General features: G+C 49.6%; 84 protein-coding genes, 1 tRNA gene and 1 pseudogene (1 of these 86 running past the window's edge). 51 read left to right on the forward strand and 35 right to left on the reverse strand.

Annotation, left to right across the window (positions count from 1 at the left end; genetic code table 11):
- Positions 1 to 183: 183 nt before the first annotated feature.
- Both AC812_RS10035 and AC812_RS10040 read left to right on the forward strand, forming a co-directional pair.
- A tRNA-Leu gene (locus AC812_RS10035) sits at positions 184 to 268 on the forward strand.
- An 83-nt stretch (positions 269 to 351) separates the two neighbouring features.
- Entirely contained in the window at positions 352 to 726 is a 375-nt protein-coding gene (locus tag AC812_RS10040) for an FtsB family cell division protein (protein ID WP_061915663.1), read from the forward strand.
- A 73-nt stretch (positions 727 to 799) separates the two neighbouring features.
- Here the strand turns inward: AC812_RS10040 and AC812_RS10045 are convergent, their stop codons facing one another.
- The 3 genes from AC812_RS10045 to AC812_RS10055 are packed head-to-tail and all read right to left on the reverse strand — an operon-like array spanning position 800 to position 5,431.
- Entirely contained in the window at positions 800 to 4,660 is a 3,861-nt protein-coding gene (locus AC812_RS10045) for a GAF domain-containing protein (protein ID WP_061915666.1), read from the reverse strand.
- The gene (locus AC812_RS10050; protein ID WP_061915669.1) at positions 4,657 to 5,076 is read right to left on the reverse strand and encodes an ATP-binding protein; all 420 of its coding nucleotides are present in this window, start codon (positions 5,074 to 5,076) and stop codon (positions 4,657 to 4,659) included. The genes AC812_RS10045 and AC812_RS10050 overlap by 4 nt, the downstream gene beginning before the upstream one ends.
- A gap of 19 nt (positions 5,077 to 5,095) precedes the next feature.
- A complete protein-coding gene (locus AC812_RS10055) occupies positions 5,096 to 5,431 on the reverse strand; it encodes an STAS domain-containing protein (RefSeq protein ID WP_061915672.1) in 336 nt (111 codons plus the stop codon).
- Positions 5,432 to 5,625: 194 nt separating this feature from the next.
- Here AC812_RS10055 and AC812_RS10060 point away from each other — a divergent pair, with 194 nt between their 5' ends.
- The 4 genes from AC812_RS10060 to AC812_RS10075 all read left to right on the forward strand — a co-directional run bounded on the left by AC812_RS10060 (position 5,626) and on the right by AC812_RS10075 (position 9,662).
- Positions 5,626 to 6,363, forward strand: a complete 738-nt coding sequence (locus tag AC812_RS10060; RefSeq protein WP_061915675.1) for a LysM peptidoglycan-binding domain-containing protein — start codon at positions 5,626 to 5,628, stop codon at positions 6,361 to 6,363.
- A 130-nt stretch (positions 6,364 to 6,493) separates the two neighbouring features.
- Positions 6,494 to 7,567: a permease gene (locus AC812_RS10065; protein WP_061915678.1), complete on the forward strand. Its 1,074-nt coding sequence runs from the start codon at positions 6,494 to 6,496 to the stop codon at positions 7,565 to 7,567.
- A gap of 2 nt (positions 7,568 to 7,569) precedes the next feature.
- A complete protein-coding gene (locus AC812_RS10070) occupies positions 7,570 to 8,298 on the forward strand; it encodes a TIGR03943 family putative permease subunit (protein ID WP_061915681.1) in 729 nt (242 codons plus the stop codon).
- Entirely contained in the window at positions 8,295 to 9,662 is a 1,368-nt protein-coding gene (locus AC812_RS10075; protein ID WP_061915684.1) for a TolB family protein, read from the forward strand. Before AC812_RS10070 ends, AC812_RS10075 begins: the two co-directional genes overlap by 4 nt.
- A 23-nt stretch (positions 9,663 to 9,685) precedes the next feature.
- Here AC812_RS10075 and queG read toward each other — a convergent pair whose 3' ends face one another.
- The 9 genes from queG to AC812_RS10120 form a co-directional block, all read right to left on the reverse strand.
- Positions 9,686 to 10,816, reverse strand: a complete 1,131-nt coding sequence (gene queG, locus AC812_RS10080) for a tRNA epoxyqueuosine(34) reductase QueG (RefSeq protein WP_169787290.1) — start codon at positions 10,814 to 10,816, stop codon at positions 9,686 to 9,688.
- 32 nt (positions 10,817 to 10,848) lie between these two features.
- A complete protein-coding gene (locus AC812_RS10085) occupies positions 10,849 to 11,577 on the reverse strand; it encodes an NBR1-Ig-like domain-containing protein (protein WP_061915690.1) in 729 nt (242 codons plus the stop codon).
- Between the two features lie 96 nt (positions 11,578 to 11,673).
- Positions 11,674 to 12,777 (reverse strand): M23 family metallopeptidase, encoded by a 1,104-nt coding sequence (locus AC812_RS10090; protein ID WP_061915693.1) that lies wholly within the window; start codon positions 12,775 to 12,777, stop codon positions 11,674 to 11,676.
- Positions 12,774 to 14,696, reverse strand: coding sequence for a PD40 domain-containing protein (locus tag AC812_RS10095; RefSeq protein WP_061915697.1), 1,923 nt, complete (start codon positions 14,694 to 14,696; stop codon positions 12,774 to 12,776). Before AC812_RS10095 ends, AC812_RS10090 begins: the two co-directional genes overlap by 4 nt.
- Before the next feature lie 218 nt (positions 14,697 to 14,914).
- Complete coding sequence (locus AC812_RS10100; RefSeq protein WP_061915700.1) at positions 14,915 to 16,702, reverse strand: ABC transporter ATP-binding protein; 1,788 nt, start codon at positions 16,700 to 16,702, stop codon at positions 14,915 to 14,917.
- A gap of 9 nt (positions 16,703 to 16,711) precedes the next feature.
- The gene (locus AC812_RS10105; RefSeq protein WP_082149034.1) at positions 16,712 to 18,520 is read right to left on the reverse strand and encodes an ABC transporter ATP-binding protein; all 1,809 of its coding nucleotides are present in this window, start codon (positions 18,518 to 18,520) and stop codon (positions 16,712 to 16,714) included.
- 59 nt (positions 18,521 to 18,579) lie between these two features.
- Positions 18,580 to 18,924 carry a hypothetical protein gene (locus AC812_RS10110; RefSeq protein WP_061915701.1) on the reverse strand — a complete coding sequence of 115 codons (345 nt, stop codon included), beginning with the start codon at positions 18,922 to 18,924 and terminating at the stop codon, positions 18,580 to 18,582.
- Positions 18,925 to 20,244, reverse strand: a complete 1,320-nt coding sequence (locus tag AC812_RS10115; protein WP_061915704.1) for a DUF1015 domain-containing protein — start codon at positions 20,242 to 20,244, stop codon at positions 18,925 to 18,927.
- A gap of 131 nt (positions 20,245 to 20,375) precedes the next feature.
- Positions 20,376 to 21,233: a DegV family protein gene (locus AC812_RS10120; protein ID WP_061915707.1), complete on the reverse strand. Its 858-nt coding sequence runs from the start codon at positions 21,231 to 21,233 to the stop codon at positions 20,376 to 20,378.
- Positions 21,234 to 21,431: 198 nt separating this feature from the next.
- Here AC812_RS10120 and ffh point away from each other — a divergent pair, with 198 nt between their 5' ends.
- From ffh to AC812_RS10160, 8 genes and pseudogenes are all read left to right on the forward strand, one after another.
- Complete coding sequence (ffh, locus tag AC812_RS10125; RefSeq protein ID WP_061915710.1) at positions 21,432 to 22,754, forward strand: signal recognition particle protein; 1,323 nt, start codon at positions 21,432 to 21,434, stop codon at positions 22,752 to 22,754.
- A 115-nt stretch (positions 22,755 to 22,869) separates the two neighbouring features.
- Positions 22,870 to 23,112, forward strand: a pseudogene (gene rpsP, locus AC812_RS10130) (30S ribosomal protein S16); the annotation flags it as partial.
- Between the two features lie 149 nt (positions 23,113 to 23,261).
- Positions 23,262 to 23,498: a KH domain-containing protein gene (locus AC812_RS10135; protein ID WP_061915716.1), complete on the forward strand. Its 237-nt coding sequence runs from the start codon at positions 23,262 to 23,264 to the stop codon at positions 23,496 to 23,498.
- The gene (gene rimM, locus AC812_RS10140; RefSeq protein ID WP_082149035.1) at positions 23,498 to 24,061 is read left to right on the forward strand and encodes a ribosome maturation factor RimM; all 564 of its coding nucleotides are present in this window, start codon (positions 23,498 to 23,500) and stop codon (positions 24,059 to 24,061) included. Before AC812_RS10135 ends, rimM begins: the two co-directional genes overlap by 1 nt.
- A gap of 15 nt (positions 24,062 to 24,076) precedes the next feature.
- Complete coding sequence (gene dprA, locus AC812_RS10145; protein WP_061915722.1) at positions 24,077 to 25,195, forward strand: DNA-processing protein DprA; 1,119 nt, start codon at positions 24,077 to 24,079, stop codon at positions 25,193 to 25,195.
- Positions 25,188 to 26,273, forward strand: a complete 1,086-nt coding sequence (locus tag AC812_RS10150; protein WP_061915725.1) for a mannose-1-phosphate guanylyltransferase — start codon at positions 25,188 to 25,190, stop codon at positions 26,271 to 26,273. Before dprA ends, AC812_RS10150 begins: the two co-directional genes overlap by 8 nt.
- 16 nt (positions 26,274 to 26,289) lie before the next feature.
- On the forward strand, positions 26,290 to 28,665 hold the full coding sequence (gene topA / locus AC812_RS10155) for a type I DNA topoisomerase (protein WP_236839247.1): 2,376 nt from the start codon (positions 26,290 to 26,292) through the stop codon (positions 28,663 to 28,665).
- Positions 28,666 to 28,806: 141 nt separating this feature from the next.
- Positions 28,807 to 29,805, forward strand: coding sequence for a hypothetical protein (locus tag AC812_RS10160; protein ID WP_061915726.1), 999 nt, complete (start codon positions 28,807 to 28,809; stop codon positions 29,803 to 29,805).
- 68 nt (positions 29,806 to 29,873) lie between these two features.
- Here the strand turns inward: AC812_RS10160 and greA are convergent, their stop codons facing one another.
- From greA to AC812_RS10185, 5 genes are all read right to left on the reverse strand, one after another.
- The gene (greA, locus tag AC812_RS10165) at positions 29,874 to 30,341 is read right to left on the reverse strand and encodes a transcription elongation factor GreA (RefSeq protein WP_061915727.1); all 468 of its coding nucleotides are present in this window, start codon (positions 30,339 to 30,341) and stop codon (positions 29,874 to 29,876) included.
- Between the two features lie 90 nt (positions 30,342 to 30,431).
- Positions 30,432 to 31,580 carry a deoxyguanosinetriphosphate triphosphohydrolase gene (locus AC812_RS10170; protein WP_061915728.1) on the reverse strand — a complete coding sequence of 383 codons (1,149 nt, stop codon included), beginning with the start codon at positions 31,578 to 31,580 and terminating at the stop codon, positions 30,432 to 30,434.
- A gap of 15 nt (positions 31,581 to 31,595) precedes the next feature.
- Positions 31,596 to 32,393 carry an isopentenyl phosphate kinase gene (locus tag AC812_RS10175; RefSeq protein WP_062158894.1) on the reverse strand — a complete coding sequence of 266 codons (798 nt, stop codon included), beginning with the start codon at positions 32,391 to 32,393 and terminating at the stop codon, positions 31,596 to 31,598.
- A gap of 2 nt (positions 32,394 to 32,395) precedes the next feature.
- A complete protein-coding gene (gene mvk, locus AC812_RS10180) occupies positions 32,396 to 33,355 on the reverse strand; it encodes a mevalonate kinase (protein WP_061915730.1) in 960 nt (319 codons plus the stop codon).
- A gap of 4 nt (positions 33,356 to 33,359) precedes the next feature.
- Positions 33,360 to 34,229, reverse strand: a complete 870-nt coding sequence (locus AC812_RS10185) for a decaprenyl-phosphate phosphoribosyltransferase (RefSeq protein WP_061915731.1) — start codon at positions 34,227 to 34,229, stop codon at positions 33,360 to 33,362.
- A gap of 100 nt (positions 34,230 to 34,329) precedes the next feature.
- Between AC812_RS10185 and AC812_RS10190 the strand changes: the two genes are divergently transcribed.
- A complete protein-coding gene (locus tag AC812_RS10190) occupies positions 34,330 to 35,142 on the forward strand; it encodes a TlyA family RNA methyltransferase (RefSeq protein ID WP_061915734.1) in 813 nt (270 codons plus the stop codon).
- On the opposite strand, the gene AC812_RS10195 is transcribed toward AC812_RS10190, so the two are convergent.
- Together AC812_RS10195 and AC812_RS10200 are read right to left on the reverse strand one after the other, a co-directional pair.
- On the reverse strand, positions 35,115 to 36,323 hold the full coding sequence (locus tag AC812_RS10195; RefSeq protein ID WP_061915737.1) for a hypothetical protein: 1,209 nt from the start codon (positions 36,321 to 36,323) through the stop codon (positions 35,115 to 35,117). The two genes, AC812_RS10190 and AC812_RS10195, sit on opposite strands and share 28 nt — an antisense overlap.
- 322 nt (positions 36,324 to 36,645) lie before the next feature.
- Positions 36,646 to 38,409 carry an HD-GYP domain-containing protein gene (locus tag AC812_RS10200; protein ID WP_169787291.1) on the reverse strand — a complete coding sequence of 588 codons (1,764 nt, stop codon included), beginning with the start codon at positions 38,407 to 38,409 and terminating at the stop codon, positions 36,646 to 36,648.
- Positions 38,410 to 38,733: 324 nt separating this feature from the next.
- Between AC812_RS10200 and AC812_RS10205 the strand changes: the two genes are divergently transcribed.
- The 18 genes from AC812_RS10205 (at position 38,734) to AC812_RS10290 (ending at position 73,592) form a co-directional block, all read left to right on the forward strand.
- Positions 38,734 to 39,987: a CpaE/TadZ family protein gene (locus AC812_RS10205; RefSeq protein ID WP_169787292.1), complete on the forward strand. Its 1,254-nt coding sequence runs from the start codon at positions 38,734 to 38,736 to the stop codon at positions 39,985 to 39,987.
- Between the two features lie 89 nt (positions 39,988 to 40,076).
- A complete protein-coding gene (gene lepA / locus AC812_RS10210) occupies positions 40,077 to 41,879 on the forward strand; it encodes a translation elongation factor 4 (RefSeq protein ID WP_172460293.1) in 1,803 nt (600 codons plus the stop codon).
- Positions 41,876 to 42,895: a lysylphosphatidylglycerol synthase transmembrane domain-containing protein gene (locus AC812_RS10215; RefSeq protein ID WP_061915748.1), complete on the forward strand. Its 1,020-nt coding sequence runs from the start codon at positions 41,876 to 41,878 to the stop codon at positions 42,893 to 42,895. Before lepA ends, AC812_RS10215 begins: the two co-directional genes overlap by 4 nt.
- A 20-nt stretch (positions 42,896 to 42,915) precedes the next feature.
- Entirely contained in the window at positions 42,916 to 43,941 is a 1,026-nt protein-coding gene (locus AC812_RS10220) for an SDR family NAD(P)-dependent oxidoreductase (protein WP_061915751.1), read from the forward strand.
- 5 nt (positions 43,942 to 43,946) lie between these two features.
- Positions 43,947 to 45,116 carry a glycosyltransferase family 4 protein gene (locus AC812_RS10225; protein ID WP_061915754.1) on the forward strand — a complete coding sequence of 390 codons (1,170 nt, stop codon included), beginning with the start codon at positions 43,947 to 43,949 and terminating at the stop codon, positions 45,114 to 45,116.
- A gap of 20 nt (positions 45,117 to 45,136) precedes the next feature.
- On the forward strand, positions 45,137 to 45,955 hold the full coding sequence (locus AC812_RS10230) for a class I SAM-dependent methyltransferase (protein ID WP_061915757.1): 819 nt from the start codon (positions 45,137 to 45,139) through the stop codon (positions 45,953 to 45,955).
- Positions 45,956 to 46,034: 79 nt separating this feature from the next.
- Positions 46,035 to 48,254, forward strand: coding sequence for a glycosyltransferase family 39 protein (locus tag AC812_RS10235; RefSeq protein ID WP_061915760.1), 2,220 nt, complete (start codon positions 46,035 to 46,037; stop codon positions 48,252 to 48,254).
- Complete coding sequence (locus AC812_RS10240; RefSeq protein ID WP_061915761.1) at positions 48,251 to 53,551, forward strand: DUF2298 domain-containing protein; 5,301 nt, start codon at positions 48,251 to 48,253, stop codon at positions 53,549 to 53,551. The genes AC812_RS10235 and AC812_RS10240 overlap by 4 nt, the downstream gene beginning before the upstream one ends.
- The gene (locus AC812_RS10245) at positions 53,548 to 53,898 is read left to right on the forward strand and encodes a DUF952 domain-containing protein (protein WP_201797706.1); all 351 of its coding nucleotides are present in this window, start codon (positions 53,548 to 53,550) and stop codon (positions 53,896 to 53,898) included. The genes AC812_RS10240 and AC812_RS10245 overlap by 4 nt, the downstream gene beginning before the upstream one ends.
- 18 nt (positions 53,899 to 53,916) lie before the next feature.
- Positions 53,917 to 56,487: a DUF2298 domain-containing protein gene (locus tag AC812_RS10250; RefSeq protein ID WP_061915767.1), complete on the forward strand. Its 2,571-nt coding sequence runs from the start codon at positions 53,917 to 53,919 to the stop codon at positions 56,485 to 56,487.
- Positions 56,488 to 56,496: 9 nt separating this feature from the next.
- The gene (locus tag AC812_RS10255) at positions 56,497 to 58,218 is read left to right on the forward strand and encodes a hypothetical protein (RefSeq protein WP_061915770.1); all 1,722 of its coding nucleotides are present in this window, start codon (positions 56,497 to 56,499) and stop codon (positions 58,216 to 58,218) included.
- The gene (cmk, locus tag AC812_RS10260) at positions 58,215 to 58,904 is read left to right on the forward strand and encodes a (d)CMP kinase (protein ID WP_061915773.1); all 690 of its coding nucleotides are present in this window, start codon (positions 58,215 to 58,217) and stop codon (positions 58,902 to 58,904) included. The genes AC812_RS10255 and cmk overlap by 4 nt, the downstream gene beginning before the upstream one ends.
- Positions 58,897 to 60,390 (forward strand): sensor histidine kinase, encoded by a 1,494-nt coding sequence (locus tag AC812_RS10265; protein WP_061915776.1) that lies wholly within the window; start codon positions 58,897 to 58,899, stop codon positions 60,388 to 60,390. Before cmk ends, AC812_RS10265 begins: the two co-directional genes overlap by 8 nt.
- 20 nt (positions 60,391 to 60,410) lie before the next feature.
- Positions 60,411 to 61,511 carry a hybrid sensor histidine kinase/response regulator gene (locus tag AC812_RS10270; RefSeq protein ID WP_061915778.1) on the forward strand — a complete coding sequence of 367 codons (1,101 nt, stop codon included), beginning with the start codon at positions 60,411 to 60,413 and terminating at the stop codon, positions 61,509 to 61,511.
- 18 nt (positions 61,512 to 61,529) lie between these two features.
- Positions 61,530 to 62,870: a C69 family dipeptidase gene (locus AC812_RS10275; RefSeq protein WP_061915781.1), complete on the forward strand. Its 1,341-nt coding sequence runs from the start codon at positions 61,530 to 61,532 to the stop codon at positions 62,868 to 62,870.
- A 52-nt stretch (positions 62,871 to 62,922) separates the two neighbouring features.
- Positions 62,923 to 66,264 (forward strand): HAMP domain-containing sensor histidine kinase, encoded by a 3,342-nt coding sequence (locus AC812_RS10280; protein ID WP_061915784.1) that lies wholly within the window; start codon positions 62,923 to 62,925, stop codon positions 66,262 to 66,264.
- Between the two features lie 167 nt (positions 66,265 to 66,431).
- A complete protein-coding gene (gene rpoC / locus AC812_RS10285; RefSeq protein WP_061915787.1) occupies positions 66,432 to 70,679 on the forward strand; it encodes a DNA-directed RNA polymerase subunit beta' in 4,248 nt (1,415 codons plus the stop codon).
- Between the two features lie 132 nt (positions 70,680 to 70,811).
- Positions 70,812 to 73,592, forward strand: a complete 2,781-nt coding sequence (locus tag AC812_RS10290) for a DNA gyrase/topoisomerase IV subunit A (RefSeq protein ID WP_061915791.1) — start codon at positions 70,812 to 70,814, stop codon at positions 73,590 to 73,592.
- On the opposite strand, the gene AC812_RS10295 is transcribed toward AC812_RS10290, so the two are convergent.
- The 4 genes from AC812_RS10295 to AC812_RS10310 all read right to left on the reverse strand — a co-directional run bounded on the left by AC812_RS10295 (position 73,589) and on the right by AC812_RS10310 (position 77,069).
- Positions 73,589 to 74,692, reverse strand: coding sequence for a nuclear transport factor 2 family protein (locus AC812_RS10295; RefSeq protein ID WP_061915794.1), 1,104 nt, complete (start codon positions 74,690 to 74,692; stop codon positions 73,589 to 73,591). The two genes, AC812_RS10290 and AC812_RS10295, sit on opposite strands and share 4 nt — an antisense overlap.
- Before the next feature lie 29 nt (positions 74,693 to 74,721).
- Positions 74,722 to 75,294 (reverse strand): HDIG domain-containing metalloprotein, encoded by a 573-nt coding sequence (locus AC812_RS10300; protein WP_061915798.1) that lies wholly within the window; start codon positions 75,292 to 75,294, stop codon positions 74,722 to 74,724.
- Positions 75,291 to 75,980 (reverse strand): SanA/YdcF family protein, encoded by a 690-nt coding sequence (locus AC812_RS10305; RefSeq protein ID WP_114676096.1) that lies wholly within the window; start codon positions 75,978 to 75,980, stop codon positions 75,291 to 75,293. The genes AC812_RS10300 and AC812_RS10305 overlap by 4 nt, the downstream gene beginning before the upstream one ends.
- A 90-nt stretch (positions 75,981 to 76,070) precedes the next feature.
- Entirely contained in the window at positions 76,071 to 77,069 is a 999-nt protein-coding gene (locus AC812_RS10310) for a phosphate/phosphite/phosphonate ABC transporter substrate-binding protein (protein WP_082149039.1), read from the reverse strand.
- Positions 77,070 to 77,219: 150 nt separating this feature from the next.
- Between AC812_RS10310 and AC812_RS10315 the strand changes: the two genes are divergently transcribed.
- Positions 77,220 to 77,891 carry a DUF4230 domain-containing protein gene (locus AC812_RS10315; protein WP_061915803.1) on the forward strand — a complete coding sequence of 224 codons (672 nt, stop codon included), beginning with the start codon at positions 77,220 to 77,222 and terminating at the stop codon, positions 77,889 to 77,891.
- Positions 77,892 to 77,902: 11 nt separating this feature from the next.
- Here AC812_RS10315 and AC812_RS10320 read toward each other — a convergent pair whose 3' ends face one another.
- On the reverse strand, positions 77,903 to 78,730 hold the full coding sequence (locus tag AC812_RS10320) for a lipoate--protein ligase family protein (RefSeq protein ID WP_062158896.1): 828 nt from the start codon (positions 78,728 to 78,730) through the stop codon (positions 77,903 to 77,905).
- A gap of 146 nt (positions 78,731 to 78,876) precedes the next feature.
- Between AC812_RS10320 and AC812_RS10325 the strand changes: the two genes are divergently transcribed.
- From AC812_RS10325 to AC812_RS10365, 9 genes are all read left to right on the forward strand, one after another.
- Positions 78,877 to 80,100 (forward strand): ROK family transcriptional regulator, encoded by a 1,224-nt coding sequence (locus tag AC812_RS10325; RefSeq protein WP_169787293.1) that lies wholly within the window; start codon positions 78,877 to 78,879, stop codon positions 80,098 to 80,100.
- A 137-nt stretch (positions 80,101 to 80,237) separates the two neighbouring features.
- Complete coding sequence (locus AC812_RS10330; protein ID WP_061915811.1) at positions 80,238 to 81,545, forward strand: extracellular solute-binding protein; 1,308 nt, start codon at positions 80,238 to 80,240, stop codon at positions 81,543 to 81,545.
- An 89-nt stretch (positions 81,546 to 81,634) separates the two neighbouring features.
- A complete protein-coding gene (locus AC812_RS10335; RefSeq protein ID WP_061915814.1) occupies positions 81,635 to 82,855 on the forward strand; it encodes an ABC transporter permease subunit in 1,221 nt (406 codons plus the stop codon).
- Entirely contained in the window at positions 82,852 to 83,697 is an 846-nt protein-coding gene (locus AC812_RS10340) for a sugar ABC transporter permease (RefSeq protein WP_061915817.1), read from the forward strand. The genes AC812_RS10335 and AC812_RS10340 overlap by 4 nt, the downstream gene beginning before the upstream one ends.
- A gap of 24 nt (positions 83,698 to 83,721) precedes the next feature.
- The gene (locus AC812_RS10345; RefSeq protein WP_169787294.1) at positions 83,722 to 85,500 is read left to right on the forward strand and encodes a glycoside hydrolase family 13 protein; all 1,779 of its coding nucleotides are present in this window, start codon (positions 83,722 to 83,724) and stop codon (positions 85,498 to 85,500) included.
- A gap of 11 nt (positions 85,501 to 85,511) precedes the next feature.
- On the forward strand, positions 85,512 to 87,263 hold the full coding sequence (locus AC812_RS10350) for an alpha-amylase family glycosyl hydrolase (RefSeq protein WP_169787295.1): 1,752 nt from the start codon (positions 85,512 to 85,514) through the stop codon (positions 87,261 to 87,263).
- A gap of 30 nt (positions 87,264 to 87,293) precedes the next feature.
- Positions 87,294 to 89,465, forward strand: coding sequence for a two-component regulator propeller domain-containing protein (locus AC812_RS10355; RefSeq protein ID WP_061915826.1), 2,172 nt, complete (start codon positions 87,294 to 87,296; stop codon positions 89,463 to 89,465).
- Positions 89,466 to 89,490: 25 nt separating this feature from the next.
- Positions 89,491 to 92,616, forward strand: a complete 3,126-nt coding sequence (locus tag AC812_RS10360; protein ID WP_061915829.1) for a glucodextranase DOMON-like domain-containing protein — start codon at positions 89,491 to 89,493, stop codon at positions 92,614 to 92,616.
- 171 nt (positions 92,617 to 92,787) lie between these two features.
- Positions 92,788 to 94,512, forward strand: a complete 1,725-nt coding sequence (locus AC812_RS10365; RefSeq protein ID WP_061915832.1) for a nucleoside kinase — start codon at positions 92,788 to 92,790, stop codon at positions 94,510 to 94,512.
- 81 nt (positions 94,513 to 94,593) lie between these two features.
- Here AC812_RS10365 and AC812_RS10370 read toward each other — a convergent pair whose 3' ends face one another.
- From AC812_RS10370 to AC812_RS10380, 4 genes are all read right to left on the reverse strand, one after another.
- Entirely contained in the window at positions 94,594 to 95,838 is a 1,245-nt protein-coding gene (locus AC812_RS10370; RefSeq protein WP_061915835.1) for an aminotransferase-like domain-containing protein, read from the reverse strand.
- Between the two features lie 109 nt (positions 95,839 to 95,947).
- Positions 95,948 to 99,076, reverse strand: coding sequence for a glycine cleavage system aminomethyltransferase GcvT (gene gcvT, locus AC812_RS10375; protein WP_061915838.1), 3,129 nt, complete (start codon positions 99,074 to 99,076; stop codon positions 95,948 to 95,950).
- Positions 99,061 to 99,192 (reverse strand): hypothetical protein, encoded by a 132-nt coding sequence (locus AC812_RS18270; RefSeq protein ID WP_272897781.1) that lies wholly within the window; start codon positions 99,190 to 99,192, stop codon positions 99,061 to 99,063. Before AC812_RS18270 ends, gcvT begins: the two co-directional genes overlap by 16 nt.
- Before the next feature lie 32 nt (positions 99,193 to 99,224).
- Positions 99,225 to 100,067: an alpha/beta hydrolase gene (locus AC812_RS10380; protein WP_061915841.1), complete on the reverse strand. Its 843-nt coding sequence runs from the start codon at positions 100,065 to 100,067 to the stop codon at positions 99,225 to 99,227.
- Positions 100,068 to 100,192: 125 nt separating this feature from the next.
- Between AC812_RS10380 and AC812_RS10385 the strand changes: the two genes are divergently transcribed.
- From AC812_RS10385 to AC812_RS10405, 5 genes are all read left to right on the forward strand, one after another.
- The gene (locus tag AC812_RS10385; RefSeq protein WP_061915844.1) at positions 100,193 to 101,308 is read left to right on the forward strand and encodes an aminopeptidase; all 1,116 of its coding nucleotides are present in this window, start codon (positions 100,193 to 100,195) and stop codon (positions 101,306 to 101,308) included.
- Positions 101,309 to 101,315: 7 nt separating this feature from the next.
- The gene (locus tag AC812_RS10390; protein WP_061915847.1) at positions 101,316 to 103,742 is read left to right on the forward strand and encodes a S8 family serine peptidase; all 2,427 of its coding nucleotides are present in this window, start codon (positions 101,316 to 101,318) and stop codon (positions 103,740 to 103,742) included.
- A 156-nt stretch (positions 103,743 to 103,898) separates the two neighbouring features.
- Entirely contained in the window at positions 103,899 to 104,465 is a 567-nt protein-coding gene (locus AC812_RS10395; protein ID WP_061915849.1) for an RNA polymerase sigma factor, read from the forward strand.
- Positions 104,462 to 105,319: a DegV family protein gene (locus AC812_RS10400; RefSeq protein WP_061915852.1), complete on the forward strand. Its 858-nt coding sequence runs from the start codon at positions 104,462 to 104,464 to the stop codon at positions 105,317 to 105,319. Before AC812_RS10395 ends, AC812_RS10400 begins: the two co-directional genes overlap by 4 nt.
- A complete protein-coding gene (locus AC812_RS10405) occupies positions 105,316 to 105,570 on the forward strand; it encodes a hypothetical protein (protein ID WP_114676097.1) in 255 nt (84 codons plus the stop codon). Before AC812_RS10400 ends, AC812_RS10405 begins: the two co-directional genes overlap by 4 nt.
- Before the next feature lie 4 nt (positions 105,571 to 105,574).
- Here the strand turns inward: AC812_RS10405 and AC812_RS10410 are convergent, their stop codons facing one another.
- From AC812_RS10410 to AC812_RS10420, 3 genes are all read right to left on the reverse strand, one after another.
- Positions 105,575 to 105,829 carry a glutaredoxin domain-containing protein gene (locus tag AC812_RS10410; RefSeq protein ID WP_061915857.1) on the reverse strand — a complete coding sequence of 85 codons (255 nt, stop codon included), beginning with the start codon at positions 105,827 to 105,829 and terminating at the stop codon, positions 105,575 to 105,577.
- Entirely contained in the window at positions 105,822 to 106,175 is a 354-nt protein-coding gene (locus AC812_RS10415; protein WP_061915860.1) for a hypothetical protein, read from the reverse strand. The genes AC812_RS10410 and AC812_RS10415 overlap by 8 nt, the downstream gene beginning before the upstream one ends.
- A gap of 113 nt (positions 106,176 to 106,288) precedes the next feature.
- Positions 106,289 to 106,627, reverse strand: coding sequence for a DUF4870 domain-containing protein (locus tag AC812_RS10420; protein WP_061915863.1), 339 nt, complete (start codon positions 106,625 to 106,627; stop codon positions 106,289 to 106,291).
- 123 nt (positions 106,628 to 106,750) lie between these two features.
- On the opposite strand from AC812_RS10420, the gene fmt reads away from it, so the two are divergent.
- From fmt to AC812_RS10435, 3 genes are read left to right on the forward strand one after another with little or no spacing between them, the layout of a single operon-like run.
- The gene (gene fmt, locus AC812_RS10425; RefSeq protein WP_061915865.1) at positions 106,751 to 107,671 is read left to right on the forward strand and encodes a methionyl-tRNA formyltransferase; all 921 of its coding nucleotides are present in this window, start codon (positions 106,751 to 106,753) and stop codon (positions 107,669 to 107,671) included.
- A 22-nt stretch (positions 107,672 to 107,693) separates the two neighbouring features.
- On the forward strand, positions 107,694 to 108,740 hold the full coding sequence (locus AC812_RS10430; protein WP_061915868.1) for a ketopantoate reductase family protein: 1,047 nt from the start codon (positions 107,694 to 107,696) through the stop codon (positions 108,738 to 108,740).
- Positions 108,737 to 110,146 (forward strand): glycoside hydrolase family 13 protein, encoded by a 1,410-nt coding sequence (locus AC812_RS10435; RefSeq protein ID WP_082149041.1) that lies wholly within the window; start codon positions 108,737 to 108,739, stop codon positions 110,144 to 110,146. Before AC812_RS10430 ends, AC812_RS10435 begins: the two co-directional genes overlap by 4 nt.
- Here the strand turns inward: AC812_RS10435 and AC812_RS10440 are convergent.
- The 4 genes from AC812_RS10440 to AC812_RS10455 form a co-directional block, all read right to left on the reverse strand.
- Complete coding sequence (locus AC812_RS10440) at positions 110,129 to 110,557, reverse strand: CBS domain-containing protein (RefSeq protein ID WP_061915870.1); 429 nt, start codon at positions 110,555 to 110,557, stop codon at positions 110,129 to 110,131. The genes AC812_RS10435 and AC812_RS10440 overlap by 18 nt on opposite strands.
- Positions 110,558 to 110,569: 12 nt before the next feature.
- Positions 110,570 to 110,938: a 4a-hydroxytetrahydrobiopterin dehydratase gene (locus AC812_RS10445; protein WP_061915873.1), complete on the reverse strand. Its 369-nt coding sequence runs from the start codon at positions 110,936 to 110,938 to the stop codon at positions 110,570 to 110,572.
- A gap of 21 nt (positions 110,939 to 110,959) precedes the next feature.
- Positions 110,960 to 114,424, reverse strand: a complete 3,465-nt coding sequence (locus tag AC812_RS10450; protein WP_061915876.1) for an alpha-amylase family protein — start codon at positions 114,422 to 114,424, stop codon at positions 110,960 to 110,962.
- Between the two features lie 148 nt (positions 114,425 to 114,572).
- On the reverse strand, positions 114,573 to 115,343 hold the 3' portion of the coding sequence (locus tag AC812_RS10455; protein WP_061915879.1) for a thiolase domain-containing protein. 390 nt of this gene lie beyond the right edge of the window; only the last 771 of its 1,161 coding nucleotides appear in the window; its start codon lies beyond the right edge, outside the window — the gene reads right to left on this strand; it ends in the stop codon at positions 114,573 to 114,575.

Raw genomic sequence — 115,343 nt, forward strand, 5'->3', positions numbered from 1 at the left:
ATGATCCTTTGCCGGTTTCTTCGAAACGCTGCTTTTCCATCCCGCTGATCTCCAAAGTGGTTTGGTTCGATTGTATTAAGGTTTTCCCCTTTTCGTCAATCCCAGTTGTTTGTTTTTCAACAATCTCAAGGGGTATAAAGGTTGACAAATTGGCAAATCAAGATAAAATACCATACGAACAACGCCGAAGTGGCGGAACTGGCAGACGCGCTACGTTCAGGGCGTAGTGAGCATAGCGCTCGTGAGGGTTCAAATCCCTCCTTCGGCACTAAAACCCCGCGAAAGGCGGGGTTTAATTTTTCAAAGCAAATTGCACTTGTCCGATGGATGAGATTATTGTAAGATAGAGGCATGAGCAGACTTTTCACCCACTGGAAGCAATGGCTTGTTTTACTGGCATTTGTAGTCTTGTTTTTCCTACTGATGGATTTGAATAACCGGTTGGGAGATTTAAGCCGTTTGAATAACCAGCTGGCTAAAATTGAAACCCAGGTAGCTGGTCTCAAAGCAACCGAATCGGCACTCAGCACACAAATCATATACTCCACCTCAGAAGCAGCGGTAAACGAATACGCCCGCAATCACGGGTTAATTCGAGAAGGTGAAAAGTTGATTGTTCCCTTGGGGGAAGGTACTCCTCAAAGTCAGGTGAACATCCAACCCGAAGTAACTCCTTCGCCAGTACGCAATGTAGAGGTGTGGTGGGCGTTGTTTTTTGGTGAGTGAGTAGTCTCTCTGGCTGCATGCGGTCATCATCCTTGATCCTGGATGAGGGGTGCATTTTTGATGCCAGCCAGGGTTATCCGTTTGCGCCTTTTTGATCTTCTTCTGACAAGATGCGATGTAGTACGACTAATGTCAGATCGTCTGATGGCGGGGTTCCTTCCCGAAAATCGCTCAATTGTTGTCGAACAAAATCGAGAAAGTCGGCCGGGCTGGTTTTAGGTGCTTTTTCAATTGTCGTCCGTAAACGCTGCTCTCCAAAAGTTTCCCCGTTAGGCGAAAAACTTTCTGTTACGCCATCGGTATAGAAAATCAGCCAGTCACCCGCGCCAATGGTGAGAGCATGATCGCTTAATTTGTTGGAGGAATAAACTCCCAACGCCATTCCCCCTTTGGGGAAGAGTTCCACTGAACCGTTTTGGTGGCGTAATATGAAAGGTAGGTTATGACCAGCGTTAGCGTAGCGCAGGGTGCCATCCTCAGCATTGAGAATGACATAAACTGCGGTCACGAACATGGTATTTTGGGGTTCAAAAGTTAATGCCCGATTGACTCGTTCCAGCACTCGGGCAGGAGATTCGGCATTTTGTGAAAAAGCGCGGATAAGGGTTTTTGTCACGGTCATGTAAAGGGCGGCTGGCATGCCCTTGTCTGAAACATCTGCGATTACCACGCCAAAACGGTCGCCTTTAATGCGAAACACATCGTAAAAATCTCCCCCCACCTCGCGAGCAGTCTGCCAGTGAATATCCACTTCCCAGCCGGGGATCTTCGGCAGACGATTGGGCAGAAATGTTTTTTGAATTTGGCGGGCAAGTTGAATTTCCCGTTCGAGCCGTTCGCGCTGAATCATCTCGCGGTTCAAGCGGTCGTTTTGGATTGCCAGAGAAACCTGTTGGGCAATCCCTGAGAGAATTTCTAATCGCCGGTCGTGGAAAGAAAGCGGCACATTTGACTCACTGGCAACCAGCACACCGTAAAACTCCCCTTTTACCGAAAGCGGTACCCCGAGGATCCATTGATCCTGCGGATCGTACTGCCGTTCGATTTCTTCCGCTGGCAGCAGGCAATCGAGGGTTTGCCAGTTTTGGATGGAAAAGTCTTTCTTTGTCGTCTTACAGGCAATTAGTTGTTCGCTTTCCAAGACAGCATCCAATAAGGGAAACTCGCCCAGCCGGTAGGTTTCCCCTTCCATCATCATTTCCTCCCGTTGAGAACCGGTAAACACTTTGGCAGTTCGAAACAGTTCCAGGTGCTCTTCCCACAAGTAAATGACACAGGCGTCAATTCCTACCAAAATGGGCATCAAATGAACGATGGTATCCAGAATATCTTCGAGATTGTTCTGGCTGACCACCGCTTGAGCCACCTGCAGCATGACTGCTGTCACGTAGGCTTCTTCCTGTCGGGCTTCGATCAGCATCAGATTTTCCATTGCCAGAGCAGTCTGCCGGGCAATTCCCTGCAGAAGATCCAGGGTCTGTTGATCGAAAATCCGGTTTGAATGTAAATTGTTTTCCGGTGTGTGGGCGACTAAAAAAGCACCCAGCAATCGTCCTCGTGAAATCATCGGTAAAATTACCAGCGTGCCGCTTTCTTCATCCAGACCGGCCTCGGCAAGGTGTAATTCTTCAGAAACATCCTGAATAAATATGGTCTCGCGGGTTTCAACAAGCCGCTGCACCAACGGAATAGATAAGTCAAAAGTTAGCGGCAGGGAGTTATCGGTGAGGTTCAGACCGTGTTCAGATTGCAAGATAAAAATCTGACGATTTTCGTCCCAGACAAAAAAGGCGCATTTTCTGACCCCTACCAGCATCGGTGTCAGCCTGGCCATCGTATCCAGCAGCTCTTCGACGGTCTGAGTTCCCTGAGTGGCCTCGGCAATTTGAAGGAGGATGGTCGAAATCCAGGCCTGTTCTTGAGAAGCCATGAACAGACGATTGTTTTGAATGGCAACGGCAGCGTGGTTTGCAAACGTCATTGTGATCAGACGGGCTTCGCTGCCATACCGCCCGGGCAGGTGGTGGGCGAGGGTTAGCAGTCCGAGTGGTTCATCGCCAGCTCGCAATGGAGCCGCAAGAGAGGAATAATCCGGCGGGAAGCCGAGCGCTTCGCCGAGTGGTCCAATCGGATCGGTTGGCTGGCGGATCAACGGCGAGGTGGCGTTTAATGCTTCCAGCAAATATTGATGGGCATTCGGATTGGTCTGGATCACTTCCCATACTTTTTCTGCCGGAGCGCCATGAACCGCTGCCAGCATCAGGCTGGGAGTTGCGTTCATTTCTGTGCCGGGCTGAACCAACCAGATAGCCGTTGCGTCACAAGGTAAACTTCGGTCAACCTCGTTGAGGATCCTTTCCAACAGGTCTGGTAAGGCAACATTTGCAGAAACCAGTCCGGCAATTTCCCGGAATGAGTCCGCGACCTGACGTCGCCATACTTCTGAGCGGTATAAGCGGGCATTGCGTATGGCAATGGCAATCGTAGATCCGAGTGACTCAAGGAGTGGTATGTCCCGAAAATCGAAACTGTTGACCTGATCGGACTGTAAATCCAAAACACCGAGGATTTCACCGGCATACGCCAGGGGAATAGCCAATTCGGCGCGAGTATCGGCGGGGGGCAGGTCGGAGGGGCGGTAGAGTGGTTCCTGACTTACATCGTTGGCAAGCAAGGTTTTGCCGGTGCGTGCTACCCAAGGGATAATTCCGTGCGGGTCATCCCAGTCATAGGCAACCTGCTTTTCTTCCAGGGCGTGACTGCGGGCACCGCTACCAGCTTCGTAAATTAATTTCCGCCTTCCAGGGTGTAAAATAAAAATGTGAACGTAGGGGTATCCAAAATGCTGTTGTATGGCTTCAACAACTTCTTCCAACAGCTGGTCAAAATCGAGGATCGAGGTAAGTTTATGGGTGATATCCAATAGTGCTGAAATCTGGTGAGTCCGCTTTTCCAAACCGTTGATTAACTGCATACCTTCCAGCGCAAAAGCCAGATAATCTGCCAGGGCGTGCAGCACGACCAGATCTACATCGTGGAAAGCGTCCTTCTGATCGGTTTGTAAATCCAAAACACCCAAAATTCGGCCGCCAAATTGGATTGGAATAGCAACTTCAGCTTGAATTGCTTCCCAACCCGGCAGGGAGCGGTAGTAAGGATCACTTTCAACTCGTTGGGCAATGATTTCTTTGCCGCTTGCGGCAACCTGTCCAATGATGCCTTCACCCAGGCGGATTTGCAAAAGCGGTGGTTGATCAGCTTTTCCTTCGATCTTTGAAGCGCTGGCACGATGAACCAGAGTTTTCGAAAGCGGATCGAAAGTGTAAATCGAAACCAGAAAGTAATCAAACTTTTCCAGGATTGTGCTGGTTAAATGCTGGCAAAATTGATCGAGATCCCGCAGGCGGGTTACTTCGGAGCTGACTTTACGCACCAGGGACAGTTGTTCGAGCCGCCATTTTTTAATGATTGCCTGACGCAATACCTGCATGGCGAGCGCTGCATGAGCAGCAATTCCCTCCAGATACTCGATTTCTGAGCGAGTGAAAGGCTCTCGGTTAACTCTCCGCACATGCAAAATTCCCAAGAGGTTGTCCTGGGTAGTCAGAGGCATGGCAATCTGCGGCGTGGATTGTGAATCCTCGGATGAGGATTGTGATGATCCGTTTTGCAGGACAGGTTTTCGTTTTTGGTAACATTCCTGCAAAAGGGTGGGTGCATCATCCGACGGTAAAATTTTTGAATAATTATCCCCCGGTAGAGGATACAAAGGTTTTGCCAGCCATAATTCGGCGCTGGCTGTCAGTCTGCTCTCAATCCAGTGGCAAATCGCTTCACACTGACTCGCCACATTTGTCTGTGATAGCAGCGCTTCCCCGAAGCGGAGAAATTCCTTCCAATCCGGTTCAATCGTCTGCTTGGGAGCGGGACTCATTTGCTCATCGTGCCTTTGTGCTTAATCAGTGTCAGGATGTTGTACCCTTCACGATGATCATATTGGACTTCATCCATCCACTGGTGAATAAAATACAATCCTAAACCATGATCTGAACGATTTTTCAGGGGAACATTCGTTTTAGGTTTTTCAATCTTTTTGGGTTTGAATTTTTTCCCATGATCACGCAAGGTAATGATGAGCGAATCAGCGGTGATCTCGTAAGAGAACTCGATCTCGCCTCGATCTTCTCCACCATAAGCGTGCTCGATGATGTTTGAGCAGGCTTCGTCAACTGCGGTTTCAACGCCATAGGCAGCACAAGAATCCAGCCCAAATTCTCGGGTAGCAATTTGAACCAGTTCTGCAATTTTAGCCAGGCTTTCGTATTTGCCTGGGAAAATGAAGGTGGGCATTAATCCAGAACCTGTAACCTTAGAAATTTCCCACCGCGGAAACGGTATCGTCAAAAATCTTGAAGAAGGGAGTGAAACCGGCGAGGTCGAGAGCGGAAAGGATATTTGGCTGGACATTTGCCAGTACTACCTCACCGCGGTTATAACGTTTGCAGGTTTTTTGGGCACCAATCAACACCCGTAATCCGGCACTGGAGATGAAATCCAAATCTTGCAGGTCTAATACAATCCGAAAACGACCTGCGTCCATGATTTCGTTGAGTTTCTCGGCGAGACGCGGAGCGGTTGCGCTGTCCACGCGACCGGATACTTTCACCACATCACAGCGTTTAAATTCTGTGTGATTAATTTCCATGGATTTCCTCCAGTTGGTTAAGATGGGCGGTTGTTCAATAAATTATATCATGAGCAATCCTTTATCAGTGCTTGACAAAATCAAGGCTATCCCGATTCTGGTTTTTTAGTGTAGAATACTTCTCGTAAACCTGTAAGTCCCATCCCACTTTCACCGGAGAAAATGATTCACCCCGGAAATGGAGCAGGAAAATCATGAGTGGAAAAAATTCGCCTCAAAGCGTGATCGATTCCTATCGCAAACGCCAGCAGATGATGCCATATATCACATGGGGTCTGGCAGGATTGCTGGTTTTGATGGGAATCATCCTGATCTTTTTATGGGTCAGTGGAGGAAACCGGCCGCAAATTGCCTTGTTTTCTTCTCCTACACCGACTGCCACTTCAACGTTGACCCCAAGCCCGGTGCCACCGACTGCTACTGTGACATTGACCCCCACTGAAACCGAAACTCCGACCCCAACGCTCACCTTCACACCCTCAGGGCCATTTGAATACACCGTTCAAAGCGGGGATACCTGTTTCGATTTAGCAGTCAAATATGAAGTGGATTTGCTGGTGCTGCTGGCGTTGAATAATTTTCCCGCCGGACAATGCCCCATTCGCGAAGGGGATAAAATTCTGATCCCCGCTCCCAATCAACAATTGCCCACTGAAACCCCGCTGCCGACCGGCCTACCGCGTGGTACACGGATCGAGTACGTGGTCAAAACCGGAGATACATTGGATTACATTGCCTCGATCTTCAACTCCACGGTTGATGACATCATGCTGCAAAATAAAATTACCGATAAAAATTTGATCTCTGCCGGACAAGTCTTAATTGTGCGGGTCAATCTGGTTACGCCGACTCCCACCCGTCCACCAACGTTAACCCCAACCACGGGGGATCAACAACCGACCACGACCCCTTCGCCGACCAGCAGTTCCTGACAAATATTTTTGATTTCGAACAAGAAAAAAAGGGGCTTTCACGGTTAGGAAAGCCCCTTGCTTCTTTCCGGATCATAATATGGTATAAATTCTTCGTAATTCAGGTTATTTGGAGTTAGAAATCCTCGAAATGTTCAAACAAACTCCTGCTGTCAGTTCGGGTTGGGGGGAGCGGATTACGGCACATTTACCGGTGGTCATTTTAGCCGGTGTGTTAGCGCTGGCGGGAATTGCCCGGTTACAGCAGATTTTCAACTGGCAAATTGAATGGCTGCTTGTACTAAGCGATGGTATGAGCAATTTCTCCGCAGTATTTCTGGGTATCTTTATTGAGGCGGCTCCATATCTCTTGTTGGGAACACTGGCATCTGGTCTGGTGGAAGTGTTCTTTAGCCCTGAAGAACTGGTTCGTTTGGTGCCGCGCAGCCGCTTCCTTGCAGTTGGGCTGGGTGGATTGCTCGGTTTATTCTTCCCGGTATGTGAATGCGGGAGTATACCGCTGGCACGCCGTTTGATGAGAAAGGGAGTTCCGGTTCCGGTTGGGATTGCCTTTCTACTGGCAGCCCCGGTCATCAACCCGATTGTCATAGCCAGTACTTTTGCGGCGTTTGGGAATACGCCCATTTTTTGGCTTCGATTTGCACTTACTCTGCTGATTGCAGTTGGGGTTGGTCTGTTGTTCCTGTTTGAAACAGATATGAGCCAAATCATCCGGCCGATGAATGCAGACCTTGCTCCATCTTTTCATCTCGATTTTGGTCACGACCATCATCCCAATGAACAATCTCCCTCTTTAAAACAAAAATTCAAAAAGGTATTGTTAATTGCCTCGGATGAGTTTTTTGAAATGGGACGCTTTTTAGTCGTAGGGGCTTTGCTTGCCGCTCTGATGCAGACTTTTGTGCCGCAAACCTGGCTGCTTTCCCTGGGACAAGGCCCAATTCTTTCAGTGATTGTGCTGACTCTGCTGGCGGTACTGCTTTCGGTTTGCTCCACGGTTGACTCCTTTATTGCGTTGGCTTTCAGCAGCACATTTTCTACGGGTGCGGTTCTGGCTTTTCTGGTATACGGCCCCATGGTGGATATCAAAGCAACGCTGATGTACTTGCGGGTGTTTAGAAGGAAAACTGTTGTGATCCTGATCGTCTTACCATGGCTGTTAACCCTGGTTGCCAGCGCAGCGATTAATTTGTGGGTGAGGTGAAGGTGGCACTTCGGGTTGGAAGAAGTTTTCAGGCTTTGTTGATGGCGCTATTGGGATTGTTTTTACTCAGCCGCATCTGGAGCGGGGACATTTTGTTGTATATCAATCAGCGCTTTGTGGTTTTGGTGTTTCTGGCGGGTTTGGCTTTTGTCATCCTTGCCCAGGTTCTTTATGCAGAACGGGTATCCAGCCAGAATGAGGAGGAAAGTACCAAAAGTTTTTCAAAATCGAATCTGTGGTGGTTGTCCATTCCGATTCTGATTGGTTTTCTTGTACCCGCCAGACCCTTAAGTCCCACGGCCGTAGCCAACCGGGGAATCAGCATTGATGCACCACTTTCAGCACGCATCGAAGATACGTCTGATTTACTTTCTCTTAGTCCCACTGAAAGGACGGTGCTGGATTGGATTCGCTTGTTCAGCTTTAGCGAGAACCAGCAGCAATTCGTTGGTCAACCAGTGGATGTTACGGGATTTGTGTTCTCGGATGGCCGCTTGAGTGAAACCCAATTCATGGTGGGGCGTTTCACGATCACTTGCTGTGTTGCGGATGCAACCGCTTTAGGGATGATCGTTGAATACCCACAGGCTGCCGTGTTGAAACAACTCGGTTGGGTGCGGGTGCAAGGAAAATTGGATTTACTGGAGCGGGATGGCCGCATGCTGCCGGTGATACTGGCCGAATCGGTTGAGGCGGTCGCGCCACCGGCACAGCCCTATCTTTTCCCATGAAGCCGCGTCGTTTTGAACGAGTGGTTGTGATCACCATCGTCCTGCTGGTGGCTGTGCTGGCAGGGTTGGCTTTGATCACCTTTCAAATCGGGCTGTCCAATCCGCAGGTTATTTTTGCGGGTGAGGCAGGATGGATTGGCGGGCGCGGTCCGGTTGAATTGCAATTTCAACAAGACATGGAGCGTTCTTCGGTTGAAAGCCGGCTGTCCTTCGAGCCGGGGTGGAAGGGTACATGGCGCTGGGTGGATGATCGCACGATTCGCTTTTTCCCCGACCTTACGCTTGGCGAGGGAACGTCTCTCAAACTGATTCTGGGGCAGGGCGCTCGCAGCCGTGACGGGCGGGTCTTACGCCAGGCTTATATGGTAAACCTGCGCATTCGTCCAGCCTCGCTGGTTTTTCTGAATGATCCGCTTGTTTCGACAGAATTGGTTTGGATGAATCCTCTGACCAATGAACATCAATTACTGACCAACAGTGGAGGGCGGGTTTTCGATTTTGCTGTATCGCCAGATGGAGAAAAAATTATCTATTCCAGGATCAACCTTCGAGATGGTACCGATCTGATCCTGATCAACCGGGATGGTACGGGTGAAAAGGTATTGGTGGAATGCGGCGAATTTGCCTGCATTGAACCGACCTGGACGCCGGACAGCCGATTTGTGGCGTATACCCGTTATGAAAGCGGTTTGACTGCCAGTTTGATGGAAGGAATTGGGAAAATCTACGTTGTAGATGTGGAGACCGGCAGCAGTAATTTACTTTTTAATAATCCCGGTCTCTTTGGATCTTTACCGGTTTTCTCGCCGGATGGTTCTGCGGTTTCGTTTTACGATATTGGCGAACAAGCCATTCGGCTTGTCAATTTACTGGATGGCAGCAGTTCGATCATCCCCAGCCGCGTGGCGGGACGCGGAAGCTGGTCACCGGATGGGCACACTTTGCTGGTGGCAGATTGGGATGGTGAAGCAGCGATCCCGCGCAGCAATCTCTTTCGATTGGACCTGGAAAGCCGTTCGGTCAGCCGTTTTTTTGAAGAAACGTTTGAGGTGCTGGACGTTTCATTACCGGCATGGTCGCCGGATGGGAAACTGGTCGTGTGTGCGGTTCAAACTCAGAGCCGGCAGGAAGGCAAACAATTGTGGCTGTTTGACAATCAGGGTCAACCTTTGGTTCAGATCACCAATGAGCCGCGAATGAATTATTCATCCTACCAATGGTCGCCGGATGGAAAGAGAGTGGTGTTTCAACAGGTTAATCTTGGTCAGCCGGATGACCTGCCTAAAATCTTAATCTGGCAACGGGAAAATCAGCAGATTGAAACCCTTTTTGAAAACGGTGCATTTCCTCAATGGATGCCGTGAAGGAAGCGGGGCAAAACCCGATCTTAAGGGAGGTTTTGAAGGGCAGAGCAGATTTCCTGGACTACTTGGGGGTGGGTTTCGGTCTTCAAAGCCTCTTGCAGGGCAGTGCGGGCTTGCTCCCCGCCGATGCGCCCAATTGCCCAGGCTGAATGGGAGCGAACCAGTGGTTCCTCATCGGATTTCAGAGACGTTATCAGTGCCGACAGATTTTCACTGCGCAGAGAATTTCCGAGGGCGACTGCCACATTTCGCAAGTAGCCGCGCCGTTTGGCGCGCAGAACGGGGCTTTGGCTGAACTTCTGCTTGAATTCAGCCTGTGAAAGCAATATCTCACGGCTCAAGACCGGACGGGCTGTGTCCTCTTTTGGAGAAAATGCAGGATCATGATGGGGTGAGGCAAAGCGGATATTCCACGGGCAGACCTGCTGGCAAATATCACAACCAAAAACCCAATTATCGAGAGCCGGGCGAAGATCCGGTGGAATTTCGGTTTTATTTTCGATGGTGAGGTAAGAAATGCACCGTCTGGCATCCAGAGTGCGGTCAGGCAGAATACAGTGGGTTGGGCAGGCTTGAATACACCGCTGACATGAGCCGCAATGATCGGCAGGAAAGGGCGAGTCTGGTTCGAGATCAAGAGTGAGGAATAATTCACCCAGTAAAAAGTAAGAGCCGATACGTGGATTAATCAGGCAGGTGTTCTTGCCAACCCAGCCGAGGCCGGCACGTTGGGCTAAATCGCGTTCCAGAACGGGGCCGCTATCCGTAAGGATCTTCCATTCAAAAGACCGACCAATTTTTCCTTGTAAGGCTGTGACCAACTCCCTTAATCGGGAGGGAATGATAGTGTGGTAATCTTCTCCCCATGCGTAAGCCGCCACCTTGCCGAATGGTTTTGAAGACGCGGGAGGGGCATCTTCGGGGCGGGGGTAGCGGAGGGCAACCACAAGGATGGTCCGAACACCCGGCAGGATCAAAGATGGGTCAGCTCGTCGGGCAACTGCATCCGGGCGGGAGAGATAGGCCATTTCACCGTGCATCCCTTGATTGAGCCATTTTTGGAAGGATGGAAAGGATGTCGGTGGAGAAGGATCCGTAAAACCAACAAGATCAAAGCCGAGACGAATGGCCTCGGCTTTGATGAATTCCTTCAAGTCTGGTGAATTCCCCACCATTGTGAAGAGAACTACGGTGTTGGGGATGGGGTTTCCGTTTCGGTCGGCGCTGGCGGTGGTGTATTTGTGGCTGGGGCGACTGTTAGCGTTGGCGTGGGAGCGCTGCCGGAAACTTTAATGTCGAGAGTCAGGGTGAAAAAGTTTTGCCCATCGGCGTTGGTCAAAACCCAGATGGTTCGATAATCGCCGGCCTTAGCGGGCGCTTTCATATTCAAAACCAGATCCACATTTTCATTGGGTTTAACTTCTTTGGGAAAGCGAATGTCCGACGCTCCAAATCGCAGTGTTGCATCCCCAAGGAAAAATCTGACCTGATAGGCGGTTGTCCACGTGGTCGTGCCAGTGTTCTTAACTGTCCAGGTCAGGGTGAAGGGTTGCTCCGGGTACATGACCGTACCATCCAGTGGAGATTGGGTCACAAAATCCGCACGATCTGCCACCGACGGACGGGTTGCAGTTGGGGGGATGGTTAAGGTGGGTGTATCGGCGCTGGTAGGTGACACGGCTTGAGTCGGTTCAGGGGTATTAGTCGGTGGTAAAGTCGCCGTCGGTGTGGCGGATGGCAGACTGGCTGCGGTCTGGGTTAAACCGGCAGCGACAGTTTCCGCGGCTTGTGTGAAAATCAAGGCCGGGTCGGTGGTGGGGGTTGCTTCTGAGCGGCTGCATGCCGAAAGCAGTAATAAACCCGTCAGCAGGGTAAACAGAATTACCTGCTTTGTAATTTTCTTGTTTGATATCATTCTTCCTCCAATTTCCAATCCAACCTAATGATACCTGCCATTTGTCTGGCAGACAACCCCCCGATTCTGTACTGACCCGCTCAAATTGTCAAGGTTTTACGGTTCAATGGGCTGCCACAGGGCATTATTGGAGGAGGACGCATCGGGTAAGCGGTCTGAAAATCCGTATCCTTCCCGGAAGGTTATGTAGGTAATTGCTCCTGGTAGAATCTTGAAGCGGGTCTGGTAATCGGTTTCATTGTAGGAAAATTGAAGCGTGTAATCACCGGCCGGCAAGTCGCTCAGCACCAGATTTTCGCGGTAGTAATCATCGCTGTTGACACTTTCGGGAGCATAGGTTCGTACTACCCAGCTGCGTTTGATCTCCGCCGATGAAACTCTTACGTCCAGCAGGCGGATGAGAGATCCATCGGCTTTCATCCACCGACCGACCAACACTCCCCATCCTTGCGGTGGTGCGAGCCATAATTCGGGGTTGCGAGACACATAATAACTATTCCGTTCGAGGCGCACTTCAAAATGGAGATGCGGGCCGGTGGTGAAGCCAGTGTTCCCGACAATACCCAGTTGATCTCCGGCTTTGACCGTTTGGCCGAGTGAAACGTCTACGCGATCCATGTGGGCGTAAATGGTATACAACTGACGGCGGTCAAAACCAAAATTATGGCGGATGGCAACAGCGATGCCGTAGGGATCATCGGGTGAATCCGGCCCTTTGTAGAGACCAATTCCGGCCCAAACAACTGTACCATCGGCAGCTGCTATGACCGGTGTGCCACGCATGGCGTCAATATCAATGCCGGTATGAACGATATTCGTGCCAGTGAAATAATACCCATAACGGTAGTCAGCCAGCGGCCAGTTGACCTCATCGGCGGCAATTGGGCGGATGAAGTAAAAATGATCGTGCGGACTCAACGCCCACGGAACTTCGTAAAGCGGAGGACGCCAAAGAGAAACCGGCGGGTCTGATGGTGTTGGAAAAGTGAATTTCAGCGGTTCTTCAGCTTCCGGATTTTGCAAGCCGGTTAAGTCCTTTGAGATTGTCAGGACAGAATCGGGTGTGGGTGTGGTGATACTATTCAATGACGGTTCAATGAATCCTGGTTCGGATGCATCTGCGGCAGCGCTCCTCTGACAGGCGTTCAGGAAGAAGCCAAAAATCAAAGCCAGAAAGCAAATAAAACCGGATTTGGTCATGGCTGAACGGCTCCGGGCAGTGGTGTCCAGGTTGGACGGCGGGTTGGCTGACTGGTTGGCGTGGAACTCGGCAGAGGAGTTGCAGTCCGGTAAAAACGGATAGTCGGTGAAACGGTCGGTGTGAGTGTCAAAGTTGGGATGGAGGTGGGAGTTTGGAGTGCCTCCGGCGGATAAAATTGCGCCATTGCCGCTGCCCAGTTCAGGCCATCGGTTTTGACCAGCTGGTTAAACCGGGCAGCCGGATAGAAGGTACGCCAGTTTTGCAATGCCGGCACTGGCTGCCAGCCAAAGCGGCTGGCCAGTTCGGTAAAATCAATCCAGTATCCGTCAGGGATAGAAACCAAAGCACCGCCCTGTTCGTATGCGCGCGGGTCGCCGTTATAGCGCGCATCCAGAGACCACGGGTGCTGACGCATCGGCAATCCTTGTGACCCATCCTGATAGCGGGCACGGATAAAGATGCGCCAGAAGGTTTGCCCGTTGCGTTCTTCACGGGTGATCGTCATCCAGCCAGCCTGAACGGGTAGCGAATTGACCGCAAAGGCACGACCGGTCAGCAGCCACTCATCCACACTGCCCGGGTGAGGCGGTTCGGTGATGGGTAAGTAAGCGTTTTCCAGGTTACCCAGCACATCCCAACCGGACTGCCTGGCGACTTCACGGCGAAGGGCGAGAAAGGATTCATCTACGGCATCGTGCAGGAAGGGGTAGGGGACGTTGACATCGGTCAGAGCAACCAGCCCAAAACGATTAGGAGGAGATTGAGGGGCAAGGGTGATTTGAACGGTAAACAACGAAGGCAGCACTGCCGGGCTGTCCACCAGAAATTTTGAAATTAAATCGTTGATTTGCCCGCCTTTCCAATCCATGCCATGAATGGCAGCCGGCATGACCGATAACGGCAAAGCCAGTTTTTGGGATGACACCTCAAAACCAGCCAGGTTATCCTGTAAAAAGTCGGCCTGGCGGGTGAGGAGTACTTTTCCGTCCGGACTCCAGATTGAATTGTGACCTGCCAGCACTGGAAAAGCGGGGGTTTGCGGAGTGCTGCTATCCCAAAGGAAGATGGTGTCTGTGGCGTTATTTTGTCCTCCCCAGGTCAAAAAACGACCATCCGGTGACCAGGCTGGCGAACGAACCGGACTACCGACTCCAAGGCTGATGTTGGTGTACCGTTCGCCAATTTGATCCAAACGAGCCGTCCAGACTTCATCCTGTCCGTTGCGGTCAGAAACAAAGGCGATTTCTTGCCCCAAAGGTGACCAGGCGGGGGAATGGTCGGCACTGGGGGTATTGGTGAGCGGGATTGGTGGCTGGCTCAAATCCGAAAGTGACTGGATAAAGATATCCAGATTGCCGTTTGTGTGGGTTTCATACGCCAGCCACTGCCCATCTGGAGACCAGGTCGGCCAGCCATCGTACTCCGGTGTGTCGGTCACGCGAGTTAAGTTTCCATTGCGCAGGTCAAAGATGTAAATATCCCAATAGCCATTGCGCCGGGATGCGTAAGCAATTCGGCTGCCATCGGGACTGATTGCGGGGTGTAAATCATCCCACGGATGATTGGTCAGGCGGGAAAGTGGTAAGCGGGTGGGATGAAAGGCGAACAGGTGGACAAATGGTCCATCACTCATCGCAAGCACAATCAAGCCGTCCGGATCTGTGTCGTTTTGCGGAGCTATCGATTCTCCAAGAGCCACATTCAAGAGACTGGCTTGTGGAGATGATTCTGTTGGCACGAGTGTATCTAAGGGGGGAATAGTTGGCAGAAGCGCCGGTAAGGTTGGGGTAGGAAGCAGCAGGTATTGATCCCGGATAATCGGGATGCCGATCCAGAGAAGTACCACCAATAGAGCAAAGAAGAAGGTCAACCAGCCTAACGGTTGTCTTTTTTTATTTGCTTTTGGGGAAGCAGCCATCTATCTCCCAATACCGAACGTTTTGGCAATGTTGATATGAAAAGTAGCATTGCGAAAACACGAAATGCAACAGACGGTCGAACCTGCCTGAATGCCGTTTTCTTTGAGTGTCTTCGAGCGATAATTCACTTAAGGTTTATTGTAGCATTCAAAAAAATGTGCGGTCAACCAAAACGCCTTGCAATTGGGTTGGCTTATCAATATTGTTAGTTTCACCATCATTCATCTTCGAAGCGCAACCTGTATAGATGATAGTAAACCCCTCTTTTTTGAATCAATTCGGAGTGAGTTCCATCTTCGATGATCTGTCCATTTTCGATGACGAGGATTCGATCGGCATTGGTGATGGTGGAAAGGCGGTGAGCGATGATCAGAGAAGTGCGTCCGTCCAACAAGCGGCTAAGGCCTGCCTGAATGATTCGTTCGGTCTGAGTATCCACGCTGGAAGTGGCTTCATCCAGAATAAGAATGCGCGGATCGGCCAGCAAGGCACGGGCAAATGAAATCAGCTGGCGTTGACCTACGGACAAGATGGCGCCGCCTTCTTCAACCGGGGTGTCGTAACCCTGCGGTAGCTGGCGGATGAATTCGTCTGCTCCAACGGCTCTGGCAGCGGCTTCAACCTCCTCATCGCTGGCGTTCAATCTCCCAAAGCGGATGTTTTCACGCACCGTTCCGGAAAATAAGAAGGGATCTTGAAGAACGATGCCGCATTGACGGCGTAAACTCTGCTGGGTTACCTCGCGCAGGTCATAGCCGTCAATGCGCACCACCCCTTCGGTGGGGTCATGAAAACGGGCAACAAGTTTAATGAACGTTGATTTTCCGGCACCGGTTTTCCCAACCAGCGCCACTGTTTGACCAGCTGGAATCAACAAATCAATGTGACTCAGAACGGGGGTGGGATCGTCGGAATAATGAAAACTGACATTTTGAAAGCGAATTTCACCCCGAATGGGAGGCATTTTGACGGCATCCGGCGCGTCCTCAACTTCGATGGGCGTGTTTAAAAGGTTGAGGATGCGTTCACCGCTTGCCATGGTGGACTGAAACGAGTCAAAGCGGCGGCTAAGGTCGCGGATCGGGTCAAAAAAACGGTTGATATAGAGAACAAAGGCAACCAGCGTACCGGGTGAAAGCTGCTCGCCCAGCACGGCGCTGCCCCCCAGCCAGACCACCAACGCCATAGCTGTGATGCCCAAAAAATCAACACCTGGAAAAAAGAGCGCAGCGAGACGAGCGGCTTTCAGGTTGATATCCAGATTGTTGCGGTTGACCACATCCCGAAAGTAGGCATAATTTCGATCTTCGCGTGAAAACGCCTGAACAACCCGCAACCCGTTGATATTTTCAGCAAGTACGGAATTTACCCAACTGATGGCCTTACGGGTTTCGCGATAATATTCACGGGCGCGACTGCGAAAGAGACGGGTGATCAGGATGATTAGCGGGATCACACTAAAGGTCAGCAAGGAGAGACGCGGATTCATACTCAACATGGTGAAAATGATGCCGATCAGTACGAACAGGTCGCGCGCGATGGCAAGCATGGCCCAGGTAATGAATTCCCGTAAGACACTGACATCATTGATGATTCGAACGATAATGCGGCCGACCGAGTAATGAGAGAAAAAACTGAGCGAGAGACGCTGGAGGTGGTGGAAAAGTTGAGAGCGGATATCGTAAATGATGGATTGTCCAATTCGGGACATGATGAAAACCCGCCCATAAATTGCCGCCCATTGTACAACAGCAATTGCCAGATAGATCAAAACCAGATTGCGCAGCCTGGGCAGTGACCCGGCGTCTATGCCTTCATCTACCGCCAGTTTGACCAGATAAGGTCCGGCTACTGAAGCGGCAGATGTGATTGCCATAAGGAGCAGAGAGAACAGCAGGGGTTTCCAATACGGTTGGACAAACGCCATCAAACCGCGGATTACCTGCGGGTCATATCCCTTAAACTGGATATCTTCATGAACGGTGGAGGGAGCCGTTACTGCCATGGTTTTCTGTTACTCCAACGAATTCCTCGAACGAAAGTTAACTCTGGAAAGGTCTATTGGCTGGGTGAGGAGATCATCTTCTAATTCCTCCTGATTTTTCAATTGAAGATCATAAATCTGGCGGTAAAGACCGTCCAATGCCAGCAACTGATGATGAGTGCCTTGTTCAACAATGCGCCCCTGATCCATTACCAGGATTAGATCGGCTTTTTTGACGGTAGATAGCCGCTGGGCGATGATCAGGGTTGTTCGTCCCTCCATCAGGGTTGAGAGGGCTTTTTGTATCAAATGCTCCGTGTGGGTGTCCACGCTCGAAGTGGAATCATCCAGGATCAGGATGCGCGGATTCATCAATAAGGCACGGCCAATGGCGATTCGCTGTCGCTGACCACCCGAAAGGGTAACTCCTCTTTCTCCGACCACCGTATCATAACCTTGGGGTAGCTCCAGGATAAATTCATGGGCCTGCGCGGCCTTGGCCGCAGCAATGATTTCTTCTTCGCTGGCATCCGGCCGTCCATAAGCCAGATTTTCTCGAATGGTGGTTGAAAAAAGCAAGGATGTTTGTAGAACGATGCCAATTTGTCGGCGCAATGAAGGTAAATCCATCTGGCGGACGTCCATTCCGTCAATTTTGACAACACCTTCACTTACATCGTAAAAGCGGGGAATCAGGTTGACCAGCGTCGTTTTGCCCGATCCGGTTGCGCCGATGATTGCAACCCGCTGATTCGGTTCGATTTTCAAATTAATATCCCGGAGAATGGGTCTTTCACTTTGTTTGTATCGGAAAGAGACCCGCTCAAATTGAATTTCGCCGCGAAAGACCGGACAAGGGATTGGATTGGGCGGGGATTGAATATCTGGCTCGGTTTCGAGAATTTCAAAGGTACGCTGTAAACCGGCGTAGGCTTCACCGGCAGCGTTGACCAGCCACGCCAGTTGTTGAGCGGGATTGGCAAGCAGGAGCATGTAACTATTGAAGGCAACCAATTCTCCAACTGTAATTTCACCCCGAATTGCCATTTGGCCGCCAAACCACAATATTAAAATTGTGCCGAGAGTAACCAGAAAAATGGTCGAGGGCATCACTTTCGCCCATTCACGGACAACCGTGATCTGGCGATCGAATAATTTGCGGTTGGTCTGGTCGAAGCGGTCGGTCTCGTACTTTTCCTGAGCAAAGGCTCGCACCACCTGAACGCCAACCACATTTTCCTGCAAGATGGAAGAAAGTTCACCGAGGGTGTTGTCCACGGCAAGGAACAATCTTCCTACTCGTTTGCCAAAATCGGTGGTCAACAGCACCATTGGAATCAGGGGCGAGATGGCAATTGCCGCCAGTACAGGATGTCGACTGAATAATAAAATACCAATACCCACCAGCAGAATCACGATCCGAGCCAGTTCTACCAGACCGTGTCCGGCAAAACTTTGCAGGGAACGCACATCTTCAATCACCCGGCTGATGAGCTGACCAGTGGGCATGTGGTCGTGATATTGAAAGGAGAGACGTTGAATGTGGTTGTACAGGCGGTTCCGCAAATCGTAAGCCACATGATGGGCAATCCACTCGGTCAGGTACTGTTCCCGAAAGTTTACCAGCGCCTTGATCAATCCCAAACCCAGAATCAAGCCGGCCGCCACAATCAGGAATCGTTGATCACCCCCTTTCAAGCCGACGTCAATTACTTGCCGAATGATGGCCGGGAAAGCCATTTCGATTACGGTGAGGATGAGTAGGAAAACACTGGCAAGCACGATTTGACGAAAATACGGCTTGACCAGTGTTTTTAAATTACGGAGATGTCTCTTCATTGTCTTTTTCTTCGATCCAAACAGCTCCTTATGCAGGCAATTATTGAAAATTCTATCTTTTATAAAGAAAACAAGATTTGATCCTCGTAAACCAATCCAATTTCATCGTATTGGATATTTGCGTGAAGGGTAAATTGCTGCGGCTGAAGTGAAAGCCGGCGCAGGTGCATGGTGATGACCAGATCAAAGTCAATGTTTTCTACAATATAAGCGCTGGCAAGCATCTCGCCGTTTGCGTCTCGAATTTCGAATTCAAGATTGGGCGGTTTTTGAAATGGGGTAATCCGGGCATGAACCCGCACCCGCTGGCGGTCTTCCCAAGGTTCTACCAGCAAATCTAAAAACCTGACCTGTTCAGGGGGTACGGCATCTGGATGGGGTTGCAAGGGATGAAAACGTTTCATTTAAATGATTTTACGGGCTTCCATGTAAAACCGCTTTTCGATAGCCTCTCCCATGGAAAAGGTTTTTCGAGGGAGAACGCCATCCAGAATCACGGTTCGGAATAATTCGTTTTTGTCCATTGCCGGCAAATAAAAACCGCAATTGCCCTGCTGTTGTGAGAGGTGATAAAGGGCATCTTCGCCGTGAACATAGTCAATTTTTTCCGCTCCACCTTGTTTCAACCAATCGTCCAGAAAGGCCTGCAAACTACCCACTACCAGATTTGAGGCGGGCATATGGATGGTAGCAGTGGCATATCCATCCGGCATAACAATACCGAAGGTCTGGCTTTTGCCGGTTTGCTCTTTGACAGCCCTTTCCATGGCATGAGCGTCGTGGTAATCGGTCAAGGTAACGGCATCTTCGCCAAAAAAGCGCCGGATGGCATTATGGGGTGATTGTTTCACAGCGAAAAGCACACGGTGGATGGGCTCAAAGACCAGACCCGGGTCATGGAGATTCTCAATTTCGACCAGCGCATATCGGGCCGGGTGATACATTCCCACGCAGGGTTTCAACTTTTCCCAGCAAGCTTTGGCGGTAGCCAGTGAGTGATTGCCATCGCCAACCGCAAAAAGAAGCACGCCTTTCTCCGGGCCAACACCGTATTTGGGGTAAAAGACTTCCGGCGATGCCAAATGCTGCAGGGCTTGAATAACTTGCTTTTCGACTTCGAGATCGGCGACAAGAGCACCTTTGAGATGACCGCTGCCCTGCATGAGTTCAAAATCGTACAGGGGGATCAACGCATCGCTGCGTTGAGCGAGCGGTTCAATGACGGTTTGTTGTGGGTCATCAATCAAAACGAGAATGTGAGGCAGTTCGATGGCGGCTCCTTCCCGAATTCGCATGCGGGGAGGAATCCTTTCAACGATGGTGCCTTCGGTGGCGCGGATGAGGGTTTGTGAGCCGGGTGAATAATCATATTTTTCCAGATCAAGTGCCAGAATTAAGCCATGCCGGGTTTTACTGTTAACTGTGCGTTCCACATGAATCAATCCACTGTGTACATCGAAAATCCCGTCATCCAAATACTGACGCATGGTTTTCTGGGCAGTCTGGATGCGCTCCAATTCCTCCGGTTTGCCCAGATAAACCTCAGGCAGAATCAGATTGAGGGTGGACGGAGCATTACCAACTTCTTTGGCTACTTGTTCCCAGTATTCGGGTTGAGAGGTGAACTGATCGCAGGCAATGGTAGCCCATTTGCGTAAATCAATTCCTTTGCGGGGGAGTAATACATCCGCAACTTGCACACCAATATCGGAATATATTCGCATTGTGATAACCTCAAGGTGAGATACAGGGAAAAAGAAAACGGTCTTTTCCATTTTACCAAAGACCGTTTAATAATAAAGAGGTTGGGGAGCGGTAAGGAAATCTGTCAATCAATTTCAGGAAGATTGACCCATCACATTCCAGCCATGTAGGCAATGCCCACGGTACCCGGGCCGGTATGAGTACCAATGACCGGGGATACTGTGGCGGCAAAGGCTTCGGCAATATCAGATGGATCGAAACGCTGGCAGGCTTTTTCAAGCAGGCGTTCTGCTTCGGCAGGGGCATTGGCATGTAAAGCCGCAATCCGAACCGGCCGCTGGCTGCCGACCCGCTCAACAAAAATATCAATCAGACGATCAACGGCTTTATTCATGGTGCGGATTTTTTCAACAGCCACAATCTTACCGTTTTCTAAAGCCAGGATTGGCTTAAGGCCCAAGGCAGTGCCAAGAAAGGCGGCAGCGCCCCCGATGCGCCCGCCGCGGTGTAGAAATTCCAGCGTGCTGACGGCAAATAAAACACCGGTGTGTTGAACAGCCTTTTCGGCGATGGCTTTACATTCTTCAAGGGAGGCGCCTTGTTTAGCTGCGCGGGCAACCTGCAGGGCTTGAAAACCCAAGCCCATCCCGGTTGAATACGAGTCAACGATGATCACCCGGTCGGTTTGAAGGGTTTGTTTGGCTTGAACGGCTGAGTCGATCGTGCCGGAAAGTGCCGCCGAGATGTGAATGGAAAGAATGTCGTAACCCTGTTCCAATAGGGAAGTGTATACTTGCTGAAAAGCGGCCGGTGAAGGCTGCGAAGTTGTGGGCATGACTTTGGCGTGCTGAAGCCGGGTGTAAAATTCCAGCGGGGTGATGTCTACCCCGTCCCGGAATGTTTCTCCTCCCCAAACAACCTGCAGGGGAATGGCATGCAGGGCATAACCATTCGATAAATGTTCTGGAATATAGGCAGTGCTGTCCGTTACGACGGCAACCTTCGACATGGTTTCTCTCCTCAGATGATCTATTTTTATATGATTATATTATTCCTCTTGCATATAACCCCAACTTTTGTAAAAAGTTGCGTATCCCGACCAGAAAAAATCCGCTCCTCCAAACCTTGACCATTGGTGTTTCTCCGACTAGAATTGGGAGGCGTAACGCCCCTTAGGGGTGTTGATTTCTTATGGATTAAGGTCAGCGTGTTCGAATCACTTTCACAACGGCTGGAACAAGTATTTCAACAACTTCGCCGGCGGGGTAAATTATCCGAACAGGATGTGGATGCTGCCATGCGCGAAGTCCGTTTGGCATTGCTGGAGGCAGATGTTCACTTCAGCGTGGTCAAGGACTTCATCAGCCGTGTCCGCGAGCGGGCAGTCGGGGCAGAAGTTTCGAAGGCTTTAAATCCAGCCCAGCAGGTCATTAAAATTGTCCATGAGGAATTGATTAAAACGCTGGGTGAACCAGCCCGCTTGAACCTGAGCGGCCCAAAACCGCGAGTCATCATGATGGTGGGTTTGCAAGGCTCCGGTAAAACCACGGCTGCTGCAAAACTGGCCTCGTTGTTGCGTTCTCAGGGCGAACGGGTTGAGCTGGTTGCCGCTGACCCTTACCGGCCGGCTGCAATCAAGCAATTGCAGACGCTGGGTGAACGAATTGGTGTGCCGGTTTACACAGAAAGCGGCGTTAAACCGCCCGAACTGGTTTCCAGAGCGTTTGAAAAGGCCCAAAAGAGTGGCGTTAGTGTTTTGATTGTGGACACTGCCGGGCGTTCACAGCTGGATAATGCTCTGATGGATGAGTTGAAGGCGATTACGAGGCGGGTGACCCCCAATGAGATCTTACTGGTCGTGGATGCGATGATCGGTCAGGAAGCCCTGCATGTTGCAGAAGGTTTTCGCGATACGGTGACCTTGACCGGCTTGATGCTGACCAAAATGGATGGAGATGCGCGCGGTGGGGCGGCGATTTCCATTCGGGCGGTTACTGGCGTCCCCTTGAAGTTCCTTGGCACTGGTGAGGCAATTGATGCCATTGAAGTCTATGATCCCGGCCGGTTAGCCTCCCGTATTCTGGGTATGGGTGATGTGATCGGCCTGATTGAACGGGCTGAGGCAGCCTTTGATGAAAAGGAAGCTCAGGAACAAGCCGAACGAATGCTTTCCGGTTCCTTTACGTTGGAGGATTTTGCCAAACAATTAAAGCAAATCCGCAAGATGGGACCGCTGGCGCAGATTTTGGAGATGCTGCCCGGCGGACTGGGTCAAATGGCGCGCAATATTTCACCGGAGGAGGCGGAGCGTTCTTTGAAAATTACGGAAGCCATCCTGAACTCGATGACCCGTGAAGAACGCCGCCGACCAGAAATCCTGAATGCCAGCCGGCGGAGGAGAATTGCGCGCGGTTCCGGAACTCAGGTACAGGATGTCAACCGGGTGCTCAAGCAGTTTCGAGATGCACAAAAAATGTTCAAGACGTTACAAAAAACAGGAGGTCGTGGATTACCTCGTCTGTTTGGCTGAAAAGTGACTCTAAAAGAAAGCGCTTCCTTCAGCGCCCCTCGACTTTTGGAGGATAACTTGAATCGCCATCTATATGCTAAAATGATCATGTACAAATGAGGAGAATAAATCAACTATGGTTCGAATACGATTGCGCCGAATTGGCTTAAAAGGACAACCCAGTTACCGAATTGTGGCGGCTGACAAAGAAAGCCCCCGCGATGGTCGTTTCCTTGAAATTCTTGGTTTTTACAACCCCCGTACCGAGCCGTTCACCTTCCAGGTGAATGAGGAACGCATCTATCACTGGTTGAAGAACGGTGCTCAACCAACCGAGTCGGTACAAAAATTGTTTGACAGCGTTGGATTGAGCAAACGCTGGGCACGGGTCAAAGCGGGCGAGCCGGTCGAAGAGGTTTTGAAGGAAGCGGAGGCCTATTACGCTTCCCGTAAGGTGGATGCAAAAACCAACCCGGTATAACCTTTGACTGAATCGTCATCCAAAGCCCTCGTGCGAAAGGATTGATCGTGAAAGAACTGATTGAATATATTGCCGCTTCACTGGTGGATGACCCAACTCAGGTCAGGGTGCGACAGGAATGGGTTGGCGGAAAAGCCCGGCTGGAGTTGTGGGTTGCCAAGGAAGACATGGGCCGAATCATTGGTAAAAGCGGGCGGGTTGCCAATGCCATGCGGGTCTTATTGCGTGTGGCAGCTGCCCGCGAGGGAAAGCAGGCTACACTGGATGTAATGGAGCCGCGTTGATGAAACATCGTCCGTCTCAATCGGACTACAACGGGGAATCGTCAGGCTCGCCTCCCTTGGGCGAGCCTGTCTTTCTGGCTGTTGGCTTTCTGAGGCGGGCACATGGCCTTCAGGGAGAGATGGTCATGGACATTTTGACCGATTTCCCTGAGCGTTTGGTGCGGGGTAAAATCGTCTATGCCGGAGATGAGCATGTCCGCCTGACGATTCGCTCACTGCGCTCCAGAGGTAAACAGGTGCTGATTGCCTTTGAAGAAATTGGCGATCCGGAATCGGCTGCGCCCTACCGCAATCAATACCTGTTTGTCCGTTCGGATGAGATTCCACCCCTGCCAGAGGGTGAGTACTACCATCATGAATTGCTTGGCCTGAATGTTTTTACACCTGGCGGTAAGAGGCTTGGAACACTGGTTGAAATCCTCGAAACCGGCGCAAATGATGTCTATATTATCCGGGATGAAGACTCCGCATCAGAACTACTGGTACCGGCAGTCCAAGAATTTATTCTCGAAATACGATTAGCAGAGCGTATGATTATCATTTCTCCACCAGAGTGGTTGTAATCTGGAGCGAAATGGATGAACCCCAAAGCCTACTGGGTTGGTTTCAATTACGTTAAGGGAATTGGATCAGTCCGTCTTAGCCGTTTATTACAGACTTTTAACGGGGATTTGGAAGCTGCATGGCATGCTCCCTATGAAAAATTGATGGCAGCACGGCTGCATCCCCACCTGGTGGAGAGGGTTTTGAAAATTCGATCCCAGATTGATTTAGAGCGGATTTGGGAAAATATCGAACGAAAAGCCATTCATGTGATTACCTGGGAGGATGAAAACTACCCCCCAATTCTCCGTCAGATCGATCAGCCGCCACCTGTGCTCTATATCAAAGGTGAATACCTGCCGGAAGACGAACTGGCTGTGGCAGTCGTTGGGACGCGCCGGGTCTCTGCCTACGGAAAGCAGGTAGCCGAGGAACTGGCTGCGTTTCTGGCCCGCAACCAGGTAACAGTAGTGAGTGGTTTGGCGCGTGGCACCGATGCAGTGGCTCATCAATCGGCTTTGCGGGCGGGGGGACGCACGCTGGCCGTGCTGGGTTGTGGGGTGGATTTGGTTTACCCGCCGGAACATGGCCGATTAGCCGAAGAAATTATGGCTAATGGTGCACTTATCAGCGATTATCCGCCCGGAACGCCCCCGGAAAGCAGTAATTTTCCGCCGCGCAATCGAATTATTTCTGGTTTAGCGCTGGCAACAGTTGTGATTGAAGCCGGCGATACCAGCGGGGCGTTGATAACGGCTTCTTTTGCTGCGGATCAGGGGAGGGAAGTGTTGGCTGTGCCGGGGAACATCCACTCTCCCAATTCGAAAGGGGTGAACCGGCTGATCCAAAATGGGGCGCGCCCGCTGCTCAATCCCTCGGATGTTCTGGAGGCGCTGAACATCCAACAGGTGAATACCCGTCGGATTGCCAGAAAAGTATTGCCTTCTGATGAAACAGAGGCTAAACTATTGCAAGTTTTGGGTGATGATAACCTGTCAGCCGATGAAATCAGTTTCCTCTCGGGTTTGCCGATTGAAAAAGTGTCGGCATGCCTGATTATGATGGAATTAAAAGGTCTGGTACGAAATAATGGTGGAACGAACTACCGTGCAATTCGCGAGGAAACGGAATACTACGGAAGGAATGATGAATAAATCGTTTTATGCTGTGATCATGGCGGGAGGAGGGGGAACTCGTTTGTGGCCTCTTTCGCGCTCGGTGCGCCCAAAACAAATGCTCAAACTGGGCTCGGAGCGTACCCTCTTTCAACAGGCAGTTGACCGTTTGTATGGACTGGTGCCACCTGAACGAATTCTGGTAGTGACCGGTGCGGAAATGGCCATGGATTTGCAGAAGGATTGCCCCGAAATCCCAGGAGATAATTACCTGATCGAACCGGCACCAAAGGGAACAGCTGCGGTAGTGGGATTAGCAGCTGCTTATTTGTACTCGAAAGACCGACAGGCCGTAATGGCGATCCTGACGGCTGATCACGTTATTCGGGATGTGGCTTATTTTCAAAAGATTTTACGGGTAGCCGATGAAGCCGCCCGTTTAGGATATCTGGTTACCCTGGGGATCCATCCAACCTCCCCTTCAACTGGTTATGGCTATATTCAACGTGGTCAGCCGGTGGCGGAAATCAATCAGCAACGGGTGTATCAAGTGCTCCAGTTCAAGGAAAAACCGGATGCGGATACTGCCCGACGGATGGTAGAAAGTGGTGATCACGACTGGAATTCAGGTATGTTTTTCTGGAAGGTTGAACAAATTCGCCGGGAAATTGCGAATCAATTACCCGAATTGTATCAAGTGATGATCCAAATTGAAAACGCCGGCTTTGAAAGACAGGAAGAGTGGCTGCCACTTTGGATGAAATTGAAACCGGAAACCATTGATTACGGGATTATGGAACGTGCCCGGCAGGTGGTTGTCATCCCGGCGGCCGGCCTGGGTTGGAATGATGTAGGTAGTTGGGATTCGCTGTTTGAGGTGTTGGAAAGCGATGGAAACGGGAATATCCGGTTGAGCGACCAGTGGCTTGCGCTTGATTCCCAAAAGACGCTGGTGCTTTGTGAGGACGATCAGCGCCTGATTGCTACGATTGGGGTTGAGAATTTGATCATCGTGGATAGCGGAAATGTGCTGCTGGTTTGTCACAAAGACAAGGCCCAGTCAGTTCGTGAACTAGTCCAGATATTGAAACAAAGTGGAAAAGATAATTATCTTTAAGGCAGGGAGGTAAACCTTGGAAGCCTATTGTGTAAAGTGCAAAGAAAAGCGAGAGATGGTTTCTCCGCGAGCGGAATTTAACGCTGCAGGCACACCCGTTACGCGGGGAATTTGCCCGGTTTGCGGTACCCAATTGTTCCGCATGGGGAAAACCCCCGAACATGAAAATCTGCCTGCACCGGAAAAGAAAGAAAGACCGGCGGACAAGCTGATTAACGCAGCCCATTCCAAACGCCAACGCAGAACCAAAAAGGATAACGGCCATGATGAACGAAGTGGGAAACTGGTGATTGTCGAATCGCCGGCAAAAGCCCGCACGGTTGGCCGCTTTTTAGGAAAAGGTTATACGGTTAAGGCCTCCGTCGGTCATATTCGCGATTTATTGCGTTCAGAACTTTCGGTAGATGTTGAAAACAATTTTCAACCCAAGTACCGTGTCCCGAATGAAAAGCGGGCGGTTGTGAAGGAAATAAAGGATCTGGTTAAGAAAGCTGAAGAAATTTATCTGGCCACCGACCCGGATCGGGAGGGAGAAGCAATCGCCTGGCACTTAATGGAAGCTGCAGAAATTCCAGAAAATCTCTCTCGGCGGGTAGTTTTTCATGAGATTACCCAACCGGCGATTGAGGAAGCTTTCTCTCATCCGCGCAGTATCAATATGAATCTGGTCAATGCTCAACAAGGACGAAGGATTTTGGACCGCCTGGTGGGCTACAATCTCAGTCCGTTACTATGGGAGAAGGTGCGCAGCCGCCTGTCAGCTGGAAGGGTGCAGTCGGTTGCTCTGCGGTTGATTGTGGAGCGGGAACGTGAGATCGAAGCCTTCGTACCGGTCGAGTACTGGACAATTGCTATCGAATTGAAACCCCACGGCGGCCGGCAATCGTATGTGGCGAAACTCGTAAAAGTCAATGAGCAAGAACCTCAATTACCCGATCAGGCGACCGTCCAAGGTTTGCTTGAGGATATGGAGCCAGCGGTTTACCGGGTTGTACGAATTAAGCGGGGAGAAAGGAAACGCAAGCCAGCTGCTCCCTTCATCACCAGCACCTTACAGCAGGAAGCATCGCGAAAATTGGGGTACACTGCCCGCCGCACGATGATGATTGCTCAACAATTATACGAAGGCTTGGATGTGGGTGAGGGTGGTTCGACCGGCCTGATCACCTATATGCGCACCGATTCGACCAATATCTCTGATCTGGCACAAAAAGAAGCACGGGATTTTATTCTGAACACCTATGGGAAAGAATATCTCCCTCAAACGCCGCCTCAGTACAAGACCCGTGCCGTCGGTGCTCAGGAAGCGCACGAAGCAATCCGGCCAACCTCCGTGCTGCGGATGCCCGAAAAGGTAAAACCATTCCTCAGCCCTGAGCAATACAAATTATACATGCTCATCTGGCAACGTTTTGTCGCTTCTCAAATGGAATCGGCTGTAATGGACACGGTTTCAGTTGAGGTAGAAGGCAAAGGCAAGATCAATGTCTATCTGTTACGGGCTTCGGGTTCGACCTTGAAATTCCCCGGTTTTCTGGCGGTCTATGAGGAATCGCGCGACGAAGACCAGAAGAGTGAAGACGAGGACAACGTACGTATTCCCCCCGGTTTGGAGGAAGGACAGCTGCAGGAATTGCAGCGCTTGCTGCCCGAACAGCACTTTACCCAACCACCACCGCGATATTCCGAAGCCACTCTGGTACAAACCCTTGAGGAAAATGGAATTGGGCGTCCTTCTACTTATGCACCAATCCTTTCCACCATTGTGGAACGCGGTTATGTGGTGCGTGAAAACAAGAAATTGATTCCCACCGAAACGGGTTTACTGGTTAACGATTTACTGGTGCAGCATTTCCCGGATATTGTAGATGTTGGATTTACGGCCAAGATGGAAAGCGACCTCGATCAGGTGGCTTCTGGAAGCCGTGAATGGGTGGATGTGATCCGCTCATTTTACGAGAATTTTGAACCCACCATCAAGAAGGCGCAAGAATCCATACCCGTGACCAAAACTGTGGAGAAGATTGGGCGTGCCTGTCCTCAATGCGGTCACGATTTGATTATCCGCTGGGGAAGATACGGAAAGTTCATTTCTTGCAGCAATTTTCCTGAATGTCGTTATACCGAGCCATGGCTGGAAAAAATTGGGGTTGCCTGCCCCGAATGCGGCGGCGATTTGATTGAACGCAAGACACGCAAGGGGCGGGTGTTTTACGGGTGTTCTAACTACCCGACCTGTCAATTTACCACCTGGAAACGGCCGGTGGCAACTCCCTGTCCGAATTGCGGGGGTTTGCTGGTCATTTCCAATAAACGGGAATTGCAATGTTTGAAATGTGAGGAAAGTTTCTTGCAAGAAGAGATTGGGGTAACCTCGCCGGAATCGGCATGATAATTGCAACTCACCTCCTCAGTCGGAAATTCATGCCGTCATCGCAGTTGCACCAATTTGAACCTTGTTCTACAATAAATTCAAGTGTCTGGTGAAAACTGCACGGCAGAGAAAATCACAGCCAGTGAGGAGCAAAAAATCATGGATAAGATTCGAGAACAATTACGCAATCCGCTCATCTCAGCGATTACGGGCTTCGTGATCGGTCTGATCATCGGTTTGCCTGTATTGGGGTGGGGGCTTTGGCCGGTCAAGTGGGTCAATGCGGATCCCAGCCAGTTGCGGGATGATTTCAAACAGGAGTACCTGTGCCTGGTCATTGATTCGTATGCCAGAAAAGGGGACACCGCTATTGCCATGCAGCGATTTGAAGCATTAGGGGAATCCGGCGGTTCCCTGCTTGATTCCCTGAAACCGGGTACCTGTAATTTATCCGAAGGGGATATCAATTCCTTCCGGGCGCTTGTGATGGGGCCCACCGTGCCTTTGCCGGGTGAAACGGTGGTACCAACCCAACCACCTGCTGCAGGGGGCGGGTCACGATTGGGGCTGGTTATTTTGCTCTGTTTGGTAACGCTGGGGGTTGGGGCAGGTTTGGTTTACCTGTTGGTACTTCGCAAACGGCCAGTCAAAACTGAAAGTCCGGCGGGGGTCGCGCAGGATTTGAATCGTCAGGCTGAGCGCACAGATTATGCGGCTGAAGGACAGGAAGCGCCCATCAATCAATTCATGACGACCTACGTCATGGGGGATGACCTGTATGATGACTCGTTCAGCATTGACTCGCCAACTGGTGAGTTTTTAGGCGAGTGCGGTGTCGGGATTTCCGAAACAATTGGTGTTGGAGATCCCAAAAAGGTTACTGCTTTTGAAGTTTGGTTGTTCGATAAAAATGACATTCAAACGGTAACCAAAGTGCTGATGTCCCCGCATGCCTTTAATGATCCGGCTATCCGCCAACGATTGGAATCCAAAGGCGAACCCGTTGAGGTTGCCAAAGACCGTCGGGTATTGCTGGAAACGGCTACCCTGCAACTGGAAGCAAGGGTGGTGGATGTGAGCCTGGGTGGCGGCGCTTTACCCGAAAACAGTTATTTTGAACGGTTAACGCTTGAACTGGCTGTGTGGCCAAAATCATAAACACAATTGGCCGTAAAAATCATGGGGCTGCTCGCGAGCAGCCCCATTTCTTTTGCATCTAGAATGTGTTATTCAATTTTGAGAATTTTTAAGCGGATTTCTCCGTTGGGCGTATCCACAATAACTACATCGCCGACTTTATGCCCCATCAAAGCTCGGCCAATCGGGGATTCGTGGGAAATTCTTCCGTTACTGGGGTCGGCTTCTTTGGGGCCAACCAGGTGATAGCGTTCGGGTTCGAAGCCATCTTCCTGAATGGTAACGTAATCCCCAATTCCGATTTCATTCAAATTCTTTTCTACGTGGTCAATGATAATGACATTGGAAAGCAGCTGTTCCAATTCGCGAATGCGGCCTTCCAGAAAGCCCTGTTCTTCTTTGGCGGCGGTGTAATCCGCATTTTCGGAAAGATCACCCTGTTCAATCGCTGCGCGCAGGCGCTTGGCAAGTTGCTCACGAGCGGGGCCTTTAAGGTATTCAAGTTCTTGTTTGAGGCGATCTAAACCCTCTTGGGTCAGGTATGAAGCTTCAGCCATTCTAACCTACTCCTAACATTTACATTAACGGCAATAATGATACCATGTTTTTCTTGGAAAAGGGATCGGTCGTGGAAAAATAATTGCCAATTAGGGAAGAGTTTCGGCGTTAAATAATTTTCGATATTCCTCCGTGGCATAACGATCGGTCATACCGGCAATATAATCACAAACCGTTCGATGAATGCCAAATTTTTCTATTCTTTTTTGGACATGGTGCGGCAAAATCGTTGGTTCTGAGCAATAGGCGTTGAAAAGCTCGCTGATCAGGCGTTCTGCTTTGACTGCCATTCGTACCACACGATAATGACGGTAGAGATTCTTGTAAAGAAAATCCTTCAACTGGCGGTTGCGGCGGTGAAAAGTTTCGCTGAAAGTAACCACGTTAAAATCCAATCTTTGGAGATCCTCAACGGATTGAACGCCGCTTTCTTTCAGATTTTGGCTGGTGGTCTCGACAATATCATCCACTTCTTTCCCGATCAGGCGACGGATGATGCGGTGACGGGTCAGATCGTCCAGACCATCACCCTGCCAGCCAATCGAAGATTTCATCACTTGCCAGATTTCGATTTCCTCCAGCATTTCCTGAGTAATCATTCCAGAACGTAAGCCGTCATCCAGATCGTGGGCTGTGTAAGCCAGCTCGTCAGCAACGTTGGCAATTTGAGCCTCAATGTGCCCGCGTAATTCGGGGTTGAAATCGCGCGCATCGGTTTTATCATATTCGGTTTCGTGTTTGACAATACCTTCCAGTACTTCCCAGGAGAGATTGAGACCAGGAAATTCGGGGTAACGTTGTTCCAGTTCGGTGACGATGCGCAGGGACTGTTTATTGTGCTCAAAGCCGCCGTGATCCTTCATTAGTCGTGCCAGAGCAATTTCTCCCGAATGGCCAAAAGGGGGATGACCTAAATCGTGAGCCAGGCAGATACTTTCTGTCAGGTCTTCATTTGCACCCAATGCACGCGCCAGCGTCCTACCAATTTGAGCCACTTCAAGGGTATGGGTCAAGCGGGTGCGGTAGTAATCCCCTTCGTAATTAATGAAAACTTGAGTTTTATATTCTAATCGGCGGAAGGCGGTGGTATGCAAAATGCGGTCGCGGTCGCGTTGAAAAACGGTGCGGTAGGCCGGTTCATCTTCCGGGTAAAACCGGCCACGGGAATATTTGCTGCGACTGGCATATGGCGCCAATATTTTGTCTTCAATTTCTTCCAGCTCTTGGCGGGTGACCATTGATAACCTCCTTTTTTACTCTTTAGTGAGCAGGGTACCGGTCGGAATGCCCGATAAAGCATCTTGTAGATTGCCGGGAGTCAGGCCGGAAAAAATCATCGCGCGTAATTGTGGATCAGTTTGAATCAATTCGAACATCAGGCGGACTTTTTCGACCATTCCACCGGTTACGTCTGGAGCTGCTGAACCCTGCAAGAGCGGCAAGATGCCATCTTTTTCGGCGAGGGTGATTTTGGGAAGAAGATGTGAACAGGTCGGAAAGTCTGCAAATACCCCTTCTTCAATGCCGCAGAGCAAAATCTCGGTAGGGGGTAGCGAACCTGCGAGTGCCATGAACACATCTTCGGTGGAAAAAATCGTTCCCCCAATTCGTGAATCGAATACCACGTCACCGTTGACCAATGGAATAAAACCTGCCTGTATTGCGGAAACCAGTGGCTTTGAATTCCACTCGGCGAGGCGTTTGTTTTCTGCCTGGATAATTGCAGAGGGTGGAAAGGCAATAACCGGTAAACCCTTTTGACTGAAGATTTCGTAGACAATTTGATTCAGCCTACGCGCCTGGCGATATACCTCAAGAAATCCTCGCCACTCCTCAGGAGTTTGAACCCCATCTCGGGTTCGATATCGTTTGGCGGGGATATGGCCAAAAGAACCAGAACCGTGACCGATGATGAGCTGAATATTTTGTTGGTTTCGTATTGCCAAATGAATTTCTTCGGCTAACCTTTCGATAATTTCAGGAATAGCGGTTGCGGCACGATGTTTATCGGTAATCAGAGAACCACCCAGTTTCAGAAATATGCGCCTCATTTTCATCGTTCCTCGTTAATGGGGCGGAGTGTGGTTAACCAGGTGTGTAAAGCACCTTCTTTCAGCAGTTGCTGTGCAATCGAATCGGCTTCTTCTGGATGTACCAATGCAACAATATTGCCGCCTCCGCCTCCGCCGGTTAATTTTGCACCGTATGCCCCGCATTGTAAAGCGGCTTTCACCAGTTTGTCCAATGCCGGGGAAGAAACCCCAATTTCCCGAAGCAATTGATGATTTTTTTCCATTAAGGGCGGAAGTTGTTGCCAGCTACCTTGTTCGAGAATCTGGCGGGCCGATTCAACCAGACAACCGATCTGATGAAACAACCCTTCATACTGCTGAGGATGTTGCTGCCAGCGCTGACGAACACCGGCAACCATTTCTGCTGTGGAGGGGGCCTCACCGGCATTGGCAATCACCAGCGTGAGGGGTTCTTTGACGTGAATCAACTGGGGCTGATGGTTTCGCACATAATAAATAGGCATCTGGTAGGTAATCACCGTATTATCAATTCCACTGGGGGTGCCATGAAAGGCTTTTTCAACCTCGAAAGCAATCCGATTGACTTGTTCGTTATCAAGCGGCAGGCCTAAAAATTGGGTGATAGCCCGAATCATGGCTACGCTGACCGCTGCACTGGATCCCATTCCCGCTCCGGCCGGCAAGGTGGAGTTGATGCGAATTTTCATTGCCGGCAAACGAGAGATTTGGAGTGTTTGTTCAATTTGTTGAAATAAGGTGTTGAGGGGATGCTGTTCGGGCAGTTCAGCACGTGTAGCATGGAAGTTGACTGCCGGGGACTCGATCTCGATGCTGCCAGAAGGTTTAAGCGGGTTTGGCTGCACAATCACTTTGACAAAAACCCCGGTCACCGGCGCAGCGATGGCTGGTTGACCGTAAACGACGGCGTGCTCGCCAAACAAGATCACTTTTCCGGGGGCGGAGGCGGAAACAGCAGGCATGGTTTCAGTTTAAGTAAAACACAAACAAAACCGATAAACCCCACAGAAGAATCGTCGCCTGTAATGGTCTATCGGTGAGGACAATATCCTCAGGAGCCCCACCGGCTTGTTCTACCTGAATCAGATAAAGATAACGAAAGATGCCGTATATGACAAAAGGAATCGTCAACATCATACTGTGGTTATCCGGCAGGTTGGGCGCAGAAAATGTGTACAGACTGTAAGCCACAATGGTTGTACCGGAGACAATGGTAATCAATTGATCCAGTAATGTCAGGTTATAGCCATCTAAAACACGGCGATGATTGTTCGCGTCATTTTGGAGTAACGTCAGTTCGGCGCGGCGTTTACCAAAACCGATGTAAAGCGCCAACAACGTGGTTACCACATATAACCAGGGTGAAAAACGTTCCACTTCGATCAGCGAAACCCCCGCTGCTACCCGGAGGACGAATCCAGCGGCGATGATCAAGACATCAATCAAGGGAATATGTTTTAGACGGGTAGAATACGCCAGATTGACCAGAAAATAAACGAAGGCAATCCAGCCGAATAGAGTTGAAAGCAAAAATGAAAGTGGAATTGTAATGACAATAATGCCAATTGCAGCCGCTGCGGCAACCGGAATCGGCAATTTTCCCGATGCAATCGGGCGGTTGCGTTTTTGAGGATGATTGCGGTCTGCTTCGGCATCGAGAATATCGTTGATGAGATAAACGCTGCTGGATATCAGACAAAATAGAATCATACCCGCCAGCGATTTACTGACCGCTTCGGGATTGAGCAGTTTCTTATCAAAAACAACCGCAGCCAAAACGAAGACATTTTTGCTCCACTGGCGCGGTCGCATGCTCTTAATTAACGCAGAAAGCATACCCCAATCATATCACAATGATCCAAAAGTATCCGCAATTTTTAAGAACTTTGAGTTGGAATTTGGTTCGGATGGGGAAAGAGGGATAGAATATATCCGTATGAAAAAGAGATTGGATGTGTGGCTGGTAGAGCAAGGTTTAGCAGAAAGCCGTAATCAGGCGCAGCGTTTGATTATGGCCGGTCAGGTTCGGGTAGGTGATACGATCGCACAAAAACCCGGACAGATGGTTGATCCCGAATTAGTTGTTGAAATTATCCAGCCTGCCCGTTTTGTTTCCAGAGGGGGAGAAAAGTTAGAAGCAGCTCTGGTGGAATTTGGATTGACCGACCTCAGCGGGAAAGTTTGTGTAGATGTGGGGGCTTCTACCGGTGGTTTTACAGATTGTCTGTTGCAGCACGGTGCAAGGCGAGTTTTTGCAGTGGATGTTGGATACGGGGTACTTCACTGGCGGCTGCGCCGGGATGAGCGGGTGGTTGTCATGGAAAGAACCAACGCGCGGTATTTGAAAGGATTTGAGGAAAAGATTGATCTGGTGACGATAGACGCTTCTTTTATTTCCTTAAAACTCTTATTGCCGGTTGTTCGGCAATGGTTTCGTGACAAAAAAGGTGATGTTGTTACCCTGATCAAGCCCCAATTCGAGGCGGGTCAAAAAGTGGCTGCCCGTGGTGAGGGTGTTATCCGTGATCCACGGGTTCATCGTCAGATATTGGAGGAGATGACCCAGTTCTGTCAGCAGGAGGGATGGGTCATTCGCGGCTTGATGTGTTCTCCCCTGATTGGTCCCAAAGGGAACATCGAGTTCTTAATGTGGTTATCTTTATCTGGAGAGGGATTGGATAATCCCATCTCGGTTATTGAGCAAATTATCAACCAGTCGATTCAGTCCTTGAAAATATCGGATACGTAAAAAGGTGCACTCTGGCACTCTTTAGAGGTGAAGTAACCCGATACAATGTTCCAGGTGAGTTCGCCCTCTTCTTTCCAGGCGCTTTCAATTGCGCGGGCAGTACAACCTGGGCCGGCATTATAATTTGCCATGGTAAATTTCCATAAATCTACGTAATCGGCTACCTGGCCTGCTTTTTTATTGGTGGTATTCTGGACAATTTGATTGATTTGACTGCAATTGGCTTTGACCACTTCGGCGAAAATTGGGATGCTGTTCAAGGCGCGCTGGCGGTTAACTCCTTGCGGACAGTCAGTACAGGTGGCATTGACCTGGCGTACCAACGCCCCGCGCAACAAAGCGCGAGCCGACTCGGGAATTCCGAGGTACCCCTGATCGCAAGTTCTTGGATGGAGGATGAGCGGACAGAATTGGGCATAAAAATAAGGGCTGTATAATAAGAGAGCATCCGCGCCAGTGTCATTCAATTGGCCGAAGCCGCTTTCCAGAATGTCAATATAAATTGCTGGCCAGAACTGGCTTTCGATTGCAAAAATCTTTTTCAGCAAACGAGCCGGCACGCCATGCTTGACGCCAGTTTCAAAAATCTTTGAATCGTATTGATTCTGCCACTCAATGATCACTGGCCGGGCAACTTCAACTCCGCATTGATTTGCGGTGGTTGCGGATTGCAATCCATTGTAAGGACATTGACTGGCATCCACAACCTTGTTCTGGATTAACATGGCTGCCAGATAGTAATAGTTGTACTCGGTGTACAATTCCTCCACGCTGCGTGGATATTCCAATACCAATGGTAAATTGAGGGGGATCTCCGGTACCGACCAGATTTCGGCACAGGTAACAATTTCCGCTGGAGGGCGAGGTTCGAATTCTTCGAACGAGCCAGATGTGGGGGTAGGGGTAAAAGCAATTAGCGTGGCGGTTGGTGTAGCGGTTGGGTTAGTCTGACTCTGCGGTTGTTGTACAGCGAGGTTGGGTTCAGCATTTTGTAACGAAGCTGAATTGTTGGAAAGGGGTTGTTCTGTTTTCCGAAGTACGGGAAGGGGAAGATCGGTCGAAGCGACAACCGGGGTTTGCTGAACCTGATCAAGCTGATTTTTGAGGGGAACGATGTTGAAGACTAATCCGAGAATGACACCAACAAAAATTGCTGCAAAGACCGGTTTGAAGAATCTCATGTTGGTACTTACCCCCGCGAATTAGATTTTTTCCCTTATTCGGTCTCTTCCTCATAAACATAAGCCCAACCAGAACCCTTGCACACGGGACAGCGATCATAAACATAGCCGTCTTTGCATAAACCACCACCGCCGCCGGAGCAAAAAGCGCATTTCTTGGGCTCCTGCGCTACCAAAACGGTGCCAATACCATTGCAAACCGGGCATAATTCATAGATATTTCCATCCCGGCAGCGACCGCTCCCATTGCCACTACAAAATGCACAAGTCTCTGGTGCGTAATGAATGAACGGTTGAATTTTGGTCATGGGGATTTAGAGGCTTATTTTTGAGGGCTGTTTGACTTTTCTTGGGTTGATTCTACCACGCCTTCGACAAAAGCTTCAACAACTTCGGGGGCAAATTGTTTTCCGGCCGATTCTTTTAAGTTTTCAAGGGCTTCTTCAGTGGTTACAGCCGTCCGATAGGGTAATTCAGCGGTCATAACCGTGAAGGCTTCCGCCACTGCAATGATGGAACTGGCGAGAGGAATGTCTTCCTTTTTGAGCTGATCGGGATAGCCTGTGCCGTCCCAATGTTCTTGATGGTGATAGATCCATGGCACAATCCGGTTGAAGACATTCATTTGTTTGACGATTTGTGCCCCATAATAGGGATGCATCTGAATCATCTTCCATTCCTGAGAGGTAAGGGGTTTTACCTTTGTCAAGATGGTTTCGGGAATGGAAATTTTACCAATATCGTGTAGTAAAGCGGCAATTTCAAGAAATTCAAGGTCGCCACTCGACCAGGCCAGTTTCTTGCCAGTATCCACCGCCAGCCGGGCAACTTTCTCCGAATGGCCGATCATGTAACGATCGCGTTGGTCAATGGCGGCAACCAACACGCGCGCCAGCCCAATCAAGGGGGATAAACCGCCAACTCCCGGAATAATCGAAGGTGCCAACCCCTGGGTAAACCCGGAGCGGCGGCGTTCGCCGATTGCAACTTCCAGCTCGACGGTGTTTTCGTAGAAATTCAGGAAGTTTTCCACGCGCTCCAGCATGATCTTCAGGTTGTGATATTGTCCAGTTGACCAGAGCGCAGGGATTTGTTCGTACATTATGGTGGAAGAACGGGAAATTTCGGCTTGTGGAATAATCCTTTTACCGTAGGAAGAGAGCAGGTCGTGCAAAGCAATCAGGCGGGAAAACCGTTCACCGACCCGTTGAATTTGTTTAGAGAGGGTGGGATATTCGCGGATGGTTTCTTCGAGAGAGCGAATTCGGGCAAGCACCGTTTCTACGCTGGCGTTTTTCAAATCCTTCATCGTTAGGATCTCGGTGATGTGCTCGTTCCAAACTTTTTGAGCATCCTCCAGGGTAAGAACTTCGTTGCCATAAACAATGGGTTCGTCGTCCTTGCATTGATGCTCCACATAGCTCAAGGCTTTTTTGAGGGATTCATAAGCGGCTTCGATACGCTCTTGATTTTCTTTTTGACGAAGCTCTTCCTGTCTGCGCTGCTCCCGAATAATTTGCATGCGATTGTAAAAATCCATGCCTTTGGGGGCTTTTTGCAAGAGGGCGATTAAGTGTTCCTGTTGTTCGGATATTTTGACCCATTCTTGATGAAGGTCGCGTAATGTTTGCAAGTTTCGGAAGATAAGCGAACGTTTCTTCGTTCTTTCTTCAAGTTGGGGAATCTGATTAACAATCTGATCGTACACTTCCTGAATTTCTTCTTCAATGCGGGGTGCTTTATAAGTCAGGTTGGCAAAGGTCAACCGATATACCATAAAGTGCTTTTCGATTTCCTTCATCCGTTGCTGTGTTCGAGCAGGAAAAGATCGAATTTCACGGCGAAGCCATTTCCATTCCTCAACCGTATCGGTGACTACCTTTATGCGACGTTGTATCCAGTTCTGCTTTGGTGGGGCAGGCTCTGGGTTCACTTCGGCTACGGGAGTGGTCTTTTCGACGGTAATATTCTGTTCTGAAACCGTGCTTGCCCCTTCTTCAGACTTTTCGGATAGGCTTACCGATGAATCAATGGTATCCGTCTCAAGTTCGGGATGGTCAATTTCTAAAGATGATGAATCGCTCACGGCGTCCCTCTGCAATTGCTCTCTGTCTGACTCTGGATGATCAGATAAATCTTGGTTGTGGAGGGTGTTCATATTGAGTCCCCCTTTTCATTATACACAAATTTCGCCCAATACAATCCCTTGAATTTTGCTTCTTGAAATACATTTATTATTATAATTACTTTAACTCCAAAAATTGTTTATAATTTTCTTAAGTCTCAAATTCTACACATTGTTTTCCGCCCGCTTTGTTTGTATAATGAGAAAAGATTATTACGGGGGTGCACTATGGAGCAATTTCTGGAAGAAAATAAAAATAACGGAACCGGTCGTCGGGAGGTGGGTATGCACAGTGATGTGGGTGCGATATCGGTGATACTGGTTGAAAATATTCCACAAATGATCAAGCATCTGCAAAAAACGATAGGCCTGATTGATGATATTGAGCTGGTCAATTCGTGTATGTCTGCGCAGGAAGCGATCGAGGCGATTCGCGATTTGAAACCGGAAGTGGCTCTGATCGAGTATAACCTGCCGGATATGAACGGTATCAATCTGACGGAGATTATCCGTAAAGAATTCCCGCAAACTCAGGTAGTGCTGATCTCCCAAGATAATTACACAGATATTGTTCTGCAAGCCATACGGACTGGCGCCTGTGACTTTATCACCCATGAGGTTTCCATCAAAGAGTTGTCGGATGTGCTTCACCGGGCAGCAGCACTGGCACACAGCGAACGACAAAAGATCAGTGCGCCAGTGCTTGGGCCGGGAGGAGCTGCCGCCACACCGATGGGTGGGAAGGGTGCCAACGGTCAAGTGATCGCGGTTTACAGTCCAAAGGGAGGGGTCGGAACCACTACGATTGCAGCCAACCTGGCTCTGGCGTTGATGGACATTGATCACGAAGCCAGAGTTGTTCTGGTGGATGGTAGTATGCAGTTTGGCGATGTTCATTTATTTTTCAACGAATTGGGACAATTATCGGTTCTGGACCTGGTGCCGCGGATTTATGATTTGGATTTACAACTCGTTGAAAGTGTCATGCTCTTAAACCGGGCAACAGGATTGTACATTTTGCCGGCACCACCTCGTCCCGAATTTGCCGAAAAAATCAGTGGTGAAAATTTCACCCGTATCCTTGAATTCCTGCGCCGCTACTACGATTACATTGTGGTGAATACCGACTCATTCATATCCGATCCGGTGCTGGCCGCTTTGGATGCGGCAGAAGTGGTGGTGCTGGTCACTTCGCAGCAGATTAATGCCATCCGCAACACCCGTCTGTTCCTGGATTTGTGGGATGCGTTTGGAATGTCGCGTGATCGGGTTGCGATGGTGGTTAATCGCTTCAATCCAGATAATCCGATTAGTGTCGAAAAAATCAGTGAGCGGCTTAAACATGCGGTGACGGTAACCCTGCCGGATGATCCGGAGTTGACCCAAAAATCTGATGCACTGGGACAGCCCGTTTTGAGAGTCAACAAAAGTGCGGAATTATCGCAGGCGATTATGACCCTGGGCGAAAATGTTCGCAAGAGAGGGATTGCCATTGAGCGGTCGGATGAGGTTCGCATGCGCCTGTTTTCAATTGCCTGAGATTCTAATATCGTCTGGTCTGGTACAGAGCGCACCATGGTGGTGCGCTCTGTTACTTTGAGGGTAATTAGGGTATACTAACCTCGATTATGGATAAGGAACACATCCGCAATTTTTGCATCATTGCTCATATTGATCACGGAAAATCCACGCTGGCGGATCGGATGTTGCAATTGACCGGCACCATCTCAGACCGTGAGATGATGGACCAGGTCTTGGATTCGATGGATCTTGAACGAGAGAAGGGGGTAACCATCAAAGCCTCGGCTGTTCGGATGATCTATCAGGCTAAAAATGGTGAGTCATACGAACTTAACCTGATTGATACACCCGGGCATGTGGATTTCAGTTATGAAGTCAGCCGGGCTCTAATGGCTTGTGAGGGGGCCTTGTTGGTGGTGGATGCCACCCAGGGAATTGAAGCTCAAACGCTTGCCAATTTATATCTTGCCCTGGATGCTGATCTGGTGATCGTGCCGGTGATCAACAAGATAGATTTGCCTTCTGCGCGGGTGGATGAAGTAGCCGAAGATATCCACAATTTGCTGGGAATTGAACCGGAGAAAATTTTACGCATTTCAGCCAAAGAGGGGATTAATGTGGATCAAGTCCTTGAAACGGTCGTCAAGGAAATTCCACCACCTAAAGGCGACCTGGACGCCCCTTTGCAGGCGTTAATTTTCGATTCGCATTACGACTCGTATAAGGGGGTGGTGGCTTACGTGCGGGTCATGGATGGGAAAGTCAATCCCACGGATATGCTGCGGATGATGTCCACCAATGTGGACATCCGTCCGGTTGAGATCGGCGTTTTCTCACCGGATATGCGGCCGGTTAAGGAGCTGCAAGCAGGGGATGTGGGGTATATTGCCACCGGTTTGAAAACCGTTTCGGAATGCCGGGTGGGAGATACCATAACCACCATTGTTCGGCCAGCCGAAAAACCATTGCCCGGCTTTCGGCATCCCAAGCCAATGGTCTTTGCCGGTATTTATCCGGTTGAAGGCGAAGATTACGAAGACCTTAAGGAAGCACTGGAAAAACTTCAATTGAATGATGCCTCTCTGGTATTTGAGCCTGAAAAGTCACAAGCCTTGAATTTTGGTTTCCGCTGTGGCTTCCTTGGCCTGTTCCACATGGAGATCATTCAGGAACGATTGGAGCGTGAATACGATCTGGATATTGTCGTCACTGCGCCATCGGTTGAATATGAAGTTGTTTTGAACAGCGGCGAAGTGATACGCATCGATTCGCCGGCCCAATTACCCGATGAATCTCAGATTGCAGAAATCCGTGAGCCATGGATGATTTTACAGATTATCACGCCAGTAGATTATTACGGCACCGTGATGGAATTGGTTAAGAAAAGACGCGGAATTTTTAAAGAACAGGAATACCCGGCTCCAACCCGGGTGCAATTGACATTTGAAATTCCCCTTTCGGAATTGATTGTGGATTTTTTTGACGAACTCAAATCGCGCACACGCGGCTATGCTTCCATGGATTATCACTTTGCCGATTACCGCCCTGGCAATTTGACCAAACTGGAAGTGCTGGTGGGGGGCGAACCGGTTGATGCGCTAGCAACCATTGTCCATCGTGACAATGCTTATCATAAAGGACAGGCGCTGGTCAGCAAATTGAAAGAATTGATTCCCCGTCAATTGTTCGATGTGGCTATCCAGGCGTCTGCAAGCGGGCGGATTATCTCGCGGGCAAATGTCAAAGCCTTACGCAAAGACGTACTGGCAAAATGTTATGGCGGTGATATTACCCGCAAGAAGAAATTGCTTGAGAAACAAAAACGCGGTAAAAGGCGGATGAAAATGGTGGGGAATGTCGAAATTCCTCAGGAAGCCTTCATGGCCATTCTTCGCTTGGAGGAAGATTGAACCGTCAAACTAAAGGGACCATAAAAAACGTCGGACGCTGGTTGCCCGGCGTGCTGATCAGTCTGATTGCCTTGTTTGTGGTTTTTCGGCTGGCTCAATGGGATGAATTGGGGCCGGCGATTGCCAGAATACCCTTGCTTTTTATTCTGGCAGCAGTGCTCCTGACCCTGTTATTTTTGATGACGCGGGCAGTGGCATGGCGCGTCATTCTGGGCAATCATGCCTCAGTCAGCCAGACTTTTTGGGCGATCAATCAGGGTTATCTTTTGAATAACCTGTTCCCTTTCCGGGCGGGTGAATTCGGAAGGGCTTTGCTGTTGGGGCAGGCTGCTCGCCTGCCGCCTGCCCGTGTGCTTTCCAGTATTGTGATTGAAAGGGCTTTCGATTTGGCAATTGCGGCGGGTTTGTTGCTGGCAACTTTACCGCTGGCATTGGGTATGGCGTGGGCGCGTTCGGTTGCCATTTTGACTTTGGGATTGGTGATAGCCGGATTATTGATGTTGTTTCTCATGTCCCGCAATCAGCAATGGGTTATTGGTCTGGTGGAAAAAATTGGGGCAAAATGGGGTTTTGTTCGCAGAGTAGTCGTTCCCCAATTAAATGCACTCATGCAAGGGTTATCCACCTTGTCCGAACCGCGCCAGTTTCTTCTAAGCCTGTTTTGGATTGGGGTCTCGTGGGGAGTTGCCGTTTCCACTTATTACGTTTTCCTGCTGCCCATTGATCCTCAAGCGCCATTCTGGTGGGGCATGTTCACCGATGCGGTTCTGGCAATGGGGATTGCCATCCCCTCGGCACCGGCTGCTTTGGGAACTTTTGAGGCTTCGATTGTTGGGGCATTGACGATTTTGGGGATTGATCAGACGGCTGCATTGGCGTATGCGATTACCCTTCACTTTATTCAATTCGTTGTTACCGGAATTTTGGGTTTGATTGCCCTGGTTCGGCAGGGAAAATCGGTGGGAACATTTCTAAAGGATATTCAAGCCAAAGTCATCAATCCAACTTCATCCTGAAAATTGGAGGGAATGGTTTTATGCCGAGAAATTACTTAATCACCGGTGGTGCAGGTTTTATCGGTTCGAATTATGTTGCCCGGCTGCTGCAAAGAGGCGAGCAGGTGATTGTGTATGATAACCTGTCACGCGCCGGTGCTGTCCGCAACCTGGCCTGGTTGAGAAAGACCTACGGTGAAAGCTCATTTCGGCTTGTTCAGGCAGATGTTCGCGATTCTCAGTCACTTCAGGAAGTGGCCCAAGAGGCAGATGTGATTGTGCATCTAGCCGGTCAGGTCGCGGTCACCACTTCCGTCGTTGATCCACGCACTGACTTTGAAATCAATGCAGCGGGAACTTTCAATATCTTGGAAGCGGCGCGGCTTTCGGGACGTGACCCAATTGTGATTTATGCATCAACCAACAAAGTGTATGGGGGGATGGAAGAGGTAAAAGTCAAGGAATTGGAAAGCCGTTATGCGTATGTGGATTATCCCTTTGGCATTCCAGAAACTTTTGGACTGGATTTTCATTCCCCTTACGGTTGCTCGAAAGGGTGTGGTGACCAATACACTCGTGACTACGCCCGGATTTATGGCTTGCGGACGGTAGTCATGCGCCAATCCTGCATTTATGGCACCCGCCAGTTCGGAATTGAAGATCAGGGATGGGTGGCGTGGTTTGTCATCGCAGCGGTTAAACGGCTGCCCATTACAATCTATGGCGATGGCAAGCAAGTGCGGGATATTCTTTTTGTTGAAGACTTGTGCGATGTCTATGACCTGGCGATTGAACACATTGATCTTGCGGCTGGTCAGGTCTTCAATATCGGCGGCGGAGCCGATTTTACGATTTCCGTTTGGGAAGAATTTGGTCCATTGCTTGAAAAACTGCTCGGTGAAAGTATTCCCGTAAAAAGAGGGGATTGGCGGCCGGGTGATCAGCGGGTTTTTATTTCCGATATACGCAAGGCGCAGGAAGTTCTGGGTTGGAAGCCAAAGGTGGGTGTCAAAGAAGGTATTCAGCGCCTTTTTGAGTGGGTGAAGACCAATCAGGATTTGTTTTAAGTCTTATGCGTATTCTGATTATCCTGACTTATTACCGCCCTCATACCTCAGGGTTGACGATTTACGCAGAAAGGTTGGCACAGGCTTTTGCCCGTCGGGGTCACACGGTAACGGTAATGACCTCACAGTATGATAAGTCGCTGCCGTTGGAAGAAATGGCTGGCGGAGTACGAATTGTGCGTGTGCCGGTTTTCATGCGGGTCAGTAAGGGAGTAATTATGCCTTCCTTTGGAGCAACCGCGAATCGGCTGGTGCGTGAACATGATGTGATTCAACTGCACCTACCGCAGTTTGATGCTGCCGGAGTGGCTCTTCGCGGACGGTTATTAAGAAAACCTACCGTAATCACTTACCATTGTGATTTGAGAATGCCGCCGGGATTACTCAGTTGGGCAGCCAATCAGGCGGTATTGCTGATGAATGAACTGGCAGCCCAATTTACCCATCGAATTGTGACCTACACCCAGGATTATGCAGAAAATTCGCCCTACCTGCGACGTTATTTGCACAAATTGAAGGTCATTCCTCCTCCCGTTGAATTGCCACGGGTGACTTCGGAGGCAGTTCGAGAATTCCGTCAGCGGACAAACCCGCAAGACCGTAAACCTGTGATTGGAATGGCCGCTCGCCTGGCAACCGAGAAAGGCGTGGAAGTGCTGGTTGAGGCACTGCCAAAGGTGCTGGAAGCCTATCCTCAAGCTCAGGTGCAATTTGCCGGCACTTACCAAAACATTGTGGGAGAAGAGGCGTATTATGCCAAAATCATGCCGCGCATTGCTCGTTTTCAGCAAATCGGAGCGTGGCAATTCCTTGGTAATCTCTCTCCTGATCAGATGGCTTGTTTTTACCCCAATTTGGATGTGCTGGTTTTGCCGTCACTGAACTCAACCGAGGCTTTTGGGCTCGTCCAAATCGAAGCGATGATCAGTGGGACTCCCTCGATTGCTTCCAATTTACCGGGGGTTCGGCAGCCGGTCAAGATCCATGAGATGGGTAAAGTCGTTGAAATCGGTGACCCCCACAGTCTGGCAGAGGCATTGTTGGAAGTGCTGAGCAACCGGCAGGCGTTTATACGAGATCCTCAACCGATTCGCCAGCGCTATCTGCCGGATACAATTGCGCAAGAATACGAAAAATTATTCACCGAAATCCAACAAGATCTTCGTAGATCCTGATTTTTGAGGTTGAGAAGGCTTTGGAACAGACTTCATCCTTCGAAAAAGATTTTTTATGGCTCAATATCCGTGAATTGCCCTATTTTCGGGGGGTATTGCGTGCGGTTGAAGCCCGTTTCTACCAATCCATTGAATTGGTCGAACCGGTGCTCGATCTGGGTTGTGGAGACGGTCATTTTGCCTCAATTGCATTTGAAAAACCGCTCACCGTTGGTCTGGATCCGTGGTGGAAACCGGTCAAAGAAGCAGCAGAAAGGGGCACATACCGCCTCACATTAAGGGGCAGCGGTTCGACAATGCCCTTTGAAGATGAATCTTTCGCCAGTGTCGTCAGTAATTCAGTCCTGGAGCACATTCCCAATTTAATGCCCGTTCTGGAGGAAACCGCGCGGGTTCTCAAACCGGGTGGATTGTTTGTGTTCTGTGTTCCCAATCATCGTTTCCTGGGAAGTCTTTCTATTGCCCAATTTTTGGATCGAACAGGCTTGAAAAGCGCAGCAAAGCGCTACCGGGGATTTTTCAACCGGATTTCTCGACATTACCATTGTGACGATTTTTCTACATGGAAGGACCGCCTGACCCGCACCGGCTTTGAAGTGCTTCGCCATTGGGATTACTTTTCGCCGCGTGCTTTAGCCCTTCTGGAATGGGGGCATTATTTTGGTTTGCCTTCTTTGTTCAGCCGCTGGTTGTTCAAACGCTGGATTCTGGTCAGTCAGCCTTGGAATCTGGCAATCACTCGTTCGGTGTGCAAGTCGGTTTATCTGGAAACACCCCAACAAAAGGAGGGGGTTTACTCCTTTTATATTGCCCGAAAAATATCTAAACCAAACACCTGACATTCGAAGCGCTTGTCAGTAATCCGAGGCTGATGTAAGATATACCATCGTAGTGATTAATTGATTCCTTCTCGCGACCATGGACGAATCAAAAGAACCCACTGTATTGGATTATGTCAAAGCGTTATTGATGCCGTGGAAAGGTAAACCACCGGCGCTTTCAGCGAAACAACCGACGGCTGATCAATCCTTGGTTGAACCAAAAGAAGATCTGAGTACCTCTCCTGATATTACAACGCTGGAAATGAAGGTAGAGGAAAAGGGCGAACCGGTGGTATTCCCCTCGTCGGCTGAGGAACGATTAAAACTGCCGATTGGGTGGCGGACCTTGCTGGCATTTGTCCTGGCAGTAATTGGGCAGTCTTTTCTGGAACCTCCCCGTCAGCAGGTCAGTGTTGCACTGATCTTTTATGGTCTGGCGGTTGTCGCTCTGATATTTGCAGTGATTTCTAAAGAGTGGTTATTAGCGGAATACGCGGATCATACGGCTACTCCAATGGCGGTTACCGTAAATCGGAATCCGATTCTGCTTTCACTACCTTTGTTGCTGCTGGCCTTTATCTTTTTTAGTGGTAATCGTTTTACTACGCTTAACCTGACTCTCTGGCTGGCAGGCACAATATCACTTGTGGCCGGGTTTTACCTTCCCTCTCGAACCCGGTTAAGCCTCAAAAGCAAAATCCGCTCATTTTTCCTTGCTCCGCAAGTGATCATCCGAATCACACCCTGGAGTATTCTGGTTCTGCTGGCCATCGGGTTGGTGGTGTTCTTCCGTTTTTATCGGTTGAGTGAAGTGCCGGGCGAGATGTTCAGTGACCATGCCGAAAAATTGATGGATGTAGCGGATGTGCTGCAAGGACAAACATCCATTTTCTTCCCACGAAACACTGGACGTGAAGCAATTCAAATGTATTTGACTGCGCTGATTGCAATTGTTGCAGGAACAAAACTTTCCTTCATGAGTCTGAAAATTGGGACAGCCCTGGCGGGTGTCCTGACTCTCCCTTTTATTTACTTTTCAGGAAGGGAAATTGGCGGAAATCGGGTTGGATTGCTGGCGTTTGTGCTGGCAGGTGTTGCTTATTGGGCAAATGTGATTGCTCGAATTGGGCTGCGATTCCCGCTGTATCCATTATTCGCGGCTCCAACTCTTTACTTTCTGGTCAAGGGATTGAAATACCGCAGCCGAAATGACTTTATCTGGGCAGGAATTTTCCTTGGATTGGGACTGCATGGTTACAGCCCGGCGCGTCTTGTTCCCATGGTGGTTGTTGCGGCCGTCATAATTTATCTGATTCATCGTCAATCTGAGGGTAACCGCCGCGAAGCAGTAATTGCTCTCATTCTTCTGGCGATTACCTCTCTGGCCGTGTTTCTGCCTTTGCTGCGCTATGCGCTCAGCGATCCAGAAATGTTTGCCTATCGGGCGTTGACTCGACTGGGTGAAACCGAAACGGTTTATCCGGCCCCCGTTGGGATTGTTTTCCTGAATAACTTGTGGAAGTCCATGATCATGTTCTTCTACAAAAACGGCAACATCTGGGTTCATTCGATTCCTAATCGGCCGGCGCTGGATGTGATTAGTGCGGCTTTGTTTTTCCTTGGAAGTACATTGGTGGTCATTCGTTACATTCGTCAGCGTCACTGGCTTGATTTGTTCTTACTGGTATCCATTCCATTGCTGATGATGCCCTCAATTCTCTCGCTGGCGTTTCCGGAAGAAAATCCCTCGCTAAACCGCAGCGGTGGGGCGATCATCCCTGTGTTCATTTTAGCGGCAGTGGGATTGGATGCCGTGATTCGGTCTATCGAGCGGCGTTACTCGAACGGTTATCAACGCATCATCCCGCTTGGAGTAACCGCTTTATTGATATTTTTCATCAGTTCGGCGAATTACGATTTGGTGTTTCGGCAGTTTGATCGGCAGTTTATGGCCGGGGCATGGAACACTTCCCAAATTGGGGCGGTGATCCGAGGTTTCAGCGAAGCACAGGGTAACCCAGATACGGCTTATGTGGTACCTTACCCGCACTGGGTAGATACCCGCCTGGTGGGTATCAATGCCGGTTTTCCCCTGAAGGACTATGCGTTGTGGCCGGATCAATTTGAAACGACTTTGAGTGAGACACGGGCTAAATTGTTTGTGATTAATCCGCGTGATGAGGATGCCGTCCATAAGTTGCAGGAGCTGTACCCGACTGGGTGGTTGTATTTTTATGATGTGGAGTTAGAAGGAAAGGATTTTCTGCTTTATTTTGTACCCCCTGCCGGGACGGAAGATGGAACAGTGCAGCCATGAGTGAGGGTGTTTCCACCACGAAAAAAGTGCAAAGCCGGCTTTTTATTGAGCCGATTCGTCTAAGCTGGCTTTTGGACATTTGCCTGCTTGGCGTTTTACTCGTTGGATTAATCCTCCGGTTTAATGGTTTGGAATGGGGGGAAGGACAATATCTTCATCCAGATGAGCGATTTCTGGTGTGGGTTACGGCCGATTTGAAACCCGTTGATCGAGTGGGAGATTATTTTGATACGGCTCAATCCACCCTGAACCCTCACAATGTCGGTCATCGCTTTTTTGTTTACGGCACATTCCCGATTTTTCTAACCCGCTACCTGGCCGAATGGGCTTTTTCCAGTAACGGTTGGGAACAAATAATTGTGGTTGGCAGGAGTTTGAGCGCGCTGTTTGACCTGTTGACGGTGCTGTTGGTTTTTTTGATTGGGGAACGCCTTTGGGGAAAAGTCGCTGGGATTTTAGGGGCAACATTTTCTGCGCTGGCTGTGTTGCAAATTCAGCAGGCTCATTTTTATACGACAGATTCTTTTGCTACTTTTTTCTCAACGCTGGCGATCTATTTTGCCGTCCGCTTGGCGACCCTGACGGAAAAACCGGTAGAAGAGCAATCCTCCCGTAATTTGGTTGAAAAAATTGATGCTCGGGTGGTGTGGAATTGTGCCGTCTTTGGGGCGGCAGCAGGTCTGGCGGCCGCCTGTAAAATCCACGTTGGAGTTGTGGCATTAATCCTGCCGGGTGTTCTGTTGTGGGGGTATTTTAATCCGAGACGCGAAAACAGGTTTTTTACACCGATGGAGGTTTTGGGCGGTTTGCTGATCGGTGGGCTCAGCGCATTTGTGATCTTTCGGCTGTTCCAGCCATATGCTTTTCAGGGGCCGCAGGTTTGGAATGTCCTCCCAAATCCGCTGTGGGTGGAGAATCTGAAAAGTTTACTGGCACAAACCGGCGGTGATGTGGATTTTCCACCGGCATTGCAATGGGCGCGTCGTCCCATTACTTTTTCCTTTCAAAACATGGTGCTCTGGGGAATGGGACTCCCAATGGGCTTGTTGGCCTGGACAGGAATGATCTGGCTGGGTTGGCAGTTGATCAAGAACCGCTTCACCCATCCTTTTACTGCTGTTTGGGGGTGGACGGTCTTGTTCTTTATCTGGCAGTCCTTGCAGGGCAATCCGACGATGCGTTATCAGCTGCCGATTTATCCAATTTTGGCATTGACCGCTGGCTGGACAATATTCGCTTTGTGGGAAAAAGCAAATCACGTTTACCGGAACAACCCGGTGAAAATCCGGCAAAGTCGTTGGGGGATCATTGGGCTAGGTCTGATTGTTATGGGGTTGACAGCCGGATGGGCGGTTGCCTTTGATGGGATTTACACGCGCCCGGTGACGCGGGTTGAGGCATCACGCTGGATTTATCAAAACGTACCGGGAGCGGTGAACCTGACCATTCGTATGGAAAACGAAGAGTATCATCAACCGCTGGCTTTTACTTCGCTGATGGTTCTACAGCGAGGTGAAGCAATCCATACCAGTTTTCGCGCTGCTCAAAGCGGGACGATAAGTGAAATTTACTTTGACAACATCCGCGACTTGACCCTCAATGATAATCCCAAGACATTGCTTGTCACGATTCAGGAAGCCGGAGAGGTCTATGCTGCCAAAGGCTCAGGTATGCTGATGCAAACCTTTGCGGAAAATCAGCCCCGTCCCCACAGGCTTGTTCTGGATTTTCCACTGGCAGTGGAGGCGGGTAAGCTGTACACGATTTCGGTTTGGTTTGAGGGGGCAGAAACAGCCCTCTCTTTGCAGGGTGGGGGTGCGGTACTGATCCGTAATGAGGAGGGTACATTCCGCCAGCTTTTGGTAGATTGGACGGAATCTGTCCGGTCAAACCGCCCTCTGGAAATCACTTTCCAGCCACTTCGATCCGGACTCTTGAACGAGATTGGATTTTACCGAATTGTGGATCGGACTGCATCGCAAGGGATGAAAACCTTTCGGATCGAGGTTTTTGACCGCAGTATTGCTGGGCAACCGCTCAGCAACGCAATTCTGACTGATGATTTTACGGCTGAAGGGCTGGATGCACGAGGAAAAAGCGTGAGTTTAGCACTAAATCCACCTTTGAAAGTGGAGGCGGGAAAAACTTACACCATTCAAATGGATCTGGTGGAGGGGGAAGGAGAGATTGTCTTTTTCCCTGCTGCGGGTGTAAATGAAACGGTTTGGGACGACGGCTTACCTTTACGCCTGGAAGGGTTTGACCCATATGGAGGGATTTATCCGCGTGATTTGACACTTGATTTATATGCCGATGATTCGGTGGAAAAGCGTGAGCAGATGATTGATTTGCTCAACCGGGCGGATTATATCTATATCTCATCCAACCGGCAGTGGGGAACAACTACCCGATTACCTGAACGTTACCCGCTGACCACCGCTTACTATCGCTACTTGCTGGGGTGTCCGGCGGAGAAAGACCTTTTATGGTGCTACCGGGTTGCCCAACCGGGCATGTTCAACGGTCAACTGGGTTTTGAACTGGTAGCCGTTTTTCAGTCCAACCCGAAATTGGGGGGAGTCGAAATCAACACCCAATTTGCAGAAGAGGCTTTCACGGTTTACGACCATCCCAAAGTGCTGATTTTCAAAAAAATTGAGGGATTTGATCCCCTTCAAACAGCGCGTCTTTTGAGAAGTGTGGATTTATCAGCAGTGATCCACGTCCTTCCCGGAAGGGCACCTTCTTACCCGGCCAACCTGATGCTGCCGGATCATCTGCTGGCATTACAGCGCAGCGGCGGGACCTGGGCTGAGTTATTTGACAGCAATGGTCTGCTGAACCGTTTTCCGATGTTGGGCTGGTTGATTTGGTATCTTGTCATCAGTGTAGTGGGGTGGATTGCCTATCCGATTTTGCGCGTAGCCATGAAGGGGTTGCCGGACCATGGTTTTCCCCTTAGCAAGATTGCTGGCTTACTTTTCTTATCCTGGGGGGTATGGCTGATTGCGTCCCTGGGAGGCAGGTTTGAGCGTAGCACAATAACAATCGTATTCTTGATTCTGCTGCTATTCAGTGGGTTGGCAACTTTCTGGCAGCGTAATGATTTAATTGAGGAATTTCGCGAGCGAAAAGCATATTATCTGCGGGTTGAAGGGATTGGGCTGGCATTTTTTATATTCTTCACTTTGATTCGGATTGGTAACCCGGATTTGTGGCATCCCGCCTTTGGCGGCGAGAAGCCGATGGACTTTGCCTACTTTAACGCCATACTGAAAAGCACTGTTTTTCCCCCATACAATCCATGGTACAGTGGTGGATACATCAACTATTATTACTACGGATTTGTGCTGGCAGGGGTACCAACCAAATGGCTGGGAATTATCCCTTCAATAGCCTACAACCTGATCCTGCCGACGATGTTTGCTACCTTTGCCTTGGGCGCATTCAGCGCGGGTTGGAACATTGCTGCTCATTTTCTCAAAGAGAGCAGACAATCCGATGAAGGGGTTGGGGGAAAGCGGTCTGTCTTTGGAAAACCGTTTTGGATGGGGCTTGGGTCCGCCATTGCAGCCTTGATTCTGGGCAATCTGGGCACTGCCAGGATGATCTGGCACGGTTTGATGCGCCTTGCGATGAGTGGTTCATCACTGGAAGAGGCAAACTTTTTCTTGAAACTTTCCTGGACAATTCAGGGACTTTCTCGCTTTTTAGCCGGAGCGCGGCTGCCTTACAGCACAGGTGACTGGTACTGGATTCCCAGCCGGGCATTGCCGGGTGAAGCCATTACGGAATTCCCGTTTTTTACATTCTTATATGCGGATCCCCACGCTCACCTGTTTGCGCTTCCCTTAACGATGTTGGCTCTGGGCTGGTGTCTTTCGGTGGTTTTTGGTCAATGGCGTTGGGGATTCAATCAGGTAAAAACTGTCCCAGCCTTTCTTCTTTCGCTACTGGTGGGCGGACTGGTCATTGGGGTTTTACGACCAACCAACACGTGGGATATGCCCACTTATCTGGGATTGGGGGTTTCTGCTCTGGTCTACTCCGCCATTCGTTATGATAGCAGTTGGGATGCTTACCTGAAAGGTATTCCGGTTTGGTTAAAACGGTTGGCGGTTGGTCTGGGGGCCAGCTTGGTTTTGACCGGGTTATCATTTCTCTTATTCCTGCCGTATTCGCAATGGTACGCGCAGGGTTATGGTAGTGTGCAACTATGGGAAGGAAGCCGCTCCCCGGTTGCTTCCTATCTGACCCATTGGGGTTTGTTTTTCTTTGTGATTGCCTCGTGGTTGGTATATGAAACCATCCACTGGATGGCGAACACTCCGCTCTCGTCGTTGCAAAAATTGCGTCCATGGCGGTTCTGGATTTTCAGTGGGCTGGGGATTTATCTGTTAGCCGTTGTTTTGTTAAATGTTTCTTTGAAAGTCGAAATTGCCTTTTACCCGCTCACTATAGCAGTGTGGTGTTTGATTTTGCTGCTTCGACCTTATCAACCGGATGCCAAACGCGCTGTACTGTTTCTGATTGGTACAGGAGTCACCCTGACGCTGATGGTGGAAGTTATCGTATTGGTGGGTGATATTGGCCGGATGAATACTGTGTTCAAGTTTTACTTGCAGGCCTGGAATTTGCTGGCCATCAGCGCGGCAGCGGCGACCGGCTGGTTGCTGCCAGCCATTGAGTCCCAATGGAAATCCGGCTGGAAGCCCGTCTGGCAGTTTGTACTGAGTGCTTTATTGGTTGCAGCGTTGTTATATCCGCTGATGGCGGGGGCAGCCAAGGTTCGCGATCGAATGAGCAGTATTGCTCCACATGGATTGGATGGGATGGCGTATATGCGTACAGCGGAGTATTCCGATCAGGGGCGCACGATGGATCTCAGTCAGGATTACCGCGCCATACGTTGGATGCAGGAGAATGTGAAAGGTTCGCCGGTGATTGTGGAAGCCAACACACCATTGTATCGGTGGGGATCGCGTTTTTCGATTTACACCGGGCTGCCAACCATCATCGGCTGGGACTGGCATCAACGCCAGCAACGAGCAGCGGTGCAGAATGATTTTACCGTTCAAAACCGCATTCTGGATGTTGCCGAAATTTACAACAGTCTCTCGAAGGAGGTCGTCAGAGAACTTTTAGACCGATACGCTGTACAATATATTATTGTGGGGCAGTTGGAACAGGCTTATTACGAGCCGGCAGGACTATCCAAATTCCCCCAATGGGATGGTGAACTTTGGAAAGAAGTTTACCGCGATATGGACACGGTGATTTATGAGGTAATCCCTTGAACACACAACAAACTTCCGACATGATTTATCACATTGCGGAACAAAAAGAGTGGCTAAAAGGTATCGAGTTGGGCTCATACCGGTCCGATTCTCTGAGGGTTGAAGGTTTCATCCATTGTTCTACGCGTGAACAGGTCATGGAAGTAGCCGAGAGATTATTCTCTGATCGGACGGATGTGGTTGTGTTGGAAATTGACCAGGAGTCCTTACCGGTAGAGGTCAGGTACGAAATCGCTCCAAATGGAAACGCTTATCCTCATGTATATGGAGAAATCCCGCTTGAAGCAATCCGGCGAGTTCTGGTTCTCGATTGGAAAAATCGCAGGTTGGAAGATTTATCTGCCTGAACGGTTGGGGATGAAGCGATGAGCCAAATTCTGATGACATTGATCTGGTATTTGATGGTTACGGCGGCGGGTTACTTAACGCTGCCTCTGGCTTTTCGCTTTCTGAAGTTTTTACCGGATCGCGGCTTTACCTTCAGCCGTTCGCTGGGATTGCTGCTGTGGGGATACATCTTTTGGCTGCTGACTACTTTTGGTCTGTTACAAAACAATGCCGGAGGGGTTCTTTTCGGACTGATTTTGCTGGCGGGTGTGAGCGCCTTTTTCATGCGCGGAGGTTGGTTTGAGTTCAAGGACTGGTTCGGTACGCAGAGGCGGTTAATTTTAACGGCTGAAAGTCTGTTTTTGATTGCTTATCTTTCCTGGACGGTGGTAAGGGCTGCTAATCCCGAAATCATCTATACCGAGAAGCCGATGGAATTGGCCTTTATCAATGCTATCTTGCGCTCACCATCCTTTCCTCCCTTCGATCCATGGCTGGCAGGATATGCAATCTCCTATTATTACTTTGGTTACGTTATTGTCGCGATGTTGATCCACCTGAGCGGGGTGCCCAGTTCGATTGGGTTCAATTTGGGGATTGCCATGTGGTTTGGGTTGACTGCACTGGCTGCGTATGGGGTTTTGTTCAATCTATTGAGCGGTATCCTGTCTACGAATAAACCGGCGGAATCAAACCGAAAAGCGGTTGGCTGGGCGTTGTTGGCACCGCTGTTTATCCTGATTGTCAGCAATCTGTCCGGCCTGCTGGACATCCTGCATGCGCGGGGCATCTTCTGGCAGCGTAATCCACAAGGGGTTCTGGAATCATCCTTTTGGAAATGGCTGGGAATTCAGGAGTTTGACCAACCCCCGCCGGAACCGCTTTCGTGGACGCCCAAGCGTACTTACTGGTTGTGGTGGCGCGGCTCACGCGTATTGCAGGATTTTAACCTGCTCAATCAGCGCGAAGAAGTGATTGATGAATTTCCTTTCTTCTCCTATCTGCTGGCAGATATGCACCCGCATGTCCTGGGAATGCCGTTTGTCCTTTTGGCTGCCGGTTTAGCATTGAATTTTTACTTTTCTTTCAAAAAACAATCGCCCCCGGAACCTTCGGTTTTGAACTGGCTCAAAGATCCACATATCTGGTTAAGCGCCTTGATTTTTGGCGGTCTTTCTTTTTTGAATACATGGGATTTTCCCATCTATCTGGGGTTGTTTGCAGGAGTATATGTCTTCTACCGTTATTTGCACAACGGGTGGGGGTGGCAGCGGGTTGGGGATTTTGTGTTTGTGGCAATAACGGTGGGAATTCTGGGAATTTTGCTGTATTTGCCGTTTTATTTGGGTTTTTCTTCGCAGGCAGGCGGTTTTCTGCCGAGCCTGATTTTTCACACCCGCGGGGTGCATTTCTGGGTCATGTTTGCGCCTTTGCTGTTACCCATTTTGTTCTGGCTGCTTCTTCAGGGTGGAGGTTACCTGCGGCCGGGGTTGCGCTGGGGTGTGCTGCTCGGATCCGCTATTGTAGCGGCGGGTTGGATTTTGATGCTGATCGCCAGTAAGGTGATCGAACTGGCCGGATTAATTGGACAAACGTGGATGACTGCTGCTGACACCAATCTGGCAAGGATGGGGCAAACGCTGACCAGTTTGAGCGGCTTGTTTTTCATCAAACAGGGCGGATCGGGTACGGAATTGTTTCAGGCTGCTTTACTGCGGCGGATTAGCGCCCCGGGTACGTGGCTCACATTGATGATTATTTTGATTTTCGTATTTGCCACGATTGTCACTTTGCGGCGTTTATATGGTTTTTCTCTGGCGTCAGAAAATGATCCTGTTCGGTCATTGCCGGAAGAAGATCAAAACCGGGGTTTTGTATTATTGTTGATTTTGCTGGGTGCGGGTTTGACTCTCGCACCGGAGTTTTTCTATTTACAGGATGATTTTGGCACCCGAATGAACACAATCTTCAAGTTCTATTTTCAGACATGGATTTTGTGGGGAATTGCGGCCGCCTATTCGAGTGCCATTCTTTTGCAGCGATTCCACGACGGACGGGGAGGGGTGGTAAAAATTGTCTGGGTGATCCTGATGGCATGTTCTTTGATTTATCCGGGGGTGATGCTACCGGCCAAAACGGGGCTACTCCGCGGCCAGCCCGTTTCATTGACTCTGGATGGAAAAGCTTACTTACAGCGCGATGAACCGGATGAATGGCAGGCATTCCAGTTTTTATGGGAGATGCCTTTGGGAAATGTAGTTGAAGCGGTCGGTCCACAATACAACCCTCAATTCGCAAGGGTTGCGACCCATGCCGGTCAACCCGGTTTGTTGGGTTGGGAAGGCCACGAAATTCAGTGGCGGGGTACTGCCCGGGAGATGGGCTCACGCCGGGTAGATATTGAGACTCTCTATCAGACCAGCGATTGGTTGAGGGCTAGGGAAATTATCCAGCAATATGGCATCCGTTATATTTATATCGGGCCGGTAGAACGAAGTGCCTATCGTGTTTCCGAAAATAAGTTTTCGGCAAATTTGGGTTTGCTATTTGCTAATTCCAATGTGCGGATATACGAAGTGCCGGATGCACTGGTGGAAAAAACACCCTGAGATGTCAATATGATGAAAAAGAACTCATTTTCTCTAAATGGTGAAAAGGTTTTATATGGATTGATCTTGATCATTGGGCTTGCTTTACGATTAATTCAACTGGGCAAGCTGCCGCTCAGTGATGAAGAGGCCCGGCTGGCTTTGCAGGCGTTTGGGTTAGCCAGCGGTGAAAGTTCGCCATTTTTCAATCCGGACGGCGGTTATTTGATTACGACGACTGGATTATTTTTTATCTTTTCTAAAAGTGAATTTCTGGCTCGCCTGATCCCGGCTTTGGCAGGAACGCTGATTTGCCTGATTCCGTTGGCATTTCAAAGACTTCTGGGAAGAAAAACGGCTTTGATTGCCGCGTTCGGGCTGGCATTGGACGGCGGCTGGCTTGCGGCTTCCCGGCAAGCCGGCAGTCACACCTGGGCAGTCTTGTTCTTATTGGCTGTAATTTGGGCTGTCTCCTCTCGGCGCTGGAAAATGGCAGGTATTTTTAGCGGTTTACTGTTACTGGGAGGGGTTGAGGTTTGGAAAGGTTTAATCCCTTTGGGGGTTGCTATTGGGGTTTATAATCTCTGGTTCAGGTGGGAAAGTTTTGCGTGGAACGACGTATGGCTATCGTTTAGGAATAATTGGAAAGAATTTCTGACTTGGGCGGTCGGGGCTTTGCTGGTTCTTGGGAGCTTGTTCTTAATCCTGCCGACCGGATGGAGCGCAATGGGAGGCGGTCTGATTTCTTATCTGCGTGGTTGGAACAACCCTTCCGGTGTTTCAGTGGGGATGATCTTAACAGCCATGCTGATTTATCAGCCGATCAGCACCCTGTTTGGTTTAATTGCTTCCCTCCGGCAGATCAAAAAATCTGTGAGTCTGGAACTCTTTTTGACGATTTGGAGTTTTTTTGCCCTGATTCATTGCTTCCTCTATCCAGCGCGTGAAGTTCTGGATGTGTTATGGGTATCGCTTCCGCTTCTCGGTTTGGCGGCGCGACTTTTATCATCTCTGTTGCGTTTTAATTTTGATCAACGCATTGCAGCACTGATATACGGGGTGGTGGTTTTGATATTTTTGATGTTTACTTCACAAAATATCATGCGCCTATTCAGCCCGGGGCGGGTGGCAGTCAATACTCAACCTGAAATCATTGCTATTCTGGCTGCTTTGTTGTTTGTGATCATTTCCGTTATTTTGATCGGGTGGGGATGGTCTACCCGTGTGGCTGGTTATGGGGTCACATGGGGACTACTGGTATGGCTGATGCTCTTTTGGCTGTCTGGGAGCTTTCATGCAGCCGGTTTGGGCGAAAATCCGGAAACAAATCCCTTTCGACGGGGCTGGTTCATCAGCGAAGCGGATTTGCTAAAAGATACCATTGGTGATTTATCGGAACTGAATGTGCGCTCACGCACGGGATTGGATGTAATGGCGATTGGATTGGATCAACCGGCAATGCGCTGGTTCGCCAGAGAATTCACCAATTTTAAGTTTGAAAATACTTTTCAACCCCAAATTCAGAGTTCAATTGTTCTAACAGGATCATCGGAGGGGGTCGTTTTTGGGGAAAATTATCGTGGGCAAGATTTCCATTGGCAAGTACAGCCAATTTGGGATCTAATGACAGCCAAGGAATGGATGCAGTGGGCAATTTTCAAAATTGCTCCCCTGGAAAACAAGATGATCTTCTTATGGGCGAGAGAAAGTCTCTTCCCGGGTAGTGAAATTTCAAACGAGGTGCAACCTTGACCATACCCAACAGCATTGCAATAGACGGGCCGGCATCGTCCGGTAAATCAACGATAGGGGTGAGGCTTGCCGAACGACTGGGATATTTGTTTTTTGATACAGGAATAATGTACCGGGCAGTTACGCTGGCGGTTATTCGGGCAGGGATCGGCGTGGATGATGAAGAAGGGGTTACCCAACTGGCTCATCGCGTACACATTGATGTACGTCCCCCGACAGTTGCCGATGGGCGAAAAGAAGATGTGCTTTTGGATGGCGAGGATGTCACCTGGGCGATCCGCGAGCCGGAAGTTGAGAAAAGGGTTTCAAAGATTTCCGCTTATGCAGGGGTTCGGCGGGCAATGACCGAGCTGCAGCGACGGATTGGCAAACGAGGAAGAGTGGTGATGGTTGGCAGAGATATTGGCACAGTGGTCATGCCGGACGCCGATCTTAAGATTTTTCTAGATGCGTCTTTGGAAGAACGAGCAAGACGGCGTTTTCGAGAACTGATTCAACGAGGTGAAGCGGTCAGATTTGAAGATGTGCTTGCCGGTTTGAAACAGCGCGATCAAATTGATTCTTCCCGTGAGATTGCCCCTCTGAAGCCAGCGGACGATGCGGTCATCCTCAACACGGATGGATTGAGCGTTGAAGAGGTTTTGAAAAGGGTTTTTGAATTGTGCAAGGATTGTGGAGATGACTGAAAATCATCAAGTGGAGCAGGAACTACGGGATACCCGTCATATCCTTAATCGCCTTCTGGCGGTTAGTCCCGCGGTGATTTATTCCACAACGCCATTCCCCCCATACCGGGTTCGGTATATCAGCGAAAATGTGACGATTGTTACCGGTTATTCGCCGGAGCAATTCATCGAAGATGCCGGTTTCTGGAAATCGAAGGTTCATCCTGAAGACCGTCCAATGGTTTTGGAGCAGTTGAATAAAATGCAACTGCTTGATTACATAGAAATGGAATACCGTTTTTTAGCAGCTGACGAACAATATCATTATCTTCGCGAGGAAATTAAAATCCTGCGTGACGCCGAAGGACAACCCATTGAAGGAATCGGATATTTTATTGACATTACCCGCCAAAGGAATTACGAGGAAGCCATCCGCCAAAGCGAAAATCTTTACAGAAGCCTGGCAGAAGCATCACGAGATTTGATCATTTTAATTTCCCGTGAAAAAACGATTGAGTACATCAATAGTTACGCGCGGCAGGCACTGGGATGGGGCGAATTCCAAACCCGATTGCCATCTTATAGTCATATTTTGAAATTGATCCCCGAAAGCCCAGTTCAACAAGTTTTTCAGACTCAACAGGCTGTTTACACCGAAAATTCAGCCGTTATTTCGAAGCGAAAAATTTGGCTTGGCACCTGGTTAGTGCCTATTTTCACCTCCCAAGACGAAGTTGAATTTGTGATGGCCGTTGCCAGAGACATAACGCGGCAGAGAGAGACAGAAGAGGAACTTCAGCGGGCATTAAAGGCAGAGCAGGAACTCAATTCATTACGCTACCGTTTTTTAACGATGACCACCCATGAATTTAAAACACCCATCAGTACAATCCTCTCCTCGATTGAGCTTCTGGAAACTTACGGCGAACGTTGGAGTGCGGAAAAGCGGAGTGATCACATCAACCGCATTAAAGCCGCTGCTCAACGGCTCAATCAAATGTTGAGTGATGTGTTGGAGGTCAATCGGGTGGAAAGCAGCGCAGGATTGGAAGCCAGCGAGAAAGTGGATCTTCTTCAATTGTGCCATGATGTTATTAGCGAGATTCAGCAGGCAGACCAGAATCAGCACCCGCTGGTATTCGTCCATACCGGCGAGTTGAGCCTTTTGAGGACCGAACCGCGCTCCTTGCGAAATATCATTTCAAATTTACTTTCCAATGCAGTGAAGTACTCATATCCCGGTAATGAAGTGATGTTAGAACTGACCACCGCTCCAGATCATTTTTGGATCAAAGTACATGACCGAGGGATTGGGGTTCCGGAGAAGGATCGCGAAAATCTTTTTGAGCCGTTTTATCGTGGAGAAAATGTTAATTCTATTCCTGGCACAGGGCTTGGCTTGACCATTGTCAAGCGCTCGGTGGAAGCATTGGGGGGGGAAATTCACTATGAGGAAAAAGCCGAGGGTGGGTCTATATTCATTGTCCGCATTCCGGTAAGAACTTAATCAGTGGAGAATTACACGGGATGAAAAAAATTCTTGTTATCGAAGACGAATCGGATATTCGCGAAAATATCATTGATCTGTTGAGCGAAGAGGGGTATCTGGCGGTTGGCGCCCAAGATGGAGAAGAGGGTATTCACAAAATCTGGCAGGAATTCCCTGATCTGGTTTTGTGCGATATCTTGATGCCGAAGGTGGATGGTTATGGGGTATTGACGGTGGTCAGCAAGAGCCCATTCACATCTACGATACCGTTTATCTTTTTAACCGCAAAAACGCAGCGAGAAGATTTGAGAAAAGGGATGGTCTTAGGGGCAGACGACTACATCACCAAACCTTTTACCCGATTGGAACTGCTTCAAGCGATCGAAACCCGATTGTTGAAGCACGAACAGTTACGTCTGCAAGCTCAACAAAAATTAATCGAATTGCGTACCAATATCAGTCTTTCCCTTCCCCATGAATTGTTGACCCCGCTTAGCGTCATTTTGGGATTTTCGGAATTTTTGATCAATAATTTATCTGCTGAACCAGCCAATTTGCAAACCCTGGAAATTGTCAGTGATATTCATAATGCTGCCAAACGGTTGCTGCATTCCCTCCAAAAGTATTTATTTTATGCAGAATTGGAGGTCATTTTGTCGGATGCAGAGAAAATCACCAGAGCAAGGCACTCCCGCTTTCAGATTAACCGATCAGAGGTTCTGGCAGCCATTGCCGCAATTCCAGAAAGCGAAGAACGTCGTGAGGATTTTCGGATTGAGGTTGGCGAGGCTCTGGTTTGTATTTCTGAAAACTATTTCCATAAGTTAATGGAAGAGCTGCTGGAAAATGCGATCAGATTTTCACCAGTTGGAAGTGTAATCAGTGTGCGTGGGGAAGTGCTTCGTGAGAAAGGCCTTTATAGAATTCAAATCATTGACCACGGGAGAGGGATGACTCCCGAACAAATAGCGGGGTTAGGCGGTTTTGTCCAAAAAGAAAGAAGGCTATATCCCTCTCAGCAAAGCGGTTTGGGACTTGAAGTTGTTAATCGAATATTGGATATTGTTCAAGGCTCCTTGAGCATTCAGAGTCAACCGGGCAGCTGGACGACAGTAGAGATCTTTTTACGCTTGGGTTGAAAAAGGGAGGACATGATCATGTGTGACACCATGGTAGTTTTAGGAAATGCAACGGCGGATGGTTCGGTTTTGTTCGCCAAAAATTCCGACCGTGAGCCGAACGAAGCACATGAGGTCATCCTGATCCCGGCAGCAGAACACCCCGCTGGTTCGAGAGTGAAGTGCACTTACATTGAAATTCCTCAGGTGAGTCACACCTACGCGGTGTTGTTAGCCAGGCCATTTTGGATATGGGGAGCTGAAATGGGGACAAATCAGCATGGAGTGGTTATTGGCAATGAAGCCGTATTTACCCGGGTTCCTCATCCAAAAGAAAATGGATTGATCGGGATGGACTTTATCCGTCTGGCTCTGGAACGCAGCCGCACTGCGGAGGAGGCTTTATACTGTATCATCAGTTTATTAGAGGAATATGGCCAGGGTGGGAATTGTGGCTTTCGCCATCGAATGGTGTACCACAACAGTTTTATCCTGGCGGATGCCAGAGAGGCGTGGGTGTTAGAAACTGCTGGCAAGTTTTGGGCAGCAGAAAAAGTAAAAGACATCCGTTCTATCTCCAATGCTTTGACAATTGGTGAAACGTGGGATTTAGCCTCGTCAGGCCTCGTTGAATATGCAATCAAGCAGGGATGGTGTCAATCGAAATCTGATTTTAACTTTGCCCGCTGCTATTCTGATGTAATCTACACCCGATTTAGTGATGCAAGGCGGCGTCAAAAATGCAGCACTGATCTGCTTTCCATTCATCGTGGGAAGGTCACCGAAAAAACGATGTTCAATGTGCTGCGTTCTCATGCTGGCATTGGGGAGGAGGAACGACGAATTGACCGGGGATTGACCGGTTCTGAGGTATGTATGCACGCCGGATTTGGGCCGATAAGGGGCAGTCAATCGGTTGGATCCATGGTCAGCCGTCTGACACCGAATGGGGCAACCCATTGGATGACAGGCACGTCCGCGCCTTGCCTGAGTGTGTTTAAACCAGTCTGGATAGATAGCGGCCTGCCGGAAGATTTGATTGGACATCCGCGGGGAACATTTGATCCCACTACCTTGTTCTGGAAGCATGAAATTCTTCACCGTACCGTATTGAAAAATTATCCTGAAAGAAGTCGTCTGTTTTTGGTTGAACGGAATCAAATGGAGGATGAATTTCTCCATCAGGAATCAGAAAAACGTTCTCGAAGCGAGATAGAGCGGCGGACGTTTACTCAAGAATGTTTTCGCAGGGCGCAAATAGCCGAGCAAGGCTGGTTGGAGGATGTTATAAAAGTACCAGAAAGAAGGCTGGATTTCTTTTACGATCTGGCATGGAGGCAATTTAACCGTGAAGCGGGGTTAGGCTCACTCGTCCGTTAAATCCGAAACATCATCCTGCGGAGCAATGCTATAATCTTAACCACTGGTTGAGATGAATCTATTCAATATTCAACTATTTCAAAATCCTTTCTTTTACCTGCCATTTCACTCATCGGGTTGGGTGGGATGGCTGGCTATGCTGGCATTGGTGTTATTGGGGGGAGGCAGGATTTGGCGTATATCCGATTTTCGTCGCCCGGTTAAGTGGAATGTTTTCCTTGTTGCGCTGCTGCTTGTACCGCTGGCAATTCTGCTCCTTGAACTTCAGTTGTCTATCTTGCAGAGTGGCGCTGTACCAAACCTCCCGCTAGAAGTGAACCGGACGGGGGTGCTGGTTTTTGTGGCGTTCCCCATTTTTTTTGCGGCGGGTTTGGCTGGTTTGCTTCCCTCGCTGTTGACCGGTCTTTTCACCGGCTTATTCCTTGGGCTGTTTGCAACCCACGATTTGTTCTCCATTGTTGAGTGGGGGTTTTTAGGTTTATTCATCGGCATTGCACTTTCCCAAAGCTACCGCACTGCCTTTTATAAAATGTTACGCCACCCTTTGGGCGGGGCGGTTATTGTTTGGATTGCCTACCTGCCAATATTTCTGTTCGTCTCATTTTTTGCCATTCCCGGTAATCTGGCTGAAAGGCTGGATTTTGCTCTTGCACAGAACTGGCCGCAATACATTGTGCGTGGAATTGAATTGGGATTTGGCGGTTTGTTTTTTGAGCTGATTTATTTATTTCTGCCGGCATTGTGGAAAAAACCGCAGCAATTGCTTCCTTCTCCCAATGAGACCAGCCTGCAAAGCCGATTTTTGTTGTTTACCGTGCCCCTGGCAGTATTGTTGTTCGTTATATTGATTCTGGCAGACTGGTGGGTAGCCGGGCAGGCTGCCCGGCAGATGATGGAATCGCGTTTGCAGGGATTAACCCGGGTTGCTTCTCAATCACTCCCCTATTTTTTAGAAAGTGGACAAAGTTTGATCATTGATTTTGCAAAGCCCGATTTAGTCCAAAAATCAAATTCAGAAGTACAACTGCTTTTGATGGAAGATATTCGGGCTGTGCCCTATTTTCGCCAACTGGTGGTATTCGACAAGGGTGGCCAACCATTGAATGCTTATCCCGCAGAAGGCAGCATGGACTTAAGACTTTCGCCGGATGAGGAAGTGGGGATTGCCCTGGCGTTGAACGGGGTTATTGTTCAGGTTTATCCAATCCCACCCTATCCGGGTGAAAAATCGGCACAGGTCGCATTTATCGCATCGATCAAGGATGAAACGGGAATTATTCAAGGTACAATTCTCGGCAGAACTGATTTTGAGAGTAACCCATTTACCCAGCCCGCCCTCAGTGCTCTGGAAGGGGTGCTGGAAAACGGCGGTGAGGGTTTCATTCTAGATGAACAGGGAAACATTCTTTACCAGACATCGAATGCTACACCCCTTACAGCAGCCGATCAATTTCTCGGGAATCTACAGGTCGGTGCAGGATTGTACGAAGATACCTCTCCAACCGGTACACGCCTGCTGGTGCTGGCCGAGCAAGTCACCGGACGTCCCTGGCAGGTGGTGGCGCGGGTGCCCGCCAGTGTTGCTCAGCAAATTGCTTTGAATATTGCCATCCCGACTCTGGTTATCCTGCTCATCTTGTTTGGGACTGGTTCGGCATTAATGTTCGGGATAGTCCGCGTTGTGACTCGTAATTTGCTCAAACTCACTGATCAGGCAGTTCACATTTCCCTTGGCGAGCTGGATCATGCCATTGAGAGCAAGGGTAACGATGAAATTGGGCGGCTGGCTAAAGCCTTTGAAACTATGCGCATCAGCCTCAAAAAGAGGCTTGAAGAATTAAATCAACTGCTGGTGGTCAGTCAAGGAGTGGCTGCCAATCTGGAAATTTCTGAGGCAATTCAGCCGATTCTCAAAGCGGCGCTGGATGAAGATTGTGTCTCTGCTCGAGTTGTCCTGATTCAAGAAGTGCAACTGGATCTTGAAGGGGATCAACTGGTCAGTTGGGGGGTGGGGAAACAACCGGACTTGTACCACCATCTGGATGGTCAAATTTTCGAACAAATGCGCTCGCATCATCTGCTCTCCATTCCAAACACCAGCCGGGTGCGCCGAATCAGCGCGGTCGGTGGTCAACCGCACCCTGCTGCGTTGATTGCCTTCGGTCTGTTTTTTGAAACGACATATTATGGGGCTTTGTGGCTGGCGTATGATAAACCGAAAAACTTCAGCGAAGATGAAGTACGGTTTCTGAATACCCTGGCCAGTGAAGCAGCCTTAGCGGCGGCAAATTCCCGCTTATACGCATCAGCTGAAATTGGCAGGCGGCGTTTGGAGGCGGTACTGACTTCGGTGCCTGAGCCGGTGTTGGTGTTTGATGAAAAGGATCGGTTATTGCTGCTCAATCCGGCTGCCATCCATGTTCCGGGTCTAATTTCGGCAGCCTTACCGGGTCGGCCGCTTCAGGATGTGGTGAGCTCGGAAAATCTGATCAGGTTGATCAGCGGTTCGTTGGAAGATCGAATCGCCTCCCGAGAAATTCAGTTATCGAATGGAAAAGTATTTTACGCCAGTGTCGCTCCGGTGATGGGTGAGGATTATCAGGTAGGAAAAGTTTGTGTGCTGCGGGACATCACTCATTATAAAGAATTGGATGCTCTTAAGTCGGAAATTGTGGCAACCGTCAGTCACGATTTACGCACACCCCTGACATTGTTGCGTGGTTATAGCACCATGCTGAATATGATCGGTGAGTTGAATGAACAGCAGCAAATTTATGTTAACAAAATTGTATCCACGGTTGAGGACATGACTCATCTGGTGAATAATTTGCTGGATCTGAGTCGGATTGAATCGGGAATACCCCTCAAGTTGGAGGAGGTGGATCCGATGATCGTTGTGGAAAAAATTATCCGTCAATATCAACCACATGCCTCCCAAAAGAACATTCAGTTAACCTTTGAAGGGCCGCAAGACGGAAGACGGTTGATGATCAAAGCTGATCTGGCATTATTGCAACAAGCCTTGATTAATCTGGTAGATAATGCTATAAAATACACACGTAACGACGGTCAGGTCATGGTACGGGTACGCCCGGGCAATGAACGATTAACATTTGAAGTCCATGATAACGGAATCGGGATTGCACCGTTAGATTTACCTCGCTTGTTCGAGAAATTTTATCGAAGCGGGCGACGGGAAGCCTACGAGAAACGAGGTTCTGGGCTGGGATTGGCGATTGTAAAGTCCATTGCCGAGCGGCACCACGGACGGGTGTGGGTAGATAGTCAGCTGGGTAAGGGAAGTATCTTTTATATGGAATTGCCAGTGGATCAACCACTGACGATAACTGAGGAAGCGGTACGAAATGGGGGTGTTGCAAACCTTAAAAAATGAAAATTGATCTGTAAATTACACTTGAAATTTGATAGATTGTGCTATAATTATCATTTGCATGCATGCATTCGATTTGATGATCTCATAAGCTCAACGCAAGGGAAGGACTCTCGTGCGTTTCTATTTGTTTAAATTGTGTGGTTTGAAATAAAAGAGGAGGCACGTTCGTGGAAACGAAAAGCTTAGTTGCACTGCGCATCAGCCTTGCGTCCCCAGATACTATTCGCAGCTGGTCGTACGGGGAAGTACTGAAACCTGAAACCATCAACTACCGCCGGTTGCGGCCCGAAAAAGATGGTCTCTTTTGCGAAGCCATTTTTGGGCCGACCCGGGACTATCAATGTTATTGCGGAAAGTACAAAAATCCACGCTACAAAGGAATTGTCTGTGATAAATGCGGTGTGGAAGTCACGCGTGCCTCGGTTCGGCGTGAGCGGATGGGGCACATTGAGCTGGCTACACCTGTGGCACATATCTGGTATACCCGCCGTGTTCCCTCATACCTGGGTCTGCTGCTGGATATTTCACGCCGTAACCTCGACCGGGTGCTTTATTTTGCTCAGTACATCGTGACCTATGTGGATGAAGACGCCCGTAACAAGGCCCTAAAACGTCTGGAAGATGAAATCAGCGTGTCGGAACGGGAGCAGGCGGCCGAAATTAACGCGCGGATTCTGGAAGTCAAGCAGGCGCGTGACCGTAAAATTGCCGAGCTGAATCAACGCCGGCAGGATATGGAAGCCCGCCGTGACGAACTGATTGCCCAGCGCCTGGAGCCGGTCATTCAAGAAGGTCAGTCACTGGAGCGCCAGTTGCAGGATAAGATTGGAAGCGCTACCCGCACGGCAATTGTATTTTCGGCGACCAATACCGAAATCGTCGGCGCAGGCGAGACAGTTTCGGCTCAACATATCGGCAGGGTTCAGCGAGTAGTTAAGGAACGTCTGGACGAACTGGAAAATGAATTCCGGGATCAGTTTCAGCGCGATCTGGAACAGATCAAAATGCAGATCGAGGAAGTCCGTGCGCAGGCCGAAACAGAAATGGAAGCCTTGCGCAATCAATTGGAAGATCAATCCAACGTTTCTCAAAATGCCAATTCCCGCCTGCGGGATGAACTGCAGGAGCTGCGGCCTTTTACTTTCCTGACCGAAACCCGTTATCGCGAATTGAAATCGCGCTGGGGTCAGGTTTTCCGAGCGGACATGGGAGCCGAGGCCTTCTATGATGTGTTGCGCCGGCTCGATCTGGATAAACTTTCGGAAGAGTTGTGGCATGAAGTACGCACCTCCAAGAGCAAGCAAAAACGTAAAAAAGCAACTACCCGGCTCAAGGTGGTAGAGGCCTTTCGCCGTTCTCAAAATCGTCCCGAATGGATGATTCTCACGGTTTTACCCGTGATTCCGCCGGACTTGCGCCCTATGGTTCAGCTGGATGGTGGGCGTTTTGCGACTTCGGATTTGAACGATCTTTATCGGCGGGTGATCAACCGTAACAACCGTTTGAAACGCCTGCTCGAACTTGGCGCACCGGATGTGATTGTGCGCAATGAGAAGCGCATGCTTCAAGAAGCGGTGGATTCGCTGATTGATAATTCTCAACGCGGCAAGGCTCTTTCGCGCAGAGGCCGGCGAGAATTGAAGTCATTGAGCGATATGCTCAAAGGCAAGAAGGGCCGCTTCCGCCGCAATCTGCTGGGTAAACGGGTGGACTACTCCGGTCGTTCGGTCATTGTAGTCGGCCCGACTCTCAAACTGTACCAGTGCGGCCTGCCCAAGACGATGGCTTTGGAATTGTTCCGGCCTTTTGTGATTGCACGCCTGGTAGCGCATGGGTATGCTGCCAACGTGAAAGGCGCCCGTCGGTTCATCGAACGCAACCGGCCTGAAGTTTGGGAAGTTCTTGAAGAGGTGATTAAAGACCGGCCAGTATTGTTGAATCGTGCGCCAACGCTCCACCGCCTGGGTATTCAAGCCTTTGAGCCAATTCTGATCGAAGGCAGCGCCATTCAATTACATCCGCTGGTGACTACCGCCTTCAATGCTGACTTCGACGGTGATCAAATGGCGGTGCACGTTCCGCTTTCCGAAAAAGCGGTGCGCGAAGCCCGTGAATTGATGCTTTCTTCGCGCAATCTGCTCAAACCAGCGGATGGCGAGCCGATTATCAGTCCGTCTAAAGATATGGTGCTGGGTGTGTACTATCTGACCATGATAGATGATAAAGAACACCCAGGAAATGGACGCTACTTTAGCGATTTGGATGAGGTTGAACTGGCCTACCAGCTCGACCAGGTAGATGTTCACACCCGGATTAAGCTGGTCGTGGATACCTGGTATGATGATCAGAATAATCGTTTGCCGGAACCCCGACGGGCGATGATCGAAACCACGGTGGGACGAGCCTTATTCAACCGCATTTTGCCGGAAAAGGTGCAGTTTGTTAACGAAACGCTGGATAAGGGCGGTGTAAAAGACCTGATTGCCGATGTATATGAATTTTGCGGCGAGGATGTCACAACCGACGTTGCAGATCGGATCAAAGACATCGGGTTTGAGTATGCCATGCGTTCTGGTGCGACCATTTCGGTTGATGACATCACCATGCCGGCGGATAAGAAAGAAATTTTGGAACGCGCCCAACAAAAAATCGAAAATGTTCAGCGGTCTTACCGGCGTGGTTTGTTGACCGAGCAGGAGCGCAACGAACGAGAAATTGAAATCTGGCAGCAAACCACCAAGGAAGTGGCAGATGCTGTGCGGCGTGCCATGAATCCGACCGGTAACCTGGCAACAATGGCGAATTCGGGTGCAACCAAAGGCGGTTTTGGCCCAATTTCTCAGCTGGCGGGAATGCGCGGTTTAATGGCTGACCCGGCCGGCCGTATCATCCGCCTCCCGATTCAGTCCAATTTCCGCGAAGGTCTGACTGCGCTGGAGTACTTCATTTCAACCCATGGTGCGCGAAAAGGTTTGGCAGATACGGCGCTGCGTACAGCCGATGCGGGTTACCTGACCCGCCGCCTGGTTGATGTGGCGCAGGACATGATTGTCAACGAGGTGGATTGCGGTACTCAGGAAGGCATCTGGATCCGCAAGGCGGATGATGTGGCAGGCCAACCCATGAGTGCACGCTTGTACGGCCGCACCGTTGCTCAGCGGGTCATTGATCCGTTGACCGGAGAAGTGTTAGCCGAACGGGATGATTTGCTCGACCATGACCGCATCCGCCGTCTGCTGCAGGCCGGTATTGATGAGGTCAAAGTGCGCTCACCGCTTACCTGTGAATTGATTCACGGGGTATGCGCCAAGTGTTACGGTATGGATCTGGGACGCGGTAAGATGGTTGAACTGGGTGCGGCAGTTGGAATCGTTGCTGCCCAATCCATTGGCGAGCCGGGTACGCAATTGACATTGCGCACCTTCCACACGGGTGGGGTGGCTGCCGGCGGCGATATTACCACCGGTTTACCGCGCGTGGAGGAGTTGTTTGAAGCCAGACGAACTCCTAAAGGCGAGGCCGTGATCACGCGTATTTCCGGTGTGGCAAAGATTATCCAATCTGACCGCTACAGCGATCAGCGTGTGGTGCGAGTCGAACACAGCGAACTGGTCAGTGATGAGTACGAGATCCCCGAAGGCTGGGATATCGTTGTCAAGGACGAGGGAACCGTTTCGTTAAGTGATCCCATCGCGGTACAGGGAGAAGCCTCCATCACAGCCCAACACACCGGGCGGGTTCGCATCGAAGGCCGTAAAGTGATTGTCACCTATGAACAACGCGAATCCGAGGAATATGAAATTCCCTCTACCTCGCGGATACTGATCAAAGACGGTGAACACGTTGAAGCCGGCCAGCCGTTGACCGAAGGTTCGTTGAACCCGCATACCATCTTGAAAATCAAAGGACGCGATGCCTGCCAGTTGTACCTGCTGAGCGAAATTCAGAAAGTCTATCGCGCGCAGGGTCAAAACATCAATGACAAGCACTTTGAGGTGATCATCCGCAAGATGATGGGCCGCGTTCAGGTGATCCGGCCGGGTGATACGCATTACCTGCCGATGGATATCGTTGATCGGCTTGAATTACGCCGGGTGAACGAGCAGATGATCCGCGAGGGCAAACAACCAGCCCGCTTTGCGGAAATTTTGCTGGGTGTAACCAAGGCATCTCTGAGCACCGATTCGTTCCTCTCTGCTTCCTCATTCCAGCATACGATCAAAGTTCTTGCAGGGGCAGCCATTGCCGGTGCCGAGGATCCGCTCTACGGTCTGAAAGAGAATGTGATTATCGGAAAATTGATCCCAGCTGGGACGGGCTTTGAATACGGGCGTTTCAAAGCCCTGCAGGAAAACAAGAACAACGATCAGGAAGTTCACCGCATTTCGGTCGCCAATATCACCAGTTCAGATTAATCAATTGGATCAATTGAACAGCAGCGAGGGCAGGTTAATGCCCTCGCTGTTTTTAAGTTCGTCCAATGGCTTTCCATGATAAACTGAATTGAAAAATAATTTTTAAACTGATCCAGTGAGGAGCGGTTTTTGATGGAGATTGGACTCGTTCGTAAAGTAGATATTGACCTTGAGATGCAGCAATCGTATCTGGATTATGCGATGAGCGTCATTGTTGCTCGAGCCTTACCGGATGCCAGGGATGGCTTAAAACCGGTGCAACGGCGAATCCTTTACGGTATGTACGATATGGGGCTGAGAGCCGATTCGGCATTTAAAAAATCTGCCAGAATCGTTGGTGAAGTTTTGGGTAAATACCATCCACATGGAGATCAAGCGGTTTACGAAGCCATGGCGCGCATGGCGCAGGACTTCACCATGCGCTATCCGCTGATTGATGGACAGGGCAATTTCGGCTCCATTGACGGCGATCCGCCGGCTGCAATGCGGTATACCGAAGCCCGCCTGACACCGATTGCGTTAGATTTACTGCTTCAACTTGACCGCGACACAGTTGATTTTGAGCGGAATTTCGATGACTCCTTGAACGAACCGCTCGTCCTGCCGGCTGCCTTGCCCAATTTGCTGATCAATGGAGCCTCTGGGATAGCGGTGGGTATGGCAACCAGTATTCCACCCCACAACCTCGGGGAGGTGATTGATGCACTCATCTACATGTTGGAACGATGGGAGCGTTTGGAAGATATTGGTGTTGATGATTTGATGAAATTCGTACGCGGGCCTGATTTTCCAACTGGCGGGATTATCCTCCAGGAAAACGGCGGGGAGGATTTACTTTCTGCCTACGCAACCGGCAGGGGCAAGGTCACCCTGCGGGGAAAAGTTCAGCTGGAGGATATGGGCAGGGGCAAGAGCCGGATTATCATCACTGAGCTACCCTACCAGATCAATAAAGCCTCGCTCATCGAACGGATTGCGGAACTTGCCCGCGAAAACGAATTGGAGGGGATTAGCGACCTGCGGGATGAATCCGACCGGCAGGGAATGCGAATTGTCATTGAGTTGAATAAAGTTGCTGAAGAACAGAATGTATTACGCGAACTTTACCGACGCACTCCCTTGCAAAGCACTTTCCGTATTTCACTGCTTGCACTCGTTGATGGCGAGCCGCGTTTACTCTCCCTAAAGCAGGCTTTACGGGTTTATCTGGATCATCGAATTACGGTCGTACGGCGGCGCAGTGAACATGACCTGGAAAAAGCCCGCCAACGGGCGCATATCCTGGAGGGTTTGCGGGTAGCCCTGGCCAATCTGGATGAATTAATCAATTTGATTCGCAAGGCACAGGATGTGGAAGATGCTCGCGCGAAATTGATGAAACGCTATAAGTTGAGTGAAATTCAGGCAAATGCCATTCTGGAAATGCAACTGCGTCGGTTGGCTGCATTGGAGCGGAAGAAAATTGAATTGGAATATCAAGAAACGCTCAAATTGATCAAATCCCTGACAGAATTACTCAGATCGCCGAAAAAATTGAGAGAAGCAGTTGCCGAAGAACTTGTCAGTATCAAGCAGAAGTATGCGGATCGCCGTCGGACACAAATTGTTTCGCTGAAACAAGGTGCGGCAGCCAGAGATATCCTGACCACCAGTGAATTGATGCCGGAGGAAAAGGTCTGGGTTGGGATGACCCAAGAGGGTTTGATCGGGAGAATGACTGCCGAAAAATTGACTCGCTTTAGCGGAAAAGATGCTCCGGCGTTATTGCTCCTTTCCGGCTCAAACCATACCCTTTATCTGGCTGCAAAAGATGGACGGTGTGCCGCGATTGCCGTCCAATCCCTGCCAGATGTGGAAAATTTTGCGGATGGAATCCCTGTTTTCAAAGCCTGTCCATTAGGCAGTGAAACCCTGCCCGTGGTTTTGTTTTCTTCTCCAATGAGGATTCCATCAGATAAAGATTATTTTGTCGTCACAATCAGTCGAAATGGAATGGTCAAAAAAACCGATTTGCGCGAATTACCCGGACCTTCGGCGCAGACCTTTACTCTGGTGAAAATCAACAGCGGTGATGAACTGTTGAATGTTCTCATCACGGCGGGGAACGATGAAATTGTTCTGGTGAGCAAAGGCGGAATGATGATTCGCTTTGCGGAGGGTGAAGTCCGCCCAATGGGATTGGTTGCGGCTGGTGTTAACGGGATCAAATTGAGCAACGGCGATGAAGTGGTTGGCGGGATGATCTTTAACAAGGAAGAAGATATGCTTTTAGTGTCGGAGGATGGAAAGGGTTGGCGCATGCCTGCTACCCAAACTGTTCTCCAGGGCCGTTATGGGCAGGGAATCATCGCGGCACGGCTGGGAAAAGGAACCGGGCTGGTTGGTGGGATTAGCGGGCCGGCGGAATTAAATATCTTGATTTATTTTGAACATCTGGCAGCCAAAAGCATTCGTCTGGATAGTATACCTGCCGGCAAAAGAGCAGCCAGTGGAAAACCTCTCTTTGATTTAAAACCCGGTGAGAGGGTCAGGAATGTACTGCCAATTGTCCAGAAATTGGGCAAATGGGAGGCGGAGGGGCAGGAAAAAACCCCCAAACGACCTCGCCGAGTGACTGAAAAAGGGGCTGGAAGCGTAAAGCCTGGTTCAGAGACACCAAAACAACCCGCAAAAGGCAGCAGAAAGACTGCTCAACCAAAGCAGGGTGAACTCCCTATGGAAACTCCGTCGGTCGGGTCGAAACCGGTCAGGCGCAGTCGCAAGACGACACTCACTTCATCCGAGCCGGATAAGAAAGCATCTTCCCAATCCTCCACAACCAGAGGAAGGTCAAAAAGGCAGTCAACTCAAGCGGAGCAAGTTCAACCTACAGCGAAGAGGCGCGGGCGAAAACCGACGGAGAAATCATCTTAAGCGGATATGGTGAAGTTGGTGTAATGGTAGGCGATTTTTCCATCCATGATACCGAAGGTGTCGGCGCCATTTTTCACGGTTGCATTACCGGATTGGGCTGTCCAGTTGAAGTGGCGGGTGCTGCCGCTTTGGGTTGTGTGGGTCAGGGTAAAACTTGCCTGGGGTAAGAGATCGTTGAATAAAGTGGTGTACCAGGCCCGAATTGCCTGACTGCCCTGGATTACCCGGGCAGGAGTAATGTGGACTGCATCTGGATGGTAAAGATGCAGCATGAGCGATGGATCGTGCAGGTTGAGTGCCTGGAAGTAGAGGTCAACAATATCCGGTGGCGGAGGTTGGGGTGACCAGGAAAATTGGGCGATCACATCCCACAGGGCGGGAGTTTGTTTGCGGCATTCGTCCCAGGAAAAGAAATTTACCCCGCTCAACCCCAAAGCCTGTACTGTGCGCAAGAATTCGAGGATATCCTGTTCGGTTGGAGCCCATCCGCCGGTTTTGTAGGTTGGGCCGGTAGGAATTACCGGCCGGAAAGGCGTCATATTCTGAAATTCTCGAACGCTCCGCCGTAACTGGGCTTCGGGATTATGGGCTTTTTCCCAATAAACCTGAGGCATGTTGTAATCTGCAAATTCCAGAAAGGTTTTCCATGGCAGCTGGGGATGGTAGGAAGGAAAGCGGTATGAGGAGAGGGCAATTGGAATGTTGGGCAATGCTTCCCTGAGTTTACCCATAAATCGCCGGGCGGCCCGATCCCTACCGGCCTGTTTGTACTCGATTTCTGCGTCAACGACGTATCCATCCAGTTGAAATTGTTGAATGCGACGGATAGCCACATTAGCCTCAGCCAGGGGATCATTGCCATAAACGTAATGCCAGCCCCAAACCCGAATATTCTTCTCGCGCAGGGCTTGTACCACCGGGGGGAGGAGGTCGGTGTTGGTCTTGCGATCAATGTTGACCGGCCAGCCGCCATCAGCGATTTTGATCAAAACATGCGTAAATCCGGCCCGTTGTGCGGCTTCAGCAATGGCCTGAGGATTTCCCCCTTCACAATCCTGAATTTTCCAGATAAAAAAGCCTTTCCCCGCTAATCCATTCATACGATCCTCCCTGATGAAGGTGAAACTGATTACTCCGGTTTGAGATTGCCTTCAAGACCTAATTGGGGGGCTATTTTTCGCATAGCCAGAATGACGTTGTCCACATGTTGCCATAATTCCACCCCAAATTCCTCAGCTCCGCGAGCGATTTCTTCGCGGTTTGCACCGGCTGCGAAAGCCCGATCCTTCCATTTCTTTTTTACCGAGGTAGAGGTGAGATCATAGAGTGAACGAGAGGGCCTCACCAGCGCCACGGCGGTGATTAATCCAGTTATTTCGTCACATGCAAAAAGAGCTTTTTCCATCAAAGTTTGACGCGGTACACCGGTATGATCAGCATGACTGAGAATCGCACGAATGATCTCTTCGGAGACGCCATGTTCACGTAGAATGGATACCCCGGCTTGTGGGTGTTCTTCCAGGGTGGGGTGAATTTCCCAGTCAAAATCATGTAAAAGACCCGTTACCCGCCAGAGTTCCACATCTTGATTTAATTTTTCGGCGTAAAACTGCATGGCAGCCTCAACTGCCAGCATGTGATTGATCAGGTTTTGGTTCTTGACGTATTTTGTGACGATAACAAACGCTTCTTCTCGGTTCATGGGTGAGTCTGCTCCTGCATGGAAGTTTCATCCGTCAATCCAAAGATTGGTTCTGGTGTACCCAATACCGGCAAAGGCCGGGTGATAAACACATCCATAAACGCCATGGCCGTAGCGGGTATCTCGCGGATACGCCAAAAACGATAAGCGTAACGACTGTACACCCGCTGGTCGGCAATTGCACCGACTGACTCGATCCCCAGGAAATTGCAGGTAAAAATGGCTCGAGGCAGGTGAAAACGTTGAGTGACCAGGACTGCCTGACGGACACCAAATATGTGACGGGCGCGGTAACAAGTATCATAGGTGCGCCGGCCGGCATAATCCAAAACAATGTCTTCTTCTGGTACTCCTAAAGAAAGGGCAAAGCGCTTCATTGCTCCAGGTTCATTGTACTCAACAAACCGGTTGTCCCCGCTCATTAAGATTTTTTGGACTTTCCCGTCAAAGTACAGCTGAGCAGCAGCAGCCACACGGTCGCGCAATACCGGTGAGGGTTGCCCATCGCGGGTCAATCCTGCACCGAAAACGATGGCTACCGGTGCAAATGGGGTTTGGGTAACCTGAAACTGGCGGGATCGGGCAAACCATTCTGCAATTAAATTGGGAATACCCAAAATCAAAATGATGGCAATGGCGGTAAAAAGGAAAAAGCGAAACAGGAACATCAGAATTTTTTTGACCATGTGGCGATTTTACCATGCTCAGCAGGCACAAATGTTATTCGGATCGTACAAGGTTCGTGCCAGTAACCCGGCGTGTAAGGAAAGGATACTTCAGCGACCAATCCAATCGGCTAAATCTACCCCAGACCAGCGCACCGCCGCGCGCAGCGGGTCATAAACCGAGTCATCCACGACTTGTAAATCTTGAACATCATAATCACTTAAGGCTTGTGTGATACGGCGCTTGCCGTCAGTTGTTTTTACCAGTTCAAGCAATGAAGAATTGATCTGTTTGATAATCGAGTCGCTAACCGAGACGGCGTAGGAGAGGTTCATATTTGGAATATCCGGGTTGGTTTGCCAGATGACGACAATGCGTTGCGGGGCGTCGGTCAGGTCGTTGATCACCTGACTGGAGGTGCGGGGGTCACCAGATATGGAAAATGTCACTCCGAAATCACATATGCCTTTTATATACAACGCGCGAACCACAGCCGGGTGAGTCTGGGCAAACACACCGCTTTGGGTGGGAATGCTCAGTTGTTCTAAAATTCCAAAGGGGAGAATGTAACCCGAAATCGAACCGGGTTCAACCCAACAAGGCCGACCACCACTCAATTGGGAAAGGGCAGTTTGGGCATCGGCTGTGCTGAGGTTGGCGAGCGGGTCAAAATAGGACACGTAACCGCTCTCGACATTAGCGAGGAACTGAGTACCGTAGTAGAAAGTCCCAAAGTGATTGGTGAGGAGACCGAGTTTTACCAATCCTAGATTGTGAGCGTGGAGATAGGTTAATGGCTGCAGCCAGACAAGATGGATTTTCTGCTCTTTAAGGGCTTCAAAAAGATCCGCAGGTTTTTCAAAAACTACGATTTCAAATTCGTAACCGGTGGTTTCTTTAAGATAGTCACGAATTTCTTCGCGGGAGATTTCAATCCGGCGATTACCCTCACCCTCCTGAAGGAAAGCCATCCGCAGTGGATTCTGGCTGCTACCGAGCGGTGCAGGGGTGGGCGTGGAAGTGGTCACCTCGGTTAGAGTTAATGTGAAGGTTGGGGTGGGCGTTTGGGCCGGCTGGACGCTGCATGCAACCAGAATCAGGATCATCATTAATCCGCTTAGGATGGAAAAAATGGAATTGGATGATGGGGAGAAGGCGGGAGGATTAATCACACAGATTTTGCTCCGAAGTGGATGTATGTTGATTATAATCGGATTGGCGGTTCATTTCTGTAGAAGTGATTGGGTATCGGTGGTGAGATGAATTTCAATACTATTCTAAAAACGGTCTTGCTGGTGATTTTGTCGTTTGCTTTAATTTTTGCACTGGCTATTTTTGTGCTGGTATCGGTGGTGCGAAACACAACTCAACAGGCTTTACAACCCGTGGAGCAAGTCCGGGATGCCATTGCAACTCAATCAGCCTTACTATTTAACCCCACCCCTACCATTGTACCGGATCCTGTAACGATTATCTACGAAATTCGCTCGTTAGCCCGTCTGGAAACGGCGCAATACTCTATGGAAAAGATCATTACAGCTGAAACGGGACAAAATGACCTAGGTTTTTTGTTTGGGGATAAATTGCTATTCGTGGCGCATGGTAAAGTGATTGCCGGCGTGGACCTGGAAAAATTAAAACCCGAAGATTTATGGGTTCAAAATGGTATTTTGTACGTTCGTTTGCCAGAAGCTGAAATTTTTTTGACCACTCTCGACAATGACCTTTCGTATGTTTATGATCGGGAAACCGGGATATTACGCCGGGGGGAAATCCAATTAGAAACACTGGCGCGCCAGGCAGCTGTTCGTGAGATTGAAAAAAGCGCGCTGGCAGATGGTATTTTGAATTGGGCTCAATTAAACGCCGAGTCCTATCTCGGCCGGTTGTTCCGCAGTCTGGGTTACGCTGATGTGATCTTTATCAAGTAAGAGAAAGGGCATTAGATGCGCTCTGTCCATGAAGGATGAGCATATTTTTGAATAAATAAATCCTCTGCACATCTCAATTCATCGGGTTCTGGTTCGGTTTCCACAAATTCAATGTTCAGGATTCGCTCAAAGGCGGTTTTGAAAGCCGCTGCAGCCGTTTCCCAATCTAAGACTTTGCCGAGCACCATCTCAACCGTAGTGGCATGATCCAACAATCGCTGAGCAGCCTGTTGACGTTCGGTCTCAGATTCGAAGCGTAGGGCTTGTGTGATGCGGGTCAGGTCACCATATAAGGGCAAAGAGCCGTGCTGGAGGACTCCTTTGTAGCGGCGAGCCTGAGCGCTGCCGATTAATTTTTTACCGTTAACGGTGATTTCGTAATTGGATGGCACTTCAAAACAAACGGCTGCGTTTGGTTGGCTACCTTCGGGAAGCGGGTATTCTTTATCTGCCGTGGCGGGTAGGTCCAATAATCGCAAAGCCTCTACCAATGCCATTGAAAGGCGGCGGTAACTTTCCAGAATTGAGCCGACAACCCGAGGTTCAGTTTGGGGGGCAATGACCGCGTAAGTCAGTTCATCCGTGTGTAAAATTGCTCTACCTCCGGTAGGACGGCGTACCAGTTCCCAGCCGTTCTCGATCAAATTTTGAAAATCTACATCCTTGATGGGTTGTGCATAACCCAATGAAAGGCAGGGAGGCTCCCAGGCGTACAACCGTAAGGTTGGGGGAGATTTACCCTCAGCTGCAAACTGGAGCATGGCCTCATCCAGTGCCATATTCCAGGCGCCAGGGGCGGGTGTGGTTTTGATTAATCGCCAGATGGATGTTTGGAACATGAAGCAAATTATACTCGAAACGATTCCGACGTGATATAATGTTGTATATACATTATATTTCTGTATTCTCCCGCGATTGTTAAGTTACTTGACATTCTTTCGAATTTGGTTATAATCTTTACAAGATATAGGGAGAAATGCGCTCTTTGGACACGACTTTTTGGCAAGTTCCCAAAGCAAGTGTTAAAAATCTTAACAAGCACGCCGCGCTGGACTTAATCCGTTTCAGCCCAAGCGGAATTTCGAGAATAGAACTTTCGCGGGAGCTGGGATTAACCCGTGCGGCTGTTACCGCAATTGTTGGGGATTTGATCAAAGCCGGTCTGGTACGTGAAACGAACGGCCAATCCTCGCGTGGGCGACGTGCAATTGCTCTGGAAATCAACCCGCAAGGTGGGCTGGTGGTGGGAGTGGACATCGGGGCGACCCACGTAACTTTTGTATTGGCGGATTATCTTGCTCATGTAATTGATGAAATTGAAGCCTCGCTGGACATTTTTGAGGGGCCACAGGTTTGCCTGCCCTTTGTTGATCAAATGATGCGCTCGTGGCTGGAACAACTCGGCGTGAAATTGAGTCAAATTACGGCCATTGGTGTTGGGGTGCCCGGTCCGATTGTGACTGATGCTGGAATGGTCAGCGGCCCTCCCATTATGCCGGGGTGGGATCTCTTCCCGATTCGCGAGTGGTTGGAGAAGGCATGGGGATGTCCGGTGACGCTTGGGAATGATGCCGAGTTTGGTGCTTTGGGAGAATGGGCATTTGGAGCCGGCCGTGGGGTAGATAATCTGGTTTATATCAAAGTCGGCACCGGTATCGGGGCGGGATTGTTAATCGAGGGACAGATTTACCGCGGTACGACCGGATGTGCGGGTGAAATCGGTCACGTAACTATTGAGGAAGATGGACCTTTATGCACCTGTGGGAATCGCGGGTGTTTGGAGGCGCTAGCCGGCGGACGGGCTATTGCTCAGAAAGCGATTCGAGCCATCAAAGCCGGCACACGCACTACATTGAGTGAGCGCCCTTCCATAGAAACCATAAGTGCAATGGATGTGATCGCTGCAGCCCGCAAAGGGGATCATCTTTCCCAAAAGTTGGTTCAAGAAGCGGGTTATTACCTCGGAACTGCGCTGGCGAATTTGATTAACCTCTTTAATCCGACCAGGATTGTGATTGGCGGAGGGGTTGCTCAGGTCGGTGATTTACTGCTTGAACCGGTGCGTAAAGTGGCTAAACAACGCAGCCTCAAAGTTGCCTCGCAAGCAGTGACCATTACTTCTGCCGTGCTTGGCAGGCGCTCTTCTGCAATGGGCGCCGTTGCTCAGGCAATTTCATTGAGTTTACATCAACTGGCTGAAGCAAGTTAATTTTTGGAAAGGAGGTGATGTGCAGGATTTTCAGCTTCAATTGAAAGGATTAGTTACAACAGAAGAGAACACCCTTTTGAGAAGGGTTGCCCTCCAGCGGAGGGACTCGTAAATCCAAACTTTTTAGGAGGAAAGAGATGTTGAAAAAATTTATGCCCTTGATCGGCTTGTTGCTGATCGCCTCGTTTGTTCTGGCAGCCTGCCAACCTGCGGCTACCCCTGCTCCCACGACTGCTCCCGAACAGCCGACGACTGCCCCGGCGGAACCCACGTCTGCCCCGGCAGAACCCACTACACCTCCGACTGCGGAGCAAGTGACCATTACCATCTGGCATCAGTGGGACGGTAAATATCTGGAAGCCATTACCCAGGCTTTTAAGGATTACGAAGCCTCTCACCCGAATGTCAAAATTGACCTTTCTAAACCTGAGGATGTTGCCAATGCTCTGAACGTGGCGATCCCGGCTGGCGAAGGTCCGGACATTATCGGTTGGGCAAACGATAAAATCGGTGAACAGGCGTTGCAGGGCAACATCGTTGCGTTGAACGATTTCGGTATTGACAAGGCTTTCCTTGAGAGCATTTACACCGAATCTGGCATCAACGGTGTGACCTGGATGGATACGATCTGGGCGTTGCCTGAAACGATGGAAGGTATTGCACTGGTTGCCAATAAAGCATTGGTCACCGAAGAATACCTGCCCACCGATCCGTTTGCCTGGGATGACCTTCTGGCAAAGGCTGAAAAGTTCTACGCCGATAAGGGTATTCCGCTAATCTGCAACCAGGGGTTTGGTGCGGAAGATGCCTATCACATGTCGCCAATTTACTTTGGCTTTGGTGTGCCGGCTTATGTAGATGAAGACGGCAATGCCTACATGGATACTCCGGAAGCTTTGAAAGCGGCTGAATGGCTGGTTAAACTCAAAGCCGTATCGCTGGCTGAAAACAGCTACGATATCTGCAATGCTGCTTTGCAGGAAGGCAAGGTTGGCATGTGGTGGACCGGCCCGTGGGCAATTGCTGGCATCGAAGATGCTGGAATTGATTACACCATCGTGGCGATGGGGAAACCCTTTGTGGGTATCAAGACTCTCATGCTGAGCAAGAATGCGGTTGACCGCGGTAAAGCCGAGGTGGCCCTGGATGTGATGAAGTACTTCACCAGCGCCGAGGTTCAGAAGAAACTGGCTCTGATTAACAAGACCATCCCGGCTCAAAAAGCGGCCATCGACGATCCCGAAGTTGCTCAGCTGCCGGCAGTGGCTGGTTACGGTAAAGCCCTAGCCATCGGTGTGCCGATGTCGCCGTCGCCGTTCTCCTCTGCTCAATGGGGTCCGGTTGGCCGCGCATCTGCCGCTATCTGGACCGGCGCTCAGGATCCGCAGACTGCATTGAAAGAAGCCCAGGCTGCGATCTTGGAAGCCGTTGAAGGAATGAAGTAAATCGGTAACCAAAATGGGAGAGCCCTGATTATGGGGCTCTCCCTCTTCTTATCCTTCCCGTTCATGAAAACAGGAGAGAGGAGTCCGCTATGGTCACCTGGAAGGGAACACGCAAGAGCCTGACGATTTTTTTGTTTCTGTTTCCAACCATGTTGGGCATTCTGGTATTCAATGTTTACCCCATTGTTTTGAATACTTACATTTCGTTCACCAATCGGAACAAATTTCGCCCAAAACCAGATTGCGAAGTTTTCTTGACCGGTCTCCTCGATCCTCTTTGCTGGCCTCAATTCCGACAAAATGCTCAGGGGGGACTTGGATCGCCGTATCGTCTGGCAGATCCATTATTTGCCAATTATCAAGCCCTGCTGGGTAAATTGTTTTCAGCCGATGCTTTGATGGCGCTCGGCAAGATTTTGCTGGTCTTTGCACCATTGGTCGGAGCGGTGTATGTCAACCGGAGGTTTGACCGGGAAATTGACAGGCCAATTTCCAGCGGGATGGTGTGGCTGATTGCCGTCCTGCTGGTGGTTGGGTTGGCTTACGTGCTTTCGATCCGGGCTGCCTTTAATCAATTGATGTCCACGGGTCCGTTCATTGTGGTGGTGCTGCGAACCATTCTCTTTGTTGCCATTCGGGTGCCGTTGACTTTTGTGTTTGGTCTTGCCCTGGCATTGATTTTAAACGACACCCGCTTAAAGGGCAAAACTTTTTTCCGCGTGGCTTTGTTTGTACCGTGGGGAGCTTCATCCGTAGCAATATTAATGGCTCTGGTGTGGCAGTTTTTCTTCCGCCAGCAGGGTACCATCAATCAGCTGCTAGCCCAAATAGGAATTCAGGGGCCGATCTGGCTGCAAAACCCGGTCAGTGCGTTTGGGGTGGTGGTGCTGGCCGACCTGTGGTTCTCTTACCCTTTCTTCATGGTGGCTATTCTTGGTGCGCTACAATCTATTCCGGTTGAGTTGTATGAGGCAGCCGAAGTAGATGGGGCTAACTGGTGGGTTCAGTTACAGCGGATTACTTTGCCATTGATTCGTCCGGCGGTGCTTCCGGCAACCGTGCTGACCTCGATCACCGCATTTCAAATGTTTGGGACAGCGTATGCCATCACAGCAGGCGGGCCGCTAGCGGGCGCCGATACGCCTGGCGCAACCGAATTTGTGATGGTATATGCCTATCGCCAGATTTACCAGCTGCAAAATTACGGGCGTGCAACTGCCTTTGCGGTGTTGATTTTTATCATGCTCTTCCTTGCTACCCTGTATAGCTTGAGAATTACCCGCATTACGAAAGGAGCATATGAGTCATGATCAGGAAAACTCCGGTCGGTGTACGAATTTTGCAATATACCTTTCTGGTCATTGCGGTTATTTTTGCGCTTTACCCGGTTTGGTTTGCTCTGCTGGCTTCGGGGCGTTCAGGTGGGCGTCTGTATACCCTCAGCCTGCCGGGTATGTTCTTCCCGGTTGATTGGAGTTTTGAAAACTACCGGTTCATGCTATTTGAGCGACCTTACCTGACATGGCTTACCAATAGTTTCAAAGTTGCCAGTATTACTACAGTTGCCAGCCTGGTGGTGTGTACCTCAGCGGCGTTTGCCTTGTCGCGGTTTCGTTTCAAGGGACGGGAGTTTTTCCTGATTTTCCTGCTGGCGATTTCCACTTTTCCGGGGATCCTCTCGCTGGTGGCGATTGCTCAGGTGTTGACCGCTATTGGGCTGTTTGGCAAGCATTTGGGTTTGATTTTAGCCTTTACCTCGGCCACTCTCGTATTTTGTACCTGGAATCTCAAAGGATATTTCGATACCATTCCAATTGATTTGGAGGAGGCTGCCCAGATTGATGGAACCACGCCGGTGCAAGCCTTCTTCCTGATTGCCCTGCCGCTGGCACGCCCGGCACTCGCAGTGACTGCCATTCTCGCCTTTATGACCGGTTGGGGAGATTTCATTTTCTCATCCGTACTGGTACCTGCACCGGATACGGTTAAATTAGCCGTTCCGGCTTTGTACTCACTGGCCAACAGCGTATCAGTGCCTTGGGGTCAATTTGCGGCCGGTGCTGTGATTGTTGTCATTCCCACCGTTCTGGTTTATCTGGCTTTGAATCGATACTTTGAAGCTGGCTTGACGGTTGGTGGTGTAAAGGGTTAATCCTGAAATAAAACAGGGAATTTGGTGGACGATTTCATCTTTGGTACATTAGCAACCGAACAACTAAGACTGGAGCGGGTATATGGTCTCCGCGCGGGAATTAGTCATGCATTTCGCAGGTTTCCGCGTGATCCACTGCCGGCCCATGCAATTCAACTGGTGCTTTCAGCCGGCCCGGAATTCCCTGTGCGGCGGGGTTGGGTTTACTGGACCAGCGACGGCAGTGATCCACAAGGTAACTTTGGACATGCCTTGAATGGATTTGCTGCTCCGCTCCTTTTTACTCACACAGAATGGGATAATGTCCTGTGGGGATATATCAGTTATTACGAAGCGGTATTGCCCAGATTTCCGGCGGGGACTGTGGTGCGATATTGTTTTGGTTTAGAGGTAAGCGGGAAAGGGGAAGTGTTGTCGGATCATGGGCGGGTGTTTGCCTGCTACGTGGATGATGACCCCTTGCCTGACTGGACCAGGGATGCCATTGTCTATGAGGTCTTTGTGGACCGCTTTTCTCCGGCTAAGGGCGAGAACTGGAAGAAACCGAAAACCCCAGGTGGTTTTTTTGGCGGAACGCTGAGGGGAATCACCGATCATCTTGATTATCTGGCCGATTTAGGAGTCAACACGCTTTGGCTGACGCCTATCTTTCAAAGTCCCAGCCATCACGGGTATGATGCCACCGATTTTTTTGAGGTAGAAGCGCGGCTTGGCAGTAAAGATGATTTACGCGATCTTCTAACGGAAGCGCATCACAGGGGAATCAGGGTGTTACTGGACTTTGTTCCAAATCATGTTTCAAACCTGCATCCCTATTTTCAATCGGCAATTTCTGATCCGCAAAGTCCCTACCGCGAATGGTTCACCTTTCATCATTACCCGGATGACTACGAAACCTTTTTTGGGGTCAAGAGTCTTCCACAATTGAATCTCCGCTATCCGCCCGCTCGAGAGTATGTTTTGAATGCCGCCCGTTACTGGTTGGAATTTGGCGTAGATGGGTTTCGTGTAGATTACGCCATTGGGCCGGCAGCTGATTTTTGGGCTGATTTTCGCAAGGTGACCCGGCAGGTAAAGCCGGATTGTTGGACATTTGGGGAGATTGTGGATCCCTCCGATGTTCAATTGACATTTACCGGTCAGTTGGATGGGGCGCTGGATTTTATTCTGTTAGAGGGGTTGCGCCAGTCGCTTGCATTTGGGCGTTGGGATGGTCATAAACTGGCATCGTTTTTAGAGAGGCATCAGGCTTACTTCCCCGCAGACTTTTCCCGGCCATCTTTTCTGGATAATCACGACATGAATCGCTTCCTCTGGGCGGCCGGCAACGACCAGCGCCGTCTTAAATTGGCTGCTTTGTTACAATTCAGCCTTTCGGGTCCGCCAGTGATCTATTATGGTACAGAAGTCGGCTTATCTCAGAAGCGAGATGTGCGGCAGGACGGGCGCGGTGTACCGGAGGAATCGCGGCTGCCGATGCTGTGGGGAAAACAACAGAATACACAACTGTTGAACTATTACCGAAAATTGATTGAGGTAAGGAAAAATTTCCAGGCCTTCAGCAAAGGCAAGTTCAAGGTGCTGGATTGCAACGATTGGTTGGTTGTGCTGGAGCGGCAATACGAGCAGGAAACTTTGGCGGTGGTCATCAATCTTTCGTCAACCTCGCAAAATTATTCCCTTCCCGGTCAGTGGTTCATTCAGGTTCAAACTGACCAAAATTGTGAGCGAGTCCTTCAAGATCGAATCACGCACCTCGCCTTGCCAGCGCTAGGCGGTGTGATTTTGTCCAAAACCCGATGATTTCAAGGCGATTGAACAAACCTGTCTTTCTTCTTATCATCCTGACTCTGGTCAGCGCGTGTACAGCACCTCAATCCTCGCCGAATGGTAATGCGGTGCAGGTCAATGAGCCGGTACTTACCCTCACCCCTACCGATGTTGACGAATGGGGACAACCGCTGAATGCCCAGACGGTCAATGAGCCAGTCATTACCCTCACTCCTACCGATGTGGTTCAGGAAAATGGAGAATGGTGGAAAACGGCGGTTTTTTATCAGGTTTTTGTCCGCGGTTTTTACGACTCGAATGGGGATGGGATCGGTGATTTTCGTGGCTTAATTCAAAAACTGGATTACTTGAACGATGGAAATCCCGAAACGGCTACCGATTTAGGCGTTACTGCGCTTTGGTTAATGCCCATTCACCCTTCGCCGTCCTATCATGGATATGATGTGACCGATTATTACAATGTCAATCCCGATTATGGCACTATGGATGATTTTAGGGAGTTGATCGAGGCTGCCCACCAGCGCGGGATCAAAGTCATCATTGATCTGGTCATCAACCATACATCCACCCAGCACACATGGTTTAAACAGGCGCTAGAATCTGAATCTCCTTTCTATGATTACTATATCTGGCAGGATGAAAACCCCGGATATAGCGGGCCGCAAGGACAGGTAGTCTGGCATCGAGCGTCTAACGGAAAGTACTATTACGCGCTTTTCTGGGATCAAATGCCCGACCTGAATCTGAAAAATCCGGCAGTAAAAGAGGAAATTTACCAAATTGTTCGTTTCTGGCTGGAGGATGTAGGTGTAGATGGCTTTCGTCTGGATGCCGCCAAACATCTGATTGAAGAAGAAACCCAGCAGGAAAACACGGCTTTAACCCATGAATGGCTGGCCAATTTCTACGCTTATTACAAATCGCTCAAGCCCCAGGCGATAACTGTGGGGGAGGTCTGGGCGAACAGTTTTGAAGCAGTCCGTTATGTTCGCAATTCCGAAATGGATATGGTGTTCAATTTTGATCTGGCACGTTCCATTTTGAGTAATATCAATGATCGGGATGCGATTTCTTTGAGTAATACATTGACCTTCGAAACGCGTTTATTCCCAACCGGCAGCATGGGCGTCTTTTTGACCAATCACGATCAAGACCGAGTGATGACCGTCCTGATGAAGGATATTGATAAGGCGCGTCTTGCCGCAGCGGTATATTTGACCAGCCCAGGAGTGCCATTTATTTATTATGGGGAGGAAATCGGGCTGACCGGCCAGGGTGATCATCGTAATATCCGCACGCCGATGCATTGGTCATCGGAAAGGATGGCCGGCTTTACCAGCACTACTCCATGGATATTTCCGAAAATGGATTACCCCGAGAAAAATGTCCAGAAGCAATTGGAAGACCCCGAATCATTACTCAGGTTTTACATTAACCTGTTGAGGATACGAAACCAATCAGACGCGTTGCAAACCGGCCAGTTTATTCCGCTGTCCAGTTCTTCGCCTTCTATTCTAAGCTATGCCCGAGTCAGCCAGAACGATCAGATTTTGATCCTATTAAATTTGGGTGACCAGCCGCAAAATGGGGTGACCCTTCGGTCACCAGAAGGATTGAAGCCCGGGAGATATCGTTTGCAGCCGCTGGCAGGCCGACTGATTGATGCGATCGTTTCGGTAGAGCAGAATGGATCTTTGGATGATTTTGAGTTTCCGGAGACAATCGCGGCCGGGGATGTTTTGATTTATCAATTCATTCAGATTCCAGAGAGTTAAACGACTCCCTTCTAGTGGCAGCAGCTGCCTATGTTAGCCAAATTGCTTAACTTTCCTCTTCGTGCCCTTCCCAAGTGGTGGAAACGCCGGCACACGATTGCGGTGATTGTCTTGTTGTCCAGCCTGATCCATGCCTGGGCGGTCTGGCAGTTACCGCTAGACGCAGATGAACCGGTGTACATGCGAGCAGGCAGGGAGTACGCTCAGTTGATCCGGCAGGGGGATTGGAATGGAATCATCAACTACGATCAGAATAGAGAACACCCGCCTCTTATTAAATTGATGTACAGCCTGCCATTTTTATTGAGGGGCGAAAGTGTCAACCCGGATTTTGAATTTTACTTTAACCGTTCTATTAGTGCGTTTTTCGGCGTTTTGCAGGTTTTGATCCTGGCGCTTTTTGATCCTTTGGCGGCACTGCTGCTGACATTTCATTCCTATACCATTAAATACACCAGTCAGGTTTACCTGGAAGCCTTTCCCCTGTTCGCCTCTTTGCTGGCGGTTTTGTTATTCCGGCAGTATTTTGAAAGGGAATCGAAACCTGGAAATCCATTGCTTTTGTGGTTTTCAGCGGCAGCAATGGGCGCTGCGATTGCCGGAAAATATCCATACGCTATGATGATCATCCCGTTGGCATTTTTAATCGGCCAGTTCCGCCGCAAGATTGCTTGGCAGGAATTGATCCTTTGGGGCGGAATTGCTGCGGGAACCTTTTTTGCACTCAACCCCTATCTTTGGAATGAACCATTGCGCCGGGTGGTTGAAATTTTCAACTTTCACCGCCAGTATACCCAAGGGGGAGATGTACTGCAGGCTGGCTACCCGTGGTGGCAGCCAGTAATCTGGGTGGCCACTGCTTTGCCATGGCATCCACGGGTCTTCTTTTTTCTCACTCTGGACGAGTTTATTTTCTGGGCAGGGATAGTCGGGCTTTATTTTTACGGACGAAAAGAACCATGGCTGACGGGGTGGTTTGTTGTCCAATTTGTAATTTTACTGGTCTACCCAACCAAATGGCCGCAATATTCTTTGATTGTCATTCCAGCGCTATGTATGAGTGGATCGGGGTTTTTAAGGTCGGCCTATACCTGGATTATGGAGCAGGAGCAATATTGGGACTATCTGGAAGAAATGCTGCCTAAACCGCCCAAAGTGTTCTGGTGGTTGATCATTGCTTTCACAGGGTTCATCGTGATTGGTAAAGTCACTTATGAGTATGACCGGGCTTTATTGCGGGGCGGATGGCAGCACTTGATGGCACAAACAGCTCCGTTGCCTTCCAACACCATTTATAATTTGCATTTGCGAGCCAACGGGGACATGATGATTGCAACAGATCAAGGGGCGGCCCTGTGGCATGTGAGTGAGGGTTCGCCATGGGGAGAGGATAGCCGGGTGTATAACCGTCAAAACTCCGGTATTGGGGATGATCGGGTGCGGGTGGTTTACGAAGACCGCAAGGGAAATTTATGGTTTGGGACGGAAAGTGGTTTAAGTTGCCTGTGCGATGGAAATTGGGAACAAATCCTGGATGCGGGTAAGTATGGTAGAGAAGTGAAGGTGCGCTCCCTGGTAGAGGACGAGAAGGGTCATCTTTGGATTGGGACACTGAACGGACTTTTTGAGTGGGACGGAAGACAATTGATTTCGTATAGCCAGAATTTTTTTGCGTTGCCTGACCCCTTCATTTTTTCCCTTGCGCATCAAATGTTCCAGGGAGAAGAATATCTCTGGCTTGGAACACAAAAAGGAGTCACTCGACTGGCACTTTCCACCCTTACGATGGATAGTTGGGATTTTTCTTCACGTGATTTAGGATGGGGAGGGGTATCTCATCTGATGATCGATTCTCAAAATCGGGTATGGATTGCCACCATCGGCGGCGGGATAGCCCGGTGGGATGAGAAGGACTGGATTTTCTACCGATTGGGTACCTCTTTATTGCCCACCAGTGTGGTTAATAATATGATCGAGCAACCCGGAAAAGGGTTCTGGCTCGGTCATGGTTTCCCGACCGAACCGGGTGGGTTGGTCAGCCGGTTCGATGGGGTAGATCAGTGGACGATTTATCGCGAGAATAATTCCGGCTTCAACGGAGGCGAACCGCTGGCATTTGCGTTCGACCCCTTCGGCAGGCTGTGGATTGGTACGGCTTTAAGTGGCGTGCAAATTTATGATCCTGCGTTAGCAAAACGATAATTCTTGATGTAAGGAGGATGAGAAGATGAAAATTTACCATCGTATTCTGCTCATTTTTATGGTGCTGGTTCTGGTAATTTCGGCTTGTCAGACTCAGCCCGTTACGCCGGTTGCCCCAACGCAGCCGGTGATTGTTGGTACTCCTGCGGTTGAAGAACCCACTCCCACACCAGAATTGCAAGCAACAGAAGATGTGCTTTACCTCAATCTGATGTGGCATCAACACCAGCCGCTCTACTACAAGGATGAAAATGGAGTATATACTCGACCGTGGGTTCGGGTTCATGCTACCAAAGATTATTATGACATGGCCTATCTGGTCTCGCAGTACCCGAATGTGCATGTCACTTTTAACCTCACCCCTGTCCTGTTGCGCCAGCTGGAAGATTTCGTCAACAACGGGGCAAAGGACCTTTACTGGGTGATGACCGAGAAAGCTGCAAACCAGTTAACGGAGGATGAAAAACGCTTTATTCTTCAGCGATTTTTTGATGCCAATTGGGACAAGTTGATCGGTCGCTACCCGCGTTATAAAGAATTATTGCAAAAGCGCGGAGGAACCGATCCAGAAGCAATTCAAAATGCTTTGAATACCTTTACGGAACAGGATTTCCGCGACCTGCAAATCTGGTGGAATCTAGTGTGGTTTGATCCGATGTTCCTCAATCAACCACCCTTGAAGGATTTAGTTGAGAAAGGGGAAAATTTTACTGAAGAGGATAAGGTGATTGTCTTTCAAGAAGTGCGGCGGGTGATGGCGGAAATCATCCCTCTTCACCGGCAATTGCAGGAAGCCGGACAAATCGAAGTCACCACCACCCCTTACGCTCATCCGATTTTACCGTTGCTGATTGATACCAATTTGCAAGCAAAAGGCAACCCCGGTTCGGATTTGCCCCAAAAGTTTTCTTATCCACAAGATGCCTTGACTCACTTGCAGCGCAGTGTTGCCCTGTATGAAGACAATTTTGGCCAACCGCCGCGTGGACTTTGGCCGGGTGAGGGAGCAGTGGCGCAAATCATGGTGCCGTTCGTTTTGCGGGCCGGTTACTCTTGGATGGCAACAGGTGAACCCGTACTCGCAAAATCGCTAGGGCTGGATGGTTTCACCCGTGATAGTAAAGAAACCGTCAATCAGCCGGATGAACTCTACCGTCCCTATTACGTGACCAATCAGGCTGGTGATAAACTGGCGGTTTTCTTCCGCGATGGCGTCCTCTCGGACAAAATTGGCTTTACTTACTCGGGCGTTTCAGGAACGGCAGCAGCCAAGGATCTAATCCAGAGATTGGAGAATATCCGTGCAAAGTTGAAAGAGCAAAATGCCGAGGGGCCGCATGTTGTTTCAATTATTCTCGATGGAGAAAATGCCTGGGAGTATTACGATAATGACGGCATTGAATTTCTCAGCACTTTTTACCAACTGCTGTCTGAAAGCAAAACCATTCGGACGATTACTCCCAGTGAATACATTCAAAAATTCCCCGACCAGCGGGTGATCCAAGACCTGTTCCCAGGAGCGTGGTTCAGCCCGAATTACGATACCTGGATTGGCGAAGCGGAAGAGAATACCGCATGGGAATACCTGCGGCAAACCCGAGAAGTACTGGCAAAATATGACATTTCCAAAGTTCGTCAGGCACCTGTGGAAAAAGTTGAAACCGCCCTGGATTATATGCTGCTTGCCGAAGGTTCGGATTGGTTCTGGTGGTATGGGGCTGACCAGGACTCGGGTCAGGATGAATATTTTGATCTCGGCTTTCGTGAACTGTTACGCAAAGTATTTGAAACCCTTGATGAGCCGGTGCCGACGTTTGTTGATGTGCCGATCATTCAGGCACGCCCGGTGAGCGCCGAAACTCCTCTACAAGGTCTTTCCTCACCGGTCATTGATGGTGCTGTTGGGGCAGAGGAGTGGGACAAGGCAGCCTACTACCCAGGTGGTGAAAATACTGTAATCGCAGGATTTGCTTATGCAATGGATGCCAATAACCTTTACCTTCGGGTTGATGCGGCAAGCGGCGGGGCTATGGCTCGCACTCTTGAAACGCCGGTGGTCATTTATTTACAGGATCGCCGCACCAAATCCAGTTACCCGTATACCCTATCTGAACCACCCGGTTTACTTGGTATGGCAGCCAGTTATGCCTTGGTCTGGGATGGCGGCGGGAATCTGACCCTTTACAAAGCAAGCGCGGAAAACTGGGTTGAGGGTGAATCCATAGGAGAAGCCGCTTCGAGCGCAGGCATCCTGGAGATTTCTTTGCCACTCACTCTGCTGGGTGAGTTTGAAACCGGTGATGAATACCGCTTTTTCATTGGGGTTGGTCCGAGTCAGTCCGTTTTCCCCCAAAAAGGACCTGCGCAATTTGTCATTCCGGATTTGGGCCTTTCAACGGTCTTGTTCGAGGTGGAGGATCCAGAAGGGGATGATTACGGCCCGGGCACTTACACATACCCCACCGATGCGGTCTTTCAGAATAAAGCATTTGACCTTAAATCCTTCCGGGTGTCCTATGATGATAACAATTTAATATTCCGGATCGGTTTTTACGGACCGATTCCAAATCCGTGGGGCTCTCCAAATGGTCTGGCCATTCAAACCGTTGATATCTACATTGATCAAGACCCCGGCAATGGGACGGGTGCGCGTTTGTTGTTGCCCGGCCGAAATGCGGCTCTATCTCGCGGCAATGGATGGGAATATGCTCTCTGGCTGGAGGGGTGGACGCCGCAGGTGCTGATTCCGAAGAGTGATACTCTCGAACCGGTGCAGGCCAGCGAAATAAATATGAAGATCCTGGTTGATCCTGCTGCGCGGACGGTGACGGTGCGTGTTCCGCGCGCCGCGCTGGGGAGTGGGGATCCCTCCACATGGGGATTCGTCGTTACAGTCCTGGGACAGGAAGGATACCCCTCCGCTGGGGTGTGGAGAGTGCGGGATGTTGAGCAAAAATCAGCCCAATGGCGGTTTGGCGGGGCACCCAGCGATGGGCGGCGCAATCATACCCGCATCATTGACCTGATCTGGCCGGCTGACAGCCAGACCAGTCAGGAGGTGATGTTGAGCAGTACCTATTCGCCCAGTCAGGCCGATCCCGGCACTTTAACCGCTGATGACTTTGCACAGGTCGAGCTGCTCAGGCCGTAAAGTTTTTTGGATCGTTTAGCGGTTCTGCAAGGGCTTTGGTCAGTCAAAGCCCTTGCAGATTTGCAGGCGGTATTCAAGGAAACCCCACAACCAATTTTTTTCGGTTGTAAATCAAGGTGGTATACTGATTTTTACTCTTTAAAACCCAACCTTTTGTAGGCAAACGTAAAGATGAGCGATCGAGGAAAAAATCAAATCACATTCATTAAACCGCGCGATGAGGTGGAAGTTCACCTGCCGGACGGCAGAGTGTTGCAGGGCAAACGGAACACACCGGTAGGTGACTTTTTGAAAGCATTACCTGAATGGGATAATCCTTTAATTGTCGGAGCGATTGTCAATCATGAATTGCGGGAGTTGACCTACCCGATTACCATCGAATCCAAAGTTACCCCACTCACAATGACCAGCGCTGACGGGGCGCGCATCTACCGGCGTTCACTTACCTTCCTGCTGGAGGCGGCTTTTGAGGAGATTTTCCCAGATGCGGTTTTAACCGTTGATCATTCGGTGACTTCCGGCGGGTATTACTGTCAGGTGGGAGGAAGAGACCCACTCACTGAGGGAGAATTAGAACGTTTGGAATCTCGAATGCGGGAATTGGTTGAACAAGATTTACCATTTGAACGTTTGACGGTTCCGCTCAAAGAAGCCATTCAATATTTTGAATCCAAAGGGCATCAGGATAAGGTCAGTTTATTGAGATACCGGCATCGTGATACGCTGGTTTTATATCAACTGGGCTCACACCGCGATTATCATCACGGCTATATGGTGCCTTCCACGGGCTATTTGCGCTGGTTTGGACTGCGAGCTATGGATGAGGGTTTTATCCTTCAATATCCACGTCGGCATGCTCCTAAGGAACTACTGCCCCTGCCGGATTTCTCGATTCTGTTGAAGACCTTCAAGCAGTACGGGGCGTGGCTGGCTAATCTCGGCATTGACAGCGTTGGCGCCCTGAACGATGCCATTTCCACCAATCGTATCCGTGAGATTATTCTGGTTTCGGAAGCTTTGCATGAACAGAAAATTGCCGAAATTGCCCGCGAGATTGTCCGGCGCGCTGATCAAAGCCGTATCATTCTGATTGCCGGCCCGTCATCTTCCGGTAAAACCACCTTTGCAAAACGACTTTCAGTTCAATTATTGGCATATGGTTTATCTCCCTTTGCGCTGGAGATGGACAATTATTTTGTGGATCGAGAATTCACTCCAAGGGATGAAAATGGAGATTATGATTTTGAAGCGCTGGAGGCGCTGGACATTCGCCGACTGGAACATGACTTAACGAGGTTAATTCAAGGAGAGGAAGTTCAATTACCTCGTTTTGATTTCAGAGAGGGAAAAAGTTTTCCGGGAGAAGTTGTCCGGCTGGAGAAGGATCAATTGGTGATTTTGGAGGGCATCCATGGCTTGAATCCGCGCCTGTTGCCCAATTTACCGACAGAACGAACTTTTCGGATTTATGTGTCCTGTTTGACCCAATTAAACCTGGATCGTCACAATCGCATTTCCACAACCGATACACGCTTATTGCGAAGGATCGTGAGAGATGCCCGCGAGCGGGGCTATTCGGCTCAGGAAACCATAGGACGCTGGGAATCCGTGCGGCGGGGTGAAAAGAACTACATTTTCCCCTATCAGGAAAATGCCGATGAGATATTTAATTCTGCCTTGGTTTACGAACTTTCTGCGCTAAAGCCGTTGGCAGAACCGTTATTGCGCCAGGTTCCTTATGGCACGCCGGAATATATTGAGGCCAAGCGGTTGTTGGCTTTCATCGAATGGTTTTTACCACTCAATATGGACTTGATCCCGGATAATTCTATTTTGAGGGAATTCGTCGGGGGTTCAATTTTACGAGAGTTCAAAATCTGGCGTAAACCGGTATAAAGACGGGGTTGATTTCGCTCGAATCAAAAACGAGCCGGTCAACGGCTCGTTATTGATTCGGATTCAGGGTTCTTTGTCGGGTTAAGCGCCCTGAAAAATTTTTTGATTGGCGCAAATTTCTTCTTTGAGCATTTTACCTAAACGAGCAATTCCCTCATTGATTTTTTCGGGAGTTGGATAAGAGAAATTCAGGCGCATGGTATTTTTGCCACCGCCATTGGGATGGAAACTTTCACCGGGAACGTAAGCCACTTTATTCTTCACGGCGGCAGGGAAGAGCTCGGTTGCATCGCACTGTTCTGGCAGGCGCAGCCAGAGGAACAAACCGCCTTGCGGATGGGTCCAGGTGACTCCCTCTGGCATGTGTTCTTCGAGGGCTTCCAACATGACATCCCGTCGTTCTTTGTAAACCTGACAGATCTTCTTAACATGTTGATCCAGAAATCCATGCCGGCCGACCTCATAGGCAACGACCTGATTAAAGGTGGCTGTGTGCAAATCGGTGCCCTGTTTGGCCAGCACCAGTTTTCGGATAACCTCAGGCGGGGCGATGATCCATGCCAAACGGATGCCGGGAGCAAGGATTTTGGAAAATGTGCTCAGGTAGATCACATTGCCGGTATAATGGCCATTCTGAACGCGGGTTCGGGCATCAATTACCTCAACGGCAGGCAGGTGTTTTCCCTCAAAGCGCAGTTGACCGTAAGGATCATCTTCGACAATCGGTACCCCATAGCGATCCGCCATCTCCACCAGCTGTTCGCGCCTTTCGAGGGATATGGTAACTCCCATCGGATTCTGGAAGTTGGGTAGCACATAAATGAATTTCGGCCCGGCTCTCAATGCGCCTTCTATATCTTCGGTGACCATGCCATCGTCGTCGGTTCGGACGGTGACATACTCCGCTCCATAAGTATTCCATGCCTGTAACGCACCGAGATAGGTGGGTGATTCGACCAAAATTCGATCTCCGCGGTTGATGAACACCTTCCCGATCAGGTCTAATGCCTGTTGAGAGCCAGAGGTGATCATCACATTCTCGGCTGAAATCTGGATACCATAACGGCTGGTATGACGGGCAATCATCTCCCGAAGGGGGAGGTAGCCCTCAGTCGAACCATACTGAAGGGCAAAATCTCCCTGCTCGTTGAGAACTCGAATACAGGCTTCTTTGAATTCTTCAATGGGAAACACCTCAGGGGCGGGAAGACCCCCAGCAAACGAAATGACGTCCGGTTGTTCGGTTAATTTGAGCAACTCGCGGATGGCGGAAGCCTTGATTCGTTGCATTCGCTGGGCGTAGCGGTGGTCCCAAAGGGTCTGCATATTTTCACTCTCCTTGTTTATGGTGGAATAGGGTAGAGGCTTTTGGGCTGGATTTCTTTTATAAAATCACAAGGTGTACTGGATTTACCGGTACACCTTGTGAACCACACTATTTTGGAAAGCGGCTGATAATAACAGCCGCGCTGGGAAGCAACACCCGATCTCCGGTTTTTAATTCGGCAGGGGGTTTGCCGGCAGTGGCAGGTGCCGATTGATAAATCCACAAGGGAGTTCCCTCCTCTGAGGATTTGGTTTCCACCAGCGCCTGCCCGGTGAGAAAACCCTCTGAATCAATCGCGCAACTGGTAACCACGCCAATGGTGCGTCCTTTTCGGTCAATGACCGGGTCTCCGAGATGAGCCATTCGGACGCCCTTTTCGGTAAAGCGGAATCGAACGACTACACTATTGCGAGACTTCTCGCGCTCTAAATATGCCTCTCGTCCGATGAACCACGGCTTGTAGGTCTTGACATAACTGCCAAAACCGGCTTCCGCAACACCCAGATTCAACTGGCCGCCCATTTCATGTCCATAGAGAGGCAGGCCGGCTTCCGTACGCAACGAGTCACGTGCGCCCAACCCACAGGGTTTCAAGCCCATCGGTTTACCTGCATCCAGCAGGGCCTGCCAAAGCTGAGCAGCCTGATCGGGATGGACGAATAACTCAAACGCCATTTTTTCGCCGGTGTAGCCGGTGCGGGAGACGACCAGATCAATGCCGCCGATAACGGCTTCACACAATTCGGTGCGCTTGAGAGCCATGATGCGCCGGCGGGTTTCGGTATCCGTCCCGAGGGACAGCAAAATATCCCGCGACTTGGGTCCTTGCAAAGCTATATCCACACGCATGTCCTTGCCCTCGTTAGGGTCGCGCAGGTTGCGGAGGATCACGTTTCGTCCAAAAGCGCGCGCCCACGGGCGCTGACGATCTACCATGACCTCTCCATTGCGGACTGCGTTGAGCCATGCCCAGTCTTTATCATCATTGGCGGCATTGACCACAATCAGGTATTTTTGGGCGGAGCGGCGGTACACCAGCAGGTCATCAATTACGTTGGCGTTGGGATCCAGGAAGTGAGTGTAACAAGATTCGCCGACTTCAAGAGCGGAGATGTCGTTGCCACAAACACAATCCAGAAATACGCCCGCATCCGGGCCTTCGGCCTGATAAACGCCCATGTGTGCCACATCGAATAATCCGGCTGCCTGACGGGTTGCCAGATGTTCCTCCACCACTGAGGTGTACCAGACCGGCATCTCCCATCCGGCAAATGGTATCAGCTTCGCCCCTAATTGCTTGTGGATTTCGTACAAGGGGGTTCGGCGGAGTTGATCGGGTTCCTTCTCCTCCCACTGGAAAACGGGCAATGGTTCACCCTGAGTTTCGGGTTTAATTCCAATGTAATAAGGTTTTCGGTGGCTCTCACCAGATTTCCCTGCCGAGGTTACGGCATTATCGGTAGATTCGGTCACATAGATTGGACCCGGGGTGCGGCGGAGTAAATCGTCATCGAATTTGACGTAGCCATCTGAAAGATCACGTAGCCAGGCAGCAACCAGCCCGGCTTTTTCCACCGGTAGACTGAGACGAAAGTGTTCAACACCCACGCACGTCAGGATGCCTGGTACTTCTGCCGATGGTGTGATCAGGGATGTGGATTGGGACTCACCCGGCTTCAAATCTTCACTATCAGCAGTAAAAACATAATTGACAAAGGTGCGGATCCCACGCCCTTTCAGGTCATAGGCCGTCCAGCCATTTTTGCTTTGAGCCTGATCATCCATGAAGAAGAAATGGGGGTAACCGTGGCGGGAGGTTTCCTGATCAATGCCGGCATTCTCTGCTAAAGTACGGACTCGGATCTTGGCGTCTTCCAAAACATCAAAACTGATCTTGGCACGGATGGCATCCCCTTTGCGTGTTTCAAGGGAATAGGGTTGGATGGCCAGCAAGACATCCGCCATAATATCGGCGATTTTAACCATCTCGGCTTCTTTCATGCCGCGCTGGGTCACCCAGGGTGTACCGTAGCGAATGCCGGAGGCATTCAGGGCGGTTTTATCACCCGGAATGGTGTTGCGGTTCAAGACAATACCGGCAATATCCAGGATTCGGGCAGCCAAATCACCCGAAAGTGGGGTGCCATCTTTGCCAACGATGGTCTTACAGTCCACATTGCCCAGATGGGTATCGCTTCCCCCATAAGGGATGCGTAAGCCGCGTTCCATCAATCTTTGGGTGAGCGCCAGACAGTTTTTGACAATCTGGTGCTGTAATTCTCGGAAGGTATCGGTTCTGGCAATTTTTAGGGCGGTGGCAAGAGCGGCAATGGCATGCATATGCGGCCCGCCTTGCTCGCCGGGGAAGACTGCCCGGTCAATTTTGCGAGCAATGCCGCTGTCGTGGGTCAGGATCACGGCGCTGCGTGGGCCCATCAAGGTCTTGTGGGTTGTGAAGGTCACCACCTGAGCGATTCCAACTGGAGAAGGAATTGCTCCACCGGCAATTAAGCCGGCGATGTGGGAAACATCAGCCAGTAAAACCGCTCCAACGGAGTCGGCAATGGCGCGAAAACGTGACCAATCCGGCACCCATGGGTAAGAAGAATAGCCAGCGATGATCAATTTTGGTTTATGTTCCTGCGCAAGAGCCTCAACGGCGTCGTAATCAATCTGTTCGGTTTGCGGATTGACATTGTAGTGGATGACGTTGTAAAGTTTTCCCGAACGGTTGACCGATGAACCATGGGTTAAGTGTCCACCATGCAGAAGGTTCATGCCAAGTATGGTATCGCCGGGGTTGATCAGGGCATGATAAACAGCATTGTTAGCCGGTGCGCCGGAAAGAGGTTGAACATTAACGTACAATTGGTCGGCAGATACACGGGGGGTCGCAAAGACTTCCGCGCATCGGCGGCGCGCAAGGGATTCGATGATGTCGGCGTATTCAACGCCTTTGTAGTATCGCGGGTCGGAATAGCGTCGGTAATGAGAAAGACGGGCGGTGTAATCGAGAATCTCGTCCTCGCTCATCCAGCGAGTTTCTTCATCCGGGTAACCTTCAGCGTACAAGTTTTGAAAAACCGAGCCGAGGGCTTCGCGGACTGCCAGTGGTGCGGTGCTTTCACTGGGAATGAGGATTAGTTTGCGAAACTGGCGCTCCGTTTCAATCTGAATGAGGTCATAAACGGCAGGATCAACGTCCTTTAACGCGCCACGAATCAGGTAATCAGCCATTGAAACTCTCCTCTTAATCCATTGGATAGATTGTTAAGTTGCAGCGCAGCCGTGCCCAAGCGGTGCACCGCGTCCATGATTATTGTAGCCCGCCGGTAAATTCGGGTCAAGTCCATTTATCCTGAACTGGGGTGAAAGTTGTAACCGATTAGTGAGAGGTTGCGGTGATCTGTTTTTCTAACCAGTTTAGAATAACCTCAAATACTCGGTCTTTGTCCGGTTCATTGTGTAATTCATGGTACCCCCCTTCCCATTCAACATAGGTGATAAATTGTGGATTTTTTTCTGCCAGTTCGCGTGAGCCTTCCACTGAGGTTAATGCATCGGAATTGCCATGCAGTAAAAGGACAGGCACGGAGATTTTCTCTCCGTTCTCCCGAATCCATTCCCCGTTTTCAATGAGCTGGATTGCCAGACGTGCAGAAATCCATGGATGAACAAGAGGATCGCTTTTGTAAGCCTGAATGACCTGCGGGTCTCTGGAAAGTCCTTCGAGTTTCAAGCCGTTGTTCAAGGCGGTGGAAGGTACGAGCCGGTTGAGAATTTTTCCAAATACAAGCATGACGCCGGGATCCGAAGCAAGTTTAATGCCGGGAGAGGTCACAATTGCTCCGGTAACGGCGGGTTTACGTTTGAGTAAATAGGCGAGGACAATGCTCCCGCCGAGTGAGTGACCATATAAAAAAACGGGAAGATTCGGATAGTTTTCTCTGCTTCGGTTTATCAGTGCATCCAGCTCTTCAAAGAAGCATTCGTAGGAGTCGACATGACCACGTTTGCCGCCGGTTTGACCATGTCCGGCATGATCCGAGCCGATGACAGCATAACCATTTTGGTTAAGGATTTGAGCAACATGTTGGTATCTGCCGGTGTGTTCACCAAGCCCATGCACTAAAAGGACTACACCGCGTGCAATGGGATCGGGTTTCCACTCAATTCCGTAATAAGTGATTTGATGAGCACTTTCCCAATTAAATTCGATAACGGTCATACAATCCTCTGAATTTGGTATGTTGCATCAATAAGTTTATACCTTTGCCGGTAATTCGGCAAGCCGGATGGTGGTAAAATCATACGAGTGAAGGGTTGAAAAATATCATTTTGAGGTGAATCCCCATGATAGATCCAAGAATTGAAAAACTGGCCGATATGCTGGTCAATTATTCTGTTGCAGTCAAGGCCGGTGATAAGGTTTGGATCAGAGGCGGAGTTGTTGCTCAGCCGTTATTACTTGAGATTTACAAAAAGGTATTACAGGCAGGTGGGTTTCCCTACCTGACACCCACATTCCCGCAAGCAGCCGAGATTTTCTACAAAACAGCCAACGAAGATCAATTAAAATTTATTGATCCACCCCGCAAGTTGATCATTGAAACGTACGATTGCTCGATCAATATTTTGGGAGACGAAAATACCAAGGCGCTCTCCAATGTGGATCCACAAAAGATGGTGATAGCCTCTCAGGCACAACAGCCGATTTTTAAAACCTATCTGGAGCGAGCGGCGCGCAAAGAATTCCGCTGGACACTGGCTCAATACCCGACCAATGCTCATGCTCAAGACGCAGAAATGAGTCTGGATGAGTACGCCGATTTTGTTTATCAAGCCATGATGCCGGATCTTCGTGACCCGGTCGGATATTGGAAGAAGTTTTCTGCGCGTCAACAAAAAATTGTGGATTGGCTGAACGGTAAAGAGGAAGTCAGGGTGATCGGCAAGGAAACTGACTTGCGTTTGAAAATCAACGGCAGGCGGTTTATCAACTGTGATTGTCATGAGAATGTGCCGGATGGCGAAGTTTTCACCGGACCTGTCGAGGACAGTGTAGAGGGTCGGGTTTATTTTTCTTATCCGGCAATTTACAGCGGTCGGGAAGTGAGCGGTGTGCGACTGTGGTTTGAAAAGGGAAAAGTGGTTAAAGCGACGGCTGAAAAGAACGAAGAATTTTTACATAAAACCCTTGATACAGATGAAGGCGCACGGTTTGTGGGTGAGTTTGCGATTGGCACCAATGAAGGAATCACCCGCTTCACCCGCAATATTCTGTTCGATGAAAAAATTGGGGGAAGTTTCCACATGGCATTGGGCGCCAGTTATCCCGAAACCGGTGGGCAAAATCAATCGGCTGTTCACTGGGATATGATTTGTGACTTGCGCGACGGCGGCGAAATTTGGGTGGATGGGCAATTGCTCTACAGGAACGGACAGTTTGTGATTGATTTAGGAGATTAAATTGAATATGGCGAATCCGCCTGAATCACTCACGCAAGAGCCAATCGCGTTTTCGGATCGGGCTCAAAATGGGGGTTGTCTGAAGACTGCCCTCTTTATTTTCTATCTCATCTGGCTTGGGTTGGTTAGCTTGATTGCCCAGGCAGGGATGTGGCTGATAGAAAATCTGCTGTTCGAAGGTTCAATGGGGCTTCCCGATGTGCGCGGCTGGGTGGGATTAGGATACCTAATTGCGGTTGGGCTACCTTTAACGGTGTTGATCTGGTTGCCGGGTGTTTTTCGCGGTTTTTTTCGGGTTGCGGGTATTTCCGTTGCTGTCGGGCTCTTAATGCTGCCTGCCCGATGGTTGTTTCTGACAGATTTTCAATCCGCAACGCTGATTGTGATCGGCTCGCTGGGGATTGGCATCTGGATTTGTTCGAGGTTATTATCCCATCATCCATCGGATAAGGTGCCAGGCAAATCGCATGATTCGTTTGTTTTTGGAATGATCTGGCTTGTTTTTGGATTAGCGTGGATGCCTTATGCCCTTTGGGGGGCATTCGGTTCACTATTGGATGTTTTGTTGGGCATTGGGGTTGGGGGATTGCTGGGCTGGTTTATGGCGTTGCTGCTGGATTTGTTCATTGAACAATCGCGCTCGGCTCACCCCGCGGAGCAATTCCCTTCACCAGTGTTAAGAATCGTCTTCATGGTGGCGGTCGGTTTAATAATCAGCAGTAGTTTACCGTTGGTAGGATTTCAGCTCAGCCTGACGCCGCCATTGATGCTGAGTGCGATTGGCGCAGTTGTGATTGGCAGTTTTTTGAAAAATTCGCGGAGCGCTTTACGTCACAAGGCGCTTGGTTTATGGATTGGTTCTGCTGCAATTCTCCCATTGGTGTTTGTGGACGGAGATGAGTTAATGCTGGTGATCAGCTCAAGCCCGGGGGAATTAATGGAATATGCCTTGAGAATGATGTTCGTTCATTGTCTCGTGCTTCTAATAGGAGTGGGATTGGGATTAATTTTTCTCAAGAGATTACAAGAAACTGCGATCAGCCGCTGGTTGTACCTTCCGGCCGGACTGGTCTGGGTGGCAGGTCTGACGGTGTATCTGATTGCCGGGCAGGCGGGGTTTTATGGGGAGCGGTTGTTTGTGATATTTCGCCAGCAGGTCACCTTTGATGAGCAAATGCTCCCCCATGATGTTGCTGAACGGCGGAATTTTGTCTATCAATCTCTGGTAAGGAATGCCGAAACAACTCAGGCTGATATGCAACGCCAGTTGAATCGCTTGAGGATCGGCTATCGTTCGTACTATCTGGTGAATGCAATAGAGGTCAATGGGGGACCTTTGGTCAAACTCTGGCTTACCACCCGGCCGGAAGTCGAACGAGTGCTGCCCAGTCCCCACTTACGTCCATTGTCTGAAACGCTTCCGGCAGTAGAAGGTAGTATTGATGAGTTCGAACCCAATCGGGATTGGAATCTGGCGATGATTCGCGCGCCGGAAGTATGGAATGAATGGGGGGTGCGCGGAGCGGGCATTGTGATTGGATTGGCCGACTCAGGAGCGGATTGGGAACATCCTCAATTGCATGATCAATACCGCGGCAAGAACGGTGATCACAATTACAACTGGCTGGATGTCTGGTTTGGCAGTCCTTTCCCGCAGGATACCAGCGGGCATGGTACTCACACCTTGGGGAGTATTCTTGGAAAAGAGGTGGGGGTCGCGCCGGATGCTGAGTGGATCGGATGTGTCAATCTTGGACGTAATTTGGGCAATCCCGCTGTGTACCTGGATTGCTGGCAATTTTTGTTGGCCCCCTACCCACAAGGAGGTGATCCATTCCGGGATGGCAGACCGGAAATAGGGGCTCATGTTATCAATAATTCATGGGGCTGTCCGGAAGTGGAAGGCTGCGACCCCGCGGTTTTTTTACCGGCTGTGCGTGCGCTCAAGGCGGCAGGAGTTTTTGTGGTTGTATCGGCTGGAAATTCCGGTTATTCCAGGTGTGGCAGCGTGGATGCACCGCCGGCCATTTATGAGGAAGTGCTGACCGTTGGAGCGGTGAATCGCAATGGAGACCTGGCCGGTTTCAGCAGCATTGGCCCGGTCACTGTGGATGGGAGCCAGCGGTTGAAAGCGGAGATTTTAGCGCCCGGAGAAGAAGTTTACTCATCCTTTCCAAATGGCACTTATGAACTGGCAAGCGGGACTTCGATGGCCGGCCCGCACGTTGCAGGTGTGGTTGCCTTGATGTGGTCTGCAAACCCAAATCTTATAGGAAGGATTGACGAAACCCGTCAGATCATATTTGACACTGCCCAAACCTATCGGGGTGTCTTGCCAGAATGCGTGGAAAGCAACATCCGCCCAGCACAGGGAATTGGGTATGGGATCATTGATGCCTACGCCGCGGTTCAGCGTGCCCGAGAAGCTCGATAGATACGAACACCAAAATTTTTGTATAATGGAATTAAGCATTAAGAAAATGTTGACAGGAAGACGAAATTGGAGATTGAGGTTTATTTTTATTGGTGTAACCTCAATCGGGTTTTGGGGTTTATTTAATGCATTGAAAATTCAGGCAGGGATGACATCGTGGAAGAATTAAGTGACGCCGAAGTCATCAGCCGAGCATCGGAAGGCGACCAGGAAGCCTTCAGTGTACTTTACCAACGATACGTCAAGCGTATCTACAACTACATCTACTACCGAACCGGTAGTGTGCATGATGCGGAAGATTTGACCGAAAAAGTTTTTTTTCGTGCCATGAATCACATCCACAATTACCGTAACCGCGGATTGCCTTTTTCGGCATGGTTATACCGCATCGCGCACAATCTGGTGGCGAACTGGCATCGTGATAATAAACGGCGTAAAGAGGTGCCACTTGAAGATCATGCCTACACCATTCGGCACGGTGGCGAACATCCTGAAAGTGAGCTGGTGAAGGGGCAAGAGATCGAGCATTTGGTAAAGGTATTACAAAAATTACCGGAAGATCGTCAGACGCTGATTATTCTCAAGTTCGTTGAACGCTTATCGAATGAAGAAATTGCCCAAATTATGGGAAGGAGTGAAGGAGCTATCAAAAGTTTGTATCATCGCACGTTAATCGCCCTCCGCGATGAATTGGACTTGTCAAGTAAGGAGAGAGAAGAATGATTAAGATCGTAACCGATGGTTCGGCAGATATGCCAGAAGGATGGGAAGAAAAATACGACATCAAGATCATCCCTTTATCCATCGTGTTGGGGGAGCAAACCTATCTTCAATATCGAGATGTCACTTCAAAAAATTTTTATCAACTGGTGAGGGAAAAAAGGTTTCCCCCCAAGACGTCTTTACCCTCTCCCTATCAGATCATGGAGTTTTATCGCTCCATTGCCCAAAAGGGAGAAGAGGTTCTTTCGATCCATCTGGCAAGCAAGTTATCCGGCACATTTGCGGCTGTAAAACAGGCTGCCGATGAAATTGCCGATGAAATAAAGGTGTACCCGTTTGATTCGGGGGCTGGCTCTGCCGCGCTGGGATTCATGTGCCGGGAGGCCCGCCTGCTCAGCCAAAAAGGATGGGATGTTCCCCAAATCATGCGGCGGCTTGAAAAAATGCGCGATCGCTTAACGGTGATCTTTACCCTGGAAAACCTGGAATTTGCCTATCTGAGCGGGCGGATTAATAAATTGCAGACAGCTTTATCTTCCCTGCTTCGAATCAATCCGATTATTGTCCTTCGGGACGGACTGTTGAATATGTCCGAAAAGGTGCGCAGCCGTCATCGGGCGCTGGATCGAATCGTTGAACAAGTGCAGCAACGAGTGGGAGATAAAATGGCGTCTCTGGCGGTCGTTCACGCTGCCGCGCCCGAAGCAGCCCAGACCATGGTGGAACGATTGAGAAAAATTTTCCCAAATGTGCGGGAAATTGTGGTTACCGAGTTATCCATTCCAGTTGCAGCACACCTTGGGCCGGGAACCATCGGAATTGTGGCATACCCCGAAGAAAACGAAGAGGAATGAGCAGTACAATGCAATCACCCATGGTTTTGGACGGTCTAGAGAGCAATCTGGCGAGCTTGTTCAAGCCGGTTGAACCCAGTCAGGTTTTCGTCGAATCGCTGGCGGTGCGCTTAAAAAGGCCCAAACCGGTTCAATTGGAAAAAGCCGGAAAAACACCCCTGCTTTTGGTTGTGATTGGCAGCGGATTACTTTTCGGGGTTTTAATCTTCTTAATTTTGCGACTGGTTCGGCTAATTTTATATAAAAGATAGCAACTCAGACAACGCCGAGTTTGTCTTTTAATTGCTGTACAGTGGGTTCAACCAGAATACTGCCGTCCGGGAAAACAATAGTTGGCACACTGCGGTTGCCATTGTTGACCTGTTCAACAAATTTGCGGCCTTCCATATCCGAATCAATATCAATATATTCATAAGGAATCTTCAACTCATCCAGGGTTGCACGCGCCCGGCGAGAAGTGTAACACCAGGATGTTCCATAAAAGCGAAGCGGTTGTGAAAAGTTAGTCAATTTGATCCTCCATCCAGCGGTCTAATTCTTGAATGAAATTTCTGGCTTCTTGCAATAAGTCTACTTCAATGGGTAATTGATGTTCGGGTGTAACCCGCATGGTCAGCAAACCGGCGGATTGGCGGATGGCAGCGGGAAAATCCGAACTTTGGCTTAAAATCTGCAGTGCATTCAATCCATTGATTTTGTGAACATCAATTCCCCATTCGGCAAGGCAAGCCTGAGCGGCTAAACCAGCCGCTCGACGGGCGCATACCCGTGCCATGCCTTCGTTACCTTCCTGGCGGGCAGATTCGCCAAGTGATAATTCCCGGTTGATTTTTGTAAGGGTGTCACTTTTCAGCATTTAGATGTATTTTACCAGTAATTAATGGAGGCTTTGATTAAACCAAAAACTACCTCCGGGCTTCATGTGAACCCTAGAAAGCCCGGAAGCATCACGGAGTAAGGTGGAATATCCTATGCCCAGCCCTGATTTTTTACAAAGTCGGTGATCACCGGTAAAGTGATATATTCACCTTTGTTGGCTCGAATGGCCAGCCAGATGACCACCCCTAAGGTGAGAATTGGGCTGATGCAGTTGACAATCGGGATGAAAGCAAGAATGGTGTTGAGAATGACCAGCACAATGCCCAGTACCAATGCCTGCATGTAATGGGCTTTGATGAACGGTCGGTTCTTCTTGTCTTCCATAAGCAGGATAATGATGGGGATGAGGGGGGTTAATAAATAGGATAAGAGCGCCCATAAGCGGTCATCACTGGTGATGCCATCCGGAGAATAGGAAACATCAGACATGGGTTATTACCTCCTTGGCGAAAAGAATTGTGGAAATTAGGATATTACAATTGTATAACGGAATTAGAATGAATAAAAGCCATTAATCCAAGCAAATTTAATTTTGTGTTAAAATCATCATTTATGATGAATTTTCGCGTTGTTTTCATGGGTTCGCCAGAATTTGCCATCCCCACCTTGAGGTTGCTAGCCCAAAATTATCCTGTGGTGGGTGTGATTACCCAGCCCGACCGTCCATCCGGTCGTGGACGAACCCTGACCCCCCCGCCGATTAAAGTCACAGCACAGCAATTGGGAATTGAAACCATCCAGCCGCATCGTTTGAAAGACCCCGGAGTATGGGAGAAGCTGATTGAATGGTCGCCGGATGTGATTGTGGTGGCGGCTTTCGGACAGATTCTCCGGCAAAATGTGCTGGATTTACCACGATTTGGCTGTGTCAATGTTCACGCTTCACTACTCCCTCGTTGGCGAGGGGCTGCGCCAATCCAGGCGTCAATCCTGCATGGAGATGCGGTAAGCGGTGTAACAATCATGAAGATGGATGCCGGTATTGACACCGGGCCAATTCTTAACCAGCGAAGTATACCCATTCAAGCAGACGATGATGCAGATAGCCTGAGTAAAAAACTGGCTACCCTTGGAGCGGAGCTGTTGATGGAGACGCTACCTGCCTATCTTCGGGGAGAAATTGAACCCCGAATTCAGGATGAGTCTCGGGCAACTTATGCGCCGATGTTGAAAAAAGAAGAAGGGGAATTGAATTTTTCGCAGCCAGCCGAATATCTTGAAAGGAAGATCAGAGCTTATTTCCCGTGGCCGGGTGCTTTTATGGTATGGGACGGCCAATTATTGAAGGTCAAGCGAGCCTTTGTCCTTCAACAAAACCTGATTCCGGCGGGTAAGCGGTCGGTAGTGGATGGACTGCCTGCAATCGGCACGGTGGATGGAGTACTGGTTTTGCGCGAAGTTCAACCGGCGGGTAAGAAATGGATGAGCGGAGAAGAATTTTTACGCGGTGCGCGCCATTGGCGCGAAATTTAATCGAATGGGTGAGTAAAATCAAATGAATTATTTGATATTTGGAATGGGGGCTATTGGAACTTATATTGGAGGTAGTCTGAAACTAAGCGGTGAGAGAGTTTTTTATCTTGAAAGAGCCGAAGTCGCCAGGCGATTTAATCAGCAACCGCTTGTAGTAGAGATTGACGGGAAAGAACAACCCTTCGTGCCGGATATGCTCAGCGATTCTTTGGAAGCCATACTGGAGCGCTATACTGTAGATGTGGCGGTGGTAGCGGTCAAGTCCTTTGATACGCCTGCCGTTGCTTCCCTGTTGAAGCCGTACTGCAATCAGGTATCAGCTGTTCTCAGCTTACAAAATGGGGTCGAAAACGAAGAAATTCTGGCTGAGTTTGTGGGCAATGAGCGGGTTCTGGCTGGGACGTTGACCAGTGCGGTAGCAAAGAAGGAAACCGGGCGGGTTGTCCTTGAGAAGAAGCGAGGGGTTGGAATTGCTGGGGATCGCCCGCTATCGAGAAAAATCGTCGAGTCGTTCAACCGGGCCGGTTTGAATGCAAAATTGTTCCCGAATGCTGGGGAGATGAAGTGGTCAAAATTAATTACGAACCTCCTTGCCAATGCCTCTTCTGCTATTCTCGATCTGACGCCTGCTGAAATTTTTTCTCATCCCAAATTGTTCAAGATTGAAACAGAACAGGTGCGGGAGGCGGTGCGGGTCATGTCCAAACTGAATTACCGGGTAATTGACTTACCGGGTACACCAGTCCGTTTATTATCGCTATTGTTTCATTCTATCCCTGAGGAAATTGCACGACGGGTTGCGGGCAAAACGCTGGCTGCCGGACGGGGAGGTAAAATGCCCTCATTCCACGTAGATTTGTATCGCGGACACCGACCGCTGGAAGTGGATTACCTGAATGGCGCAGTTGTGCGGTTTGGGGAACGGCTTGGGGTTGCCACACCCGTAAATTTATTTTTAAATGAAGCCCTCTTGTCAATTGCCGAAAGACCACTTGAAACGAATATTTACCGCAAAAATCCTGACAGGTTGATTGCGGTTTTATCGGAAAGAGTGAGGTTATTCTCATGAATATTCCAGAATGGGTGAAAGACAGCATCTTTTATCAAATTTTTCCGGATCGGTTCGCGAACGGTGATTTGACCAATGATCCGCCCAATGTTCAAGCGTGGGGCAGCCCTCCCGATCCAATTCACTTTCAGGGAGGAGATCTGACCGGGATTGAGCAAAAATTGGATTACCTGCAGGATTTGGGCATCAACGCCATTTACTTGAATCCCATATTTCTTTCTCCATCCACGCATCGCTATAATACAGTGGATTACTACCGGATTGATCCCAAGTTAGGCACATTGGATGATTTTCGTCGTTTGCTGAAAAAAGTGCATGAGCGGGGAATGCGACTGATCCTTGATGGTGTGTTCAATCACTGCGGGCGGGGATTTTTCGCGTTCAATGACGTATTGGAAAATGGCAAGAATTCCCCCTATATAGATTGGTTTTTTGTGAGGGGATTCCCCTTGAATGCGTATAGCCGAGGAAAGGCAACTCGCTACGAGGGTTGGTGGGGTTTCAAAAGTTTACCAAAATTGAATACGCATCAACCTGCCGTTCGACGTTACATTTACGAGGTTGCCCGATATTGGGTGGAAGAGGGAATTGACGGCTGGCGTTTAGATGTCCCCAACGAGATTGATGACGATGAATTCTGGGCAGAATTTCGGCAGGTTGTTAAATCGGCAAATCCTAATGCCTATCTGGTGGGTGAAATTTGGGATTTACTGCCTCGTTGGGTAAATGACAATCACTTTGATGGTGTCATGCATTATCCTTTACGCTCGGCTATTCTGGATGTGCTTCGGGGTAAGACCGGCATCAACGATTTTTATGCACGCCTGCTGCAAATTGAACAAACCTACGGGCAGGAGAGCTTGTTTGGTTTGTATTTGCTACTTGGTTCTCATGATACGGAGCGAGTAAAAACACTCCTCAACGGAGATGCCCAAAAACTGCGTCTGGCTTATCTGCTGTTATTTGCTTTTCCCGGAACTCCCTCGATTTATTATGGGGATGAAGTTGGAATGGAGGGCGGTCGAGATCCGGATTGCCGTGGGGCTTTTCCGTGGGACGAAAGTGAATGGGATCATGATTTGCGCCAATGGGTTCAGAAGTTGATTGAAATTCGCCGGCAGACACCCCTTTTGAGGCGGGGAAAGTGGAAACTTCTTGAACCCGCCAATTGTGACGGGATTGTACGCATAATTCGAGAAGGCGGCGGCGAGCAATTATTCATTCTAGCCAATCTTAATTCTGAACCCTGCAGGGTTAAAATTCCGACCGCAAGCGATGACCCGACGGTAAATAAAAACTTTCGGGATTTGCTCGGCAATCAATTTTCTGTCGTTGTCAATCACAATCAGGTTGAGATTACCTTACCCGGTTTAAGCGGGGGCTATTTTTCATCCGGTCTTCTTTGATTCTTTATCCGTTACCCAGCCGATTTCTTCAGCTGCCATAAACAGGTCAGTTGCGGTAATCATTCCAATCAATTCATTTTGATCATCAACCACCGGTAAATGATGGACATTCTTTTCCTGCATTTTTCGGGAACATTCTACCAATGTCCAATCCGGTCGCGCAACATGAACGGGTGTGGTCATAATTTCACGGACAGTTGTTTCGGCAGGATTGCGAGAAGCGGCGATAATTTTATCGCGGATGTCGGTGGTCGTGACGATTCCATAAATTGTGGTGTGATTGTCTTTGAGGACTACCACCAGACTGTGGATATGCCTGCGACGCATCAGAGTCATTGCGTATGAAACACTGCTATCGGCATCAATCACCACAACGGGGCTCGACATCCAATCTCGAACCAGATGACTCATCGTTAATACCTCCTAAGAAATTCTTGGTTTGGTGTCTTCACGCGAACGATAAATCTCGTCAGTTTTTGCCGCCATGATGAAATCGTTGCGATGCAACCCATTGATAACGTGTGTCCACCACTCAACAGTTACCTTTCCGTACTCAATCGTGATTTTGGGGTGATGATCTTGTTCATCCGCTGCCCAACCGACAGCAACGACAAAATCGAGAGCGTCTTTATAACGCTTGAACCGAAATGTCTTTTGTAATTTCGGCACTTCTTCGGAGTCAATTACCAGCCACCCTTCGGCCAGAGGCAGCAGGTTATCAACCTCATTACCGCTTAGTGGCGGCATACCTTTTTGTGGTTTTACACACTGTTCACGACTTAAATCACTCATTGGACACCTTTAACCGAGTCATTAATCCAGTTCTGCAATCTGATCCATTAAGTTGGTAATCTGAAATCCTGAAAGTTGCTCTGCCTGAAGGAATTTTTGGGCGATTTCATTGGAGGCAAGCAGGGTTTCTAAAATTGAAGCATGGGTTGAGGCAGGTTTTCCAACCTCATTTATAACAGCCACCCAACTCATCCACCAGATAAAGTTTTTAAAGGCTTCCTGGTTGTACCATAAAACATCCTTGTAACGGTTGACGCCAATAAAGCGCTGCACTTCCAGATCGGAGAGCCAGAATTCCATGATTCTGGAGAGGGATTGCCCCGCCAGTTTTTCATACCAATCTTGATGGTTGATGATAATCCTTAGAGTCGGTGGAATCCGCCAGCTGATGGCGCCGTCCACGCCGATGTGATGCGCTGTTTCCATGACGGCATCCATCAACCGCCACTCTTCGATCCACGAAAGCGTTTGTGAGGGATGTTCTTTTTGATCCTTCAAGAGACCCAATTTGTGAAGGAATGGGTAAACAAAAGCAACCAGAGAAGATTCTTTTGCATTTTTCAATCCCGTTTGCAAATATTCGAAGGCCCGGGGTGATTGACCACGAATGGGAACGGGGAATATTTTCTGGGGTGATTGGAGATGCAGTAAAAACTCCAATTGCTTTTGCAGGGTAGTTAGAATCAGTTCCCGGTTGTTTCTGAAACCGGTCATCTGGGTAATTCCGTTCAGAAGTGCTTCGAGCTTTTGAACGGCTTCTGGTATAAGATGTTCGGGTATTTCAGGTTGCTGCTGACTGACCTGATGATCCAGCAAAAACTGGAGATAACCGGGGTTGACGATTTCTCGCCATGGGCGAAGGATGGGAGCCAGTAATAACTCGTGCAATGCCTCTTGAATGTTGGGAACGCCCCGCCCAGCCAGATATTGAGAGAGAGAGCGGTAAGAGCCAAACTCATCATCGGGAACTTCTCGGAAATCTGAAAACACGTAGGCTTGATAGGCAGAGAGTTGGATGTGTAACCCTTTTTGAGCCATCTCATCCGCAGGACGGATGTATTCCATGCTGGTTAAGAGGTCGCGGAAGATCACAAAATGATTTTCCTGCCCCGACAATCCCAGGCCTTCACTCAGAGACTTTTGCGCCAGTTTGGTCGTACCTTTCTCGCGTGACTTGAAACCAGCCGACCAGCGAATCCAACCTTCTGTTTCGGCAAACTTATTATGGTAAATGACCAAAGCCCGATCCTGACCCAGCCGATTTGAATACGCAAAAACATCCTCGTTGACCCAACCCCCGGAGGTGAAAAAGTCGTAAAGCAGAAAATTGTCAACGCCGGCAAATAAGGCACGGCGATGAAGTAGCGGAAAAATCTGGCGTTTGTGACGTTCGACCAGATAGGGGTCGGGTTTTTCATCCCAGTAGGCTCGGCGAAACTCCATACCGTATTTCTCGGCATAACCTTCGATCTGTCCATGTCCGAACATGGGCAAACCCGGCAGGGTGGACATCATTACGCAAATGCCAAAGTACTTATCTCCCTTGCCAAACTGATCCACTGCAGTTCGTTCATCAGGATTATTCATGAAGTTGACATAACGTTTGAGGATCTCGGGTTCAAACTCAATTGTATTCTTAATCAATTTGCGATAACCGGCATTGTCTTCATTTCGGAGCATATTCATGAAGGCGGAGTTATAGACACGGTGCATTCCAAGTGTGCGAACAAAGTACCCTTCCATCAACCAGAAAGCTTCTGCCAAAAGCAGTGTGTCGGGAGCTTCTTTGGCGACGCGATCCACAACCTCCCGCCAGAATTCGGTGGGAAATGCCCGGTCAAAGGCTTCTTTGGTCATGCCATGTTCGGCACGGGAAGGAATTGCACCTCCTGTACCGGGTTCGGGAAACCACAGGCGTTGATAGTGGCGTTTGGTAAGGGTCATGGCGGCATCGAAACGAATAATGGGGAAACGGCGTGCCACCTCCAGAATGGTTTGTATGACCGTTTCACGTACCTGAGGATTGAGGTAATTCAATTGGGCGGTATCATTCCAGGGCATACTCGTGCCGTCATTGCCATGGTAAATAAACTGAGTAGCGCCGGTGTTTTTATCTCTGCGTTTGAACACGACCGCTGCATCGGTACGGGTGTAGTAATGGTCTTCCAGTAAAATTTCAATGTTTGGATTGCTGGAAAGGTCGGGACCGCTAAAAGTGTAGGATGGAAATGGGCTGTAATCCAGTGAGATAAACCAGTCAGGATGCTCAATCACCCAGGAAGAGTCAATTCCCATGTGGTTGGGCACCATATCGGAAGCCAGACGGATGCCGTATTTCCAGGCCCGCTCACGCAAGGTTTGATAGGCCTGTTCACCGCCTAAATCTGCGGCGATGGTGTAGCCAGCCAGAGAATAGGCGGACGAAATGGCTTCTGGGTTGCCGCACAATTGCTTAATGCGAGCGGAGGCTTTACTACGCTCCCACAATCCAATCAACCACAACCCGCTAAAGCCCCACTCAGCAAGTTGAGCCAGTTCTTCTTCGGGGATCTGATCGAGCCGACTGATTGGACGCTCATATTTTTTGGAAAGTTGATCCAGCCAGACGTATGTATTTTTTGCCATTAACACCAGCCGGGGCATCCACTCCCGATCTGGACTGAAGTTCTCGGGTTCGCCCTCGCCGGATAGACGATCGTATAACGGAATTTCTACTGGCCCAGGCCCAAGAAACGAGATTTTTTCTTCTTCTTTGATAAAGTCCAAACTGCTCAGCAAGCGGTAAAGGTATTTTCCAAGCAAATCTCCCCAACGTTGACGGATGTATTCGAGCTGTTCAAATAAAGAATATGGATGGGCAATGGCAGGTGCCCTTAGCATATCTATTAAATTTTGCAAATCAGGTCCAAAAGGTGGTTGCTGGTCGAAAAATTGATATAACTCCTGGATGGCTTTATTGTAAACGGTCAATTGAGACAGGTTTTCGTCATCAAAGAGTTCCAGGTATGGATTCACCGCCGGGTTTTTGTTGTTCACCCAGAGGAGGAGAATTTCTTCAAGGGTGTTGGCACGGTTTGATGCGCCATTGGTGAATTGTTTGAGGTAATCCTCCGGGCTAACTTCCCCCTTATAGACGGACAGTGGGGGAAATTCCATCGTAAATGCCAGTAAAAGTTCGTCCACCTTCTCTTTTCCAAGAACTCTTTCCAGATCGCCGAGAGCCTGTTCCATTACCTGTGGGTTTTTTTGCTGCCGGTAAAGAAACGCAACTAAATGTAAAATTTCATCTTCCAATCCCAAAGCGTTAATTTGGCCTGCTCTAACAGCGCTTTCCGGGTAATTGATCAGGTCCCGATATGCATTCATTTTTTGGGCAAATTGCCGGGCAGCGTGAAAGTTGGCAAAGATCACATTGCCGTTGAAGGAGAATAGACTCTCATCAAACTGATAGCGGTCGCGCGCCTGCCTGGAAATGTGAAATTCCATGAAAATCTCCTTGGGAATAGAAACTGAGGTGGAGTAACTGTATTATACCCTTATTCCATCCTTTGATGATCAGGATGGTTCTATTGTATCCATTTATCCCCAAAGAAGAAAAAGGCAGAGAGGTTTTGATCCCCTCTGCCTGCTTCGATCAATTCATGCGGCCAAAAATGTGAGTAATGATGTTGGAGCCACTTCCACCAATATTCTGCGTCATGCCAATTCGTGCATCTGGAACCTGGGTTTGACCGGCTTCGCCGCGTAATTGTTGTACCACTTCCACAATTTGGTACATTCCGGTTGCTCCAACGGGGTGGCCGCGGGCTTTCAAACCTCCCCGGGTAGCGATGGGGATACGTCCATCGGGACGGATTTCTCCATCAAGCGCCAGTTGAGGGCCTTTACCTTTTTCTGCAAAACCACAGGCTTCGAGAGATAGAGCAGCCATGATGGTAAAGGCATCGTGAAGTTCGAAGACATCAATCTGTTCAGGGCCGATGCCGGCCTGGCTGTAAGCCTGTTTTACAGATTTTTCGGCTGCGCTGAGCCACAGAGGAATCTTACGGGAGTGGACTGCCATTGTGTCGGTTGCAGCACCAGCACCTAATACTTTAATGATTGGACGGGGGGGAAAACGGTTTAGAAGCTCAACCGGCACCAAAACGGCGGCAGCCGCGCCATCACCAACCGGCGAAGCATCCATCAAATTGATGGGTGGGGTGATCATGGCTGCTTTCAAATAGTCTTTTTCGGTTAAGGGCGAGCGAAGTCGCGCGTTTGGGTTGCTGACAGCATTATTGTGAGCATTGATCGAAAAAGGCGCAAAATGATGATGTTCCCAACCGTATTCATACATGTAACGGCGCATGATCAGGGCGTTGATGGCGACGAAAGAAAGGCCTTGTCCGGCTTCCCAATCCGC

Origin of the sequence: Bellilinea caldifistulae, from assembly GCF_001306055.1 — a bacterium.
Classification (GTDB): Bacteria; Chloroflexota; Anaerolineae; order Anaerolineales; family Anaerolineaceae; genus Bellilinea; species Bellilinea caldifistulae.

What these genes read in the sequence shown, in the direction of transcription:
- AC812_RS10040 (WP_061915663.1), top strand. Translation starts at nt 352, where the DNA reads ATGAGCAGACTTTTCACCCACTGGAAGCAATGGCTTGTTTTACTGGCA.
- AC812_RS10045 (WP_061915666.1), bottom strand. Translation starts at nt 4,660, where the DNA reads ATGAGTCCCGCTCCCAAGCAGACGATTGAACCGGATTGGAAGGAATTT.
- AC812_RS10050 (WP_061915669.1), bottom strand. Translation starts at nt 5,076, where the DNA reads ATGCCCACCTTCATTTTCCCAGGCAAATACGAAAGCCTGGCTAAAATT.
- AC812_RS10055 (WP_061915672.1), bottom strand. Translation starts at nt 5,431, where the DNA reads ATGGAAATTAATCACACAGAATTTAAACGCTGTGATGTGGTGAAAGTA.
- AC812_RS10060 (WP_061915675.1), top strand. Translation starts at nt 5,626, where the DNA reads ATGAGTGGAAAAAATTCGCCTCAAAGCGTGATCGATTCCTATCGCAAA.
- AC812_RS10065 (WP_061915678.1), top strand. Translation starts at nt 6,494, where the DNA reads ATGTTCAAACAAACTCCTGCTGTCAGTTCGGGTTGGGGGGAGCGGATT.
- AC812_RS10075 (WP_061915684.1), top strand. Translation starts at nt 8,295, where the DNA reads ATGAAGCCGCGTCGTTTTGAACGAGTGGTTGTGATCACCATCGTCCTG.
- AC812_RS10085 (WP_061915690.1), bottom strand. Translation starts at nt 11,577, where the DNA reads ATGATATCAAACAAGAAAATTACAAAGCAGGTAATTCTGTTTACCCTG.
- AC812_RS10090 (WP_061915693.1), bottom strand. Translation starts at nt 12,777, where the DNA reads ATGACCAAATCCGGTTTTATTTGCTTTCTGGCTTTGATTTTTGGCTTC.
- AC812_RS10095 (WP_061915697.1), bottom strand. Translation starts at nt 14,696, where the DNA reads ATGGCTGCTTCCCCAAAAGCAAATAAAAAAAGACAACCGTTAGGCTGG.
- AC812_RS10100 (WP_061915700.1), bottom strand. Translation starts at nt 16,702, where the DNA reads ATGGCAGTAACGGCTCCCTCCACCGTTCATGAAGATATCCAGTTTAAG.
- AC812_RS10105 (WP_082149034.1), bottom strand. Translation starts at nt 18,520, where the DNA reads ATGAAGAGACATCTCCGTAATTTAAAAACACTGGTCAAGCCGTATTTT.
- AC812_RS10110 (WP_061915701.1), bottom strand. Translation starts at nt 18,924, where the DNA reads ATGAAACGTTTTCATCCCTTGCAACCCCATCCAGATGCCGTACCCCCT.
- AC812_RS10115 (WP_061915704.1), bottom strand. Translation starts at nt 20,244, where the DNA reads ATGCGAATATATTCCGATATTGGTGTGCAAGTTGCGGATGTATTACTC.
- AC812_RS10120 (WP_061915707.1), bottom strand. Translation starts at nt 21,233, where the DNA reads ATGTCGAAGGTTGCCGTCGTAACGGACAGCACTGCCTATATTCCAGAA.
- rimM (WP_082149035.1), top strand. Translation starts at nt 23,498, where the DNA reads ATGAAACATCGTCCGTCTCAATCGGACTACAACGGGGAATCGTCAGGC.
- dprA (WP_061915722.1), top strand. Translation starts at nt 24,077, where the DNA reads ATGAACCCCAAAGCCTACTGGGTTGGTTTCAATTACGTTAAGGGAATT.
- AC812_RS10150 (WP_061915725.1), top strand. Translation starts at nt 25,188, where the DNA reads ATGAATAAATCGTTTTATGCTGTGATCATGGCGGGAGGAGGGGGAACT.
- AC812_RS10160 (WP_061915726.1), top strand. Translation starts at nt 28,807, where the DNA reads ATGGATAAGATTCGAGAACAATTACGCAATCCGCTCATCTCAGCGATT.
- greA (WP_061915727.1), bottom strand. Translation starts at nt 30,341, where the DNA reads ATGGCTGAAGCTTCATACCTGACCCAAGAGGGTTTAGATCGCCTCAAA.
- AC812_RS10170 (WP_061915728.1), bottom strand. Translation starts at nt 31,580, where the DNA reads ATGGTCACCCGCCAAGAGCTGGAAGAAATTGAAGACAAAATATTGGCG.
- AC812_RS10175 (WP_062158894.1), bottom strand. Translation starts at nt 32,393, where the DNA reads ATGAGGCGCATATTTCTGAAACTGGGTGGTTCTCTGATTACCGATAAA.
- mvk (WP_061915730.1), bottom strand. Translation starts at nt 33,355, where the DNA reads ATGCCTGCTGTTTCCGCCTCCGCCCCCGGAAAAGTGATCTTGTTTGGC.
- AC812_RS10185 (WP_061915731.1), bottom strand. Translation starts at nt 34,229, where the DNA reads ATGCTTTCTGCGTTAATTAAGAGCATGCGACCGCGCCAGTGGAGCAAA.
- AC812_RS10190 (WP_061915734.1), top strand. Translation starts at nt 34,330, where the DNA reads ATGAAAAAGAGATTGGATGTGTGGCTGGTAGAGCAAGGTTTAGCAGAA.
- AC812_RS10195 (WP_061915737.1), bottom strand. Translation starts at nt 36,323, where the DNA reads ATGAGATTCTTCAAACCGGTCTTTGCAGCAATTTTTGTTGGTGTCATT.
- AC812_RS10205 (WP_169787292.1), top strand. Translation starts at nt 38,734, where the DNA reads ATGCACAGTGATGTGGGTGCGATATCGGTGATACTGGTTGAAAATATT.
- lepA (WP_172460293.1), top strand. Translation starts at nt 40,077, where the DNA reads ATGGATAAGGAACACATCCGCAATTTTTGCATCATTGCTCATATTGAT.
- AC812_RS10220 (WP_061915751.1), top strand. Translation starts at nt 42,916, where the DNA reads ATGCCGAGAAATTACTTAATCACCGGTGGTGCAGGTTTTATCGGTTCG.
- AC812_RS10225 (WP_061915754.1), top strand. Translation starts at nt 43,947, where the DNA reads ATGCGTATTCTGATTATCCTGACTTATTACCGCCCTCATACCTCAGGG.
- AC812_RS10235 (WP_061915760.1), top strand. Translation starts at nt 46,035, where the DNA reads ATGGACGAATCAAAAGAACCCACTGTATTGGATTATGTCAAAGCGTTA.
- AC812_RS10240 (WP_061915761.1), top strand. Translation starts at nt 48,251, where the DNA reads ATGAGTGAGGGTGTTTCCACCACGAAAAAAGTGCAAAGCCGGCTTTTT.
- AC812_RS10250 (WP_061915767.1), top strand. Translation starts at nt 53,917, where the DNA reads ATGAGCCAAATTCTGATGACATTGATCTGGTATTTGATGGTTACGGCG.
- AC812_RS10255 (WP_061915770.1), top strand. Translation starts at nt 56,497, where the DNA reads ATGATGAAAAAGAACTCATTTTCTCTAAATGGTGAAAAGGTTTTATAT.
- AC812_RS10265 (WP_061915776.1), top strand. Translation starts at nt 58,897, where the DNA reads ATGACTGAAAATCATCAAGTGGAGCAGGAACTACGGGATACCCGTCAT.
- AC812_RS10270 (WP_061915778.1), top strand. Translation starts at nt 60,411, where the DNA reads ATGAAAAAAATTCTTGTTATCGAAGACGAATCGGATATTCGCGAAAAT.
- AC812_RS10275 (WP_061915781.1), top strand. Translation starts at nt 61,530, where the DNA reads ATGTGTGACACCATGGTAGTTTTAGGAAATGCAACGGCGGATGGTTCG.
- AC812_RS10280 (WP_061915784.1), top strand. Translation starts at nt 62,923, where the DNA reads ATGAATCTATTCAATATTCAACTATTTCAAAATCCTTTCTTTTACCTG.
- AC812_RS10290 (WP_061915791.1), top strand. Translation starts at nt 70,812, where the DNA reads ATGGAGATTGGACTCGTTCGTAAAGTAGATATTGACCTTGAGATGCAG.
- AC812_RS10295 (WP_061915794.1), bottom strand. Translation starts at nt 74,692, where the DNA reads ATGAATGGATTAGCGGGGAAAGGCTTTTTTATCTGGAAAATTCAGGAT.
- AC812_RS10300 (WP_061915798.1), bottom strand. Translation starts at nt 75,294, where the DNA reads ATGAACCGAGAAGAAGCGTTTGTTATCGTCACAAAATACGTCAAGAAC.
- AC812_RS10305 (WP_114676096.1), bottom strand. Translation starts at nt 75,980, where the DNA reads ATGGTCAAAAAAATTCTGATGTTCCTGTTTCGCTTTTTCCTTTTTACC.
- AC812_RS10310 (WP_082149039.1), bottom strand. Translation starts at nt 77,069, where the DNA reads ATGATGATCCTGATTCTGGTTGCATGCAGCGTCCAGCCGGCCCAAACG.
- AC812_RS10315 (WP_061915803.1), top strand. Translation starts at nt 77,220, where the DNA reads ATGAATTTCAATACTATTCTAAAAACGGTCTTGCTGGTGATTTTGTCG.
- AC812_RS10320 (WP_062158896.1), bottom strand. Translation starts at nt 78,730, where the DNA reads ATGTTCCAAACATCCATCTGGCGATTAATCAAAACCACACCCGCCCCT.
- AC812_RS10330 (WP_061915811.1), top strand. Translation starts at nt 80,238, where the DNA reads ATGTTGAAAAAATTTATGCCCTTGATCGGCTTGTTGCTGATCGCCTCG.
- AC812_RS10335 (WP_061915814.1), top strand. Translation starts at nt 81,635, where the DNA reads ATGGTCACCTGGAAGGGAACACGCAAGAGCCTGACGATTTTTTTGTTT.
- AC812_RS10340 (WP_061915817.1), top strand. Translation starts at nt 82,852, where the DNA reads ATGATCAGGAAAACTCCGGTCGGTGTACGAATTTTGCAATATACCTTT.
- AC812_RS10355 (WP_061915826.1), top strand. Translation starts at nt 87,294, where the DNA reads ATGTTAGCCAAATTGCTTAACTTTCCTCTTCGTGCCCTTCCCAAGTGG.
- AC812_RS10360 (WP_061915829.1), top strand. Translation starts at nt 89,491, where the DNA reads ATGAAAATTTACCATCGTATTCTGCTCATTTTTATGGTGCTGGTTCTG.
- AC812_RS10365 (WP_061915832.1), top strand. Translation starts at nt 92,788, where the DNA reads ATGAGCGATCGAGGAAAAAATCAAATCACATTCATTAAACCGCGCGAT.
- AC812_RS10370 (WP_061915835.1), bottom strand. Translation starts at nt 95,838, where the DNA reads ATGCAGACCCTTTGGGACCACCGCTACGCCCAGCGAATGCAACGAATC.
- gcvT (WP_061915838.1), bottom strand. Translation starts at nt 99,076, where the DNA reads ATGGCTGATTACCTGATTCGTGGCGCGTTAAAGGACGTTGATCCTGCC.
- AC812_RS18270 (WP_272897781.1), bottom strand. Translation starts at nt 99,192, where the DNA reads ATGGACTTGACCCGAATTTACCGGCGGGCTACAATAATCATGGACGCG.
- AC812_RS10380 (WP_061915841.1), bottom strand. Translation starts at nt 100,067, where the DNA reads ATGACCGTTATCGAATTTAATTGGGAAAGTGCTCATCAAATCACTTAT.
- AC812_RS10385 (WP_061915844.1), top strand. Translation starts at nt 100,193, where the DNA reads ATGATAGATCCAAGAATTGAAAAACTGGCCGATATGCTGGTCAATTAT.
- AC812_RS10390 (WP_061915847.1), top strand. Translation starts at nt 101,316, where the DNA reads ATGGCGAATCCGCCTGAATCACTCACGCAAGAGCCAATCGCGTTTTCG.
- AC812_RS10400 (WP_061915852.1), top strand. Translation starts at nt 104,462, where the DNA reads ATGATTAAGATCGTAACCGATGGTTCGGCAGATATGCCAGAAGGATGG.
- AC812_RS10405 (WP_114676097.1), top strand. Translation starts at nt 105,316, where the DNA reads ATGAGCAGTACAATGCAATCACCCATGGTTTTGGACGGTCTAGAGAGC.
- AC812_RS10415 (WP_061915860.1), bottom strand. Translation starts at nt 106,175, where the DNA reads ATGCTGAAAAGTGACACCCTTACAAAAATCAACCGGGAATTATCACTT.
- AC812_RS10420 (WP_061915863.1), bottom strand. Translation starts at nt 106,627, where the DNA reads ATGTCTGATGTTTCCTATTCTCCGGATGGCATCACCAGTGATGACCGC.
- fmt (WP_061915865.1), top strand. Translation starts at nt 106,751, where the DNA reads ATGATGAATTTTCGCGTTGTTTTCATGGGTTCGCCAGAATTTGCCATC.
- AC812_RS10430 (WP_061915868.1), top strand. Translation starts at nt 107,694, where the DNA reads ATGAATTATTTGATATTTGGAATGGGGGCTATTGGAACTTATATTGGA.
- AC812_RS10435 (WP_082149041.1), top strand. Translation starts at nt 108,737, where the DNA reads ATGAATATTCCAGAATGGGTGAAAGACAGCATCTTTTATCAAATTTTT.
- AC812_RS10440 (WP_061915870.1), bottom strand. Translation starts at nt 110,557, where the DNA reads ATGAGTCATCTGGTTCGAGATTGGATGTCGAGCCCCGTTGTGGTGATT.
- AC812_RS10445 (WP_061915873.1), bottom strand. Translation starts at nt 110,938, where the DNA reads ATGAGTGATTTAAGTCGTGAACAGTGTGTAAAACCACAAAAAGGTATG.
- AC812_RS10450 (WP_061915876.1), bottom strand. Translation starts at nt 114,424, where the DNA reads ATGGAATTTCACATTTCCAGGCAGGCGCGCGACCGCTATCAGTTTGAT.